The 115,343-nt window shown below is 33.6% G+C and carries 81 protein-coding genes (2 of these 81 running past the window's edge); 43 read left to right on the forward strand and 38 right to left on the reverse strand.

From position 1 onward, the window contains the following. The 11 genes from QLQ96_RS09975 to xylA all read left to right on the forward strand — a co-directional run. Positions 1 to 1,022 carry the 3' portion of a LacI family DNA-binding transcriptional regulator gene (locus QLQ96_RS09975; protein ID WP_482496514.1) on the forward strand. The gene continues 7 nt to the left of window position 1, outside the view, so 1,022 of the gene's 1,029 nt are visible here — the last part of the coding sequence; its start codon lies off the left edge, out of view; it ends in the stop codon at positions 1,020 to 1,022. Positions 1,023 to 1,283: 261 nt separating this feature from the next. After that, positions 1,284 to 3,437: an alpha-glucuronidase family glycosyl hydrolase gene (locus tag QLQ96_RS09980; protein ID WP_482496515.1), complete on the forward strand. Its 2,154-nt coding sequence runs from the start codon at positions 1,284 to 1,286 to the stop codon at positions 3,435 to 3,437. A gap of 17 nt (positions 3,438 to 3,454) precedes the next feature. Beyond that, entirely contained in the window at positions 3,455 to 4,192 is a 738-nt protein-coding gene (locus QLQ96_RS09985; protein WP_482496516.1) for an SDR family NAD(P)-dependent oxidoreductase, read from the forward strand. A 97-nt stretch (positions 4,193 to 4,289) separates the two neighbouring features. Then, positions 4,290 to 5,453: a mannonate dehydratase gene (gene uxuA / locus QLQ96_RS09990; RefSeq protein ID WP_482496949.1), complete on the forward strand. Its 1,164-nt coding sequence runs from the start codon at positions 4,290 to 4,292 to the stop codon at positions 5,451 to 5,453. 192 nt (positions 5,454 to 5,645) lie between these two features. After that, positions 5,646 to 8,252 (forward strand): glycosyl hydrolase 115 family protein, encoded by a 2,607-nt coding sequence (locus QLQ96_RS09995; protein WP_482496517.1) that lies wholly within the window; start codon positions 5,646 to 5,648, stop codon positions 8,250 to 8,252. A gap of 166 nt (positions 8,253 to 8,418) precedes the next feature. Beyond that, a complete protein-coding gene (locus tag QLQ96_RS10000) occupies positions 8,419 to 9,528 on the forward strand; it encodes an endo-1,4-beta-xylanase (RefSeq protein WP_482496518.1) in 1,110 nt (369 codons plus the stop codon). A 276-nt stretch (positions 9,529 to 9,804) separates the two neighbouring features. Continuing rightward, complete coding sequence (locus tag QLQ96_RS10005) at positions 9,805 to 11,238, forward strand: MFS transporter (protein ID WP_482496519.1); 1,434 nt, start codon at positions 9,805 to 9,807, stop codon at positions 11,236 to 11,238. Positions 11,239 to 11,260: 22 nt separating this feature from the next. Further along, the gene (locus tag QLQ96_RS10010) at positions 11,261 to 12,295 is read left to right on the forward strand and encodes a glycoside hydrolase family 43 protein (RefSeq protein WP_482496520.1); all 1,035 of its coding nucleotides are present in this window, start codon (positions 11,261 to 11,263) and stop codon (positions 12,293 to 12,295) included. 486 nt (positions 12,296 to 12,781) lie between these two features. Continuing rightward, the gene (locus tag QLQ96_RS10015) at positions 12,782 to 13,789 is read left to right on the forward strand and encodes a GntR family transcriptional regulator (RefSeq protein ID WP_482496521.1); all 1,008 of its coding nucleotides are present in this window, start codon (positions 12,782 to 12,784) and stop codon (positions 13,787 to 13,789) included. Between the two features lie 3 nt (positions 13,790 to 13,792). Beyond that, the gene (locus tag QLQ96_RS10020) at positions 13,793 to 15,271 is read left to right on the forward strand and encodes a xylulokinase (RefSeq protein ID WP_482496522.1); all 1,479 of its coding nucleotides are present in this window, start codon (positions 13,793 to 13,795) and stop codon (positions 15,269 to 15,271) included. Between the two features lie 12 nt (positions 15,272 to 15,283). Beyond that, entirely contained in the window at positions 15,284 to 16,609 is a 1,326-nt protein-coding gene (gene xylA, locus QLQ96_RS10025) for a xylose isomerase (RefSeq protein WP_482496523.1), read from the forward strand. 177 nt (positions 16,610 to 16,786) lie between these two features. Here xylA and QLQ96_RS10030 read toward each other — a convergent pair whose 3' ends face one another. Beyond that, on the reverse strand, positions 16,787 to 17,662 hold the full coding sequence (locus tag QLQ96_RS10030; protein WP_482496524.1) for a LysR substrate-binding domain-containing protein: 876 nt from the start codon (positions 17,660 to 17,662) through the stop codon (positions 16,787 to 16,789). A gap of 103 nt (positions 17,663 to 17,765) precedes the next feature. Between QLQ96_RS10030 and QLQ96_RS10035 the strand changes: the two genes are divergently transcribed. After that, the gene (locus tag QLQ96_RS10035; RefSeq protein WP_482496525.1) at positions 17,766 to 18,521 is read left to right on the forward strand and encodes an MBL fold metallo-hydrolase; all 756 of its coding nucleotides are present in this window, start codon (positions 17,766 to 17,768) and stop codon (positions 18,519 to 18,521) included. A 112-nt stretch (positions 18,522 to 18,633) separates the two neighbouring features. On the opposite strand, the gene QLQ96_RS10040 is transcribed toward QLQ96_RS10035, so the two are convergent. Continuing rightward, positions 18,634 to 19,245, reverse strand: a complete 612-nt coding sequence (locus tag QLQ96_RS10040) for an RNA polymerase sigma factor (RefSeq protein ID WP_482496526.1) — start codon at positions 19,243 to 19,245, stop codon at positions 18,634 to 18,636. A 279-nt stretch (positions 19,246 to 19,524) separates the two neighbouring features. Between QLQ96_RS10040 and QLQ96_RS10045 the strand changes: the two genes are divergently transcribed. The 7 genes from QLQ96_RS10045 to QLQ96_RS10075 all read left to right on the forward strand — a co-directional run bounded on the left by QLQ96_RS10045 (position 19,525) and on the right by QLQ96_RS10075 (position 33,925). Continuing rightward, on the forward strand, positions 19,525 to 20,676 hold the full coding sequence (locus tag QLQ96_RS10045; protein ID WP_482496527.1) for a FecR family protein: 1,152 nt from the start codon (positions 19,525 to 19,527) through the stop codon (positions 20,674 to 20,676). 202 nt (positions 20,677 to 20,878) lie between these two features. Then, entirely contained in the window at positions 20,879 to 24,472 is a 3,594-nt protein-coding gene (locus QLQ96_RS10050) for a SusC/RagA family TonB-linked outer membrane protein (protein WP_482496528.1), read from the forward strand. Between the two features lie 17 nt (positions 24,473 to 24,489). Then, entirely contained in the window at positions 24,490 to 25,893 is a 1,404-nt protein-coding gene (locus QLQ96_RS10055) for a RagB/SusD family nutrient uptake outer membrane protein (protein WP_482496529.1), read from the forward strand. A 66-nt stretch (positions 25,894 to 25,959) separates the two neighbouring features. Then, positions 25,960 to 27,162 (forward strand): redoxin domain-containing protein, encoded by a 1,203-nt coding sequence (locus QLQ96_RS10060; RefSeq protein WP_482496530.1) that lies wholly within the window; start codon positions 25,960 to 25,962, stop codon positions 27,160 to 27,162. A 300-nt stretch (positions 27,163 to 27,462) separates the two neighbouring features. Beyond that, positions 27,463 to 28,596: a redoxin domain-containing protein gene (locus tag QLQ96_RS10065; protein WP_482496531.1), complete on the forward strand. Its 1,134-nt coding sequence runs from the start codon at positions 27,463 to 27,465 to the stop codon at positions 28,594 to 28,596. 83 nt (positions 28,597 to 28,679) lie between these two features. After that, positions 28,680 to 31,451, forward strand: coding sequence for a M16 family metallopeptidase (locus tag QLQ96_RS10070; RefSeq protein WP_482496532.1), 2,772 nt, complete (start codon positions 28,680 to 28,682; stop codon positions 31,449 to 31,451). A 464-nt stretch (positions 31,452 to 31,915) separates the two neighbouring features. Then, on the forward strand, positions 31,916 to 33,925 hold the full coding sequence (locus QLQ96_RS10075; RefSeq protein ID WP_482496533.1) for a protein-disulfide reductase DsbD family protein: 2,010 nt from the start codon (positions 31,916 to 31,918) through the stop codon (positions 33,923 to 33,925). Positions 33,926 to 34,054: 129 nt separating this feature from the next. On the opposite strand, the gene QLQ96_RS10080 is transcribed toward QLQ96_RS10075, so the two are convergent. The 18 genes from QLQ96_RS10080 to QLQ96_RS10165 form a co-directional block, all read right to left on the reverse strand. Beyond that, complete coding sequence (locus tag QLQ96_RS10080) at positions 34,055 to 35,503, reverse strand: hypothetical protein (RefSeq protein WP_482496534.1); 1,449 nt, start codon at positions 35,501 to 35,503, stop codon at positions 34,055 to 34,057. A gap of 93 nt (positions 35,504 to 35,596) precedes the next feature. After that, positions 35,597 to 36,067, reverse strand: a complete 471-nt coding sequence (locus QLQ96_RS10085) for a phage holin family protein (RefSeq protein ID WP_482496535.1) — start codon at positions 36,065 to 36,067, stop codon at positions 35,597 to 35,599. Positions 36,068 to 36,272: 205 nt separating this feature from the next. Beyond that, positions 36,273 to 37,481 (reverse strand): hypothetical protein, encoded by a 1,209-nt coding sequence (locus QLQ96_RS10090; protein WP_482496536.1) that lies wholly within the window; start codon positions 37,479 to 37,481, stop codon positions 36,273 to 36,275. 44 nt (positions 37,482 to 37,525) lie between these two features. Next, complete coding sequence (locus QLQ96_RS10095; RefSeq protein WP_482496537.1) at positions 37,526 to 38,179, reverse strand: hypothetical protein; 654 nt, start codon at positions 38,177 to 38,179, stop codon at positions 37,526 to 37,528. A 15-nt stretch (positions 38,180 to 38,194) separates the two neighbouring features. After that, positions 38,195 to 39,256: a hypothetical protein gene (locus tag QLQ96_RS10100; RefSeq protein WP_482496538.1), complete on the reverse strand. Its 1,062-nt coding sequence runs from the start codon at positions 39,254 to 39,256 to the stop codon at positions 38,195 to 38,197. A 168-nt stretch (positions 39,257 to 39,424) separates the two neighbouring features. Then, complete coding sequence (locus QLQ96_RS10105; RefSeq protein WP_482496539.1) at positions 39,425 to 39,727, reverse strand: hypothetical protein; 303 nt, start codon at positions 39,725 to 39,727, stop codon at positions 39,425 to 39,427. Further along, positions 39,714 to 40,001 (reverse strand): hypothetical protein, encoded by a 288-nt coding sequence (locus QLQ96_RS10110; protein WP_482496540.1) that lies wholly within the window; start codon positions 39,999 to 40,001, stop codon positions 39,714 to 39,716. The genes QLQ96_RS10105 and QLQ96_RS10110 overlap by 14 nt, the downstream gene beginning before the upstream one ends. Positions 40,002 to 40,180: 179 nt before the next feature. Further along, on the reverse strand, positions 40,181 to 40,513 hold the full coding sequence (locus QLQ96_RS10115) for a hypothetical protein (RefSeq protein ID WP_482496541.1): 333 nt from the start codon (positions 40,511 to 40,513) through the stop codon (positions 40,181 to 40,183). A 2-nt stretch (positions 40,514 to 40,515) separates the two neighbouring features. Beyond that, entirely contained in the window at positions 40,516 to 40,980 is a 465-nt protein-coding gene (locus QLQ96_RS10120) for a hypothetical protein (protein WP_482496542.1), read from the reverse strand. A gap of 4 nt (positions 40,981 to 40,984) precedes the next feature. Continuing rightward, positions 40,985 to 41,467, reverse strand: a complete 483-nt coding sequence (locus tag QLQ96_RS10125) for a M15 family metallopeptidase (protein WP_482496543.1) — start codon at positions 41,465 to 41,467, stop codon at positions 40,985 to 40,987. A 592-nt stretch (positions 41,468 to 42,059) separates the two neighbouring features. Next, complete coding sequence (locus tag QLQ96_RS10130) at positions 42,060 to 42,275, reverse strand: hypothetical protein (RefSeq protein ID WP_482496544.1); 216 nt, start codon at positions 42,273 to 42,275, stop codon at positions 42,060 to 42,062. Positions 42,276 to 42,280: 5 nt separating this feature from the next. After that, complete coding sequence (locus QLQ96_RS10135; RefSeq protein WP_482496545.1) at positions 42,281 to 42,805, reverse strand: hypothetical protein; 525 nt, start codon at positions 42,803 to 42,805, stop codon at positions 42,281 to 42,283. Positions 42,806 to 42,809: 4 nt separating this feature from the next. Then, positions 42,810 to 45,032, reverse strand: coding sequence for a nucleic acid/nucleotide deaminase domain-containing protein (locus QLQ96_RS10140; RefSeq protein WP_482496546.1), 2,223 nt, complete (start codon positions 45,030 to 45,032; stop codon positions 42,810 to 42,812). 36 nt (positions 45,033 to 45,068) lie between these two features. Continuing rightward, positions 45,069 to 45,413: a hypothetical protein gene (locus QLQ96_RS10145; RefSeq protein WP_482496547.1), complete on the reverse strand. Its 345-nt coding sequence runs from the start codon at positions 45,411 to 45,413 to the stop codon at positions 45,069 to 45,071. Between the two features lie 244 nt (positions 45,414 to 45,657). Next, the gene (locus QLQ96_RS10150) at positions 45,658 to 46,083 is read right to left on the reverse strand and encodes a hypothetical protein (RefSeq protein ID WP_008461938.1); all 426 of its coding nucleotides are present in this window, start codon (positions 46,081 to 46,083) and stop codon (positions 45,658 to 45,660) included. Positions 46,084 to 46,185: 102 nt separating this feature from the next. Beyond that, a complete protein-coding gene (locus QLQ96_RS10155; protein ID WP_482496548.1) occupies positions 46,186 to 47,514 on the reverse strand; it encodes a DUF2586 domain-containing protein in 1,329 nt (442 codons plus the stop codon). 305 nt (positions 47,515 to 47,819) lie between these two features. Continuing rightward, positions 47,820 to 47,999 (reverse strand): hypothetical protein, encoded by a 180-nt coding sequence (locus QLQ96_RS10160; RefSeq protein ID WP_482496549.1) that lies wholly within the window; start codon positions 47,997 to 47,999, stop codon positions 47,820 to 47,822. Between the two features lie 74 nt (positions 48,000 to 48,073). Further along, entirely contained in the window at positions 48,074 to 48,640 is a 567-nt protein-coding gene (locus QLQ96_RS10165) for a hypothetical protein (protein ID WP_482496550.1), read from the reverse strand. Between the two features lie 283 nt (positions 48,641 to 48,923). Here QLQ96_RS10165 and QLQ96_RS10170 point away from each other — a divergent pair, with 283 nt between their 5' ends. After that, positions 48,924 to 49,724 (forward strand): XRE family transcriptional regulator, encoded by an 801-nt coding sequence (locus tag QLQ96_RS10170; RefSeq protein ID WP_482496551.1) that lies wholly within the window; start codon positions 48,924 to 48,926, stop codon positions 49,722 to 49,724. A gap of 97 nt (positions 49,725 to 49,821) precedes the next feature. Here QLQ96_RS10170 and QLQ96_RS10175 read toward each other — a convergent pair whose 3' ends face one another. From QLQ96_RS10175 to QLQ96_RS10245, 15 genes are all read right to left on the reverse strand, one after another. Next, positions 49,822 to 50,604, reverse strand: coding sequence for a hypothetical protein (locus QLQ96_RS10175; protein WP_482496552.1), 783 nt, complete (start codon positions 50,602 to 50,604; stop codon positions 49,822 to 49,824). 35 nt (positions 50,605 to 50,639) lie between these two features. After that, positions 50,640 to 51,347, reverse strand: coding sequence for a hypothetical protein (locus tag QLQ96_RS10180; protein ID WP_482496553.1), 708 nt, complete (start codon positions 51,345 to 51,347; stop codon positions 50,640 to 50,642). Between the two features lie 40 nt (positions 51,348 to 51,387). Beyond that, positions 51,388 to 52,092, reverse strand: coding sequence for a hypothetical protein (locus tag QLQ96_RS10185; RefSeq protein WP_482496554.1), 705 nt, complete (start codon positions 52,090 to 52,092; stop codon positions 51,388 to 51,390). 7 nt (positions 52,093 to 52,099) lie between these two features. Next, positions 52,100 to 53,059 (reverse strand): hypothetical protein, encoded by a 960-nt coding sequence (locus tag QLQ96_RS10190; RefSeq protein ID WP_482496555.1) that lies wholly within the window; start codon positions 53,057 to 53,059, stop codon positions 52,100 to 52,102. 9 nt (positions 53,060 to 53,068) lie between these two features. Next, on the reverse strand, positions 53,069 to 53,698 hold the full coding sequence (locus tag QLQ96_RS10195) for a DUF4280 domain-containing protein (protein ID WP_482496556.1): 630 nt from the start codon (positions 53,696 to 53,698) through the stop codon (positions 53,069 to 53,071). Between the two features lie 2 nt (positions 53,699 to 53,700). Continuing rightward, a complete protein-coding gene (locus QLQ96_RS10200) occupies positions 53,701 to 54,699 on the reverse strand; it encodes a hypothetical protein (RefSeq protein ID WP_482496557.1) in 999 nt (332 codons plus the stop codon). Between the two features lie 10 nt (positions 54,700 to 54,709). After that, positions 54,710 to 56,011: a hypothetical protein gene (locus QLQ96_RS10205; RefSeq protein WP_482496558.1), complete on the reverse strand. Its 1,302-nt coding sequence runs from the start codon at positions 56,009 to 56,011 to the stop codon at positions 54,710 to 54,712. Continuing rightward, a complete protein-coding gene (locus QLQ96_RS10210; RefSeq protein WP_482496559.1) occupies positions 56,004 to 56,561 on the reverse strand; it encodes a DUF6046 domain-containing protein in 558 nt (185 codons plus the stop codon). The genes QLQ96_RS10205 and QLQ96_RS10210 overlap by 8 nt, the downstream gene beginning before the upstream one ends. Positions 56,562 to 56,581: 20 nt before the next feature. Continuing rightward, positions 56,582 to 57,052: a hypothetical protein gene (locus tag QLQ96_RS10215; RefSeq protein WP_482496560.1), complete on the reverse strand. Its 471-nt coding sequence runs from the start codon at positions 57,050 to 57,052 to the stop codon at positions 56,582 to 56,584. Between the two features lie 19 nt (positions 57,053 to 57,071). Continuing rightward, positions 57,072 to 57,266, reverse strand: a complete 195-nt coding sequence (locus tag QLQ96_RS10220) for a hypothetical protein (protein ID WP_482496561.1) — start codon at positions 57,264 to 57,266, stop codon at positions 57,072 to 57,074. A 573-nt stretch (positions 57,267 to 57,839) separates the two neighbouring features. Further along, positions 57,840 to 61,295 (reverse strand): hypothetical protein, encoded by a 3,456-nt coding sequence (locus QLQ96_RS10225; protein ID WP_482496562.1) that lies wholly within the window; start codon positions 61,293 to 61,295, stop codon positions 57,840 to 57,842. 452 nt (positions 61,296 to 61,747) lie between these two features. Continuing rightward, on the reverse strand, positions 61,748 to 61,939 hold the full coding sequence (locus QLQ96_RS10230; protein WP_482496563.1) for a hypothetical protein: 192 nt from the start codon (positions 61,937 to 61,939) through the stop codon (positions 61,748 to 61,750). 505 nt (positions 61,940 to 62,444) lie between these two features. Further along, positions 62,445 to 62,795 (reverse strand): hypothetical protein, encoded by a 351-nt coding sequence (locus QLQ96_RS10235; protein ID WP_482496564.1) that lies wholly within the window; start codon positions 62,793 to 62,795, stop codon positions 62,445 to 62,447. Positions 62,796 to 63,227: 432 nt separating this feature from the next. Next, positions 63,228 to 63,422 (reverse strand): hypothetical protein, encoded by a 195-nt coding sequence (locus tag QLQ96_RS10240; RefSeq protein WP_482496565.1) that lies wholly within the window; start codon positions 63,420 to 63,422, stop codon positions 63,228 to 63,230. Between the two features lie 319 nt (positions 63,423 to 63,741). Then, complete coding sequence (locus QLQ96_RS10245; RefSeq protein ID WP_482496566.1) at positions 63,742 to 65,784, reverse strand: hypothetical protein; 2,043 nt, start codon at positions 65,782 to 65,784, stop codon at positions 63,742 to 63,744. 422 nt (positions 65,785 to 66,206) lie between these two features. Between QLQ96_RS10245 and QLQ96_RS10250 the strand changes: the two genes are divergently transcribed. Continuing rightward, positions 66,207 to 69,212, forward strand: coding sequence for a hypothetical protein (locus QLQ96_RS10250; protein ID WP_482496567.1), 3,006 nt, complete (start codon positions 66,207 to 66,209; stop codon positions 69,210 to 69,212). 30 nt (positions 69,213 to 69,242) lie between these two features. Further along, the gene (locus tag QLQ96_RS10255; RefSeq protein WP_482496568.1) at positions 69,243 to 70,265 is read left to right on the forward strand and encodes a toxin-antitoxin system YwqK family antitoxin; all 1,023 of its coding nucleotides are present in this window, start codon (positions 69,243 to 69,245) and stop codon (positions 70,263 to 70,265) included. A gap of 61 nt (positions 70,266 to 70,326) precedes the next feature. Here QLQ96_RS10255 and QLQ96_RS10260 read toward each other — a convergent pair whose 3' ends face one another. Continuing rightward, positions 70,327 to 71,247 carry a bifunctional helix-turn-helix transcriptional regulator/GNAT family N-acetyltransferase gene (locus tag QLQ96_RS10260; RefSeq protein WP_482496569.1) on the reverse strand — a complete coding sequence of 307 codons (921 nt, stop codon included), beginning with the start codon at positions 71,245 to 71,247 and terminating at the stop codon, positions 70,327 to 70,329. 471 nt (positions 71,248 to 71,718) lie between these two features. Here QLQ96_RS10260 and QLQ96_RS10265 point away from each other — a divergent pair, with 471 nt between their 5' ends. The 6 genes from QLQ96_RS10265 (at position 71,719) to QLQ96_RS10290 (ending at position 81,758) form a co-directional block, all read left to right on the forward strand. Then, positions 71,719 to 72,276 carry an RNA polymerase sigma-70 factor gene (locus tag QLQ96_RS10265; protein WP_482496570.1) on the forward strand — a complete coding sequence of 186 codons (558 nt, stop codon included), beginning with the start codon at positions 71,719 to 71,721 and terminating at the stop codon, positions 72,274 to 72,276. 113 nt (positions 72,277 to 72,389) lie between these two features. Further along, on the forward strand, positions 72,390 to 73,310 hold the full coding sequence (locus tag QLQ96_RS10270; RefSeq protein ID WP_482496571.1) for a FecR family protein: 921 nt from the start codon (positions 72,390 to 72,392) through the stop codon (positions 73,308 to 73,310). 71 nt (positions 73,311 to 73,381) lie between these two features. Then, positions 73,382 to 76,753 (forward strand): TonB-dependent receptor, encoded by a 3,372-nt coding sequence (locus QLQ96_RS10275; RefSeq protein WP_482496572.1) that lies wholly within the window; start codon positions 73,382 to 73,384, stop codon positions 76,751 to 76,753. Positions 76,754 to 76,772: 19 nt separating this feature from the next. Beyond that, positions 76,773 to 78,308, forward strand: a complete 1,536-nt coding sequence (locus QLQ96_RS10280) for a RagB/SusD family nutrient uptake outer membrane protein (protein ID WP_482496573.1) — start codon at positions 76,773 to 76,775, stop codon at positions 78,306 to 78,308. Positions 78,309 to 78,491: 183 nt separating this feature from the next. Continuing rightward, positions 78,492 to 80,309, forward strand: a complete 1,818-nt coding sequence (locus QLQ96_RS10285; protein ID WP_482496574.1) for an alkaline phosphatase — start codon at positions 78,492 to 78,494, stop codon at positions 80,307 to 80,309. A gap of 88 nt (positions 80,310 to 80,397) precedes the next feature. Then, positions 80,398 to 81,758 (forward strand): IS3 family transposase gene (locus QLQ96_RS10290; RefSeq protein WP_482493167.1). Its coding sequence is split into 2 segments (ribosomal slippage): positions 80,398 to 80,860 and positions 80,860 to 81,758, totalling 1,362 coding nucleotides; the frame shifts between segments, so codons are not numbered across the junction. Between the two features lie 153 nt (positions 81,759 to 81,911). Here the strand turns inward: QLQ96_RS10290 and QLQ96_RS10295 are convergent. After that, on the reverse strand, positions 81,912 to 83,516 hold the full coding sequence (locus QLQ96_RS10295) for a class I SAM-dependent methyltransferase (protein WP_482496575.1): 1,605 nt from the start codon (positions 83,514 to 83,516) through the stop codon (positions 81,912 to 81,914). Positions 83,517 to 83,893: 377 nt separating this feature from the next. On the opposite strand from QLQ96_RS10295, the gene QLQ96_RS10300 reads away from it, so the two are divergent. The 8 genes from QLQ96_RS10300 (at position 83,894) to QLQ96_RS10335 (ending at position 99,262) form a co-directional block, all read left to right on the forward strand. After that, entirely contained in the window at positions 83,894 to 84,904 is a 1,011-nt protein-coding gene (locus tag QLQ96_RS10300; RefSeq protein WP_482496576.1) for a LacI family DNA-binding transcriptional regulator, read from the forward strand. A gap of 175 nt (positions 84,905 to 85,079) precedes the next feature. Further along, positions 85,080 to 88,172, forward strand: a complete 3,093-nt coding sequence (locus QLQ96_RS10305; RefSeq protein ID WP_482496577.1) for a SusC/RagA family TonB-linked outer membrane protein — start codon at positions 85,080 to 85,082, stop codon at positions 88,170 to 88,172. Positions 88,173 to 88,183: 11 nt separating this feature from the next. Further along, positions 88,184 to 89,698, forward strand: coding sequence for a SusD/RagB family nutrient-binding outer membrane lipoprotein (locus QLQ96_RS10310; RefSeq protein ID WP_482496578.1), 1,515 nt, complete (start codon positions 88,184 to 88,186; stop codon positions 89,696 to 89,698). A 429-nt stretch (positions 89,699 to 90,127) separates the two neighbouring features. Further along, positions 90,128 to 92,119 carry a beta-mannosidase gene (locus QLQ96_RS10315; RefSeq protein WP_482496579.1) on the forward strand — a complete coding sequence of 664 codons (1,992 nt, stop codon included), beginning with the start codon at positions 90,128 to 90,130 and terminating at the stop codon, positions 92,117 to 92,119. Between the two features lie 96 nt (positions 92,120 to 92,215). Beyond that, positions 92,216 to 94,477, forward strand: a complete 2,262-nt coding sequence (locus QLQ96_RS10320) for a GH92 family glycosyl hydrolase (RefSeq protein WP_482496580.1) — start codon at positions 92,216 to 92,218, stop codon at positions 94,475 to 94,477. 107 nt (positions 94,478 to 94,584) lie between these two features. Then, a complete protein-coding gene (locus tag QLQ96_RS10325) occupies positions 94,585 to 96,870 on the forward strand; it encodes a GH92 family glycosyl hydrolase (protein WP_482496581.1) in 2,286 nt (761 codons plus the stop codon). Positions 96,871 to 96,876: 6 nt separating this feature from the next. Further along, the gene (locus QLQ96_RS10330; RefSeq protein WP_482496582.1) at positions 96,877 to 98,340 is read left to right on the forward strand and encodes a glycoside hydrolase family 125 protein; all 1,464 of its coding nucleotides are present in this window, start codon (positions 96,877 to 96,879) and stop codon (positions 98,338 to 98,340) included. A 22-nt stretch (positions 98,341 to 98,362) separates the two neighbouring features. Beyond that, positions 98,363 to 99,262 carry an ROK family protein gene (locus QLQ96_RS10335; RefSeq protein ID WP_482496583.1) on the forward strand — a complete coding sequence of 300 codons (900 nt, stop codon included), beginning with the start codon at positions 98,363 to 98,365 and terminating at the stop codon, positions 99,260 to 99,262. A gap of 70 nt (positions 99,263 to 99,332) precedes the next feature. Here the strand turns inward: QLQ96_RS10335 and QLQ96_RS10340 are convergent, their stop codons facing one another. Continuing rightward, complete coding sequence (locus QLQ96_RS10340) at positions 99,333 to 101,951, reverse strand: glycoside hydrolase family 3 C-terminal domain-containing protein (RefSeq protein ID WP_482496584.1); 2,619 nt, start codon at positions 101,949 to 101,951, stop codon at positions 99,333 to 99,335. Between the two features lie 266 nt (positions 101,952 to 102,217). On the opposite strand from QLQ96_RS10340, the gene QLQ96_RS10345 reads away from it, so the two are divergent. The 7 genes from QLQ96_RS10345 to QLQ96_RS10375 all read left to right on the forward strand — a co-directional run. After that, the gene (locus QLQ96_RS10345) at positions 102,218 to 103,249 is read left to right on the forward strand and encodes a LacI family DNA-binding transcriptional regulator (RefSeq protein ID WP_482496585.1); all 1,032 of its coding nucleotides are present in this window, start codon (positions 102,218 to 102,220) and stop codon (positions 103,247 to 103,249) included. Positions 103,250 to 103,538: 289 nt separating this feature from the next. Further along, on the forward strand, positions 103,539 to 104,249 hold the full coding sequence (locus QLQ96_RS10350; protein ID WP_482496586.1) for an NrtR DNA-binding winged helix domain-containing protein: 711 nt from the start codon (positions 103,539 to 103,541) through the stop codon (positions 104,247 to 104,249). A 627-nt stretch (positions 104,250 to 104,876) separates the two neighbouring features. Next, the gene (locus QLQ96_RS10355; protein ID WP_482496587.1) at positions 104,877 to 107,966 is read left to right on the forward strand and encodes a SusC/RagA family TonB-linked outer membrane protein; all 3,090 of its coding nucleotides are present in this window, start codon (positions 104,877 to 104,879) and stop codon (positions 107,964 to 107,966) included. 12 nt (positions 107,967 to 107,978) lie between these two features. Then, complete coding sequence (locus tag QLQ96_RS10360; RefSeq protein WP_482496588.1) at positions 107,979 to 109,925, forward strand: RagB/SusD family nutrient uptake outer membrane protein; 1,947 nt, start codon at positions 107,979 to 107,981, stop codon at positions 109,923 to 109,925. A 129-nt stretch (positions 109,926 to 110,054) separates the two neighbouring features. Then, the gene (locus QLQ96_RS10365) at positions 110,055 to 111,794 is read left to right on the forward strand and encodes a glycoside hydrolase family 43 protein (RefSeq protein WP_482496589.1); all 1,740 of its coding nucleotides are present in this window, start codon (positions 110,055 to 110,057) and stop codon (positions 111,792 to 111,794) included. Between the two features lie 60 nt (positions 111,795 to 111,854). Next, on the forward strand, positions 111,855 to 113,087 hold the full coding sequence (locus QLQ96_RS10370) for an SGNH/GDSL hydrolase family protein (protein WP_482496590.1): 1,233 nt from the start codon (positions 111,855 to 111,857) through the stop codon (positions 113,085 to 113,087). Positions 113,088 to 113,179: 92 nt separating this feature from the next. Next, a protein-coding gene (locus QLQ96_RS10375) for an alpha/beta hydrolase-fold protein (protein WP_482496591.1) crosses the window boundary here: on the forward strand, positions 113,180 to 115,343 show its 5' portion. The gene runs 554 nt beyond the window's last position; the window shows 2,164 of its 2,718 coding nt (coding positions 1–2,164); the start codon lies at positions 113,180 to 113,182; the stop codon falls past the right edge of the window.

Raw genomic sequence — 115,343 nt, forward strand, 5'->3', positions numbered from 1 at the left:
AAAATAAACATGTAACGATTTACGATATTGCTGAAAGACTTAATTTAGCAACATCGACCATCTCACGAGCTTTAAAAGATCATCACACAATTAGTGATAAAACGATAAAGAAAGTGAAAAAGACTGCTGAAGAAATGGGGTTTGTGCCCAATACTTTAGCTGCAGGTTTGCGTGGCAACAAAACTAAAACGATTGGAGTTTTGATCCCCACCGTTACACAGCCTTTTTTATCGTCATTAATCAGTGGAATCGAGATCACTGCTCAAAAGTCAGATTATACGGTAATTATTATGCAGTCACACGATTCATATGAAGAGGAAGTTAATATGGCAAAATCCCTTTACAGTAACCGTGTAAGCGGTGTAATTTGTTCGCTGGCAATGGAAACGCGTGACACATCACATTTTCATCAATTTTCAAACAATAATATTCCTTTAGTTTTTGTCGACAGGGTTCCGAAAGATTATAATACTTTCAGAGTAGTAATCGATAATTATACGGCAGGATATAAGGCTACCAAGCATCTTATAGAGCAGGGCTGTATTCGCATTGCCCACATCACGGCAGGATCAGAATTAGGAAATCTGTATAATGAACGAAAAAGAGGCTACATAGAAGCTTTAAAAGATCATAATGTTGATATAGACGAAAACCTAATTATCAATTTAAATTCAGTTACTTATGAGGACGGTGTTAAAGCCAGCAATGCTTTATTTGATTTAAAACCAATGCCAGATGGATTATTTGCTCCTGGAGATATTTTAGCAGTAAGTGCTGTGCAGACGGCTAAAAAACGAGGGATAAAAGTACCTGAAGAATTTAAAGTAATTGGTTTTAATAATGACCCGATTTCGCAGATAATTGATCCTAATTTATCCACGATAACACATCCAGCAGAAAAAATGGGAAAAGCGGCGGCAGAAATCATTATTAAGAATTTGAAGTCAGCTAAAAATGACGATGCCAAAGAAATCACTTTTTTGAACACAGAAGTACTCGCAAGAGAATCTACACAAAAATAAATACAGCTTTAGCACACTATAGGCAGGATAGTTTTTTAAATTATCCTGCCTTTATTTGTTAATAAAACTATTTTATTTGAAAAAAAAGAAGCTAAAATTTTTTTCTTAAACTACAATCTTATATTTTTACGCAACCGATTGCAATTATTGTTTTATTTTGAATAATGTATTTTTTGAATTAAAATTTTATCAAATGCTTTTAATAAGAAGTGAAATATTAACTCTTTCTAGATAGAGATTGTAAAGAATAAATTAAAACAAATGACTTCATTAAGATTTATTTTCCTATTCCTTTTGATTTCCTTTTCTGCTTCGGCACAAAAGGATTATAAATTATGGCTTCAATATAATGCCGTAGGCAATTCTGTGTTAGCGTTAGAATATAAATACAATTTTAAAGGAATTGTTGTTTTAGGAAATTCAGAAACCATTAAAATTGGAGAGAGAGAACTTAAAACAGGTTTTCACGATATGCTGGGTTTTATTCCAGAAATCAAATCAGATTTAAAAGGAGAAAATATTTTAATTATTGGTTCACAATCAAACTTAAATTCTGAAATCAAAAACGAACTAAAATCTGATTTTGAAAAAATAAATGAAGAAGGTTTTATCATTAAATCGGTTTCTATTAAAAACAAAAAACAAATCATTATTTCGGGAAAAAATGATGTTGCCGTTTTATACGGGGTTTTTAATTTTCTGAGAATAATTCAAACAAATAAATCGATTAAAAATTTAAATATTGCTGATTCTCCGAAAACAAATATCAGAATTTTAAACCATTGGGATAATTTAGACAGAACAGTGGAAAGAGGCTATGCTGGCTTTTCGCTATGGAACTGGCAGAAACTTCCTGATTTTATAGATCAGCGATATATAGATTACGCTCGTGCGAATGCCTCAATCGGAATCAACGGAACGGTTTTGACCAACGTAAACGCCAATGCTTTAATTCTGACTCCGCAATATTTAGAAAAGGTGGAAGCTTTAGCTAACGTTTTTAGACCTTACGGAATAAAAGTCTATTTAACAGCAAGATTTTCGGCACCAATTGAAATCGGAAACTTAAAAACAGCCGATCCAAAAGATGCTGAAGTAATTAATTGGTGGAAAAATAAAGCAGCAGAAATCAATAAACGAATTCCAGATTTTGGCGGATTTTTGGTAAAAGCCAATTCAGAAGGTCAGCCAGGACCGCAAAATTATGGAAGAGATCACGTCGATGGGGCGAATATGCTTGCCGATGCTGTTGCGCCTTTTGGCGGAATAATTATGTGGCGAGCGTTTGTGTATTCAGAACATGATGCAAATGATCGCGCCAAACAAGCTTACGCGGAATTTCAGCCTTATGATGGAAAATTCAAAGAGAATGTAATAGTTCAGGTAAAAAATGGAGCGATTGATTTTCAGCCAAGAGAGCCATTTCATCCTTTGTTTGGAGCAATGCCAAAAACGCCTTTAATGATGGAATTTCAAATTACGCAGGAATATTTAGGATTCAGCACGCATTTGGTTTTTCTTCCTAAATTATTTCAAGAGATCTTAGAATCAGATACCTATCAAAAAGGGAATGGCTCGACCGTTGCCAAAGTTGTTGATGGCACTTTATATCAAAATAAATTAACAGGAATTGCAGGTGTTGCCAATATTGGTAACGATTTGAACTGGACAGGACATCCTTTCGCACAGGCGAATTGGTACGGTTTCGGAAGACTGGCTTGGAATCCGTATTTAGATTCTGAAATTATTGCTGATGAATGGTTAAGAAGCTCTTTTTCTAACGATGAAAATTTCATTAAACCTGTAAAAAATATGATGATCAAATCTCGAGAAGCTGTTGTAAATTACATGACACCACTTGGATTGCATCACATCATGGACACGGGCCACCATTACGGACCAGGACCTTGGGTTTCTAATTTGTCCAGACCAGAGTGGAATCCGACGTATTATCATAAAGCAGACAAAAACGGAATTGGTTTCGACCGATCTAAATCAGGAACAAATGCTACAGCACAATATGCGCCTGAGGCTGAAAAACTTTTTGATAATTTAGAAACTTGTCCAGAAAAAGATCTTTTATGGTTTCATCACGTTTCATGGGATTATAAGTTGAAAAATGGTCAGACGCTTTGGAATGGTATGGCGCTGAAATATCAGGAAGGCGTAAATCAGGTAGTGGAAATGCAAAATGTTTGGAAAAAAACTGAAAAATATATCGACAATGAACGTTTTAACGAAGTCGAAATGTTATTAGAAATTCAGCAAAAAGAAGCAAAATGGTGGCGTGATGCTTGTCTGCTATATTTTCAGCAGTTTTCAGGAAAAGAACTTCCTGAGGGGGTAGAAAAACCAACGCAAACTTTAGACTATTTTAAATCATTAAAATTCCCATTTGCACCGGGAAATGGATAAATATATTTTTAAAAATTATGAGCAATAAAACAGCAATTGTAACTGGAGGCAACTCGGGATTAGGTTTTGCAACAGCAAAAAAACTTTGTGACAACGGAATCAAAACTTACATAATCGGAAGATCAAAAGAAAAAACAGAAGATGCCTGCAAGGAAATTGGAGAAAATGCCATTCCTGTAATCTTTGATTTAAATAATCTTGCTGGAATTCCAGAAATGATTGAGAGCATAACGAAGAACGGACCGGTAGATATTTTGGTGAACAATGCAGGAATTAACATGAAAAAAGAAATTCCAGATGTAACAGATGAAGATTTTCTGTCTATAATTCATACCAATTTACTCAGTGTTTTTGCGGTAAGCCGAGAAGTTATAAAAAACATGAAAATTAGCGGAAGCGGTAGCATTATCAATATCAGTTCGATGGCATCTCAATACGGAATCCCAAAAGTAATAGCCTATTCGGCAAGTAAAGGTGCAATTGAGTCAATGACACGTGCCATGGCAACAGAATTGGCTCCTGCAGGAATTCGAGTAAATTGCATTGCTCCTGGATTTATTAAAACCAAAATGTCTGCAACAGCTTTAGATAACGACCCAGAAAGAAAAAATAAAGTTTTAGGAAGAACGCCAATGGGCTTTTTGGGCGAACCTTCAGACATTGCAGATGCTGTTTATTATTTCGCTTTAAGCGAATCAAAATATACTACAGGTACAGTATTGCCAGTTGATGGAGGAAATAGTATTGGGTTTTAATTTAAAGTTGCTAAGTGGCAGAGGTTCAAAGGTTCAAAGGTTTTTTAAAACCACAGATTAGTCACTTGCGAGATTAAAAAAAATAAGTATGATAAAAATGCAACAAACCATGCGTTGGTTTGGACCTCAAGACAATGTAAAACTAATCGATATTAAGCAAGCTGGAGCAACGGGAATTGTAACCGCTTTGCATCAAATTCCTGTTGGCGAAATCTGGTCTGTTCAGGATATTCAGGAAAGACAGCAGATTATCAGAAATGCTGGTTTGGAATGGACGGTTGTTGAAAGTCTTCCGGTTCACGAAGAAATCAAACGCGCTTCTGGAAATTATCTGCAATACATTGAAAATTATAAAATCAGTTTAAAGAATCTAGCGAATTGCGGAATCAAAATCATAACGTACAATTTCATGCCGATTCTGGATTGGGTGAGAACTAATCATAATTTTATAAACGAAGATGGAAGCAAAGCTTTGCTGTACAATCAAGATGCGTTTACTTATTTTGATTTATTTCTTTTGAAAAGGCCAAATTCAGAAAATGATTATTCAGATGCTGAAAAAGAAAAAGCGTTGCAATTTGGAAATCAATTATCGGAAGATGAAAAAGCGTTATTGTTTAAAAATGTTTTATTAGGATTGCCGGGAAGCAAAATCAATTTTACGGCAGAACAGATTTTGGCTCTTTTAGAAAATTATGCTGACATCAATAATGAAAAATTAAGAGAAAATCTGATTTATTTTTTATCAGAAGTAACGCCAATTGCCGAAGAAAACGGACAAAAATTAGCGATTCATCCAGACGATCCGCCTTTTTCGGTTTTGGGTCTTCCAAGAATCGTTTCAACAGAAGCTGATTTGGAAGAGATTTTTACCGCCGTTCCTTCAACAGCCAACGGATTGTGTTATTGCACAGGTTCGCTAAGCGCTGATCCAAAAAATAATTTGGAAAAAATAATCGACGATCACGAAAACCGAATTCATTTTTTACACTTGAGAAATACCATCCGCGAAAGCGAAACTATTTTTAGGGAATCGGAACATTTGAATGGTGATGCAAATATGGGTGCAATTGTAGAAAAATTATTGCTGGTAATGAATAAAACTAAAGTAAGTCTGCCAATGCGTCCCGATCACGGATATTTGCATGGAGTTGATGAAAAAACAGAAACGTATCCGGGTTATTCGTTGACAGGAAGATTGAAAGGTCTTGCTGAATTGAGAGGTTTGGAAATGGGAATTGCTTATAAATTGAATTTGTAAATAAAGAAATAATACGCACTATTTGTCATTTCGACGAAGGAGAAATCTCCACGAGAAACTCTACAAAGATTGGAATTATGTTGCGGACCTACCTGCGAAGATTTCTCGTTCCTCGAAATGACAAAACAGGCGAAAACTATGTGCATTTAAAAAAGTGAAACGCCTTTACAGACAAAGAAAATCTATGATTCTATGTGTTTAAAAATCAAAACATCCTATATAATTCTACTGCTTTTTCTAATCGGATTAAGCACAAAATCGCACGCCATAAATCCAGAGAAATATGTAGTTAATCAATCTTCAAACGAAAATTTCCCTTTGGTTTCAAAAGGAAAAATAGCCTCGATTTTGGTGAGCGATAAAGATTATTCAGGAGTTTTGAAAGTTGCGGGGCATTTAGAAAATGATATTTTAAAAGTTTCAGATTTACATCCAAAAAGAATTAAAAAAATTTCCGAAGCTGAAGATTTTGTTATCATAATTGGAACTTTAGGAAAAAGCGAAATCATCGATCAATTAGCTAAAAGAGGAAAAATTGATAGAAAGGAACTTCAAGGAAAATGGGAAAAATTTACTACGCAGATTGTCGAAAATCCGTTTAAAGGAATTAAAAAAGCATTGGTAATTGCAGGTTCAGATAAAAGGGGAACGATTTACGGAATTTACGATTTGTCGAGTCAAATTGGAATTTCGCCTTGGTATTTCTGGGCTGATGTTCCTGTGAAAAAACAATCCGAATTACACATTTTGCCTGGAATTCATACTCGGGGAGAACCAAAGATAAAATATAGAGGTATTTTTATTAATGACGAAGCTCCTGCATTGTCGGGTTGGGCTTTTGAAAAATATGGCGGATTTAATTCGAAATTTTACGATACAGTTTTTGAATTGATTCTGCGAATGAAAGGTAATTATTTATGGCCTGCAATGTGGGGCAGAATGTTTTATGTTGAAGATCCGCAGAATGCTGTTTTGGCCGATGAATACGGAATTGTGATGGGAACTTCGCATCATGAACCGCTAACGCGAGCGCATGCAGAATGGGGAAAATCAAACGGAAAATGGGATTTTAGTACCAATTCGAAAGCCTTGATTAATTTCTGGAAAGATGGAATTAAAAGAATGGGAAATAAAGAAACCCTTGTCACAATTGGAATGCGTGGCGATGGTGACGAACCAATGACGGAAGGTACAGCAATTGATTTGTTAGAAAATATTGTCAAGACCCAGCGTAATATTATTCAGGAAGTAACGAAGAAACCGATTGAAGAAACGCCTCAAATGTGGGCACTTTACAAAGAAGTTCAGGATTATTACGACAAAGGAATGCGAGTTCCTGATGATGTAACGCTTTTATTGTGTGATGATAATTGGGGAAATATTCGGAAACTGCCAGAACTAAACGCAAAATCAAGAAAAGGAGGTTACGGAATTTATTATCATTTTGATTATGTTGGCGGTCCGCGAAATTACAAATGGATCAACACAAACCAAATCGAACGAACTTGGGAGCAAATGGATTTGGCGTATCAATACGGAGTTGATAAAATCTGGATTGTTAATGTGGGAGACATTAAACCTATGGAATTTCCGATCGAGTTTTTCTTGGACATGGCTTGGAATCCTGAAAAGTTTAATGCAGGAAATTTGCAAGATTATTATGTGAATTGGGCAAAAGAAAATTTCGGAAATCAGTTTACAGAAAAGATTGCAGATATTTTAAGATTGTATACTAAATACAACGCGCGAAGAAAACCAGAATTATTAGATGCTAAAACGTACAGTTTAACCAATTATAACGAAGCAAATCGAGTAGTTGAAGATTATCAGAAATTGGCTGAAAAAGCCAATGCAATAAACGAAAAAATACAGCCAGGATATAAAGATACATTTTATCAGCTGGTTTTATTTCCAGTTTTGGCGAGTTCGAATTTGAATGAATTGTATGTCGCAACTGCTAAAAATCATTTGTATGCAGAACAGGGAAATGCTATTGCAAATGAGTATGCTAAAAAAGTAAAAGAGTTGTTTGAAAAAGACAGTGAGCTTACGAATTATTATCACACAAAATTAGCAAACGGCAAATGGAATCATATGATGTCTCAGACGCATATTGGTTACGATAATTGGCAACAGCCAGATAAAGATGTGATCCCGAAAACAAGGAAAATTGCGCCTGAAGTTCAAGCGATAAAAGTTATAAGTGCTGAAGAGATGGCAAAAAAGGAAACATCAATTAGCAAAAATCAGGATTTTGCTCAAGTTCATGGTTTTGTAGAGAATGACGGTTATATTTCGATAGAAAGTAAAAATTATTCTAAAGCCATAAATTCAGGTTCAGTGAAATGGACTGTAATCCCGAATCTCGGTAAAACAGATTCTGGAATAACGATAAAGCCTTCAAATATTCAACCTATCGAAATTTCTGAACAATCGCCGAGATTAGAATATGATGTTTATTTTTTTAATAAAGGAAAGATAAAAGTGAAAGCATATTTTTCGCCAACCATTAATTTTAAAATTGGTGACGGATTGAAATACGGAATTGCTTTCGACTCAGAAAAACCTCAAATAATGAACCTCAACGCTAATTCTTCTGAGAAAAATTGGGCAGGATCGGTTGCAAATAATATTAAAATTATAACCTCAACGCATCAAATAGAAAATTCAGGAAATCATGTTTTGAAAATTTATGCGATTGATTCGGCTTTGGTACTTCAGAAAATTGTAATTGAAACAGAAGAAGGAAAAGTTTTGGAGTCGTATTTAGGACCGCCGGAAAGTTTTAGAAAGGAGTAATAACATAACGTAACACGTTCTATTTTGTCAATTTCGACGTAAGGAGAAATCGCACACGGGATTCGACAAAGATTGGAGATATTCTATGCGGAATTTCTAGTGTGATTTCTCGTTCCTCGAAATGACAAATGAAGCGAAAAAAACTATTAACTATTAAACCACAAATATGAAATTTATTAACCCTTATTTATTTGCCGTCACAACTTTGTTGGCTGTGAGTTGTACATTACAGAAAGAAACGCTTACGCTAAAAGATGCTTATAAACACGATTTCTATATCGGAACTGCTTTAAGTGCTGATCAAATCGAAATAAAAAACACGAAAGAGGATTCGCTTATTCGAAAAGAATTCAATGCAATTACAGCCGAAAATATCATGAAATCGATGTATGTGCATCCGCAAAAAGACAAATACGATTTTACTTTGTCTGATAAATTTGTGGCTTATGGAGAAAAGAATAAAATGTTTGTTCACGGACATACTTTGATATGGCATAGTCAGTTAGCCCCTTGGATGGAAAAAATCGCTGACAGTACAGAAATGAAAGCTTTTATGCAAGATCATATCAATACCATTGTTTCAAAATACAAAGGAAGAATTGGCTCTTGGGATGTTGTGAACGAAGCTTTAAATGAAGACGGAACTTTACGACAATCGGTTTTTCTAAAAACACTTGGAGACAAATATTTAGTTGATGCTTTTAAATTAGTTGCAAAAGCAGACCCAAACACAGAATTGTATTATAACGATTATAATATCGAAGAACCTGCAAAAAGAGCAGGAGCAATTGCTTTAATCAAAAAAATAAAAGCGGAAGGCGGAAAAGTAGATGGAGTCGGAATTCAAGGGCACTGGAGATTAGGAAGTCCGTCATTAGAAGAAATTGAAAAAAGTATTTTAGAATATTCTGCTTTAGGAATTAAAGTAGCGTTTACCGAATTGGATATTACAGTATTGCCAAATCCATGGGATTTGAAAGGAGCAGAGATTAGCCAAAATTTTGAGGGAAGCGCGAAAATGAATCCGTATCCAAAAGCATTGCCGGATTCTATTCAAAACAAACTTGCAGAGCGTTACGCTTCGATTTTTAAATTATTTTTGAAACATAAAGACAAGATCAGCAGAGTAACTTTTTGGGGCGTTCACGATGGACAATCTTGGTTAAACGACTGGCCAATAAAAGGAAGAACAAATTATCCGTTGCCTTTTGATGCCGCTTTAAGACATAAAAAAGCTTACGACAGCATTTTAAAACTAAAAGAAACTAAAGAATAAATGCTAAAAAAATCTGAATTGCTATAAAGTAATTAACAATCGGTTGTGGTTTGAAAAATAACTTAAATAAAGTAAAGTAAATTTGCATAATATGTTTTTTTGTCTAATTTTACACAACCGATTGTTTTTTTTATGTAATTCACGCTCCTGCAAGGTTTTTCAAATCTTGTGGGTATGATTGAAGAGCAGTTTGAACAAAAGAGGGAACCTACAAGGTTTGAAAAACCTTACAGGAGAAGAAACTAACTGACCAACAAAATGACCACAAACCCACGAATGACTAACATTTCACAAAAACTATCCATCAAAGAAAAAATTGGATATAGCTTAGGAGACTTAGCTGCCAATTTAGTTTTTCAGACTTTGATGACGTATCTGGCGTATTTTTACACTGATATTTACGGTTTATTGCCAACTGATTCTTCTATCATTATGCTGACAGTTGGTTTGATTGCTGCCTTTATTTTTAATCCAATTATTGGGGTTTTGGCAGACAGAACAAGTACCAAATGGGGGAAATTCAGACCGTGGATTTTAATAACTGCGATTCCGCTTGGCATTTTGGCTTTGTTAGCTTTTTCAACTCCCGATTTCTCTTATAAAGGAAAAGTAATTTATGCCGTTGTAACGTATACTTTATTGTTGCTTTTTTATGCTGGAAATAATCTACCGTATTCTGCTTTAAGCGGTGTGATTACAGGCGATATGAAAGAGAGAAACAGTATGTCATCGTACCGTTTTGTAGCGGTTATGTTTGCTCAGTTTTTTGTTCAAGTTTTCATGCTCGGAATTATAAAAAGCGCTGGAAACGGCGATAAAGCAATAGGAATTGAGAAAGTAATGACCGCTTTGGCTATTATTGGAACGATTATGCTTTTGATTACTTTTTTAACGACGAAAGAAAGAATAATTCCTAAACCAGAACAAAAGTCAAGCATTAAAGAAGATTTGAGCGATTTAATCAAAAATAGACCTTGGATAATTATGCTAACGCTGACAACTTTGGTTTTTGTGACTTTGGCGATGAAAGGCGGTTCGTATGTATATTACTTTGAAAACTATGTTAATAAGGAACAATTAGCTGTTTTTATTCAGCCTATTTTAGATTTTTTATCGAATGTTGGATTAAATCATTTTGGTAATGATCCTGTTTCTGCAGGCTTCGGTTTATTCAATGCAGGAGGAATTATTTTTATGATTGTCGGAATTACGTTGTCTAAAAATCTGGCTGACAAATACGGAAAAAGAAATGTTTTTGGAGTGTTTTTATTCATTTCCACTTTATTCATTATTGCTTTTTATTTCTTCCCGCCAACGGCAATCGGATTGATGTTTTTCTCTCAAATCTTACACGGATTTTTCTACGGAATCACAATCCCAATTCTTTGGGCAATGATTGCCGATGTTGCCGATTATTCAGAATGGTTGAACAATCGTCGTGCAACTGCGATTATTTTTTCTGCAATGATGGTTGGGCTAAAAACAGGATTAAGCGTTGGAGGAGCTTTAACAACTTTGTTTTTGGGTTATTTCCATTATGTCCCAAATGCTTCTCAGCAGTCAGAAACAGCCATAAACGGAATCAAATTACTAGTGAGTATTTTCCCTGCAATTCCTTTTTTAATTGGAGCCGGATTGCTGTTTTTCTATAAAATTAATAAAGAAATGGAAGTGCAGATCGAAAGAGAACTAAAAGAAAGAAGAACTTAATTATTTAAACAAAATATCATTTATGCCTGAAGATAGCATTGAACACATTAATTTTGAGCAAATTAATGAACTGGCGATTTCAAAGCCTTTAGTATCACATATTTATACAGCCGATCCTTCGGCGCATGTATTCAATGGTAAAATTTATATTTATCCGTCGCATGACATCGATGCAGGAATTCCGTTTAATGACAATGGAGATCATTTTGGGATGGAAGATTATCACGTTTTTTCGATGGAAGATATTTCATCAGAGGTGGTCGATAATGGCGTTGCGCTACACGTAGACGATGTTGCTTGGGCGGAAAAGCAAATGTGGGCGCCAGATGCGGCACACAAAAATGGAAAATATTATTTGTATTTCCCTGCTAAACGTGCCAACGGAATTTTCCAGATTGGAGTTGCAATAAGTGATTCTCCAGCTGGGCCTTTTATTCCAGAAAAAGAAGCGATAAAAGGAAGTTACAGTATTGATCCAGCGGTTTTTGAAGACGAAGATGGCAAACATTATATTTATTTTGGAGGAATTTGGGGCGGACAGCTTCAGAAATACCGCAATAACAAATACGATCAGAATAACGAAGAACCGACAGCAGATGAAAAAGAGTTAGGGCCTATTGTGGCTAGACTTCGAGAAGATATGTTAGAATTTGATGAAGAGCCTAAAGAGATTTTAATTCTGGATGAAAATGGAGAAGTTATAAAAGCAGGCGACAACGACCGTCGTTTTTTTGAAGCTTCTTGGGTTCATAAATATAACGAAAAATATTATTTCTCTTATTCAACGGGAGACACACATTTTATCTGTTATGCAATTGGAGACAATCCGTATGGGCCATTTACGTATCAGGGAAGAATTTTGAATCCGGTTGTGGGATGGACATCGCATCATTCGATTTGTGAAGTGGAAGGCGAATGGTATTTGTTTTATCACGATTCAAGTTTGTCAAAAGGCGTAACGCATTTGCGAAGCATGAAAGTAACTAAAATCGATTATTTGGAAGACGGCTCGATTATCACGATTGATCCTTATGGAATAAGAAGATTGATTGATTAAGGTTTTTTGAGTAAAAAAATTTAGAAAAATTTACAATCGGTTGTGTTGTTTAGTTTCTTTACGTTTCAACCTTGGGGACGCAGCAAATGGAGCACATTGTGTACCCAAGGTTGAAACCTTGGGCTATGTTTTTAATACTGTTGAGAATCTTCGTGGAGTTACTTGCAAAGATTTCTACTTACGCCGAAATGACAAAACTGTGGGAAAACTCTTTGCGTTCTTTGCGGTTAAATTATGTGCTTAAGATTTAGAAAAATAAATGTTACGTTCACTTCTTTTGAAACCGTATGCGTGAGGGATAGAAGTGGAAAGCCCACAGCCGCGAGGAACGAGCAGGCGAGGACTTGAAACGTATAGCCCGACCCGGAGGGACACGCCCAAATTATGAAGATTAGCACATTAAAAAAATAACAATTTTAATCTAAAAAATAATTTTTTGTAAAAGATTTTTATCTACTTTAGCATAACAGAACGGAACAGAACGGTATGCCAAAAGAAGAAGAAAAATTTGAGTTTATAATGAATCACGAAAGTGATATTCCGAAGTACCAGCAATTGGTTGACGGGATTACAAACGCTATCTCGGAGAATATTTTGCAAAAGGGAGATTTGCTGCCGTCTGTAAATGTGATTTGCAAAACGTATCAGCTTTCAAGAGACACCGTTTTTAAGGCATATTCGATTTTAAAAGATCAAAATGTAATTGATTCTGTGCCGAATAAAGGCTATTATGTAGCGGGCGAAACGAGAAAAGTGCTTTTGGTTTTAGATACATTTAAGGCTTATAAAGAGGTTTTGTATCATTCGGTTGTGAATAATTTGCCTGATAATGTGATTATTGATGTGCAATTTCATCATTATAATATTGATGTTTTTAAAACGATCATTAATAACGGAATCGGGAAGTATTACAAATATGTGGTAATGAATTTTGACCACAAGGAAATTCCTCCAGCATTATCGGCGATTTCAAAAGAGAAATTGCTTTTGATTGACTGGAATATTAGGGCTGATAAAGCGAATAATTATGTGTTTCAAGATTTTGGAAAAGCATTTTATGAGGCTTTAAAAGAAGCGGCAGACTTGTTCAAAAAGTATAAAAAAATAGATTTTGTATATCCGGATTTCACGAATCATCCGTGGGAAACGGTAGAGTTTTTTAAGAAATTCTGTGCTGATTTTGGTTTTCAATATGACATTCTCACAGATCCGAAAAAGTTTAATATTGAGAAAGGAATTGCTTATATCAGTGTAAGCGACAGGATTTTGGGGTACTTTTTAGAACAGTGCAAAGAGAAAGATTTTGAACCTGGAAAAGATGTTGGTTTTCTTTCGTACAACGAAACGCCAATGAAGAAATTTATATATAAAGGAATTTCAGTTGTTTCGACTGACTTTAAGGAATTAGGAACCAAAGCAGCGGCATTTATTACGCATGACGAAGAGACGAAGTGTTATGTGCCGACTAAATTAATAATAAGAGAATCATTGTAAGTTATGTATTATATCGGTTATGATATTGGAAGTTCTTCTGTCAAGGCAGCCTTGGTGGAAGCAGAAACAGGCAAAAAAATCATTGTTCTGAATGAGCCTCAAAACGAAATGGAAATCCTTTCGGTTCATCCAGATTGGGCGGAGCAAGATCCTGAAATTTGGTGGCAGCACATTTGTACAGCGACTAAAAGAGCAATTAAGGAAGCAAATATCGACGCTTCTAAAATTCAGGGAATTGGTATTTCTTACCAAATGCATGGATTGGTAATTGTTGACAAAGAAGGAGTTCCGTTGAGAAATTCAATTATTTGGTGCGATAGCCGTGCGGTTGAAATTGGAAATAAGGCTTTCGCCGAAATTGGAGAAGAAAAATGTATGTCGCATTTATTGAATTCGCCAGGAAATTTTACTGCTTCAAAACTAAAATGGGTTAAAGAAAACGAACCTCAGCTTTACAGCAAAATAGATAAATACATGCTTCCGGGAGATTATATCGCTTTGAAATTGACAGGCGAAGTAACGACAACTAAAAATGGTTTGTCAGAAGGAATGCTTTGGGATTATAAAGAAAATAAAGTAGCAGATTGGCTTTTGGATTATTACGGAATCGATCAGTCGCTGACGCCAAAAATTGTAGAGAATTTCACGAATCAAGGAGTTGTCACAGAAAAAGCTTCGCAAGAATCTGGTCTTCCTGCAGGAATTCCGATAGTGTACAGAGCGGGAGATCAGCCGAATAATGCTTTGTCATTAAATGTCCTGCGTTCAGGAGAAGTTGCAGCAACGGGTGGAACTTCAGGCGTTTTCTATGCCGTTACCGAAACAAATTCAGGTAAAAGTACTCGCGTAAACAACTTCGTTCATGTAAATTATACAGAGACAAATCCGAGAGTTGGGAAATTACTGAATATAAACGGAGCTGGAATTCAATACCGATGGATGCGAAACAATATCGGAAATGAGTCTTATGAAGAAATGAATGAAAAAGCATCTCAGATTAATGTAGGTTCGCAAGGATTAGTTGTGATTCCGTTTGGAAATGGAGCTGAAAGAATGTTCAATAACAAAAATATCGGCTCTCATATTTTAAACCTGAATTTTAATATTCATACCAATGCGCATTTATTCAGAGCATCTTTGGAAGCCATTGCGTTTTCTTTTGTGTACGGAATGGAATGCTTAAAAGATGATAATGCCACGATTAATGTAATTAGAGCTGGAAATGATAATCTTTTCCGTTCTGAAATTTTCTCAAATACTGTGGCGACATTAATTGGTCACGAAATAGAAATTTACAATACAACTGGAGCAGTAGGAGCAGCAAGAGCAGTAGGTTTGACAGACGGTGACTTTGAAAAATTTGGATCAGGAATTACAACAAACGATCACGTAATGACTTTTCTTCCTTTAAAAAATAAAGAGGAATACGAAACGGCATATAACAAATGGAAACAAGAATTAGAATTAATATTAACAAAATAAATAAAAGAACAAATGATAGTTTTAGGAGATAAAGAATACTACAAAGGTATTGGTCAAATTAAATTTGAAGGAAAAGAGTCTGACAATCCGTTGGCATTTAAATATTACAATCCAGACCAAATCGTGGCTGGAAAAACAATGCGTGAGCACTTTAAATTTGCAATCGCTTACTGGCATACTTTCTGCGGACAAGGTAGCGATCCATTCGGACCTGGGACTCAAAATTTTGCTTGGGATGCTTCATCAGATCCATATCAAGCGGCTAAGGATAAAGCAGATGCTGCTTTTGAATTTATCAGCAAAATGGGATTCGATTATTTCTGTTTCCATGATTACGATTTGATTGCTGAAGGAGCAACTTTCGCAGAATCAGAAAAACGTTTAGCATTTATTACGGATTATTTAAAACAGAAAAAAGCAGAATCTGGAATTAAATTACTTTGGGGAACTTCAAACTGTTTCTCAAACCCAAGATTCATGAACGGAGCGGCTACAAATCCTGATTTTAATGTTGTGGCAAGAGCCGGAGGACAAGTAAAATTAGCTTTGGATGCAACTATCGCTTTAGGCGGAGAAAACTACGTATTCTGGGGTGGTAGAGAAGGTTATATGTCTTTACTAAACACCGATATGGGAAGAGAATTAGACCACATGGCGCAATTCTTAGCAATGTCTAGAGACTACGCAAGAGCACAAGGTTTCAAAGGAACTTTCTTCATCGAGCCAAAACCAATGGAGCCGTCTAAACACCAATACGATTTTGACTCTGCAACTGCAATTGGATTCTTAAAACAATACGGTTTAGACAAAGATTTCAAAATCAATATTGAGGTAAACCACGCTACTTTAGCACAACATACTTTCCAACACGAATTAGAAGTGGCTGCAAAAGCGGGAATGTTAGGAAGCATCGATGCAAACAGAGGAGATTATCAAAACGGATGGGATACAGATCAATTTCCAAATAACATTCAAGAAACTACTGAAGCAATGTTAGTTTTCTTAAAAGCTGGTGGATTACAAGGTGGTGGAGTTAATTTTGATGCTAAAATCAGAAGAAATTCAACTGATTTAGAAGATGTTTTCTTGGCGCATATTGGTGGTGCTGATACTTTCGCAAGAGCTTTATTGACTGCTGATAAAATCATCACTTCTTCTCCTTACGAAAAATTAAGAACAGAAAGATACAGTTCATTCGATTCTGGAAAAGGAAAAGATTTCGCTGATGGAAAATTAGGTTTAAAAGATCTTTACACTATCGCTCACGAGAATGGAGAATTAAATCTTCAAAGCGGTAAACAAGAATTGTTTGAAAACATCATCAACCAATATATTTAATTGGGTTAGATTTTTGCAGATACCAAATAAACCTGACGTATTTTTAAAACACGTCAGGTTTATTATAAAAAACATTTAGCGAGACAAAATCTAAAAAGATTTGAGTCTTTCAATGTGATAGCCGTAAAAAGCAACATTTTTAAAACTACTTTTTATTTGAAAGATTAAAACAGAAGTCTATTTCAGATTCTCCACCAATATTTTCAAGAAAGCGGTAACCGCTTTTTTCTCATAAACTTCCTTTAAAGAAATAAGCATTGCGGTGCGCGTCATGTTTTTGCCGCTTATTGGAATTGCGTGTAAATCGTTTTCGTTTTCGATTGTAGTTTTCGTTAAGATTGTATGCCATTTTCCCGTTTTAATTAATTCCAACAAAGTCGGAATATCATTTATTTCAATCGTAATTTTTGGATGCAAATTGCTTTTCTCAAAAGCTTTGCTGATAAATTGAGTCGTACTGAAACCACCTGCAGGCATAGCAAGAGGAAGCGTGCTGATTTCTTCAAGCGAAATGGTCTTTTTGTTTTTTAAAGAAGTTTCAGATGAAGTCACCAAAGCCATTGGCGAAGTAAACAATTCCAAATATTTAAAATGTGCTTCAGAAGCAATTTCTTCGAAAGTCAGAATCACATCAAGCTGAAAATGATTTAGTTTATGAATTAATTCTTGCGAAGTTCCAAAGATAATTTCGAACTGGATTTTCGGATATTCAGAGCTGAATAAAATCAATGCTTTTGTAACTACATGACGCAGCGCATACGTTACGCCAATTGCTACTTTTCCAGTTTCGAGTTTATTTAAATCTTTTAATAATTCCAGTCCGTCAGAAGCTTTGTTGACCGATTGTTGCGCATAAACGGCAAATAAATCTCCAGCTTCAGTGAGTGTAATTCTTTTCCCGATTCGGTTAAAAAGCGGAACTTGTAGTTCATCTTCCAGCTGTTTTATTTGCTGAGATAACGTACTTTGACTGATGAAAAGTGCCGAAGCAGCTTCGGTAAAATTCAGTAATTCTTTTGCTTTTAGAAAATATTTTAGTTGACGAAGTTCCATTTCTAAATCGGTTTTATCGATTGATTATATCGAAAAATAAGGTTTTACAAATATATAAATTCTTAAGAACTTTGCTTTGTTGTAAAATTAGAAGTAAAACAAAATGAAAATTATAGCTTTACAAGAAGGAAATTATATTGTAAATTCTCAAAAAGAATTTCAACTTTTAACAGAGAATACAACCGAAATGGGTTTAAAAATGGCCATTCAGCCTTTTCTTGTTATTACAGATAATGATGTTATTTTAATAGATTTCGGTTTAGGATTTCTCAATAACGGCGTTCCGTTTATTCATGAAATGCTAAGAAAAAATAATATAGAACCTCAACAGATTACTAAAATTCTGGTTTCGCATCTGCATAAAGATCATATTGAAGGAATCGGTTATTTCGAAAATAATCAATTCGTTCAAAATTTTTCAAATGCGAGAATTTATATTCAAGAACGAGAAATAGATTTGGCTTTAGAACAATTGCAAAATCCGTCTTACGTTCCAGAAATATTGAATGAACTGAAAAATTTACCAAATGTTGAATTATTAAATGAGGACAGCGGTAATATAACTGATGAAATTTACTTTGAAGTTACAGCAGGACATACCAAATTTCAACAAGTATTTTGGATTAAGGCTGATGACGAAATTGTTTTTTACGGAGCTGATGATTTGCCGCAAAAAAGATATTTAAAATTCCCTGTTGCTTACAAAACAGATTTCGATGGAAAACGAGCAATGGAATCAAGAAAAAAATGGGAGCAACAAGCTAAAGAAGAAAATTGGAAAGTGCTTTTGTATCATGATATGAAGACGCCTATTTTAGATTTTGCCGAAGAAAGAAGCGAGTTGGAAGAAGCGAGTTGATAAAAAAAGAAGAAAGAAGCAAGAGGCAAGATTTCTATTTTTGAATTGAAAAATAGAAGCAAGAAGAAAGAAGAAAGATACTTGTTTATGCTTTAAATAATAAAAGGAAAATTCAGATTAAATTATTTAGTCTGAATTTTTTTTTAGCAGAAAATAGAAGAAACAAAACGCTTTTTACTTTTTCTTCCAAAGAAGTTCGCAAAATAGAGAACGCTTTGGTAATCTGCGCTTCAACCGTTTTGATAGAAACATCCAAATGCTCTGCAATTTCGATATTCGTTAAACCTTCTTTTTTACTTAGAATAAAAACTTCTTTGCATTTTGGCGGTAAGTTTTGAATTTCTTTGTTCACTGCATTCAAAACCCTTTGAAAAGCTTCAGAATCTTCTTCCTGAACAATTCCGTTTAAAGCATCGTAATATGATTTTTCTAGCGAAAATAAAGACTGGTTTTTTCGATACAAATCGATAAATTCATTGTAAATCAGTTTGTAAAGAAAACTTTTTAAAGAATGATCTATTTTTAATCTTGTACGCTGTTCCCAAACTTTAATAAAAACATTCTGCACGATATCTTCGGCGCTGTAAACATTCTTAACCAGGCTGTTAGCATACACACAAAGTTTATGATGATACGTGTCGATAAGATACGTGTAAGCGCTTTCATCTCCATTTCGTAGAGACTCAATTAGAGTAATATTATCGCTGTAATCATCAATCTTCATAAAAACAAATATATAAATTAATAGTTTTTGAGGTCAAAAAGTAAACTGAATTTGATCAAATTGACCTTTTTTTTGCCTTTCTATTTGAAAATTATTACAAATAAAAAAGGTAGAAAATGCAAATATAAATCTTTTATCTTATAATTTCTACTGAATTAGTCGAGTTTTATTGAGAGAAAAGACTTGTCAAAAATAAAATATTCATGAAAATGAAAAAAACTTTATCAAATTGTTAGGGTTTTGTTTTTTGGCTTCGTAATAATATTAAAAACGACTAAAATGACAGTGAAAAAGTCAGAGAGACTAATTGTTAAATTTATCACAAATCAGGCTTCTCAGGAAGAAATTGAGGAGTTAACAGCGTGGTTAAAAGACGAAGAGAATCAAATTGTATTTAAGGATTTTGTGCAAACCAATTATGCAATTGACTCAACTTTGAACACTTTTGATTCGACTGAAGTTAGAAAACAGCTTTCGGAACGAATCAACAAAGAAAATAATGTTTTTTATAAAAAGAGATTTTCATCTTATTATAAATATGCTGCGATTTTAATTGTGGCTTTGGGAGGTTTTTATTTCTATAAAAATTCTAGTTCAGAACAAGTTAAACAAAATGTTATCGTGCCAAGAGTTGATGAGATTGTTTTACAATTTGGTAACGGAGCATCTGAAAATATTGATATTTCTGAAGAAAAAAATGTTACGGATAAAGACGGAAAAATTATTGGAAAACAAGAAAAAAACAGATTAGTTTATAATAAAGCTTTCGTTGAAGGAGAATTGGTTTACAACACTTTGAAAATTCCGTATGGGAAAAAATTTGATGTACAATTATCAGATGGAACTTTAGTGCATTTAAATTCTGGAACTTCATTTAAATATCCAGTTCAGTTTGTCAAAAACAAAAACAGACAAGTGTATTTAACTGGTGAGGCTTATTTTGAAGTTAGCAAAGATAAAAATCATCCATTTACCGTAAATGCACAGGAAGTTAATGTTGAGGTTTTAGGAACTAAGTTCAATGTAGACTCGTATACTAATAATAGCAGTACCGATATTGTGCTGGTTGAAGGTAAAGTTTCGCTTTATAAAGATCAAAAAACAACTGAAAATCAGGTGTATTTAACGCCAGGTTTTAAAGGTTCGGCTGAAAAAGGGCAGAATGAAATTAAAACCGAACAGGTCAATACAGATTATTATACGGATTGGGTAAAAGGAAGTTTGGTTTTTAAAAATGCTTCGTTTGATGATATTATCAAAAAACTAGAGCGCCAATACAATGTGACTTTCATCAATAAAAATAAAACACTCGGAAGAGAAATTTTCAACGCCCGTTTTGATAACGAACCGATTGAAGTGGTTTTAAAATATTTTAGCGACAGTTATGCGATAGATTACAACATTGACCGAGATAAGATTACAATTAAATAAGGAAAAAGAAGAAAAAAGAAGAAAGAAGAAAGATTGGGAAATCTAAAATCTACAATCATAAATATAAAATAAATCTGCTTATGTAACAAAAATCCGAAAAGAAAAGGATCGTTATAAAAAAACCGGAAAATGCGCCAACATTTCCCGGTGGAGTATCGGTCAGTTAATTAACCAACCAACATTAAAAAAACATTTTAAAAGTATGAAAAAACTCTTGAACAGAATCAGGTTTGATAAGCCTTTTTTGAAATTTGATTTGAAAATGAAATTGACCACATTATTTCTGCTAACTGCCTTAACGGTAATGCACGCCGGAACCACTTATTCTCAAAAAAATAAGATTTCTTTTAATGCCAGCAATATGACTGTTGCAAAAGTGATTGAAAGACTTGAATATACTACAGATTACAGATTTGTATACAATGTAAGATCTGTAGATTTGAACAGAATAATCGACGTAAATGCATATGAAGCTTCGATAGAAGTTATTTTAAATAAGATTTTTAATAATACGAGTACCGATTTTAAAGTATCTGGAAATCATATTGTTCTGACGCCAAGAAAAGTCTCTGCAGAAAAACCTGAAGAGAAAAAAACTGTTGCCGATTTTATCGTAAAAGGTAGAGTAACAGATGAAAAAGGAATGCCTTTAGTTGGTGCTGCGATTTCTGATAATGGCTCTGGAAGAGGTGTAAATACCGATTTTAATGGTGAATATCAAATTATTGCGGTAAGCAGCGAAACGACTTTGGCTTTTGCATATTTAGGATATGTAAGACAAGAAATTAAAGTTGAAGGCAGAAGCGTAATCAATGTTGTTTTAAAAGAAGATGTTCTGGAACTTGAAGGACTGGTTCTAAAGACTGGTTATCAGGATATTTCTGCAGAAAAAGCAACGGGATCTTTCTCAAGTTTAAAAGCAAAAGAGTTTCAAGAACAACGTTTAAGCGGTTTAGATAAAATTTTAGAAGGGCGTATTGTTGGATATCAGGATGGAAGAATTCGTGGAACGACATCTATGAATACTAATGCTATGGCTCCGTTATATGTTATTGACGGTTTTCCAGTTGAAAATACAAGATTAACGCCTTACGCAAATATAGAAGAAAATCTTCCTAGTTTGAACTTAGAAGATATTGAAACTATTACGGTTTTAAAAGATGCTGCAGCTTCGTCTATTTATGGAGCTCGTGCCGCAAATGGTGTTGTGGTTATTACAACAAAAAAAGCGAAAGCAGGTAAAACAAATATTTCATTTTCAAGTAATTTAACCGTTACTCCTTACCGAAATTATACTGGCAACCTTACCAGTTCTGCTGATATTATTGGTTTAGAAAGAGGATGGGCAGATGGAAATCCTAATTTGAAAACCGCTAATGCATCGACTTATTCGCAGTCTTTATTGAATAATGCTGTGTTTACAAGTTTAGGAATGCAGACTATTTTAAATGGCTATGCAGGAAATATTTCGCAGGCTGATATGAATAATCGCTTAAATCAATTAGGTTCTCAAGGTTACAAATATTATGATGATGTCGCAAAATATGCAAAACGCGATCAGTATTTTATGCAGCACAACCTTAGTTTAGGTAAAGCTAGCGAAAACAATACTTTTAATGCGTCGATTACTTACAAAGACAATCAGCTAGAAGACCGATATTCTGAAAACCAGACGGTTGGGATTAATTTGAAAAACTCAACACAAATAAACGACTGGCTTTCTTTAGATTTAGGAACTTATTTAAATTATGGAATAGGAGATACTCAGTATTATAATCCTCTAAATCCAACTACAATAGCAGGTAATCCAGGTTATAAATGGCAACCATATAATCAGTTAGTGAATAACGACGGAACTAATTTTGTTTCTACTGCTGCTTCTCGCTACAACAATTTCACGCTTAATTCTATGCAGACTTACGGTCTTTACAACATGGATATTACACCAATGGATGAGTTGGGGAGAAATTTAACTGAAAACAAAAACTTCTTAAACAGAACGTTTGCCAAGTTTAATGTGAAGTTCAGCCATGCGTTTACTTATAATGCGATGTTCCAATATGAGTTTGCTTCAGATCGCGCAAGCCAATTATTTGACAGAGAATCGTACTATGTAAGAAGTAAAGTAAATGGTCTGGTGACAGTTGTAAATAACAAAGCGGTTTATAACTTGCCTTATGGAGATATCGTTAAAGAAACCAATCAGTTTTCTAATGCTTATAATTTCCGTCAGCAGTTAAATTTCAATCAGACTTTTGCTGAAAAGCATGATTTTTCTGCGATTGCAGGTATGGAAATCCGTCATTCTAAACAAGAATATAATGACAACACACGCTATGGTTACGATGCGCAAGCTTTATCTTTTACAGCAATAAATCAGGCCGATTTATTAAAAGTATATGGATCTGTTTTTAGCGGTTATATGTCTCAAAACGATTTTGGATTAGAAAAAGAATTGCAAAACCGTTACGTTTCTGTTTACTCAACAGGAGGTTATACGTATGACAAAAGATACTCGCTTTCAGGAAGTATCCGTTGGGATCGTTCTAACCTTTGGGGAACAGACAGTAAGTACCAAAACAAACCAATTTGGTCTGTAGGTGCGGGTTGGAATATTAACAACGAATCATTTTTTGATGTTGCTTGGATTGATGCTCTTAAACTGCGTGGTTCTTATGGTATTGCAGGAAATATTGCCAAAGATTCTGCGCCTTATTTAACCGCTTTTTATTATGCTAATGCTAATGTTGGAGGAACTTATGGAAGTGTTGGTAAACGACCAAATCCTGAATTATCTTGGGAAAAAACAACAACAACCAATATCGGTTTAGATTTTTCATTCTTTAAAAGCAGATTAAGCGGAACCTTAGATTTTTATAATAAAAAAGGTCAGGATTTATTAGCAAGCAGTCAAGGAATTCCAACGGAAGGATTTGGTTATTCTACCTATTATCTCAACAACGGAGAAATGACCAACAGAGGTATCGAAGCTACTTTAAGAGGAACAATTGTAAAAACGCCTTCTTTCTCTTGGGATGCAGCTGTTTTGTATGCCTATAATAAAAATAGAGTAGATTTTGTAAATGTAAAAGCTCCTGTGTACTATTTGCAATTAGATTATCCACAGGCTTATCCTAGAGTTGGAACAAGTTTTAATAGCATTTATGGCTACCAATGGGCTGGTCTAAGCGATACAGGACTGCCTCAAGTTTATGATGCTTCAGGAACTGCAGTAAAATACAATCCTGGACAATTGGATGCAATTAAAGATTATGGATCAACAGTTCCTTTACACAGCGGTTCTTTCCATACCTCAGCAAATTATAAAAACTTTTCGTTATCGGCTCTTTTCATTTATGAATTAGGACATAAAGTAAAAAACACATTCCTGCCAATGTTGGCAAACAATTACAATGGCGCACTTGGAGGTTATGTAACAGATATTACAGTGGTAAACAACAATATTGCAAATCGTTGGATGAAGCCAGGAGACGAAGCTTTTACAAATGTTCCGAGAGCGGTTTACGAATATGAAGCAGATTTTAATTCAGAATCTCGCACTATTTATTCTTATGCAGATATCAATATTTTGGATGCTTCAAATCTGAGGTTAAGCAACATTTCGTTAGCGTATCAAATGCCAAAAGGCATTATTAAAAGAGTAAAACTAGACGGAGTACGATTCAATTTGAACGCAGAAAACGTATACACTTTTGCAAAAAGTAGAGATGCCAAATACATGTTAGGCGGTTTCATATCTCCAAGTTTTGTGATGGGCGTAAATGTTAATTTCTAATTTATAAAGACTAGACGATGAAAAATATATATAAAAAAGTAGCGTGCTTATTGGCTTTAGGATTGACTTTTGCATCTTGTGATGATTACTTGAGCGATGTTCCAAAAGGAGCAAAATCACCAGAAACATTAGCCGATTATGAAGCTTTTTTGCGTGACGAATACAACACAAGATTAGATATTTTGCCAGCTACACATGTACTGAACGACCAATTCGTAACAGCTGCTTCATTAACAAGCAATAGATTGTATAATGCCAATTATATGTGGGACGAAAGTGCAGATCGTATTGCATTGAAAGTATCAGACGAATCGTTCTATTATACAACTTATAGCGGAATTTCGGCTTTTAATTTAATTATTGAAAATGCGTTTTCGACAACCAAAGCGACTGAGCAAGAACAGAGAATCGTTTGGGCAGAAGCAAAAATAATGCGCGCCATGAACTTTTTTTATGTGACTAATTTTTATGCAGATACTTATGTAGCTTCTACAGCGGCAACAAAATTATCGGTTCCGTTAATTACAAGTGCCAATATCAATGCGCCAAGTAAACAAGTAACCATTCAGGAAATGTATGATTTTATTCTGAATGATATTAAAGAAGCATTGCCTTATTTGCCTAAGGTTTCTCAAACCGCTTTGCACCCAAATTTAGGAGCTGGTTATGCTTTCTATTCAAAGGTTTATCTGCAAATGAATAACTATACAGAGGCTTTAAAATATGCTGATTTGGCATTAGCAGAAAATAATAAATTGTTTGATTGGGTAGCTTTTTACGAAGCAAATAAAGCGATTATAGATGTGCCAAATTCATACACAACTGCCGTATCGCCAATGGGCTATAACAATGTCGAAAATTATGTTTTTAGACACGGTTCAAACCGTTCATTAGCAAGAGAACCAAGTATACCGGTAGAAAGAGCAGCACGTTTTGAAACGGGAGATTTACGTTTAAAATCTCGTTGGAAAATAAGAACTGTGGGCGCTGACACTTATTATTATTCAATATTATCAGGAATGTACAATTTCGGCGGACTTACAACTGTTGAGGTTTATTTAATAAAAGCGGAGTGTTTGGCACGTGATAATAAAATCAGTGAAGCATTAGCAATTTTAAATGCAATTCGTAAAACACGTATTCTTCCAGCATCGTATCAGGATATTGCAACTACAGATAAAACAACTGCTTTGAATGCTATTTTCAAAACAAAAAATAATGAACTTTTGCAAACACTTACTCCTTACGCAGATGCACGTCGTTTGAATGCAGAAGGCATTTACAAAGTTAGTTTTACTAAAGTGGTAGACGGAAAAACATACACATTGTCTTCTGATTCTCATTTATGGACATCGCCTTTTCCGCAAGGAGCAACGGAAAATCCAGGAAACGGTACAATTACACAAAACGTAGACAAATAATACTCTAAAAGCTTCCCGATTAGATTTCCCCGAAAGGGAAGCTTTTTCTAAAATATCAATCAAAAAATGAAAGCAATTCAAAACAAAATATTAGGATTCTGCTTGTGTTTGTGTATGGTTTCGATAAACATTCAGGCACAAAAGAAAAAAACAACGGCAACAGCAGCTTCTTCTTATACAATTGAAGGAAACATAACCGGTTTGGCCGATGGAACAGCTGTAAAATTAATTCCGGGCGCAACGCATTCATCTGAACTTCCAGTTGCTGAAACGACATTAAAAGACGGGAAATTTACTTTCACAGGAAAATTAAAAGAACCTCGTTTTTTCTATGTTGTCTTTGGTAAAAGCAAAGGAAATATTTCTGTAATGGTCGAAAATTCAAAAATACAAATTACAGCGACTGGTAAAGTTTCAGATCAAGAAGGAGAATGGATTAGTTTTAAAGATGTAGCAATTACGGGTTCTAAAACTCATGATTATTACGCGAAAGAAACTGCTTTTAAACAAGAATTAGAAGCTGATTATGTAGCCTATCATAAAGGAACTGAAAAAATATCTGAATTGTATGGTAAGGCAAGAGTTTCTGGAAATAAAAAAGCGATGGATTCAATCGGAAATTCTCCAGAATGGAAAGCATTCGAAGCAAAAGAAAAAGCATTTTTCACGAAAGTAGAAACAAAAACTTCTGAGTTAATTGCAAAACATAAAACAAATTGGTGGGGACCATTTTTTATGATAACTTCCTACAGCTATTTTACGCCAGAACAAAAACCGATTTACGAGCAATTTTCTGAAGTAGCGAAGAAAAGTTACTACGGACAAGTTGTAGACAAAGATTTGAATCCGAAATCTTTAGTAGGAACAAGCATTGCCAATTTCGGATTAAAAGATAAAGACGGAAAAACGTTTAATGCAAAAGATATCGTATCAGGAAAAAAATACATTTTGGTAGATTTTTGGGCTTCTTGGTGCGGGCCTTGCCGAAAAGAAATTCCGAACTTAAAAACGGCTTATGCAGAATATGCTCCAAAAGGATTTGAAATTTTAAGCGTTTCTATTGATAAAGACGAAAAAGCTTGGCAGAAAGCACTTGGACAAGAAAATATGCAATGGCACAATCTTCTTGACGACGATAAAGTGAGTAAATCATTTAATGTAAAAGCTATTCCAGCAACGTATTTAGTAGACGGTAAAGGTGTAATTATCGGAGAAAACTTGAGAGGTGCAGAATTGGAAGCTAAGTTGAAAGAACTTATGAAATCTTAAGTTTTTAGTCTCGGTTTTCAGTCGCAGTCTCAGTGAAAACTGTAAACCGTAAACTGTGACTGCGCTGAAAACTCAAAAAAACATCGCGAATTATTAAGTCAAAGTCTCAGTCTAGTTGATCACTGAAAACTGCGACTGTGACTGAAAACTCAAAAAAAGCAACTGAAAACTCAAAAAAACATCGCAAATTATTAAGTCAAAGTCTCAGTCTAGTTGATCACTGAAAACTGCGACTGTGACTGAAAACTCAAAAAAAGCGACTGAAAACTTAAAAAAATATAACAAACAAAAAAATATAACATGAAAAGTACAATTTTAAAATCTAGCCTATTCGCATTAGCAATTGCGACGGCATTTACTTCTTGCACGAAGAAAGAAGGATATACAATTAACGGGAAAATTGCAGGATTAGATAAAGGAACAGTTTATCTGGAATATGCAGACGAAAAAGGAGATAAAAAAATAATCGATTCTGCTGAGGTAAAAGAAGGTGCATTTTCTTTTACAGGAAAAACGGGAGAACCTTTATTTCATACCATTAAAATAAAAGGGCAGGAATACGGAGCGAATTTTCTTTTAGATAATGAAGAAATTACAGTTGAAGCAAAAAAAGACTCCGTTTTTAAAGCGAAAGTAACAGGAGCTACACAAAACGGATTTTACAAATCATACTACGATAACGAATTCAAAAAAATACAAGCCGTTGCTGGACCGATTTATAAATTATCTGATTCGTTGACACAAGGCGGAAAAGTAAAATTGACTCCAGAACAGCAAACAATGATGGATAAAAAATGGAAAGACCTTGGCGCGTTCGCGGATGATTTGACAGACAAATTCATCAAAAAAAACAAAGACAATTTAGGAGGAGCTTTAGTAATTGAAGACCGAATTGTGTCTTACGGAACTCCAGAAAAAGTAAAAGAATATTACGCAGTTTTATCTCCAGAAATTCAGAAATCATTTTATGGAAAAAAATTAAAAGCATCAATTGATCTTAATGACAAAACAGCTATTGGCGCTCCGGCTTTAGATTTTTCTCAAACTGATATCAACGGAAAAGTAGTGAAATTATCAGACTACAAAGGGAAATATGTTTTAGTAGATTTCTGGGCATCTTGGTGCGGTCCATGCCGAAAAGAAAATCCGAATGTGGTTGTGGCTTACAAAACGTATCACGACAAAGGATTTGATGTTTTGGGAGTTTCATTAGACGATAAAAAGAAACTTTGGGAAAAAGCAGTAGAAAAAGACGGTTTAACTTGGACGCATGTTTCTGATTTAAAAGGTTGGCAAAATGAAGCTGCAGTTTTATACGGAGTAAAAATGGTTCCAACAAACTACTTAATTGGACCTGACGGAAAAATCGTAGCTAAAAACCTTAGAGAAGCTGAATTGCAATCTAAATTAAAAGAAATTTTCAGCAAATCGTAAATCAGTTCTCAGTCGCAGTCTCAGTTTTCAGTTAAACTGAGACTGAAAACTGCGACTGCGACTAAAAAAAAATCTCTCAAAAAATGAAAAAATACATCTTTCTGGGCTATTGCTCACTAGCTTTCTGCGCGCTTATGTCAGCGCAGGGAAAATCAGTCAATTTTAAGAAAATAAAAGAACTAGGCGGAATCGAAGAATATTTATACCAGCCAAACGGAATGAATGTTTTGCTTTTGCAAGACAATGCTTCACCAGTTGCAACGGTACAAATTGTATATCGCGTAGGTTCTAAACACGAAGTTTTAGGAAATACTGGATCAACGCACCTTTTAGAACATTTAATGTTTAAGGGAACTCCAAGTTTCAACAAGAAAAACGGAAATACGATTACTGATGTTTTGCAAAATACAGGAGCACAGTTAAATGCGACAACTTGGTACGATCGTACAAATTATTTTGAAACGCTTCCGAGCGATAAAATCGAATTGGCAATCCAAATTGAAGCCGACAGAATGCGTAATTCTTTATTATTGAAAGAAGATAAAGAAGCAGAAATGACGGTTGTTCGTAACGAATTTGAGCGTGGAGAAAACAACCCGAATAGTTTATTAGATAAAGAAATTTGGGCTGCGGCGTATATTGCACATCCATATCATCATTCGACAATTGGGTGGAAATCGGATATTGAAAAAGCTCCGATTGAAGTTCTGAAAAATTTCTACAATACGTATTATTGGCCTGATAATGCGACTTTAACCATTATTGGAGATTTCAAAAAAGAGAATGTTTTTGAATTGATCGAAAAGTATTTCGGGAAAATTACAAAAGCGCCAAACGTAATGCCTCAGCCATACACGGAAGAACCTCAGCAATATGGCGCGCGTAAAATCATAGTGAAAAAACCTGGAGAATTGGGCGTTGTAAACAAAGCATATAAAATTCCGGGAGCTTTACACGAAGATCTTCCTGCATTGAATATTTTGGCTCAAATTATTGGCGTTGGCCCTTCAGCAATTTTAAATAAAACTTTTGTTGACACGCGTTTAGGAATTTACTCGTATGCCGAAGCGACCAATTTTAAAGAAGTTGGACTTTTCACGATTGGTGTTGGTTTTCCAACGACTTCAAAACATGAAGATATCGATGCTAAAATCAGCGAAGTTGTAGCTAAAATTCAGAAAGAAGGTGTAACTCAGGATGAAGTAAATAGAGTTGTGGCAAAAATTAGCGCGCAGACTATTTTGGCTCGTGATGGTTCTGGTGTAATTGCTTCTCAATTAAACGAATCCATCGCTGCTGGCGACTGGACAGATTACATTACAGGAGTTGACCGATTGAAAAAAGTAACTCCAGCAGATGTTTTACGCGTTGCAAATAAATATTTGGTTGAAGATCAAAGTACAACAGGATATTTTATTCCGAAACAAGCTGGAAACCAGAATAATGATTCAGCGAAAGCGAATAATTATATGCCAGAAAATGGTCCGTTTTATTACAGACATTCAGAAGAAGGACATATTCACGAAGAAACGGCATCTGCTTCAGTTTCAACAAATAATATAAAAGAAGAAATTGCTGCTGCAGAAACTTTAATCGAGAAATCAGCTTCGGCTTTTAAAAGAGAAAAAGTATCTGGAATTGATGTGGTTTCGGTAAAAACTTCAGCAAAAGATTTCGTTACGGTTGCAGCAAGTATTTCGTTAGGAAATTATTCAAGCGAAACTAAAAATGATGTAATTCCAGCCTTAACAGCATCAATGTTGTCAAAAGGAACGACATTAAATGACAAGTTTAAATTCTCAGAAAAACTTCAAAAATTAGGAGTTACATTAAACGTAAATGCTTCAACTTTTAAAATCAATATCGGATTTAAATGTTTGAAAAAAGACCTAGATCAAGTAATTACCTTATTGGCAGAAGAATTGAGAAATCCGTTATTTGATGCGAAGGAATTCGAAAATCTGAAACAACAGTTTATTGGAAATACAAAGCAAGATTTGAATGATCCAGGCGAAAGAGGGAGCATTGCTTTATCTCAGGCTATTTATCCAAAAGGAAATCCAAATTACAGTTTAAGCGTAGAAGACAATATTGCAAATATCAAAAATGCAACTTTGGATGAAGTGAGAGCTTTCCATAAAAAATATTTCGGAACCGCTTCAATGCGTTTGGTAATTGTGGGCGATACTGATGGAGCAAACTTAAACGCTTCATTAAAAAAATCATTCAAAAATTGGAATGTTGGCGTTACTGAAAAATTAAAATTTGAAGAAGCTACAAAAGCTGCAGCAAAAACAGAAGTTGTAATTATTCCTGAAAAACCAAGCGCAGAATTATACATCGGACAGTTTACAGGTTTAAAAAGAGCCGATGCCGATTATATTCCGTTTTACATTGGAAACTATACTTTAGGAGCTGGTTTTGCAGGACGTTTAATGCAGACTGTTCGTGATAATGACGGTTTAACTTATAGTATTTCTTCTGGTTTAGGAGGAAATATCGAAACGGGCGGTTATTGGTTTGTGAATGCTTCTTTCAATCCGAATTTATTTCAAAAAGGTCTGGATGCGACAATGGTTCAGGTTGATAAATGGGTAAAAAACGGAATCACAGCTGAAGAATTAGAAAATAAGAAAACCAACTTAATCGGAAGTTTTAAAGTTGGAATGTCAACGACAAACGGAATGGCGAGAACGATTTTAAGTTTTATCGAAAGAGGTTTAGAACCAAGTTACATCGATCAGTATCCAAAAGATATAGAAAAAGCGACTTTACAGCAGGTTAACGATGCGATTAAGAAATACATTCAGCTGGATAAAATGATCATTATCAAATCTGGTTCGCTTGAGAAATAGTTTTTAGTTTTCAGTCTCAGTCACAGTTTTCAGTCTTGAAACGTCAACTTTGTCAAAGTTTCAAACTTTGACAAAGTTTGCGACTGCGACTGCGACTGCGACTGCGACTGCGACTGCGACTGCGACTGCGACTGCGACTGCGACTGCGACTGCGACTGCGACTGCGACTGCGACTGCGACTGCGACTGCGACTGCGACTGCGACTGCGACTGCGACTGCGACTGCGACTGCGACTGCGACTGCGACTGCGACTGCGACTGCGACTGCGACTGCGACTGCGACTGCGACTGCGACTGCGACTGCGACTGCGACTGCGACTGAAAACCGAGACTGAAAACTAAATTTTAATAGTCGTCTTTCATTATTTCATTTTAGAATCTGAATTAGTAAGCCATTTTCTGTGAAAGACAAAAAGAGCTGTTTTGCCGACAGCTCTTTTTTTTCAAAAATCTAATCCAAAAACAATGAGAAATACCATAATTACATTCCTGTTATTGATTTCGTTTTCCATGTTCGGACAAATGTACAATCCCGTAAAATGGACGACAACGGTAGAGAAAATTTCAGATAAAGAATATATTTTAAAAGCAAAAGCCGTGATACAATCCGGCTGGCATTTGTACGGACAATATATCGAAGAAGGCGGACCTTCGCCAACGGCTTTCACTTTTAAAAATCAGTCGAAAAAATTCGAATTAATCGGAAAAACGACAGAAGATAAAGGACACGAAACGGTCGATAAAATCTTCGATATGAAAATTAAATATTTCGAAGATAAAGCACTTTTTACACAAAAAATCAAATTCATTTCAGATGATATTTCGAATATTTCTGCAGAAGTAGATTTTATGGTTTGCGACGACAGCAACTGTTTGCCGCCTTCTACAGAAGAATTGAGTTTTAAAATTCCGAGTGAAAAGAAATTGGCTTCCGCCGAAGAAACTGCAATCTTAGAAAAAGATGCTGCAATTTCTGAAGAAAAATTTGTTTCTCAGATCGAAGAAAAAAAATCAAAAGTAGAAATTTCAACTTCATCAAAAAAAAACGAATCTAGAGGATTGCTAACGATTTTTATTTTAGCTTTTTTATCGGGATTTGCTGCATTGTTGACACCTTGCGTTTTCCCAATGATTCCGATGACGGTAAGTTTTTTTACAAAACAAAGTAAAACGAGAGCTGCCGGAATCAGAAATGCTATGATTTACGGAATTTCAATCGTAATTATTTATGTTTTATTGGGTTCAATTGTAACCGCAGTTTTTGGTGCCGATTCATTGAATGCACTTTCAACTAACGTTTGGTTCAACTTGATTTTCTTTATTTTATTAGTTGTTTTTGCTTGTTCATTTTTGGGCGCTTTCGAAATTGTACTCCCAAGTTCATTAGCCAACAAAGTCGATTCGCAAGCCGATAGAGGAGGGCTAATTGGGATTTTCTTTATGGCTTTAGCTTTAGCGATTGTATCATTTTCATGCACAGGCCCAATCGTAGGGACTTTATTGGTTGAAGCAGCTTCAAAAGGCGGAATCGCGCCAATTGTTGGAATGTTAGGATTTTCGATTGCCATTGCGTTGCCGTTTTCCTTATTTGCCGCTTTCCCAGGTTGGTTAAATGCGTTGCCAAAATCGGGCGGATGGTTGAATACGGTAAAAGTTGTTTTAGGATTTTTGGAATTGGCTTTGGCTTTTAAATTTTTATCTAATGCCGATTTAGTTCTGCAATTGCATTGGTTGGAAAGAGAAGTTTTCCTCGCGATTTGGATTGCCGTTTTCGGAATACTGGCTTTTTATTTATTTGGAAAAATTACGTTGCCGCATGATTCTCCATTAAATCATATTTCAGTTGGAAGATTAGGTTTCGGATTGATCGTTTTAAGTTTTACGATTTATTTGATTCCCGGACTTTGGGGTGCGCCGTTAAAATTAATCAGTGGATTTCCACCGCCAATGCAATACAGCGAATCTCCAAACGGACTTGGAGTTTCGGGCAATTCTGAATTAAAAATAACAGGTTCACTGCCAGAAGGAGCAGAACATGGACCGCAAAATATTATTACTTTTCACGATTATGAAAAAGGAATGGAATATGCGAAAAAAGTTGGAAAACCAGTTTTATTAGATTTCACAGGATATGCTTGTGTGAACTGCAGAAAAATGGAAGAATTAGTTTGGTCAGATCCGAAAGTTTTAGGCGTTTTAAACAACGATGTGGTTTTGATTTCCCTTTATGTAGATGATAAAAAGGAACTCCCAGAAAACGAACAATATGTTTCTGAAACCACTGGAAAAAAGATTAAAACCGTTGGAAACAAATGGAGCGATTTACAGATTAAAACTTACAAAGCAAATGCACAGCCTTTTTATGTAATTGTAGATCATAACAGTTCCAACTTGACAGAACCTTCAGCTTATAATCCGGATATTGAGGAATATTTCAATTGGCTTCAAAGCGGGATTAAGAACTTTAGGAAATAGGTTTTTGGGAAAAATTGTTTTAGATAATCTTCTATTTATTTTCTAATAAAAAAACAGTATCAGAAGACAAGAAGTCTGCCGATGCTGTTTTTTTAGTTTGATTTATTAAGTTTAAAAAAGGTGTTTAATCTACCAAGCTGTTAATGCACTTCTTTTCCAAATGTTTGTATCTACGCAGATATAAAAATAATCATTATCCATTCTAATTTCTCCTTTTACACCAGTAGCTGTAGCTGTAGTTGGAGCCAATTTTGCAGTTGTCATTGAAGGCAAACTCGTAACTAAATATTCTTTAGTGATTACCGCTTTTCCTGTTGTATCAGCTGTTATTATAGCATTAGTCTGCCTAGGAACTCGTGTTAAGCCTGTGTTGTCACTAATAAATCCTGTAGTTCCAGTTCCTGTAGCAATAATTATATGATCACTGACATCAGCTACACCAAGTAATCCTCCTATCAAAGTATTATTGTTTCCGGCGTGAATACCAGTAACACCTCCACTAAGAGGATTTAATATTATGTTTTTGTTTCCAGTTGTCACACCGTCATTGATTGTATTTTCTATCAATAAATTATTAGCTCCAGTAGTAATAGCTCTACCAGCTTGAAAGCCAAGTAAAATATTATTTCCTCCTGTAGTTATAGCTCCCCCAGTATTATATCCTAGCGCTGTATTAAATGAGGCAGTCGTATTGCTATTTAATGAATATGAACCTATCGCAGTATTTCTTGAGCCTGTAGTATTAAATGCTAAAGAATTGAATCCCATGGCGCAGTTATAGGAACCGCCAGTGTTAGAATATAAAGAATTTCTTGCTACAGCAGTATTATACGCTCCCGTAGTATTCGTAAGTAAAGCACTTCTGCCGATTGCTGTATTGGTTGCTACATCTCCACTACCTTTACCAACTCTAACACCATTAATTGACTTGTCAACTCCCCCGAGTTCTTGCAATGATGTATTATCAACAATCCCATGAGTTGTTGCAGAAACTGGTGCAGAAATATCATCTAAAGTTGCCAAAATATGATTCCCAGTTTCCTTTGCAGGTATGTGAAATGTAGCAGCATCTCCTGAAAAGGGAGCTATTGGCCTGTCAAATACTAGCTTAGACCATGTATCATCTGCTCCATCAATCCTCCCTCTTTCCGCTAGTTCTAATTTATTATTTTGAAAAGTTATGGTGCTTATTGCATCTAATCCGCCAGAAGCTAAAGCTATACCTGTAGAAGCACCTAAAGCAAAAGTAGCGACTTTCTCCGGACTAGTATAAATAAAGTTTATATCATCAGGAGCTAATTCAGAAAAAATGGAAATTAATCTAGATTCCCCTGCATTTTTCCATATAGGACCATTATCCAAAGTCTGTTGTAAATTCTGAGATTTTTCTTCTCCTCCAAATTCACTTCGCGGTACAAATTTCACAGTTTTATCATCCCCACGCACAAGTACATCGTCTTCACTGCCACCTTCGTATACCGTTTCTAATTTTAGTGGCTTACTGACTATTTGTTTTTCAATGTCTTGGTTTTGTTTAGATTCTTTTACAAGATCTTTATTGTTATTGTTTTCTATCATGTTTAATGTTGTTTTGGATTGAATATGTATGTGTTTGTTGTTTTTGAGGAAGCAAATAGTTTACAGAATTAGTTTGATAAATTTCATTTGGGACTATTTTTCCATATGATATTTAGGATCAATTGTAATTAGAAGTCTTTTAAAAAGCATTATTAAACGATTACGAATTGATTTTAGAATCAATGTCATAGCGTCAAAATTTTCGACTTCTTTTCTTGTCTTTATGGCAATGATGTTACTGATTATAGAAATTCCGTCACTAACGATAAGTAAATCCATCACAACAGTAACAAACCAGTTAAAGTCGTAATTCAATCCTTTACTCATAAGTGCTAAAGCAGTTGGAATTAATAAAACAGCTAATTTAGATACAAATCCAACCGCTAATTTTTTAAAAGTAAAATGATTATTTAGGACAATGGTTTTGGTAACGCCTAAAAAAGTATCCATTATCATTAGATAAAATAATACTTTGACAATTCCTGTATCCATTTCTAAGTAAATAAAAACTGCGTAGAATAGCAATTTCAATTGATCTGTATATTCTGAAATTTTTTGAAACATTTTTTTGTTTTTAGAAGGTTGTTTTTTGGGGATGATAAAATAATCTTTTGGGGCATATAATGCCCCAAAAGAGATTATAGAATATATGTTTTTATCGGTTTAATCACAAATTATTTTATGAAAGTAGATAGTGTTAGAATTATTGAAAACTCTAGTTATTTATTGGTTGATCAATTTAATTAAGCACTAAAAAAATGTAAATATTTTATTTACCTACATATTTTATAAAATGAACAACTCTATATGGATTAAGATTGTTGGTAGTAAAATCAATGGATCCAGAATCTGCTATCGTCCCAATTGATCCGAATACGGATGCAGGAAGGTTAAGCTGATTATGTTCGCTAAAGCCAGTTGAAACTATTATTTTTCCCGGAGGTGTTAGAACACTACCCACGAATCCTCCTCTATTAAAGGTACCGCCTACATTAAAAGAACCATTTGAGGTTTTAGAGCCATCAGCTTTATTGATAGTATTGAATTCAGGGACAGAATTGTCAAATCCTACAGGCATTCTTCCTCTCAAAGGTATATATTCTTCCCAACCTTCAGGAAATGGAGCGGGTTGCCCCCAAAGAGCAATCATTCCAATTGGTATTGATGTTGTTGGTGTTGCTGATTTGCCTTCTAAAGTTTCAATACGCTGAATTAATGAAGAAAGCAAAGTACTATTTTTAACAACTTGATTTTGATTGTTTACTGCTAATAAATAATCATTTGAAGATCCTGCGTTTAAATTGTTCAAATATAAATAGTTTGTCCCAAGATTCAAATTTCCTTTCATGGCTTTTGAACCATCTAAGGGAAGATAGGATTCTAGATCAGTTTTAATTGTATCAATTCTATCATTTACTGTAGGAATAGCGACTTCAACAGTTTTAACCCTATTATCTATTGCAGGTAAAGCCGTTTCAATAGTTTTAACTCTATTGTCTATTGCTGGAATAGCAGCTTCAATAGTTTTAGTTCTATTTTCTATCCCTGCAATGATTTCTTCAATTGCCTGCATGCTTTTTACAATTTTAAAATCTTTTAAATCATAATAGATTACAGTTTCCTTATCATTTGCTGTTGGAGCTCCCATAGCATCTGCATATTCTGCATTATAATCAGTATAAGCAGTTTGTGAGGTTCCATCACCATAAATTAACTTGGTGGTTGTTTTGGTTGTTTTTAAATAATTTGTCACATTACCAGTGATAGGATATAAAATTCCTTCTCCATCTTGATGAATAACAGCCCAGCCTTGTTGACCAGTTTGAGCATGCGCTATGATATAATTTGTATTTGGAACAATACTTAAATGACTTTTTACCGCTTCATACAATTCAGATCTATAAGCTGTTTGAAGTCTTTCTAAAGTTTCTTGCTCGAGAGGAAAACCTCCAGGATGAGTAAAATTTACTTGTTTCATTTTTACTATTTATTGTAAAGTGTTATGTTTTATTTCTAATGATTTTATGCTGAGTAACAATAGCTTTGATAACTTTTTCCAGCTAGTTTGTAAAAGTTAAGAAGATTGTGATATTCAGCAGTAATGATATTGATTGCTTCAGTTTGCTGGCTGAGGGAATTTGCATTTATTTCAGCAACTATAGTCTGAGTTGCAATTAAATGTTCAGGAATAAAAATTCTAAAATTGGCATAAGAAATTTTGGTATAATCTTCTCGATGAGCTAAATAAATAGGTTTTTTATCCTTGTTATTGTACTCGTAATTTCTGAAAATTTCAAATAACGGGAGTCTTATGTCTCCTCGAACTTTGTTTCCATTTGGTAAAGTTTTATCTGGATTATAGTATTCTTTATGAAGATAAAGATTTTGTAATGAGGGCTTTACAGATTCGTCAATGTAAATTAATTTTTCTTGACGTTTTTGCTCTATACTGAAATTAGGATTATAATTTTGAGTAATATTAAAAGCTTCATTTAATACCTTTTCCAAGTAAATGATTTGTCCAGTATGCTGCATTTTATAAAGAATATCTTCATAAAGAGAATGAAGTGGCGTAAGTAAAACATCAAGCCAGTCAACATGCGTTTTTTTTCTTAGGATAGGAGGAATGAGCCAAAGTAGAAGCTTTTCCCATTTTAAAATAGTGTATTTATTCATTGTAAAAGTATTAGACTATTGTTTATCTCTGTAAAATGTGTAAGGAATGTAGTTGACTTCGATTTCAAGTGTTTCTAAATCAAAATATCCAGCCTTTGGAATGAAATATTCTATTGGAGTAACATTGGCCAAATCGGGATTTTCAATATCATTTGGATTTTTTGCAACAGAAGTTTGAACATTAGTTAAGATTGGAATTTTAATTCCTTCAGCTTTTTGAATAGCATCGATTAAGTAAGTCTTAACAAAAGCGCCATTGAATTCAATATTTTTTAGATGATCTTTTATCGAATCAAGAACAGGAAATATACTTCCGTTTAAGATTAATGAACCATTTAAGTCTGAAACCGATCCGTGGTTATTTATTTTGTCGATTTCTTCAGCTGTTAGTTCTCGACTCAAGCTTTTTAACTGATAATATTCAATATCTTTTGGATCAATATAAATACTCAAAGGATCTACATAGACGTTTAAGTTTAGTTTTAAGATATCGCCATCCTCGGAAGTGATATAAACCTGATTTCCTGCATCTTTAATCTTTGCAATGTATTCCTTGAAAGCAAAAAGTTCGTTTGGAACATCAATTCTAGAAATAGAATCTCCTTTTTGAGTAGCTACTTTTATAAAAACAACACCAACTTTATTGTGGAAATAATCAGAAAAAATTTCTTTTACTTCTTTGTCAGGATTAAGCACCGTTTCCAAATCAATTTCGCTTACGGCACAGTGTTTTATAATTTTAGATTCTTCAATTTGTGCTTCAGAAAGATTTGTAGTATCAAATTGGTACAAGCCATCTTTCCAAATTAGCGACATTCCGTTACTCGAGTTTGGATCTAGGGGAGAACCATAATGAAAATTTAAAGCCTGTTCTCGATACCAGTTTAAAGTATGCGGTCTTGAGATTAAGGCATTTTTTTCTACTATTTTTTCATGAACCCAAATAGCGGTAGCCACGATATTGACCCATAATCCCCAAATACTTGTTTTTGAGTTGCTATTCAAGCCATTGAGGGAGCTTTGTTTCTTTTTTTCATCCAGAATTTCGTTCTGAATTTCAGCAATTGTACGTGCCATATTTTATTTTTAGATATAGTTTAGCCTGTAAGACATGTTTAATATGCTTATAGATAATTGTTTATGGTTTTTGATAAATACTACAGAAACGTAGTTTTCTTTTTAGAGATTTCTAAAAGAGAGGATTTGAAATGATGTAATTCTGAATAAGTTTAATTCAGAAGCTTTTTAGTAAATGATAAAATCATCCTCGATAATCATATAGTCAATTCCAGAGAAATTATCCATTAAAAATTGTTCCTCTTCGGTAATGTCCGTTGCAGGTTTTAGGTTTCTTGAATTGTAGTATTCTACAATATCTTTTTTAAAAGCTTCTCTTCCTGTTTTTAATTCTTTATAAACAGAAAGATCTTCTGTAATATCAAATTTGTCATTGTCTTCTAAAATGTCAAATACTTTTTCAATACTTCCGTATTCTTGCAGTGATAAATCAAAAATATTTTGATTTTCTTGTGGTTTAATAGTTTCCATCGATTTTAATGTTTTGTAAATCGTTGACATCTAGTGTTTTTACATGAAATTTGTCATACGATAATTGTTTGTCTATTTCGTTTTCTAATCGCAGTCTGGATGTCGCATCCGGACTATTGATGTATTTTTTAATTCCTACACCAAGAATTGGAAATTCTTTATAACTTCCTTTTTGGCTTAGCAGTAAATGTTCTATGTTTTGCTGATCTGAATCTTTAATTGCGAAGTCTCCGCCTTGTATTAGTAGATCTTCATCTATGATAAAATCTGTCATATATTGTTACTGTTTAAGAAATGATTTATTAAAAATGTTTGAGGTTTTTCCTTTGAATTTGCGCGCTATATCCATCGGATTTGATACTGTAAAAATACATCATCATTACGCCTTAATCAAGATTTTTAGGCTGATGATTCTGTAGTTTCAGTAAGTTGTTTTTGTTGATTTTTAATCTGTTAAGAACGTTTTGAAATCAAGCCAATAATGATTTCAAAAATTAATTTTATGATATTATTTTTAAGGGTATTTAATTTAATTTTTGATATTCCAGCAGATTGTAAAGCTTGAAGAGAAACTAGGTCTAGCTGACTTTTAAGTAACCATTCTAATTCTTCTTCGTTGATTTTTTCATTGGTATAAAGAACCGTCCAACGCTCGAGCTTTTCTCCGGATTTTTCTATGAAAGTTTTTAAATCCTTTTCTAGTCCTGGTTTAAAATCACTATAACTTTTAGCAATAAGATCTTTTAGTTTTGATTTTATTTCTTGTAATAAATTATCGTTGTTCATTTTTAGGATTTAAGATTAATTAATTCTAAAAGCTGTTCTTTAGATTCTTTGTCTTTGTTAATTTCATATTGAATAAGTAAATCGAAAGCACTTAAAATCTGTTTTTTAGATTCATCTATAAAATACGGAGACAAAGTTTTTTGAGCTTCCCAGCGTTTAAAGAAACCAGCTAAAAGATTTTTTTCTTGATCATTAAGCGTTTGCCACATCGCAAAAGTGATTTCGTTATGAGGCTTGTTTTTTTCGTATTCAATTAATTTTTCAATTTCCAAAAGCAATGCTTCGATTTCTGGTTTCTGATTCTGGAAAGGAGTAGTTGCATTTTCCATAATTTTAAGTGTTTCCACTTTAATTTCTGTTGTTTTTTGATACGAATAAGAATCAAATAAAGCAGTTCTGGTTGAATCACAAGAGATTGTGGTAAAAGAAAAAGCAATTAAAAAAGCGATTAGTTTAAAAAGTTTCATATGATTATTTGTATAAGATTACATAATTTTTTTTGTCACGTTTCAATCTACTTAGCAGCTTCCAATCATCGTATCCTTTTTTATCAAAGTGCGGAAGATCCTTAAAAGTCTTCCAGTCTCCGCCCCAGTTCCAGCCATTTTTTTTGAAGATATTTACACATTCCTGCCAATCCGAAACTTGATCGCCGTCCCAATCTTTTGCGGTATCCCAAGAAGCTGTTTTTCCATCGATGATTAAACAGATATCTACTGCAAATCCGTAATTATGAATAGATTGTCCACCTTTAGCGTTGGTTATTTTTTTTCCTGGTTTAGTTCTCCCAAAAGCATAAAGATCTTCCTGTTCTTGAAAAGTTCTAAGACCTTGTGTAATGCGAACTTTAGCTCTTCCAGTCAATGCCAAATCGCATTCTTCGATGATTTTGGTGACTTCTTCCCTGACGGAAGGGTGAAGCAAATCAATGTGTTTTTTTGTCGTTTGATCCATATTATGTGTATTAATGATTTAAGAATAAAAAGCCTTTCCCGATTGTTTGAAAACAATCACGGCATTAAATTGGCGATAAGATTTTTGTGTGTGTTTGAGTTTTTTACAATTGAAAAACTCTGTTTGATTATCTCATTTTGAGATGAAAATTTGGTTTTGTTTAGACTGTAAAAATACGGCTAAATGTAATGTTTTTAAAATATTATGGCTTTGTAAAACAATAGTTTCAGTAGATGTGAAAAGTCTTTTTTTAAAGTTTTAAGTAGTTTGAAATTGAGGGAAAATTATAAAAAAAATCCGTTTTTCAATTATAGAAAAACGGACGTTAAGTATAATGATCAGTATTTAAATTCTACTTTATAGTTTCCATCATGCCACTCTTTTTTCAGCATTTTTATCATGATGTCAATAACATGGATCATGTCATCTGTATAAAGCGGTCCTGTCCATTCAACTATTGTGTGTGGCCAATCTTTTATATTTTGCATCTTATTTAGTTTTTCAGGAAGTAATTTTTCTCCTTCTTCCTGAATTAACTTTTTCGCTAATTCAAAAACTTCAATAATTTCTAATTCTCTTTCCTTATTAAAAGCTAGATGTTGATCAAATAAACAACCATCATTCTTTGTAAATGTCCTTTTGCGATTTCATCAAAATCCTCAAATGTTTCTAAATACCATTCCGGTTTACCTTTCAGTCCAATTTGTTCGAAAGCATTAACAATAAAAGCACTGATGATTTCAAAATCACCTTCTGTAATCCAAAAACCTTTGTTTTCTTCGTAGTCAATATATGTTGTACTTGGCATTTTATTTAAATAACTCCCAATTCCATTTCTCCAATCGAACTATGCCAGAAGTCGGTATTAATATCGTCTTTGTCTATTAGCATCAATCTATTTTTTAATTCTAGAGCATATTTTTCATGATGTAAGTGGTATTCACCCAAAATTTGAGGGATTTTTATTTCACGGTGAAAGCGAGTAAATATATATATATATTCAAGATAGGTTTTTAAATCTTTATTGATGGTATATGTTCTTATTCCTTCAGTACGATAATGGGTCCTCCCAATTATTGCTTGAGTTTCAATGTCAATACATAACCCGAATGGTTCATTAATGAAAGTATTTTTAGTGCCTATTTTTAAATATTTTTCATCTAATAATTCGACATTTTCAAGGAATTCATAGTCTCCACCAAAAGTATTATGATTTGGTAATCCAATTTTGTATAAAATATTTACCGTTTCTTTTGGTAAATATTTATTTATGAGGTCATTGTTAGCAAATATTATCAAACTACCTGAATAATATTCCTGAATTTCTGTTAAGTCCATTTAGTTAATCTTTAATTAATTTGCGTAAGTCTTCTTGCCTTTGTTCTCTTGAAATTTTCCTAGACAAATTTATTTCCGGGGTATCTTCAATTCCACCTGTTCCTTTGTATTTATAACTATACTCAACTTCTATATGTGGAAAATGTTCTTCTAAAACTTTTTTACAGTTAGATTGTCCTAAACTACATGGTTCTAATTCTGAATATATCTTTTTTACATTTTCAAAAGGGATTTTATTATCACTTAACCATTTCATTCCTAACATCTCTGCATGTGTATTAATATTCATTTCTGTAGAAAAAGGTTTATATTGTGTTATGCTATTATTATCAATAAATTCAAAAACAGCTACATTTCCTGCATGTCTCGGAACTTCTAAAGTTTTACGATGTGTAATGGCTAATTTACTCATTTTTGATTCTCCTAAAGGAATTTCTGTAAATTTAGTTTCTAATATTCCTTTCTTTATTGAAATATTTTCAGGAGTATCAATAAATTCTGCGTACTGTTCGGGATCACCCTTTTGCTTCTCTTTTAAAAATTTTTCAAATTCTTTCTCAGACATCTTAGAAACATCCTTCCCTGTTTCTGCTTTTACAAGTCTATTTGCTTCATCAGTAACCTTTTTTATTTTTTTTGCGTCTTCTCCCGTTTTTGCAAGTTCAGTAGCAGAATTCCCTTCTCTAGCGATTTTAGATAAATTGGGTAATCCTAAAGAGGCAAGATCTACGGTAACACTAAATGCAATCCAAAGATTAGCCAGCCATCCATAACCGTTTTCATGCCATTTTTCTAAAGTTTCGTTACTTAATATGACATAATGTGTTGCATCTTTTGCTAAAGTAAGTCCAGCTAAACCTCTAAAAGCTATTGGAGCACCTTTTGCCAATACAACGCGTAAAGCTCCAACAGCAGATATAAAACTCAATAAATCTGTAGCAATATTAAACAGATCCCAGTTTGATTGTTTAGTTGCCATATCGTGCAGTTTTAAAGCAATAACAAAAGTGTTTTCATCCCCTGTTTGTTCACCTGATTTGCCTAATTTTGTTCCGAAATTTAGTTTTGCTAGTGGGTTAAAAGGTTTCCAATCAATATAATGTTCAAAAACTGGTACTTCGTAGACTCCAGCAGGATTTATTCTATCAAGTTCTTTTGCACTAACCGAAACTTTTGCTTTTCCAATTTTTTCAGTCTTATCTGTCTTTCTGCAATTATCAATTAAAATGTTCTCTCCTGACCAGAATGTTTTTATATGAGTATCTCTAAATAAATAATAACTGTTGTCAAAATATACAGTATCTGTTGGTTTTGTATTGTCAAATTCTTCAACCAAACGAGTTAAGAAACGCAGTAAATCCTGTACTTCTTCGCCATGAAGCGTTGAATAGATTCCGTATAATAAATTAGTATTTCGAAGTTTTATATATAAACGCTGTCTGTCTTTTATTGCGTACAGAATTTGTAAAATAGCTTTGTCTTCATTTGTATCAAGGTTTGTAGGTGTTACAATTCCTTCAAATAGAGAATTGCTTTTTAAAATAAGATTAAGATGATCGTATAACTCATCATCGCTATCCATTTGTCCAAATAAAATCTTTGGCAGTGATTCATAAATTACATCTAATTTATTTGGATTGTTTTTGGCTTCTTTTATCTTTTTTCGATACAAATTAATAATGATTTGGTCATCACTTGTAATTTCAACTCCTAATGATTCTAGTAAGGTAAGGAAGAGGTCAAAATCGAAAACTGTAAATTTGAAAGCAATTTTTTCAAGATTATGATCAAAAATTGCTAAAGTAAATTCAGTATGATATTTTCCGATTTTTATGTTGGGTTTAAAAGTTTTTGCAATTAGATTTAGTCCTAAAAAGTAGTTCCACTCTAAATCTATTGCGCCTGTTTTTTGTGCTCCTTGACTATCATTATAATTCATAATTCCCGTTTTCTCAGGAGTGCTATTTGGGAGCCCTATAAAATCACTGAAAAGCATTTTTGTATAGACTTGCCCTATGTTCTTTTTAATGCATTCTATAACATCTGTGATAAAAATAGAATATGTGTTAGTATTAATTAGTGAATTTCTTAAAGCATCATGCATTTCTTTAGCATTCCTATCATCCTCAATCTGCTGTCGCCAAATGTTGAGCATAATTTGTCTAAACCTTGCCATTTCAGAAGCGCTGGTGTCATTTAGTTCGATGTTATGGTTTTTAATAATCATGATTTTGGTTTTTACAGAAAGGGATAAAAGAGGCTTTTAAAGAATTTCTACTTTTACAGGTTTTGGCTGAATATGGTCTGAAAATGCAGTGGTAATGTTAAGGCGTAAATCGTCTTCTTGTTCAATTTTGCCATCACCGCCTAGATAACAATTTTTAAAAAGGACTTCAAGCGCTTTAAATTCATCCATTTTTGAAGCTTGTAATACAGCCGAACGAATGCTGATGTCTGGTTTTTTGAAATAGGCAAAAAGAGTAGTGTCGTCATCATCTTTGATGGTGAGTTTGACTACTTTTTTATGTTTGTATTTCCATTGATTTAATTGCGCTTGAGTAATATTTCCGTCAAGAACTTCGGCTTTCTCTGGAGCTGTTTTTTTCATGTTGAAAATGGATTTTATTTAAAAAATAGGCTGCCTGAGCTGTATTTCAGGACGAAATGCTCAGGGCAGCCTTCTGAAGAAATTAAACAGTTTTAAACGAACTGCTAAAAGAGCAGATAAAATAGTTTGCTTGCAAAAATCATGTTGCTCAGAACTTCTTTTTTGCGTAACGCAATGAGATTTGGTTTTCTCTTTTGAGTCGGTTTTTAAACTGTTTTATAGTTTAAGGAAGTATTTTAGTAGATTAGTTCCACTCAATGTGAGAACAGATTAAGTCGAAAGAAACAGCAATTTTAGTATCTCCCTGGCTGATTCCTCTACTGTTTGAGTTGAATTCGCAGTTTCTTACAGTATGTGTAATTACTTCATTGCTATCATCTAAATAGCTTACAATGATGCTAAAAGGGTTAATGTCTTGTAATCTTTGTCCTTTTGGTAAAGCAGCCAAGATCGCTTCAACTTCGTAATTGTATAAAGTGATCGAAGCTTTTGCTTCATATTTTCCTCTACCTCTGTGTACTGGCATATCTCCAGCTCCATAATGGTTTTCTTTAGAAACTGAATCGCTGTAGTTTACAGCTGTAATACCAGTAACAATGTTACCTGCAATACTTACTTCAATTGATGACCAGCTGTGTTGTTGTCCGTTAATTAATGGCAATTTATTCATAGTGTAGCTTTTGTTTGTTTTAATGTTTTTGATAACGTCTAGTGGCTATCACTTTTAGATGTCGGTTTGAATTTTAATTTTGAGAAACTCTAATTGTAAAAATTATGCTTTGTCGATTCCAAAAGGATTTTTGAATCCAAGATCAACCATAATTTTACGAGCAGTTCCAACTGGCGTGATTTCAGCTTTTACTTTTAATTCAGAAGTTGCTAGAATGTTTTGTTTAGGATCTACATAAACATCGAAAGCAGATACTTCCTGATTAGCAATCATTCCTTCTAAAGCATTTCTGCATAAATCTTCGAAACTTTTAGATACAGATTGAGGCAATTTTCCGTCAATGTCTACTAAAACCGGAGAAGCCAATTTTGGCAATAAAGCAGTGCGTAACAAACGAGTTGCTTTATTTATAGTACGGTTATTTTCGATGTAAGCGTAATCAGAAGTTCCTGTTGTACAAGTGTGGCTATCGTTAAAATAAACACCGGCAAGACCTGTGTGTGTTTGTGTAAAAATGTATCTTTTCTCATTTAGAATTCTCAAATCTCCAAGAGATTTAATTTCTTTTCCACCAACAAAACCTGGTTTAGCGAAACCATTGCCAGTAAGATTGAATTTTTCAATCCAAGCAATGTTTTCAGATACCTTTGCTTTAGATAAAGCTCCTAAAGCCAAACCTACTGCTGCAGTATTAGTGTATGATTCTTTAAAAATAAATTCAAGAACAACCTCATTTTCTTTTTTTAGTAAACCATTGGCATCTTTTACATTGTAGACACCTGTTCCGCTTTGTGCAGGAACTACTTCTTCATTTGAAGTCAATGTATAAGCTTTGTTGGTATCTTTTTGAATTAATTTTTGTTCGAATGCTTTTTCAACATCCATAGCAACTACAACAGATACATTTGAGCTTGTACCGACTAATGATGATGAAGTTGCTTCTGTTGCAGTATCAAAACCTTTTCCTTCTAAGATGATTTCAAAAGGCATATAATCTACATATGCAAGATCTGCCTGTTCTTGAGCAATACCAACTGCAACTTTAGTTTGAGCAAATGTTGTAGCTTTTGAGCAGATTACTGCCATTTGGCGAATGTTTCCATTTGCTTCTTGCTGCATATCCATTGCTTTTTTTACTGTATCAGCATAAGATGCTGCGTCTACAAGCATAACATATAAATCGCCAGAAGGATTCATTCTGAAAAACTGCTGAATTTGGTAATAAGCCGATTGTCCGTTAATGTCGTAACTTTCTGTGATGCCAAGAGCTTCAGCATCTTCTAAAGAAGCCAAACGCTTGATTTTGTCGAATTTTAGATCTGAAGTTTCTTCACCGCTAAAAAGTAACCCCGAAACCATATCTTGTTCTGGGCTTCTTCTTCCTAATCCGCCTGATAATTTGGTAATTACTACATCGTTTAATGTACTCATAATATAAATTGTTTTAAATGTTTAAAAATGTGTTTTTGGTTTTGCTCGAAAAAAAAGCAAAAGTGTGGCTATAGCAAGTAGTTAAACTTGTTAATATGAATAGTTATGGCTTGAAAATGTGATTGTAATTCTTAATCCAAAGTTGTTGGATTTTAGTTTCGAACCTTTTTTATGTGAGGTTCTTTAGGTCGATTTTACCTTAGAAAAATGCGGTAAAAATTATCTTTTGTTTGTGAGAACAAATTTAAGGACGAATACTTGTTTTTCCAATTTTTTGAGGTTGTAAAGCCAGTAGTTTCAGTTTTTTAAGCTTTGGCTTCTGTGGTAAGTCCTTCGTTGATAATAGTGTAAATTGTGCGTTCTGTAAGGAATAAAGTGTCTGAAAGTTCTGCAACTACAACTTTCATTTGTTTGGCTTGATTAGTGTTAATATAGTTCATAACATAATCTCTCCTTTTGTCTAATAATGTTCTGCTTCTTTTCATGATTTTTCGGTTTAGAATGTATGCTTTTTTTTGTTTTAAATCGCGTTGTAAAGTTGTGCTGCAGTTCTTTCAGATTATGCTTTGCTTAGATCAACATTTCCTTCCACTTGATTCGGATTTATTTCGATTATTCCTGAAGCTAAATTATATCCAAGCTCTTCCAATTCATCGTTGCTTAATCCATTATTGAAAAGAATGTATTTCTTTTTTAAGTTGTTTTCGATTAAAGTGGTTTTATAGGTGACTTCCCAGATTAAATAATCATTTTTGGCCCAATAATCATATTCATTGACACATTGTTTTTCTTTTACTTTAAAAATCGAATTAGTATCAATAAGTGTGTTATCGTTGTTTGCTGACAATACAGATTTATCAATACGCTGAGCAATTTGAAAGACTTCTTCGTAATTAGTTGTAATTTCATTTGGCATTACAATGTAAATGCAAAAAGTGACGTCAGCCTTATAGCTTTTTTCAGATGAAGTTTCCCAAGATATATTGTCATACTTAAACATTATTACTGGTTTTTCAATTGGATTTTTAAAAACAGCATCACTAAATAAGCGAACTGTTAACGCATCTGAATAAAACTCTCTATAGATGGCGTTTTGCTTTTCGTTATAAAATTCTTTTAAAATCATATGTTGGATTATTTTTAAGCAAATATAAAACATATGTTTTATATTTGCAAACATATTACGTGTAAATATGCAGTAATTTCAGTAATATGATTTAACTGTTTGAGTGCTAATGTGTATGATAAATCATATTTTTGTTCAAATTTAAGTATTGATAATCAGATATTTGTGAAATATTTTACTTAATATTGTGATTATTAACCATATATTGTGTAGTTTTGCAACATATACTTGAAGTTTAGCTTTAAGTAAAACATATTACATAATGTTATAAACGAGCTGCAACATGGAAATACATGATAAAATTAAACGTATTATAGACGAAATGAAGTTGAACAATAACTCATTTGCAAAGTTAATTGGAGTTACAAGTACAACTATAGATAGTATCACGATTGGAAGATTACAAGTCGATGGAGAAAGAAAAAGAACCAAACCAGGTTTTGATCTGCTTCAAAGTATTATTACACATTGTCAAGTAAATCCAGAATATTTTTTTGGAGACAGTGAAGAAATTTTTTCTAACAAATCAAATAATGCGGTTAGTTTGCATGTGCCAAAAATTATAACCGTAAATGAAGAAGGAGATGAGAATATCAATTTTGTGGGAGTAAAAGCCAGAGCAGGATATTTGGATGGTTACGCCGATCCGGAATACATGGAAAGTCTTCCTTCTTTTAGTATGCCGATGCTTAAAAATGGTACCTACAGATGTTTTGAAATTAAGGGAAATTCAATGTCTACCACAATACATGACGGAGATTACCTTTTCGGAAAATATGTAGATAATTTCGATGATATTCTTGATGGAAGAATTTATGTAATTGTCAGCAAGAATGATGGAGTAGTGGTAAAAAGGGTTTTAAACAGAATTAGAGAAAGCGGAAAATTAATTCTGAAATCAGACAACCGAGATGGAAATTATCCAATGTATTCTATTTATGCTGAAGATATTCTAGAAGTTTGGTACGCAAGTATGTACGCTTCCAGACAAATGCCCGATCCAATTAATATTTATGAAAAGCTCCATGCTCTGGAAAGTAAGTATTATGAATTGGAAGAAAGTTTAAAAAAGAAATTGAATTAATACAGTAAAAGTTAGATGTATAATATAATAAAAAAGAGAAAGCCTTATTTGTTAAGGCTTTCTCTTTTTTATTTGTTAAACGGTTTTTAATGTTTTTCTATTTTATTTTCCCTCTCAAGTGCACTAGTTTGACAGGAACTCTATTTGAATATATTTTGCCATCAAACAAAACATATCCATTTTCTTTAATTTCTTTTTTCTGATCTTCAGTTATTTTAGATTTTGTGAATATAGAATCATTCTTTAAAGAAATTGATCCCTGATTTGGTTTTAGCTTGTCTGTATTTGAAAACCATCTTTGGTCGTCTCTATAAGGCAAATTAATTGTTGAGGTAAAATATTTAGTTTGTCGAGGATAGAGTATAAAACTTTGTAAAGATCCATCTAGTAAACCAATTTCTTTAAGAGTGTAATTTCTGTCAAGTTTATTCTGTTTAAGAAAGTTGTCAATAAGAGCTTCTCTTTGTTGGATTTCAAAACCCGGAGAAACACAGTTTCCCATTTCTGCTTTTGTAGAACGACCATCTAATACTGAATCATTTTTATACAAAGTAAAATCTAATGAATTTAATGGAGAAAAGTCTTTTTTTCCTAAAGCTTCACGATATAAATCTCTTTCTAATGTTCCGATAGAATTTTCATTAAACATGATGAAATATTTTTTATCAGAATTGTTAGTTATCTTGTAGTGCAAGATATTTTTTGATAAACTATCGTATTCTTTATTTGGCTGATAACGAGTTTCGATAAAATCATATCTGCTTAAGTCGTCTATACAAATTATTTCATTAGTTAATAACTCTATTTTTAAGTCTTTTTTATCCTTGTTACAGGATAAGAGAATTAAAAAAGTAGATATCAAAGAAAGCGATTTTTTCATTTGTGACTTTTAAAACTGTTTTATGATGGTAGATTTTAATTTTCTTTATACTCATCATTTAATATGCCATCTTCATCCCTTTCTATCATGTCTCCATAAGGTTCTTCTAAATTTACGCCAAACATTTCCATAATCAGTTTTTCTTTTTCGGCAGAAAGATCTAAGCCTTCTAATTCTTTATCGCTAAAACTTGTTCTTCGAAATATTTGACTAGGAAATGCGATATAATCTTTAGGTTTTCCATTTTTTACAAAAAGAAGAATAATTTTAGGATAAGTATCTTCGATGCCATCACAGCTTGTTATTTTATATTTTAATTCGACGATATTATTGTCTTTAATTTCATAGTAATTAAAAAAGATATCAGAAATTTTATCTAATTGTTCTTTTGTAACCAAGTTTTTTGAATCATGAAATTTTGGTTTAATATAATTTCGTGGTTCTTTATCTTCATAATATTTTGGTGTTACAACATATACAGTATCATATTTAGAAAAAGGAAATATTTTTCTTCTTTCATCTAATGGGATCTTGAAAAATGCGACAAGTGTATCATTATAGGTACCAAAAAAAGGGGTAGGTGGTTTATTTAATAGTGATTTACGGAAGTTTAGATTTTCGTGATACAATTCACAGTTGGTTTCACAATGAATATCGCGTAATTCTATTAATTTCTTTTGTTGTCCAAATATTGGAGATAATAGTAATGAAAAAATGAGAATTGTTATTTTTTTTAATTCCATAATTTATTTTTGATTATTCAAAGGCTTATAATTTAAGATTTTATTTATACTCATCATTTAATATGCCATCTTCATCCCTTTCTATCATGTCTCCATAAGGTTCTTCTAAATTTACGCCAAACATTTCCATAATAAGTTTTTCTTTTTCGGCACAAAGATCTAAGCTTTCTAATTCTTTATCGCTAAAACTTGTTCTTCGAAATATTAGACTAGGAAATGCGATATAATCTTTAGGTTTTCCATTTTTTACAAAAAGAAGAATAATTTTAGGATAAGTATCTTCGATGCCATCACAGCCTGTTATTGAATATCTGCGGGTAATAAATTTATTATGTATTATTTCATAATTGTTAAAAAGAATATCTGAAATTTTATTCATTTTTTCCTCTGTAACCAAAGTTTTTGAGTCATGAAATTTTGGCTTGAGGTAATTTCGAGGTTCTTTATCGTAATAGTATTTTGGTGTCACAATATATACTGAATCATATTTAGAAAAAGGAAACAGTTTTTTTCTTTCTTGTAACGGAATCTTGAAGAAAGGCATTAGAGTGTCTTTTTCATGACTTATTTCTAGAGGAGATGGAGGCCAGCTTGGAAGTTTCGAAAGATAGTCTAAGTGTTTGTGGTAGAAATCACAATTTGCTTCGCAATATATGTCTCGAACTTCAGTAAGTTTTTTTATCTGAGCATTGCAAGCAAAAGTAAATAAGATAGTTAATGTAAATAAGATTGTTTCCTTTTTCATAGATATTTTATTTGAGTTCAGGGTATATGGCTTCAGTATCTGACTTCCATTTTTTATATTTTGCCAATCCCCAATTTCTGATATAAAACTTTTCATAGTTTTTTGAAAAATATAATTGAGCATAATATTCTTTATCGCTTTGGCTTTTTGTTAATTCGCTTTTTCTGTCTAGCAAGGTGTATATTTTCTTACCCATGCTATGAAGCCACAGGTCTTTTTTTGTGATTATTAGTTTTTTTAGTTTAGTGTCATAATATTTCCAACCATTTTTATCCTTCCAAGCAGATGTTATGTAACAATTTAAAATGGAACGATAATCATCAAAGGATAAATTGTAATCTTTATATTTATAATCAGTTCCATCATCTATAAGAGAGAAATTAGTATTTCCAAATATCTTAATATTTTTGTCCGTAAAATCTCCAAGTTCAATTAAAAAGTCTGGATCACCCGCTTCTTTACATGCAACAGAGATAAAAGCCCCTTCATCTAACAAATTGCTTATTAACAATTTTAAACCTAAACAGGTTTTTATTTTTTGTTCATTAGGTGCGTCTTTGCTATACAGAGTCTTTGCTTTTTCCACTACTTTAGTTACATATGTATTATCAATTTCTGTCGGAGTATCTAATCTGGAAAGTACTTGTTTTATTTCGCGAATTTTATTTGCAAACAAAATAGCCCAGCTATTTTTGCCTTTCGAAGTGTCAGAAAATATATTTCCGTGATGAACAAGGCAAATGTTTTTATATTCATATTCTGCATTTAATTTATTTATTGCTTCAATATCGGCTATACTGTCTAATTTAATACATTTCCAAATATCATTATAAGTCCTGTTAAATTGTGACATCCCTCCCAATTCCAAAACTATCAGGAGGTTTATCTTTTTCTTATTTACAATTAACGTCTTATCTTGAAAACTAGTATCTCCGTTTACTTCTTTTATTCTAAATATTCTTTCCATTTGTAGTAACTAATTTTCATTTTCAATTGAGATTTCTTCTTTTAAAATGGCAAAACCATCTGCATTGACCTCTCCACTAAATTTTACCAGTTTGGTATTTGATTTAATGTTCTTGCCGTTTGCTTCATCTATTACAATGACGATTGTTTCTCCTTCATTGTAATTTTTTGTTTCTACAATTAGGCTTACTTTATCACCAATGTTTGCTGAATCTATCTCATTTTCCAAATCATTATTTTTCCAGTTAACATTTATAATTTCTTTAGTTAATGGCGTTACTACTGGCGGAGAATAATTGTCAAATATAACTATTTTAGGATCTGTTTGAAGAGGATTTGTAATATTAATCTTTCCGCCAACATTACAAGCGAGTTTTGAGTTTTCTAATAAAACTTTTTTGTTTCCACCAAATGTTTTATCAGTAGGATATTCCCATTTCGTTATTATTACGGGACTACATGGATTATTATTTTTTAATTTGCAAGTTCCAAAAGGATTTTTAAAAGTGATATCATTTTCAGTTGCCATCAATTTTTCTTGGATAAAAATTGTATTTTGGGATTTAACATCTAAAGTACTAGACGCAGTACCTTGGTCACACATGCATAAAGCACCGTTGCAAACATATTTTACTGCCATAATTAGTTAATTTTTACATTATTTCCTGTAATTATAGTATCTCCAGAGGCATTAATATTGATCTTTTCTGTAGATTTCATATTGATATTTTTTGCCTCTATATTAAGATCGCCTTCAGTTTTTATGTTAATAGCAGTTTTGCCTTTTAGTTCGAGTAAATTTTGATCGTCTTTTTTTAAGCGTATGCTGTCGCTTTCTCCGTTTAATTCAAGAGATAATTTTTTAAGTTCATCTTCTTCAAATAAATAACCAGCTATTTTATTTTTTTCAATTGTTAAAGATGATTGTTTTTTATCGTCATCGTTTTTTATTAAAAAGCTAGATTTATCTGGAGTTATCAGCACAGAATTTAATTCTTTGCCTTTATTATTTTTAAAGTTAAGAGAAACGATGTCTTTAGAAACATTTAAGGTTAAACGTTCTTTAGTTTCTTTATTTTCAATTGAATTAAAAGTCGTTGTAAGACTATCAGCAGTAAAATGAGTAGTTGCCAAAGGTTTTTCATCTTCATCAAAATAGCTGATTTTAAAGTTTTGATCTTTATCGAACTCAATTTTAGCAACATCAATAATTTTAGCCTCATTAGTTTCAGTTTCGTTATCTGCTTTAATGTAGCGAATATGAAGCTTATTTCCATCTGCACTATAATCAAAAAACAATTTTGGATCATTTACAGCCTGGATTCTTCCCATTATTCGGTCTACTTCGGCATATTGCGAAATAAAAGCTCTCGTTTCAACTCCATCAATAATGGAAGCCAAAACCCAGCTGTCTTTTTTCGGAATGGTAATAATTCCTTGTTCCAAATCCTGAATAGAAGCTTTTAGACGCACATTTTTAATGATGGCGCCATCAGCTCGCATGATGTTTACGCTGTAAGCATCTTCGGGATTATGAAGTGATTCTTCTTCTTTATTTATTTCGATGACTTTTGCAGCAAAAGTTTCAATATTCTGATTACCGCTTGCGACATTTTTTATTAAATCTTTTATATTTCCCATTTCCTTATTTCTAAACTGATTCGACTCTTCTTCCTAAATAAATTTTTTGTCTATAGCCACTTTCTCCAAAACTTCGTTCTACTTTTTCGACCTGAAAAGTTCCGTTTTTCTCTTTGTCTTTTGCATTTTCAAGAATTACTTGATCCGTTGGACGTACAAAAGGTTCTCCAAAAGTCAGAATATAACCTTCAAATCCGTTTGGTTTTGATTGCATTGCTCTTAAAGCGGCATATTGATACAATTCTGAAGCAATTTCTGTTGTTGCCTTTTTGAAAGCTGCAGGATCTTTAGGCAGATTTTGGTTATCGCTGTGTAAAACATGTGTTTTTAAAAGTTGGCCATTCGGATCTCCTAATTCAATATAAATTGGAGTGTTCGAATTTTTAAAATATTTTTCAACTCTTGTTCGTGTATTTTTACTTGATTCGTTAACAACGACCAATTTATCTTCAATAATATTATGGCGAAATCTAAAATTGACTCTTCCGGTAAAACTTCCTGCAATAGATTGAACAGCTTTATTTAATTTAGAAGCAAGAAGGTTAAGTCCTTCATTAATCAGTTTTTTTACAAGTGTTCCAGCCAATGGACTTTTAATAAAATTGCGATCAATAAAACCTGATAATTCATTAGGAGTATGTTGTTGCGGATTATTGGTAATTGTAAGAACAGGACCAGTTGCTTCGGTTTTAAAATAGGTATAGATTCCTTTGTCCTTTAACATTTCAAAAACTTGAGCTAAACTATGATTTCTGCTAACGACAATATTTCCTAAATTTTCATCAAGAGCATTTACTTTGAAAGGTAGTTTTAGTTCTTTGATTCTTTTTTCAAAAAAAGTTTTAGGATTAAAATCGTCAACATTTGTAGCTGGATTAACAGCAACAACATTTAGATTGTCTTTTTTATCTTGGACATCATTGTCTTTTACCGCTTTTACTTTTTTAAAGGCGTACATAGCATCTTCACAGGTTATTACAGCATTGGTGTCGGATTGAACTCCTGTGATGTAACCTCTAAAAGCAGGTTTGTAATCGCCATCGTAACCTAAAGAGATTTCGATGTAATTTTCAAGTTTAAAGAAATCATGAATTGTTTTTTCTTCTCCGCTGGCATTCGTAAAAATGCTTTGATCAAATCCTTTTGTGTCTGTATATACCTTTTGAGGCATTACGATAGTTGCCGTATCGGTAAGGGATTTATAAGAGCTGTTTATGCTTACATTTTTGACATAATTGAATTCATAAAACTTGGGCGAGGGGATAAGGCTTACAGTTTCGTAAACTTTAATTTTGGCATTGAGTTTAAGCATTATCTCTAATTATTAGTTCGACAGTTTCATCTGATGTTGCACTGGCAGTAAATTTTTGAATATTTTTTGTTCCAGAAATTGAAGGAATAGAATAAGAATCGATGACTAATTCATAAATGCCAAATCGGTTCAAAATGGCGTGCGTTACTCGTAAGGAATACGGAGCATTGAGAAATTGTTTCAATAAGAAAAGCTTTTCTTTTGGATATTCATCTCCAGTTTCATTGGCAATAAGGCCTTCAATAGAAATGCTAAAGTCGCCATTTGTAATATGTTCTTTAATTGTTGAATCTCTTCCTTCAACGCCTTCTTTTTTAATAATTTTAGAACGACTTAGATTCACTGTAACGGCATCAACTCTTAAACTTGGAAGATTAAGATCGGTCTTTACAAGAGGTTCAAAAACCAAAGGAGCAAAAACTCGAAGATTAAATTCACCTCCAGTTTTATCAATAATAAAATCTTTAGATTCAGATTCGTTATAATTAATACCGCTGTATTCTATGCCTTTGGTTTCTAAAATTTCGTTTACATTAAAATTGAATTTCATAATAATTTTGTTTTTATTTTTTAATTTGAAAATGTTTTAGCAAAAGCTGTCATCATAGTGTTTTCCATTCTGTTGTCATTATGTTTTTGGAGCCAGAGAGCTTCCTCAAGAAGTTTATAAAATTCATCCATTGGAAGTTTGTACGGATCGACTTGAAAAGCATATCGAATAAGAGCTGCCGATTTTTTAAATTCATCTTTTTGCGGAGTTGAATTAATTGTAAATTCACTATCTTTTTTGATTATTTCGATGATTGAGTTTCCTGAAGAAAGCATGAACTCATCATTATAATTTTCTTTCTCAAGTAAACATTCTTTAAATAAAAATAGAATCGCTTCATGTGGATTGTCTTTATATAAATTTTGATAATTAAGGTAAATTTCGAAAGTTGGCTTTTTGCAATAAACCGTTATTGATTGGTCATCAGAAGTAAGTTTGAGAATTTTACCGTATTTTTCTTTTAGGTTCTTAATGGATATTTCGTCTGTCATTTTTTTGTTTTTTAAGAGATTAAATACAGCTGTCTTTGCTTTCTTTTTTTATGATTTCAGCCAAACTTTCACTTTTTTCAGTTGAAGTTAAAGGCGTAATATTGAAGCTCTCTATAAAAATGCTTGCTCCAGATTGTTGTTTCAAAGGATTTTTAAAATTGGTCATGTCTGGTATTTTAGGTACTTCGCCTAAATCTTTAGGTGTATAATCCATAATTGGTAATTGTTTAACGGGTGATATAATTATTTGAATGATTTATGCAATTGAAGTCCTTACTTTCTAAATTATTCAGAAAGTTAAAATGCAATGTTTTATGTTTGTTTTGTGAGCTCTAATAGATGAATTAGAGTATGTAAAAGTAGCGTATGTAAAGTTGAAAAAAGAATAATTGAGTACTGGTTTTCAGTAGTTTCAGTAGAAAATAATTTGCTAAAAAACTCATCAAAAAAACACCCAGAATCATTAGAGAATTTGTCTTTTTCTAATGATTCTGGGATATTTTGTATAAGAGAATAATTTAAATCTCTATGAATTTCTTTTACATTTCTTGTTTAGAAAATAGAGGAACAATGCTAGACAACGCAGCCAATAAAAACAAACCAAACAATTTGATTCTGTAGATTGTAATCAATGATAATCCTGCTTCTTGTAAAAGATCAAATTTTGTGTCAATTAAGCCTGTCAATACAATTATCAAGCAATAATTGCTGTGATTTTTGCTTTGTTCATATAATTTAGTTTAAGATAAATCTTAATGATTAATCAATTGTCGCATTTGCTGATTAATTATTTTTCGATCCATGAAGACCAAGCTCCTGCTGTTAATGTTCTTATGAAAAATCGACCACTTGAAGCTGTAGATGTAAATGTAATTCTCTGCATTCCATAATCAGAAGCATTATATCTGAATGTTTCTAAAAAATAGTCTCCTGTAGCTCCTGCTATTTCTATCGTATTTCCAGCTATTGTTCTTTGTGAACCAACAGGAGTATTGGTGAATATAGTATCTGAGGATTCTGTATTTGCTACCCCGATTTTGATTCCATTAGTTGAAATAGTTCCGTTAACCTCTAGTTTGTTTCCGCTGCTGGTCGATGAACCTATTATTAAATTATAAAATTGCCCTGTATCAGAAATTATGGATTGACCAATGAAGTTTTTAGCTGTAAGATCTCCATTTTTATCAAGAATTATATTGGTTTGTGGAGGAAGAGGAAATGTATCTAGGTCGGTTATTTCAATATTTCCAGTTAGACCAAGATATTGAGATACACTAAGATTGCCTGATATATAAAGATCACCCTCTTTGGATTCGTTTCCAGTTTTATGCAATGCGTTGTTGTCCGATAGATATATATTTCCTGTACCAACAATCGATTCTCCATTAATAGTTTTAAAATCAGATGTAGTTGCTAATGTTAATGTGTTAGTGCCTTCTTTGGAAGGAAAAAGAATACTTGTGTGCGAATTTGTTTTTAACTTTTCAAAACTAACAGTGTTAGATGCATTTTCGTATGTGTCATGTTGCATAAATCTGATAGTACCAGTATCACAATATAATTTAGCATAACTTCCATTATCAAATTCATTCTGTAATTTTATTAAAGTAGGATCTAATATAAGTTCAGAAGTATTACCAAAAGAATCTCTTGATCTTAGTCCCAGAGTACCTTCAAATTCAGCATCTTTTCCGCCATCTATGGCTTTTTGTAGTGTTATGTTTTCGCTAAAATCTTTTTTATCTAATCCAATTACTTTTCCCTGATCGTCTAAAGCAAGAAGATAATTTTTTTCAGAATAAACAAATTTTGTCCATTGGCTACTAGACCAACTTACGCCATACAAATTGTTATCAGAATCCTTGTATATGCCTCTAAAATTAGTGCCCACTCCGTTTGCTAAAACTTTTGACTCTCCAGAAGGGGTAATTAGAGTAAATTGTGATATAAACATTGGAGAGTAATTACTATATACAAGTATATTATCTGAATTGTCAAAAATAATATCCTGAGGCCATTTGCCTGTAGTTTCTTCAAGAATAACAGATCCATTGGAATCTAAGCCTATCAGTTTATTATTAGTGTAATCTAGTATAAATACAATACCGTTTTTATAGGCTATACCGCTTAATGTAATTGATTCTGTTAAATAAAACGGTGTCATTATATTGCCTTCTGATTTATATACCCCTTCATTATTTGCACAGTAAAATTCGTGATTATCACCTTCAGTAAAATAGGAGTAAGGTTTTATGTTGCAATATGGGGTAGTTTCACCTGTATTGGTATTGATTGTAATTACCGCACCTGTAGATCTATTAATACAAAACATTATTCCTTTTGAAAAAAACAATGTTGTATTTCCTTTATTGTTTAAAAAATTTTCTGTTATGCTAAAATCAGCATCGATTTTGATTATATTATTATCTGCTTGTGACAAATACAAATTATTAATTTCATCATATTCAATACTAACTGGTGTATTGGATAAAATGGTTGTGAACTTAGTAATTCCATTCTTATCTAGAATATCAATCTTGTTTCCAGATTGATATGTAATAGCAATATCTCCATTATTTTTATTTTGAGCTGTTAAATTTGGAAATGACTGAGAAGTTGAAACTATTGTTTTTGTGTATGAAGCAGAACTTTTTAAATCAGCAAATTTTAAACCAGAGTCATTTAAAATACCAGATGTAATAACTGCTGTAGTTCTATCAATTGATATTGGTGAATTTTCAAACCCATTACCATTCCAGCCAAATTTAGGAACAACATTTGGAGTTCCTGAAAAGCTATTTGATAAATCAATATTTCCTTCTCCATCAGCATATTGTCCATTTACGGATAAAGGCATAGTAACTGAAAAATCCTCATCACTATCTCTTAAATACGGATAATCAATAGTAAGGTGTTGATTTTCCCCATTTTGAGAATCACGAAAATAAAGCCCGCGGAATTCAAATAACATTTTTGAATTAAAGTCTCCGTCTACACTGTCCATCCCTAAGCTAATACCTTCACCTTGTATTTGAGAATGAAAAATTCCAGAGCCCAGTCTCCCAGAATAATCAGCATTTAATCGTTCTGTTGTAGTTGTTATTCCCAAAGCATTAAATTGGGAGTCAAATGAGTTTTCTAGATTTTCATTGTATTTACCGCCAACACCTCTAATTTCAGCATCATTAGTAGCAGTTAAATAAGCAATTTGTTTTGAATCAGAAGTGCTGAAATCAATAATTTCTTGAAATGTTTTATCAGTGTCATAGTTGCCTGCAATAACATTTCCATCTGAATCAAGACCTAAACTTTTGTCAAATATACCTAGTGGTGTTGTTTTTATGTTTAATTTATCAACATAAATTGTATTGTCTTGTTCTCCTGTAATATCTTTACCAAAAACAACTGTGTTTTTTCCATTAGCCTGTGAATTTTCACCATGAACAAAAGAGTTGGTTCCATTTGCTGAAGAATACGCACCTCCTGCATGACTAGCGTCACCATCTGCAATATTGCTATGGCCTTCAGTATGGCTAGATTGTCCATTTGCTTTCGTACCTAATCCTTCGGCATGAGAATAACTTCCCTTAGCGATTGTTGAATATCCTTCAGCATGAGAGGCATTTCCTAAGGCCTGATTATTATTGCCTTCCGCATGACTCGCTAGTCCTTCTGCTAATGCATTAGCTCCTTCCGCATGCGATGCAAATCCTGTAGCAACTGGATATCTTCCTTCTGCATGACTAGCATAGCCGTTTGCAATAGCGCCATCTCCTTCAGCGTGACTAGCACTTCCTTCTGCCTTACTATTAAATCCTGTGGCTACACTAAAAGTTCCAGAAGCTATATTATCTCCTCCTTTTGCTTGCATTGAGTTCTCTCCAGCACCTTTTTTCCATAAGAGATCCTCATTTTTTATGATTGCAATATTTCCAGTTCCTGTTAAAGTCTCTCCATTAATTGTTTTAAATTCAGGTTTGTTAAGTAATTGGCTAAAGCCAGATTCACTATTCCAATCTGTGTTTGCCTGAGGAGCATGTGCATCTACATCTGAAATGTGATTATTTAAAGAATTTTTGTCTGCTTTTGTATTTAGTAATTCATCTAGACCATCAACTTCTTTTAGAGGAACTTTCTCTAATTTATGCCTAAACGAATCCCAAGTGTCCCAGAATTGTTGTTGTGAAGGTTTTAAGCTGGTTTTAAACCAGTTTTTTATGGTATTTAATGTCTGTATTGCCATGATAATAATATCTAATTGATTTGTTGTTGTTGTGATTTTTTAAGGAGGTTGTTTTTAGATTTAAAAGATTTTTTAAATGGCTTTTATCTGGGATTTTAGGCATTGTTCTAATGCCTTTTGATAATAAATAATTCATTGTGGTATTTGGTGTAAGTGGATAAATAATATATTGCTTTGGAAATGCATTTAAGAATAGAGAGTAGATCTGTATTGCATAAAACAATATTGCAATTAAAATTTGAGGGTGTAAAAGTAGATTAGAACAGCACTTAAAAAGGAAAAAAGAGACCTCAGTTTTCGGTAGTTTCAGTGAAAATAAATGGATAATTTAGTTTTAAATGTTTATAAAATTCCCAAAAGTATTAGATGAATTATATTTTCCTAATGACTCTCGGATATTTCTATTAATTGTTTTGATTATCGAGACGTATTTATTTCGCTATAGAATTCTTTTAAATTTCGTCTTTAGAAAATAATGGACTAATGCTTGATAATGTAGCTGACAAAAATAAACCGATCAATTTGATTCTATTGATTGTTATCAATGACAAACCAGCATCTTGCAAAAGATCTAATTTTGTGTCAATTAAGCCTGTTAAAACAATTAATAAGCTTATGATTACTGTAATTTTTGATTTGTTCATATAATTAATTTGTAGTTTTTTTTGAGATATTTCTTGTAGTTTTTATCTATTCTTTCCTGTAAACTATTACACTTATATTAATTTGGAAATTTCGTTTTTGGAGTAGATTTTAGCTTTAATGATTTATTGATACATTGTTAGATTTCTTTAGAAACGGTATTTTTCATTTATTAGACTTTGGTAAATATTAATACTCTAAATTGTTTGAAAATTTTTACGATAACTGAAAAAAAGTTTTTTTCTAAGGAATTATAAATTCTTTCGAGTCATCGAAATCGCCAAGGTCATCTGCTAATTTAATGATCGTGCCTGAAGTAAATTTTGATCAAGTTACCCATGATTGCGGATAGTAGCCACTAGGCCAAATATTTGAGAATTCAGATTCGCTAGGTATTTTGTATTTGAGAAAAATTCCATTATATGCACTGCAGGTATAAGACCTTAAGAGTATTTCATCATTAAGTTCATAAGTAGTTGTATCGCCGTACGTGCAGTTATAATTAAATTATATGATTTTTCCCACTATGTCATTCAGGTTAGTAAAACTGCTCATCAAACTTGTATCTCCACCGTAATAAGTTGCTTCTGCAAGAAAATTACCTTGACAATAACCAATTACGCTATCCCCAATTTCTAATTCATCGGCTGTATTGGGAGCAACTTTAAAAATTAAAAACTGCCCAGATGGGATAATTTTTTGTCCGTTTACTAATTGTTCAATGTCTTCAATATCTCGTACCGGAATTTTTTCATATTTATGTCTAAACGAATCCCAAGTGTCCCAGAATTGTTCTTGTGAAGGCTTTAAGCTGGTTCTAAACCAATTTTTAATGGTATTTAATGATTGTATTGCCATGATTTTAATCTAATTAAAAGGTTGTTTTTGTAAATTCTGATAAATTGTTAATGTTGTTTTGTGGTATTTTTTAGTCTTTGTGTCAAAAACTTTGGAATGAAGACCAAAATTGTGATTGAGTAGGTTTACTGCCAGTCTTAAACCAGCCCAAAATCGTGTTGATGTTTGTTGCCATAATTGTATTAGGATTAAATTGTTTATTAGATAATAAAATGTGGGGAGTCAAATTTTACTTGGTATGAAGCGTAAGTGGTAAAATTTGAGAATGCAAAAATAAGATGTAAAAAAACAAAAAAAGAAAGTAAAGCTCAAGCTTTCAGTGGTTTCAGTCGAAAATTATTCTACTTCCACTTGTTTTTTTTTCAGTGTTTTGTGGTGTAATTGCTGAGTCAGGATCTGATCCTATTTAGTTTTGTTTTTTATGAAAAGGCTTTATTGATTAGCTTTATTTTCATAAAATTGAGTTACAGTCGGTAGAATGGCAGAAATGACCAAACCGACTAATTTGATTCTGTTAATTGTTAGTAATGATAATCCGGCGTCTTGTAAAAGATCAAATTTCGTATCGATAAAACCTGTTAATACGATTAATGCGCTTAGAATAATTGTAATTTTTTGCTTGTTCATAAAAGTTTAATTTTTGAATTATAATTAATTGCTTAATGATTTGTTCTTGAAGCATGAAGAAGATTCAGAACCTTAAAAAGTAATGCTGTTAAAATTTGAGGATGTAAAAGTAGATTAGAAGAGTAGTAAAAAACGAAAAAAACAACCTCGTTTTTCGGTAGTTTCAGTAGAATAAAAGTGATGTTTAGTTATCTTTATTTTACGGTTAATTACATTAAGATCACTCTATGATTTGAAGATAATAAAAATCGCCAGCAAGAAGGAAATATGTTCCTGTTGCTGGCGGATTTAAAAGTTTTTTTATGATAGTGATTTGATATTATCTAATTTTTTGGACATAAATCGCCTTATTTGAATTTGTAATTTTCCATGATACGTTTTGACCATTAGCATTAGTACTATCAGAATATCCCAAGCTCATAGTGAATATGAAATTGAAAGAAGCTTGTGATACTGGTAACGGAGCATCATTATTCGAATTAGTAATCGAATAGTCAATGTATTCTGTTATTACACTAGAACCATTGTCAATTTTTAATGGAAGAGTTATACCTGACCAAGATTGTAAACTAGTTTCTATAATTTCTGAAAAAACATTGTCATAATAGGTTGTGTTATTGCTTCCATTAGGAATAGTTAAATTGCTTTTTTCATATATCTTTAATTGACTCCATCTTGGTCCTCCTATGGTTTTATAGAAAAAACCATTATTTATCTGCATTGAAACCTCTAATTTTACTCCGTTTGGCATTACAGTGCCAGAAGAATTTTTACTTAAATTAATGCGGTTAAACATATTGATAGATAATAAGCCAGAATTAGGAAAAGCGCCAATTTGACTTACTGCTGTTTGTGCTGCATTTGAAGCATTTATTCCAGAATATACTTCAGACACAATATTGGAAGGAGAATTGTAAACCATTAATAATACTCTCCCATCATCTTCTAAAAGACTATATTTTTTTCCATTATGTGTTGACCATAATTTTCCATTAACGTCACGTTCGATTGCACCATCTTGGTATGTAGCAGTTAAAGAGCCTGTCGGAACAATAATAGGATCATTTGTTAATGCAATTGTACCAGATTTATTAGGCCATTTCAAAGTGTTATTTTGCGTTATGCTTGAGCTAGGATAAATACATGTATAATATCCGTTAGGCATAAACCATTTAATGTATTCCCATGACAATTCTGTCTTATAATTGCCTAATCCAGCGCTTGTTAATTGAGTAATAATTTTATCTTCTAAAATTTGTGTTGTAAAAATGTAATTTCCAGTACTATTGTTTACTTTTATTCCAAGTTTAAAATTCCAAACAGCAGAAATTGTTTGAACTTTAGTCTTTAAGTTTTCCCACCAATTAAACAACTTAGAACGGCTAACAACTTTATTATCTTCTGTAACCATTGATGTTATTTGAGTTTCAGTATCAGTTGCAATTGTGGCACTCAGCTTAATTTCATTCAGTTTTTTTCCCATTTCTGAGGTTAAGGCTTTGGTTGTTCCGCCAGTAGTAAGATCATTCACTAAAATAGTATTTAGCGAAATTTGCACTTGCTCAATAGCATCTACAATTTCCTGAATAGTGTCAAGGTCTACATTATCAGATTGAAGTATAGTATTAATTCCGTTTATCTGATCTTGTAAAATTTTACCTTGTTCAGCGCTTAGAATAGATTCGGTTCCGCCTGTTATTAAATCATTTACTAGTGATAAATATTGGCTTGTAATTTTTGCCACGTCATTTAATGGAACGTAGCCTCCGCTGACACCTTTTTGCGATTTGTCTTCTTTTTTCGTTTCTAACAGTTTCCCCATTTCTGCGGTTAAAGCTTTGGTTGTTCCGCCAGTAGTAAGATTATTTATTAAAATGGTGTTTAATGATATTTGTATCAGCTTAATAACGTCTGCAATTTTCTGAAGAGTATTCATCTCAACATTGTCAGATGACAATAATGAGACGATATGGTCTATTTGGTTTTGTAAAACAAGTCCCTGTTCGGCTGATAATAAAGAAGTTGAGCCTCCTGCTTTCAGGTTATTGATTATGTCTAAATATTGATGTGCAATTTTCGAAAATTCATCTAACGGAACATAACCTTCAGCTAAACCTTTTTGAGATTTATCTTCTTTATTGGCAAGAATTTCAGAGTGAGCATTTTTATCATTTTTATGTTTGTCTAACTCTGATTTTTCAGCTTTTGCATCTAGTGTCGATTCAAGTTCTTCAATATCTTCTAAAGGAACTTTTTCCCATTTATGTCTGAAAGAATCCCAAGTGTTCCAAAATTGATTTTGTGAAGGTTTTAAACCGGTTTTAAACCAGCTTTTTATAGTATTTAATGTTTGAATTGCCATGTTTTTTGTTTTTAGTGAAGTTTAAAAAAAAAATAGTTTTCATTTAGAATAGCGTAAAAACTTCTAGATGAAAGATTAAATGAAACTATAAAAGGAGAATTACCCTTGTCGGGAATTTTAGGCATTTTTCGAATGCCTTTTGAGAATAAAAAATCCATAACGGCTATTTTAAATTGATTAATAATAAAAGGCGAGTGGTATTTTTTATGTAAAGGGAGAACTGCAATAAAAAGCAGTGGACTATTCGTTTTTCGGAAGAAGCAAAAGTAAGAAAAGGAGCATGTTTTTGATTAAAAAAGACTAACCTGTTTCTGTAGTTTCAGTAGAAAGATAATTTGCTGAAACTACTGAATCCAAAGGGTTTGAATTTTTAAAATGATAAATAGTGAATGTATTTTTGCCATCAGAAAAACAGCTTCATCATGAATAAAAATACAGTTCACAATTTCAATCTTTTAATAAAAAATAGTACTTCTAATGAAACGCCAGAAGGTTTAACTAAAGCTATTATAAAAGAGCTGGCTGAGGTTTCAAAAGAAATGAACCAGCAAAAAGATATCGTACAAATTTGGCAAGAGCAGAAAACTGCCAATAATAGTATAGACTCGGCCGAAGAAGGCGTTTTCGATAACAATGTTGCAATTAAAACGGCTAAATCGTTTGACACTACTTCTTCGGCTCCAGAGGCTTATTTACTAAAATCATCAACATTGAATGCTTCAATCGGAGGAGGCATTACTGATATAACTGAAGGCACAATTATGAGTTCTTTCACTTCAGGAAACAATACTCTTCCGGTTTCGAAAGCAGACAACAATATTCTGGATAGTTCTCTAAGTAAGATCTATGAAAGTGTAGATGCAAAGCAAATGTTGTCTGTGCCGCAAATATTTCAAAATGAGTATAATGAGCCTTCTGTTGAGCTTGTAAAAGCTGAAATTAAAAAGAAATTAGATCAGGCAAAAGAAGCAAAGAATGTTGAGGCTATTCAATATTGGACACGTATTAGTAAAGCTTTTGATGAAGGAGCAACGGCAGCAGATTTTGATGGGAAATCAAATGAAATGTTATTTACGCAAATGTATTTTGAACTTCAAAAATGGCATCTTCCTACAATGGGAGAATCTGAATTGAATAATGTAAACTGGGAAGAGATTAAGGAATTAATGATTTTAAAATTATTAGAATTATCAAAAGAAAATGACAATCTCCGTATTAAAGATTATTGTAAAAAAATGATTTCGGAGATTAAAAAGATGGATATCGATATCAATAAGCTTTTTGTAGAACACGATGAGCTTTTCGTATTGCTAAAATCAGTTTTTCCTGATCTTCCTGCTAAAATTACGATCCAGACAAAAAAAGTTATATATCCAAATTTGACTCCTCAAAAAATGTATCCAAATCTTGGGGTAGAAGACATTTATTATATATGGTCAGGAACATTGCTAAATGAAATTAAAATTAAATATGCGAAAGGCGAAAAAAGTAGCGATTGGCTAGGGAATTATCCAGTTTTAAAAGAGGGTGAATGGTATGATTATGATCGAATTAAAAATGCTGATAAAGAAGGTTCTACCTTTTGGAAAGCTTCAATATATAATACCCTGAACGCACAACATTATTTTTATAATACAATTGCACAACGCCATGCCTACTACCAATTTGTCGATGCTTATTTAAAAACCAAGGAAATTATATCAGAATGGTTTGATGCTGCAGCCCAAGTAACGATAGGATCTATCAAAAGCGCATTAGATGGCGAATTAGCACTAGGATCGGCCGAAATGCCTAATGTTTGGTTTTTATCTGATGAGAGTGATGAATTTTTGAAAGGAGGTAATAGATATTTGTTTGCTGATAACATGAATAATGTAAAGTTACTTTTAGAAGGGGAGGGAAAATTGAGCGGTGAGTTTATTGATGCAAAAGGAAATAAACAAAGTTTTAAAAATTTATCTAAACAAGAACTGGATTTCAAATTAGTAGAGTTTGAACAATCTATGGTACAGGATTATATAAATTCGTCCTTTAGAGATTTGGATATTGATCTAATGAAAAAATCATTGCAAGAAGCATCGGGCCTTACGGGTAATGAAGAGCTAGATAAAATTATAAAAGAAATCAATAATAACTTTACTCTCTGGATGGCTCCTGATATTATGGAAGATATCATGCAGAAATATTTTACTATAAATGGAAAAATAACCTTCAATTTCGCTCAATACGAGGACAGAGTGAAATTGGGTCAAGTCATGGTAAAAGAGTTGTATTATCTAAAACTCAGCGATACTTTTAAAGCCGAAAATTTTGATAAAATCATCAAACATCCTCAAAGTTATAATGCAGAAACAGTAGAGTACTTTAAAATTAATCAGGAAAATGCCACAAAGGAAAAAGCAAAACATCTAAAAGAGTATAAATTACTAGAACGATTAGAGAGAATAAAGAGAAATATTAATAATGGTACAGCCAATAATAAAGAACTTGATAAAGTTAAAAATGATGTAAAAGAATCTGTTAAAGAAGAAATTGAAAAATCTATAAATGTTATAAAGAGACAGATCAAAAAATCATTATCAGACATTGGAGAACAAGTTTCAGAATCAGCGTTTGCTATTGATAAAATACTTTATAAAGATTTGAAAGAACTTTATGAGTTCCTAAAAAATGAATTAGAAATAACAAAAAGTAAAGAAAAAGAGGATCAAGATTATGCTGATTTAGTGGAAAACTTATTTAATGATATGATTGAAATTCATGAAATAAGTGAAAAATTAAGAAAAAAGATGGCGAAAGAGATTCAAAAAACAGTAGAAGTAGTGAAAGAAGAAGGCAAAGGATTGCCAGATAAAATTGCTGTAAATGCTTTGGTTAAAACGGCAGAACGCATTTATCCTGGAGTTGGAAAACTTAAAGATGGCAAAAAAGAGATGTCATTTGAAAAAAGTTACGAAGAAACAGTCGCGATTCTCTTGTATGAATTCGCAATGGGTGAGGGACCAGAAATCCGTAATTTTGATTACCATCAGCATAAATTTGCGCAACAGCTCTTAAAAGGGAGAATGATGGAAGAAATTATGGATGAGACTCTAAAATTATTGCGACAAACCAATTATAATTTTGAAAATAAACCTGATAGTAAAGATTTGAAAATTGATTTAGAGTTCAGTCCAACTTTAAAATATGCTATTGAATCTATAGATAAACATTTAGACTCGAATTTAGCACAAATATTTATTGGTGGAGCTTTTGCCTTAGTACGTATTCGAAACAAAAAAATTGAAGGATATGTCTTTAACCAAACAGGAAGAAGATCCTTTATACTTCATTTGGCAGGTGATATAAAAAGGAACAATGAAGGAGGAGCAGAAGCCAAACTGTCAACGATCAAACAAAGGATTTATTTTACTTTTGAGCTTCCATAAAAGTAGTATATTGCAGGAAAATTAAAACAAATGAAAATAAGAATAGCCCTGTTTTTTTTAGTTATAGTTTACGGATTTACTTCTTGCCAAAAAGAAGTTTTAGGGAAATACTATAATATCGAAGATGATAAAGCGGTACATTATGTAGATTTTAAAGCTGACGGTACTTTTTATCATTATTATAAAAAGGATACAGTCGAAAGAAGTCATTCAGGTAACTGGACAAGAGAAGACAATAAAATTCATATTCTAAACTGGGAAGAATACAGTCAGGAATATTTAGAAATTATATCTGGTATGGGAAAAGTAGAATTTGGCAGTACACTTGGTAATCAGATTTTTTGGATATGTGGGTCAAGACTTGATATTACCCCAGACGGAAGTAATAATGCAGATTATATAAAAGAAGAAGATGTAGAAGAAGTAAGAACGGAAAGGAAGAAAATAGAAGCAGAAAGGAAAGCCTATCTAAAAGATAAAGACACTTTTTATTATCCTAATAACAAGATCATCAAAGCGATTGGAATCATAGAAGATGAGGCTAAGAATTATGATTGGAAACATTTTTATCCTACAGGAGAGTTAGAATCGGAAGGAGGGTATTCATCGAATAAAAAGATAGGTATTTGGAAAAATTATTACAAGAATGGCCATTTGAAAGAATTAGGAGCATTTCAGGACAGTTTAAAAGTGGGAACGTGGGAATATTATCATGAGAATGGAAAATTAAAAGAGCAAGGAATTCAGATCAATATAGAAAAAGCAGGATTAAATGAAATATCTCAAAATTTTAGTTCTAAATATTATATAACCCAAAAAAGAGGAATCTGGAAATACTATGATGTTGATGGAAAACTAATTCGGACTAAAGAATTTCCTTCTAGAGAAAAGGCATATGACAGTATATATTTAACATGGAGTGAAAATAAGGATAAGCAAAGTGTTATTTCTCAACGTGAAGAACTTATTAAAAAAGAAGATAAGTACTATAATGACCATAAGGCTTCATTAAAGAACAAAAGAGAAGTAGTAGCCAGGAGCTCTGTAAAATAAAATCATAAAGGCCAAATAGTGATAACCTCCAAAATCCACCAGATTTTGGAGGTTTATTTTTTTAATTCAATTTAAGATCATACCTCTCCTCATAAAAAATCTTCCCCCATTCCTCAACTTCTTCAGATTTCGTCAGTTCAAATCCCATCATTTTATACATCTGAAGCGCTTTATCTTGCAAGTTTGTAGTAAGCAGATAAACATTTTTGAACTTCTTTTCTTTACAGAAATCTAACGCACCAGTTAAGAGTTTTTTACCAATTCCTAATCCTCTAAAAGCGGGGTCGAGAAGAAACCATCTTAGTTGTGCTTCTTCGTTAGGCTGGTGGATAATCGCAACACAACCCACAATTTTATTATTGTATTCTGCCATCCAGATTCGGTCATTTTCTAGGGAATATTTTTCTAAGAAATCGTAAAAAGTCTTGATGACATATTTTTCAAAATCAGTGGAGAAATTATACTCTTTTCCGTAGATCGCGCCGTGCAGATGGATAATGTAACCGATATCACCTGGCGTAATTTCATGGCGATACGTAATATCTTCTCGCGCTATTTTATTTTCTGTCAGCAGATTTCTAACCGTGTTCATCGAATCGACTAAAATCTCTTTTTCAGCAGAATTCAGTTTTTCGATTTTACCTTCAATTTTGTTTTCAGATTTATCATTTAAAACACTTAACAATTCGTTTCCATAATTTGTCAGTTTAATGTTGAAAGCGCGTTTATCTTCTGTAGAAGTTACTTTTTCGATTAAATTTTCCTTTAAAAAACGCTTTAAAATTCGGCTTAAATAGCCTTTATCCAGATTTAAAATTTCTGTGATTTTCTGAGCCGTTATTATTTTGCTTTCGCTGATTTCATATAAGATTCGTATCTCCGTTAAAGAATATTCACTATCCAAATAATGCTGACTTAAAATATCTAAATGCGCTGTATAAAATCTGTTGAAACTTCTAATTTTTGAAGTTGTAGTATTCATAATTGGAAATATTGTATTGTTGAGGTACAAATATATAAAATTAGTTGCTTTTGTCAACTAGTTTTTGAAATTTTATTTTTTCAATAAAGAATTTTGACGAGATTAAAACTCATGTCGAGGCATTTTTATTAATTATTTGTTAAGCGATTTTTCGGCTTAATTCTACTTTTTATAAGATAAAGATTGTTATATGAAACTGCGGTTTTCATTTTTGACTCCAAATACTCCAAAGTTCTATTTTACAGCTTTTTTTGACTTCAAATGTTAATAATATGTTTCGTTTTAGAGGGAGTTTATTAATGTAAACGTAACCTGATCGACCTACCCTCAGTTTTAATTTTGGAGACATATAAGAAGAACCCAATACTTTGTATATGCTATTTTTAAAACAGCAAGATCATTATCAAAACAAAATCAGAAAAAGTGCTTTGGCTCACACTTTTCATTTGATTAATCATAAAATAATGAATCATGTATAAGAAGTTTACAGACGAAGAACTTGTCGAATTATTAAAATCTGGCAAGGATAAAGCTTTTGATGAACTTTATTTCCGATATCGAGATCTGCTTGTTCGATTTGTATATCTCCGAATGAAATCAATCGCTATTTCAGAAGAAATTGTGCAGGAAGTTTTTACCTCTATTTGGGAAAGACGCAAAACAATTGTAATCCAGAAAAGTTTTGCGGCTTATATCTACACTTCGGTTCGCTACATGACTTTAGATTATATCAAATCGCATGAAGTTACGGATCAATACATTCAAGAAGTTTTAGAAAAAAATACGGTTTCGCAACCCAGTTATAATGCAATCGAAGATTCTATTTATTACGATGAATTGCAAAAAGCGGTTGACAAAGCTGCAGATTTACTTCCAAAAAAATCAAAAGAGGTTTTTATTCTGAGCCGAGTAAAACATTACACCAATAAAGAAATCGCCGAAGAATTGAATGTTTCGATCGAAACCGTAAAATATCATATTACGTATTCGCTGAAATTCATGCGCACGTATTTGGGCGAATTCAATTAAAAGTAAACTTCAGATTAAGAATTCAGCTTTTTTCTTAACAGAAGCGTAACCTTTTGCGCCTACCTAAAATTACAATTCCCAAGACATACTATTAAAGACATAAAGAAATTATAATGCCTGAAAATTCAAATAACGAAATCAAAAATTTTTTAGAAGGAAAGTATTCTCCGAAAGGACAAGAAATGTGGAATAAATGGTACGATCTTACAGATGATTTTTTTGATAATATGGAAGTCGTTCAATCGGACCGATCAAAACTGAAAAAAGAATTAAGACAAATAAAGAATACTAATAAAGTTATTTCTCTTCCATATAAAAATTGGGCTGTGGCGGCTTCTTTGGTTTTCTTGATCGGATTATCGGTGTTTTTTTATCAAAGATCAAATACGGTTGAAAGCAAACAGTTTGCAGTAAAACTAGGCGAACATGCTCAGATTAAACTAAGTGACGGAACACAAATATGGTTAAATGCAGGAAGTGTTCTTAAATATCCAAAAGAGTTTAAAGGAGATACTAGAGAAGTGTATTTAAGCGGAGAAGCTTTTTTTGATGTAGCCAAAGACAAAAAACATCCATTTATCATTCATACCAATAAAATGGATACCAAAGTTCTTGGAACCAGTTTTAATGTTCAAGCATATCCGGATCAAACCACACAAGAAGTTTCGGTGGCAACCGGAAGAGTAAACGTAAAATCGACCGTTACAGATGAAAATGTGTATGTAACTCCAGGACAAAAAGCGGTTTTTAAATCTCATGATAATAAACTTCAGGCTTTTAAGGACGTTCCAGTAAACACAATTTCGCTATGGCGAAAAAATATTATGGTTTTTGAAGAAACGCCTCTGCCAGAAGTTGTCGCCACAATCAACCGCAATTATAATGTTTCGATTGAAGTCAGAAACAAGAATTTAAACGATTTAAAGATTAGCGCCTATTTTAAAGAATTGCCTGCTGATCAGGTAATTGGTTTGGTGTGCAATATCATCAACGCTCAATACAAAATGGATTCTGGAGTTTACAAAATCGAATAATTCTTTAAACAATAAAAATAAAAACTACGTAGCAAACTATAAACAAAACAATTACACTAAATCTAAAAACTATGAATGAAAAACAAATGCGGTATGCCGCAAAAAGTCAGAGCATAAGGACAATGGGAACAAAATTATTCCTGTTTATGACTTTGTTTTTTGCTGCATTAACAGTACAAGCCGGGAATGTTGACATTAACAAAAGAGTGACTTTAAAAGTTGATAATGAAAGTATAAAAAATATATTTCAAAAAATTGAAAATCAGGTTGATGTGCATTTTATGTATGAAAGCAACCAAGTAAACGCCAATCAAAAATTAAGTTTAAAATTGAGTAATGTACCGCTAGAACAAGCGTTGGATAAAATTTGCGGGAACGCTCTTAAATATGAGATCGTTAGCAACAATATCGTAATCAAGAAAAATCAGAAACTTGCAGAGAACAAAATTACTATTTCGGGAACTGTTTTTGGCGGAGATGATAATATGCCTTTGCCAGGTGTCGGAATTAAAGATAAATTCTCTGATGCAGCAACAGCAACAGATTTTGACGGAACATTTAAATTAGAAGTAAATGCTTCTGAAGCGACGCTTATTTTTTCTTACGTAGGTTATATAACGCAAGAAGTAAAAGTAACAAGTTCGCAAAACATTATAGTAAAATTAGCTGCCGATGTAAAACAGCTTCAGGAAGTTGTGGTAATGGGGTACGGAAGTGTGAAAAAGAATGAAGTTTTAGGAGCGGTTGGTTCTGTTTCTATGAAAGAAACTTCAAGCAGAACATACAACAATGCTGCTGAATTATTGCAAGGAACTGTTGCCGGAGTTACGGTAATCAACGATGGTGGTGATCCAACTGCTTCTCCTACAATCAACATTCGTGGTATTGGATCTTTGAATGCTGAAACGCCTTTAATCGTTTTAGACGGAATTATTTACAGCGGTTCTTTAAATACAATAAATCCAAATGATATTGCTTCGATTAACGTTTTGAAAGACGCGGCTTCTGCGGCAATTTATGGTGCGAGAGCTTCTGGTGGGGTAATTTTAATTACGTCTAAAAAAGGAGTTTCGGATAAAATTAATGTGAATGTAAACTATCAAGGAGGTTTTCAAAATGTAGCCAAAAAATTAGAAGTTTTAAACGCCGCAGAATATGCTGATGCAATGAATATTGCAAGAGATAACGCTGGTTTGCCAAGAATTCCTGCTTTTGATCCTGCTTATGAACCAACAGCAAGAACAACAAAAACAAACTGGATGGATGAAATTTTCCGTACAGGAGAAATTCAAGATTTATCACTTTCGATAAACGGAAAAACAGAAAAATCTAATTTCTTTCTTTCTGGAAGTTATAGAAAAAACGAAGGTATTTTGTTAAATACGTATGGAGAACGTTATACAGTAAGAGCAAATTCTTCTTTCAAATTAGCTGATAATTTTACAATTGGAGAAAATATTTCGTACTCCTTAACAAATGGTCAAACGGCTAACACTTCAAGTTCGTACACAGGAGCAATTCAAGCGGCAATTTTGTATCCGCCAAATGCTACGATTTATAGAGAAGATGGTTCTGGACAATTTGGTGGAGTTCCAGAAAAATATATTGGTTCTTACGGAGACGTTATAAATCCGGTGGCGTATTTGAAAAGATTAGATAATGAAAATCCAATTTCTACGATTTTGATCAATCCTTACGCAGAATGGGAAATTGTTCCAGGTTTAAAAGTGAAATCTAACTGGGGTTACACTAGAATTCAGGATAATGCAAATGATTTTACGGTAAAAGTTACAGAGCCTGGAAAAATCTTCGATTTCAACAGATTGACTCTTAAAAATATAACAACTACAGATTTATTAAGCGAACAGACTATTTCTTATGAGAAATCATTAGGGAAACACAATCTGAAAGCTTTGGCTGGATATACGTACCAAGAAACTAAAAGAGATTTCTACACCATTGAAGGAACTGGTTTTGATAACGAAGATCCATCGCAGCGTTATTTGTTGAATGCAAAATTGATTCAGCAAACGGCAGCGGGAAAATCAGATGAAATTATTTCGTCTTATGTGGGAAGAATCAATTACGATTTCAATCAGAAATATTTAATCTCAGGAATTGTTCGTCGTGACGGAACTTCAAAATTATTAGAAAATAACCGTTGGAAAGTATATCCTTCAGTTTCTGCAGGTTGGTTGATTTCTGAAGAAAATTTCATGAAAGGAATCGAGCCAATCATCAGCAATTTAAAACTTCGCGCAAGCTGGGGACAAATTGGAAACTTAGGAAACCTTGGGCCATACCAATTTAGTGTGCCTTTGGTTCAAACTCAAGCTTTAATTGGAGCAGTGCCATCAATCAATTATGGTTATGCGGAAAGCGAATTGTCAAACCCAAATTTAAAATGGGAAAGTTCTGAACAGACTAATATTGGTTTAGATTTTTCAATGCTAAACAATACTTTGGTAGGATCTGTTGATGCTTACGTGAAGAAAAACAAAGACATGTTGGTTCGTGATCAATTGCCTGGAGTTTCAGGAACACCGCAAGGAAGAATCGTTAACTCTGGAGATGTTGAAAACAAAGGAATCGAGGTAAGTTTAACGTACCAAAAAACTCGTGGTGAATTTAAATTTGATGTAACGGCAAATGCTGGGTTTTTAAGCAATAAAATTGTTTCTATTAAAGACGATTTAAATTCATTAGAACCTCTAGGCTTAAGCCGAGTTCGTAGTTTGCCTTTAGCGAATATTTACCAAGTTGGAAGCCCAGTTGGTGCTTTCTACGGATACCAGACAGACGGATTATTTCAAAGCAATGATGAGGTGAAAGCTTTTGTAAATAAAGATGGTGTTATGTATCAGCCAAATGCGGTTGCTGGTGATATTAAATTTAAAGATGAAAACGGAGATGGAGTTATCAATAACAGCGATAGAGTAGTTTTAGGAAGTCCTTTCCCAAAAACAACGTATAGTTTGAATGCTAATTTCAGATACAAAGGATTTGATATGAATATTTTCTTCACGGGTGCTGCAGGAAATAGCGTTTTCAACGCTGTAAAACATACAGGTTTAAATGCTTCTTTCCCAGGTTACAACTTGTTGGCTGAATCAAAAGATGCTTGGACTCCAACAAATACGGATACAAATGTTCCAGTTCTTTCATCAACAGATAACAATAATAATTTCGGACGCATTTCGAATCTTTTTATCGAAGACGCTTCTTTCTTAAGATTGAAAAACGTTTCGATTGGATATACAGTTAAAGAAAGCTGGTTGAACGGAAAAGCGAAATTGAGATTCTTTATTTCGGGACAAAACTTATTTACAATCACGAAATATTCTGGAATGGATCCTGAAGTTGGACTTAGAAATTTCGGAATGGATTTAGGTCGTTATCCGCTTTCTCGTATTTATATGACAGGTATTAACGCAACTTTTTAAAAAATAAAAAACAATTAAAATGAAAAAAATAAGTCTTTTATTATTGAGTTTCGTGCTTTTAGCTGGATTTTCAGCTTGTGAAAGCGAACTTGATGTGATTCCGCAGGGAGCTCCTTCAAGCGGTAATTTCTGGAAAACGCCAGCAGATGCAAAAGCAGGAGTAAATGCAATTTATGCGTTATATTCTGATGATAATATGTACGGTCGCGGTTTCTTTTGGCTAAATAATGCCAGCGATGATATTGGAACAAAACCAAGACAAAACGCAGAAAGAATCAAAAATTTTATTGTGGATGGATCAGAATCAGATACAAAAGATATCTGGAGAATTCACTACGAAATTATGAAACGTTGTAATGACGTAATTCGTAATATTCCAAATATTAAATTAGACGAAAGCACAAAAAACGGAATGTTGGGAGAAGCTTATTTTAATCATGCAGTAATGCACTTAGAATTGGCTTACCATTATGGAGATGATCGTGCGGGAATTCCGATTCAAGACAGAGAAAATCCAACAAATGTGTATGTGCCTCGCGCTAAAAATGTAGCGGAGAATTATGCTTACATCGCAGCAGATTTAATCAAAGCGGCAGATTTATTGCCATACTTTGATCAGCTTACTCCAGACAATTACGGACGCGCTCACAAAACTGCAGCTTGGGCTTATTTGGTGCGTACTTATTTGTATGCAAAAGATTGGGACAATGCCATTAAATATGCCAATATGATTGTGGCTAGCGGAAAACACAAATTATTAGAAAATTTTGAAGATGTATTTAAAATCAGCAATAATTGGTCTTCAGAATATATTTGGGCTGTAACTTCTAGTGCAGAAAATACTTCTTTAGGTTCTATTTTTCCAGGAGTTTGTTTAGAAGATAAAGGTTGGGGAGTTTACAATGGTTGGGGAAATTTTTATCCGACAAAAGAATTATTTGATACTTACGCTGCAAATGATAAAAGGCGAAGCGCTACGATTTTACAAAAAGGAGACAAATTTGTTTATTTTGGAGAAACAGCAACTTTTAACGAAGGAAATCACGTAGTAAGTTCAAGTAACAGAACAGGTTATCAGTTTAAAAAATATATGGAGCCGTTCAGTTATCCAAAAACTGGTTCTGGCGGAGTTGATATTCGTTATGTAAATGCAAACGGAGACAAACCTTCAACAGCTTTAAATGTTCCTCTTTTAAGATATGCAGATGTCATTTTAATGTTAGCGGAAGCGAAATTAATGAAAGGTCAAAATGCAGATGCTGAAATCAATATGATTCGCCACCGTGCAGGTCTTACCGATATTTCTGGAGCAACAATAGCCGATTTGAAAAGAGAAAGAAGATGCGAGTTAGCAGGAGAGTGGACCGACCGTCATTTTGATTTAGTGCGTTGGGGAGATGCAAAAGAAACGTACGCAAAACCATTGCACCATTATGATGGAAGCGTAATTTATCCTGCTCGTAATTTTAATCCTGCTATTCACCATGTTTGGCCAATACCGCCAGATGAAATCGCAGTAAGCAAAGGAGCTTTGACTCAAAACCAAGGCTGGTAATAAATAATTTTATTGTGTTTTTTTAGTTTTTTACGCTGCAGTCTCGGTCAGGGGACTGCAGTTGTAAAAAAGCAAAGTTTGTCATTCCGAGGAGCGAGGAATCACAGATAGAACTTAATAAATTACAGAACCTCATTTTTAATAAAGTTACCTACAGCTTTAAAAGAATAAAAATCATTTTCGATGAAAAAAATAATCACCCTTTTTTGCCTTCAATTTTGCCTATTCGCACAAGCGCAAGAATACACTTCGTCTAATATTCATTCGCATAACGATTACGAAAGCAAACTGCCATTTTACGGAGCTTATTCTAACGAAACAGGCGTGATAGAAGCCGATGTTTTTTTAGTGAATAACGAATTATTTGTGGCACATACTTCTAAAGAAATTGCTGTTCACAATACGCTTAAAAGCATGTATTTAGAGCCGCTTTCAAATAAATTAAAAACGTTGGAAGGAAAGGCTTATCCGAGCAATAAACCTTTGATTTTAATGATTGATATTAAGTCAGATGCCGATTCTACTTTGAAAGCGATTACGCAACAATTAAAGGCTTTTCCAGATATTATTTCGAATAAAAATATAAAAGTGGTTATTTCTGGAAACAGACCTTTGCCATCACTTTGGGCAGCTTATCCAGACTTTATTTATTTTGATGGAAGGTTGAATGAAAACTATACTCCAGATCAATTGGCGAGAGTTGAAATGATTAGTGAAGATTTGCACGAAATCACGGTTTGGAATGGAAAAGGTGTCTTGACGCAGCCAGATATTGAAAAAATTCAGGCAATTATAAAAAAAGTCCACGATCAAAAGAAAAAAATAAGATTCTGGGCTACGCAAGACAACGTGAATACGTATATGACTTTAATGAACTTAAAAGTTGATTTTATCGGAACGGATAAAGTGGCCGAATTGACTCAATTTATCAATAGCATTAAAACGACATTTTACCAGAATACAGAATTTCACCAAGCGTATGTTCCTAAAAATGGTTTCAAGAATAAACGTCCAAAAAATGTTATTCTTTTAATTGGAGACGGAATGGGATTAACGCAAATCTATTCTGGTTACACCGCAAACAAAGGACAATTGAGTTTGTTTAATATTCCAACTCAAGGATTTTCAATTACAAAAGCTTCAGATAGTTATATCACAGATTCTGCCGCGGGAGGAACGGCAATGGCAACGGGACATAAAACCAATAATCGTTTTATAAGTGTCGATGAACAAGGAAAACCGCTTGCAACAATTGCAGAACAATTGGCGAAGAAAAACTATAAAACAGCAATTATTTCTGCTGGAAATATTACAGATGCAACTCCAGCTGCGTTTTATGCGCATCAGTCTGATAGAAGTTACAGCGAACCAATTGCGAACGACTTTCTCTCGAATCCGTCAGATATTTTAATTGGAGGCGGAGAAAAAGAATTTACAACTCGAAAAGATGGTAAAGATTTATCTAAAGCTTTAATCGAAAAAGGGTATACTTTCTCGGATAAATTCTCAAGTTTAGATACGATTAAAAATAGCAAATTTGTAGTTTTAGAAGATGCAGCTGTGGTTTCTATGAAAAATGGGAGAGGAGATTTCTTAGCTAAATCTTTTGCGAAAGCAACAAACACTTTTGCAAAAACTAAAAATCCGTTTTTTATTATGGCAGAAGGTGCTCAAATCGATTACGGTGGGCACCAAACCAATGTAGAATATGTTGTGAGAGAAATGCTTGATTTTGATAAATTAGTTGGTCAGGCAATGGAATTTGTAGATAAAAATCCAGAAACCCTTTTAGTTGTAACCGCAGACCACGAAACGGGCGGATTATCTTTAATTGACGGAAGTATTGAAAAAGGTTACGTTCATGGAAGTTTCAGCACGAACGATCATACTTCAATTCCAGTTCCAGTTTTTGCTTACGGTCCAGGTTCTGAAAAATTTATGGGAGTTTATCAGAATACAGCGATTTATGATAAAATTATGGAGTTGATTGGAGGGAAATAATTTCTTTTTAATGGATTAAAAATTTAAAAAAGGAGTGTCTCAATATGAACTGCCCCCAAAAAGTTAGATACTATTTGGGGGCATTTTTATGGAAAGAAAAGTCAAATACAGTTATGAATTTAAGCTTCTTTGTGTCAATGAAGTTTTAAAAAAGAATTATTCAATTAATTCAGTTGCAAAAGAGAAAAATTTAAGAATATCAAATCTCTGCAAATGGATTAGTTTTTACAAAAAGGTTGGTAAAGAAGGGCTTTTACCTAGAAAGAATCAACACTATTCTGTTGATTTCAAACAAAATGTATTGCAGGGAATTATAGATAAGTCACTATCTTTGGAAGAAGCTTGTGTTGAGTTTAATATTCCCAGTAGTTCCGTTATCATTCAATGGCAGAAGAATTATCAAAAACTAGGAGTTTTAGGCTTACAGAATAAACCTAAAGGAAGACCTAAGCCTATGACTTTCAAAAGAGCCAAAAAGAAATCCGCTAAACCTCTCACTAGAGAAGAAGAACTTTTACTTGAGATAGAATCATTAAGATGTGAAAATGCTCTTTTAAAAAAGTTCAATGCCTTAGTTCAAGCCGACGAAATCAAGAATTTAAAGCGCAAGCCATAATAGAATTAAGGCATGATTATGACCTGGGCATCATGCTGGGCCATATGAATATGGCACGAAGCAGTTATTATTACTATGAAAAAAAATATCATATAATTGATAAATATAGAGATATAAAATTACTCATTCAGCAGATTTACCATCAGCATAAAGGCAGGTTTGGCTACAGGCGCATTACTTTAGAAATAAAAAATAAAGGCGTTTTAATTAATCATAAAACTGTACTCAGATTAATGAAGCTTTTAGGCTTAAAAAGCTTAATAAGAGTTAAAAAATATAAATCATATAAAGGAGAGCATGGGAAAATAGCTCCAAATATATTAAAGCGTAATTTTAAGGCAGAAAAGCCTAATCAAAAATGGGCTACAGATGTCACAGAATTTAATGTATCCGGAAAAAAGTTATATCTCTCTCCAATAATTGATTTATTTAATGGAGAAATTATCAGTTATGATTTATCTGAAAGGCCAGTTTTTAATCAAATTGCATCCATGCTTGAAAAATCTTTTGAAAGAATACCCGATAAGACTAATTTAATATTGCATTCAGATCAGGGATGGCAGTACCAAATGAAACAATATCAGCACTTATTAAAACAAAAGGGAATTAAGCAAAGTATGTCTAGAAGAGGTAATTGTCTTGACAACGCAATAATTGAAAACTTCTTCGGAATATTGAAATCAGAACTTTTTTACCTTAAAAAATTCAATTCCGTTACTCAATTAAAACAGGAAATAATCGAATATATAGAATATTACAATAATGACAGAATAAAACTTAATCTAAAAGGAATGAGCCCGATACAATATCGAGCTCATTATTATCAAATTTAATTATAAATTCGTCTAAACTTTTGGGTGCAGTCTAATAGGCAGCTCCTTTTTTAGTTTTAGAAATAAATTTTACAATTCATTAATTTTTTAGATAATCTTATTCAAGATAGCCCAAGGTTTCAACCTTGGGAAACGTATAGAAATTAAAATTATCTATTTTCCTTTCAATAAATTAATGCTAACCGTCGCGGTATCAGCATCGGGAAATCTTTTAAAAATTGCTTTATCCGGAAATAATCCTGCTTCTGCTGCAATTGCATTAAAAACATCAATTTCAACAATATATTGATCCGAAAAACCATGAGTAGCATCGTAAGCTGTTGCGGGAGTTCGTCCTAAATTATTGGCTGTAAGTTTCGGATTTATTGTATGAAGTTCAATTAAAAGCAAGCCAAATTTATGTACGTATGGCGACCATTTTTGTAAATGTTCTAAAAGATTATCTTCAACCAAATTATTACTAATTCTTTTTCCTCTGTAAGCAAATGCGCCAGTTGAGGTACTGACTCTGTTTTCGTTAATTTGATTCGGATCTTGCCAAATTCGATTGTGATCTAAAAAAGTTCTCACATTCAGAAGATCTTTCAAATCGATATTATAATTTTCTTTCAGATCATCTGCCAGTAAATCAGGACGTCCGATATCGCCCCAAATTACTTTTGCCCAAATATCTGCGTTTATAAGATTGGCTCTGGTTACCTTCAAAGCCGTTTGATTGTAATCGGCACCAACCAAAAATAACGGATATTCGTCAAGCATTTTTCCGCGTAAAGTTTGTCTGTCAATTACTTCAAAAATATGTTGTAGAAATGCGCCATTTCCGCACCCCATATCAAGAATTCCTTTTGGCTGTTCTTCAATCGGAAGATTAAAAAGTTTGATTAGAATTTCATCAACTACTTTAAAATAAGTATCGTGTGCGCCGCCGCTTCCCCAAACATTCATTTCTCGATCCACATGGATTTCGTTTTTACCCTCAGCAATTCTTAAAGCATCAGGATTTGCAAAAATTAATTCTTCAATTTTGGCAAATGTTGGCAGATAAGAAACTGTAACGCCATAAGCGCTAGCTCTTTTAGCAAAAAATAAACCAGCTTCGGTAAATTGATAATTTCCATTTTTTTCCAGAAACCAGTCCAAATGCACAAAAAAGTCTAATATCTTTTTAAAATTTTCGGGCGATTTATGAAATTCTTCGGGTCTGAAAGAAGTTTCCATAAAATACTTATGAAACATTCCGTTCATCGCCAAACGCACAATAGTTGGACCGATGAGGTAGCCTTCAATATGTTTTAAAATTTGTTCTTGAATGCTATTCGTTAAAGGGTCGTTGGAAGGTTCAATTCCGTATCTTTTTTTATATTTTTCAAAAATAACATGGAGCTTTTCAAACGGCGTATCTTCAAACAAACGCGGATGAAAATGTATGGATAATTGAAGCAATTCGACAACATCGTCGTAGAGATGAAACAGCGAAACAGCGGTTTCAGTTTTCTCGTTTACAGAAATTGCAATTATCTGTGTTTTGTTATCGATTTCATATTCTAAAAATCCTTGAGAAGCCAGAACTCTCAACGCGACATTCAGATATCCTTCGTTGGCATTAAAAGCATTTGTAAGTTCAGATAATGTGGTTTGTCTTTTATTTAAAATAAATTCTAAAACAGATTTATTTTTGAGTGCTACTGCTACTGGAGCAGTAACCAATCCGTCAAGATGCCTGAAAATGGAACTTAAAAGTTGTGATTTATCGGTCATAATGCAAAAAATGAAGGTTAGTTAAAAATAAGGATTTTTTTCTTATTTCCTGCATGTTGTTTTTGAATGTGGAGTTTTTTAGAAAAGGCTTTTTTAAATAATTTTGGATTTTTCTAAAATTTTTTCCGAAAAATAGCGTTAAAGAATGATTAAGAATTAGTTTAAAACATAATTAAATCGCTATAAAATTCGCAAAATCAATATAAAAAGTCAAAATGACAATAACAGGGTAAAATGCTTTATTTACTGAATATTCTGTTTTATTTTATTGATAAAAAAGAGATTTATTGAAAAAAAATTTTACTAAAACGTTTTTGTAAGTCGGACTTACATATATTTGTGATGTACTAAAATATTCACAATAAATTTTTTATCAGATGAAAAAGATTACAATTAGAGATATTGCTAAGCAAGCACAAGTTTCTATTTCTACTGTGTCTTTTGTTATCAATGGGAAAGGCGAAAAAATGGCCATTAGTCCGGCAGTGATCAAAAAGGTTCAAGATGTAGCGCAAAAACTGCAGTATAAACCCAGCATGATTGCAAGCAGTTTGCGAACTGGAAAAACGAGGTCAATCGGACTTATTGTAGAAGATATATCCAATCAGTTTTTTGCAGATTTGGCAAGAGTAATCGAAGATGAAGCAAAAAATATAAACTATAGAGTTTTTTATTGCAGCACAGGAGATGATAACAATCGTTCAGAAGAATTGATACAGAGTCTTTTGCAGGCAAATGTGGAAGGTTTTATTATTACGCCAACCCAAAATCTGGAAAAAACAATCGGCCAGCTGTTAAAAATGCAAAAACCTGTTGTGTTAATTGACCGATATTTTACAAATCAGAAGGTGAGCCATGTTGTAATGGACAATTACGAAGGATCTTATCTAGCTGCTAAATTTTTGATTGATAAAGGAAGAAAAAATATTGCAGTGGTCAACAATAGAACAGGAATGATCCAGATGAAATTAAGAGAAAAAGGATATGTTGAAGCGTTAAAAGAAGAAGGAATTTACGACGAAAAGTATACGCTTCATTTAGATTACCATTCCAGTGAACAAAGCCGAATTGAAGCAATTGTAGATTTCTTTAGTGAAAATAAAGAGATAGATGCGGTTCTTTTTTTAGCAAATTACCTTGGACTTGCGGGACTTCAGGCTTTCAGGACTTTAAAATATAAAATTCCAGATGACATCTCGGTTATCAGTTTTGATGATCACGATAGTTTCAAACTGCATACGCCCACAATATCTGTAATTTCCCAGCCCATCGAAGACATAGCAGTTAAATCCATACAATTGCTAATGAGTCAGATGACAAACTTTGAGGATTATAAAATTGAAAAAATACTCAAGAAAGGCTCTTTAATTATAAGAGAATCAGTTTAAAAATTTTTTAACCATTCCACTAAAACGTTTTAGTGAAAACCAAAACAGCAAGACCAGCAAAGGTTTTTGTTGCCATAATTGAAAATCGAGTACAAATTTTTTATTAATTATTTAAAAACAAACACGAAACAACAAACACAAACGAAATCAAAACCAATAACCAAAAGAAAAGCTTATGAGACGAATATTAGCAGTGTTAGGAGTGATATTGCTTAGCAGTTTGAGTGCTGCTGCGCAAAATCGATTAATAACCGGCATAGTTACAGATGCAGAAAACAAGGGAGTTGTCGCTGCATCAATCGAAGTTCAAGGAAAACCATTTAGCGCTGTTACAGATGCTGAAGGCCGATTTAAAATGAATGTTCCAGAAGGTAAAATTACCCTTAATGTTTCCTCTATAGGATTTCAGTCAAAGCAAGTTGTATTACAGGAAAACGAAACAAAAGTTGCTGTTACACTGGTTGAAAATACTCAGGAATTAAAGGATGTTGTGGTAACTTCATTTGGAGTTAAAAAACAAAAGAAAAGTTTAGGTTACGCCGTTGGAGAGCTAAAAGGCGAGGATCTGACAAAAAATAAAGAAATCAATTTAGGAAATGCTTTGCAGGGTAAAATTGCCGGTGTAAACGTTTCGGCTCCAGTTACAGGACCATCAGGATCAAGCCGCGTTGTTATTCGTGGTGCAACTTCAGCATCAGGATTGAACCAGCCTTTGTATGTGGTAGACGGAATTCCGATTGACAATACACAACAAGGAAATGCTGGAATGTGGGGTGGTGCTGATAAAGGAGACGGTATGTCTTCTTTCAATCCAGATGATATTGCTTCGATGTCTGTGTTAAAAGGTAGTGCTGCTTCTGCTCTTTACGGGTATAGAGGTTCAAATGGTGTTATCTTAATTACAACAAAAAAAGGGAAAAGCGGAACTGGAATAGGGGTAGATTTTAGTACAAATTCTACTTTTAATACGCCTGCAAGTCTTTTAAAATGGCAAGATCAATATGGTGCTGGAGCGCCAGATGCGAACGGTGTGCCAACTAGATTTACTAATTTACAAGAACTTAGAGATTCATACTATTTTGCATGGGGAGATAAATATGACGGAACACCATCTTTGTCTCTTGACGGTAAAACTAGACCTTACCAAGCGTATGGAAAAGATAACGTGGAAAATTTCTACAGAACTGGATATTCTTTCAGCAATACTTTAGCGATTTCTGGAGGAAATGAATCAACAAATTTTAGATTATCTTTTGGAAATACGAAAGACGAATCTATTTTGCCAGAAACTACTTTTGGCAGAAATAACGTTGCTTTGAGTTTAAATTCTGCTCCAAATAAAAGAATCAGTGTAGAAACAAATGCGCAGTATATGTCTGAGAAAAGTCATAACCGTCCGTACTTAAATGATTCGCCAAGAAATCCATCTTTCCCAACAACTTTTATGACTCCGGGAACAGATATCAGATGGTTAAGTAATCCTTATGATGCGAACGGCGGAGAAGAAGACTTTTTAGGAGCAAACGTATATCATACAAACCCTTATTTTGCTACAAAATCTCCTTTAAATGACGATCTTAGAAAGCGTTTTATCGGATCAGCAAAAGTGAATTACAACATTACAGATAAAATTTATGCTAAAGCTGTTATTGGTATTGATGATATTAATTATGAATATACTGAAGTTGAGCCTACTGGAATAAATTACAGCCCAGGCGGATCTATCGAAAACAGAGTTGAAACGCGTTCTGAAGTAAATGCTTCTGGTTTCTTGGGTTACAAAGGAGATATTGCTAAAGATCTTTCATTAGATGCTTTTATAGGTGCAAACCGTCAGCATAACAGATACAGCGGTATTAAAATGAAAGGAAACAACTTTATTGTTCCGTTCAAATATTTCTACGCAAATACGCAGCCAGATAAAACAGAAAAATTATTCTCTGAAAGCGAAGTAAACTCTCTTTTCTATTCAGCAGATTTAGGATACAAAGATTACTTATTTCTTAGTTTAACAGGTCGTGAAGATTGGTTTTCAACTTTAGATCCGTCAAGTAATAGCACTTTTTATCCTTCTGTAAGTTCAAGTTTCATTTATTCAGAAGTTATCGGTCTTCCAGAATGGATTTCTTATGGTAAAATTAGAGCAGGTTGGGGTAACGTAGGAGGTGCATTGCCAGAAGCTTACGCTTTAGCTTTAACTTATATAACGCCAGACGGACAAACAGATTCGTTAGGACAGCCAATTTTGGGTGTAAATGGTGAAACAATTCCGAACAGAACTTTAAAACCATACAACGTAAGCACAATTGAGTTTGGTTTTGAAAACACATTTTTCAATAATAGAGTAAGTACAGATTTAACCTTCTACAGCAAAAAAACAACGAACGATATTACAGATGCGGATGTTTCTCAAGCTTCTGGATATAGAACTACAAAAATTAACGTTGGAGAAATCTTAAATAAAGGGGTGGAGTTTGCGATTAATGTGAAAGCCGTTAAAACGCCTAGTTTTTCTTGGAATGTAAGTTATAATTTTGCTTACAACGATAGTGAAGTTTTAAATCTTTCTGATAAAATTACAACAAAAACATTAGAAGGAAACAGAGATGGAAGAGCTAATGTAGTTTTAGAAAAAGGACAACCTTTTGGAGTTATTAAAGCATACGATTATTTAAGAGATGCAAACGGAAATGTTGTATTAGATGCAGATGGAAAATTCTTAAGAGGAAACCTAGTTATTGCAGGACAAGGTGTTGCGCCTACTTCTATGGGACTTTCAAATGATTTTTCATATAAAAATTTCACTCTTTCTGTTTTTGTTGATGCTAAATTTGGAGGAGAAATCTATTCTGCTACAAATCAGTTAGGAACACGTTACGGATTATCTGAAATCACACTTCCTGGTCGTGAAACTGGAGTTGCAGTAAGCGGAACAGATGTTAACGGAAATCCTGTAAACAAAACAGTTTCGGCTTACGATTACTGGAGAAGTTACAGTGATGTAACCTCAAACTTTGTTTACGATGCAGATTTCGTGAAACTTAGAGCAATTTCATTCGCTTATAATTTTCCAAAAGAGTATTTAAAAAGAACACCATTTCAGTCTGTTAGTTTAGCATTTTCAGCACATAATTTATGGACTATTTATGACAAAGTTCCAAACATCGATCCTGAGTCAAATTACTCAAACAGTAATGCCCAAGGTATGGAGAGAGCTTCAATGCCTTTGACAAGAAATTATGGTTTTGCACTTAATGTCAAATTCTAATACTAAAAAAGATGAAAAATAGATATATCAAAATATTTTGTGTCGCAATTGTTGGTGTTTTGACATTGGCTTCATGCGATAAAGGATTCGAAGAAATGAATACGAATCCAAATGCCTTAACAGATCCAGCTGTAAAATCGATGTTTACACTTGCTGAGATTTATGTAGACGGACAGGATTTTTCTAACACAAGAGGGAATAACATTTACGCAGCGCAGATTGTGCAGCAATTCTCGTCACCAACAGGAGCAGGCTCGAAATACTCGTATTCTTCTGAATATTCGGCAGCGCTTTTTGGTGAAACTTATGGTAAAGGATTAAATCAGATTTTCCAGTTATTATCTGTAGTAGAAAATACGCCTGAAAATTCAAACATGATTCAGGCTTGTAGAATCATGAAAGTATTTTTGTTTCAAAAACTGACAGATACTTATGGTGAAGTTCCTTATTTCGAAGCTGGAAAAGGATACAACGGAGGTGTTTATTCTCCAAAATACGATACGCAAGAAGCTATTTACAATGACCTTTTAAAAGAATTGGATGAAGCTGGAACAGCTTTAGACGCTGGAAAACCTTTCGTAGGAAATGTAGATTTATATTACCAAAGTGATGTTGCAAGATGGAAAAAATTGGCAAACTCTTTAATGTTGAGAGTAGCAATGCGTTTGTCTAAAGTAAATCCTGCAAAAGCAAAAGAATTTGTAGAAAAAGCATATACTAAAGGTGTGTTTACTTCAAATGATGACAGTTTGGTTTTACGCCATGATGCAGGGCCTCCGGGAGTTAAAACAAATCCTATCACTTCTGCATGGGTTAGAAATGATTTGAACGGTGGTGAAGCGAATATCAAATTCAGTAAAACTTTTATCGATTTATTGAAAAATACAAACGATCCGCGTTTAAGAATTTATGCAAAAATAGAAGCAACTGGAGATAACAGTCCAGCAAGTCAGCTAGGTTTGGCAAATGATGCAAAAGATTTTCCAGGTGGAGATAAAAAACTTTTCTCAGATCCAAATACTTCAACAGTATTGCGTTACGATGCTCCAACATTAATTATGTCATATGCTGAGGTTCAGTTTTTATTAGCGGAAGCTGCAGTAAAAGGATGGAATGTTGGCGGATCTGATCAGACTTATTATGAAAACGGGGTAAGAGCAGCCATGAATATTTTAACGATTTTTGGAGATAAAGTGCCTGCAGTTTCATTAACAGAATACAACACTTACATTACCACTTATCCGTTTAAATCTGGAGGAACAGAAGCAGAAAAAATCGAGCAGATTATCACTCAAAAATGGATTTTATTATTGTTTAATGGTTTTGAAGCATTCTCAGAATACAGAAGAACAGGTTATCCAGTTTTAGTTCCAGTTAATGATCCGACAGGAGAAACAAAAGGGACAATTCCGAGAAGATTAATTTATGATCAGTCAGAACTTATTACAAACGAGGCTAATTATAAAGAAGCAATTCAACGTCAAGGTTTAGATTTAATGACCACAAGAATCTGGTGGGATAAATAATTTTTAAAAATTTGGTTGGTTAAAATAAGTCGGGTAGTGAGCATACCCGGCTTATTTTTAAATCATGTAATGAATTGATCTAAAAGTAAGCAATTTGAAAAGTTACTTTGCAGATTCAAATACCTTTTTTTCGCAGTAAACTGAGAGAAATTCTGCTGAAAAAGATGGATTTATTTTCTGCATTTTAAAAATTTCAAAAAATATACTTTGAAGTTTATTCAATTATTAGAATTTAAAGTGATCCATATCAAAACCAAAATAAAGCATTAGGCAGTGGTAAAGAAGATATTTCTAGTTGTATTTTAGAGTTACTAACAAAGAATAAATTCTAAAGAGAAGGAATACTAGGTCAGTTCTTTCCTTCTCTAAACTGCCAAATTACCTGCCTTTTTACTAATTTTAGAAGGTATTAATATATTACTCCAAAAAATGAATTATCAAATAAAACTTCATTGGCTAATAAGTCTATTTATGACAGGTTTTGGATCAATTGCTTTTGCGCAAAGTATTGATTTAAAAAGCAATTGGACTTACCGTGAAGAGAAAACACAAAAATGGTATCCAGCTACAGTTCCCGGTGAAATTCACACCGATTTATTAAACAGCAAATTAATACCAGATCCGTTTTACAGAAATAATGAAGAAAAACTGCAATGGATAGAACGCAAAAACTGGGAATACAAAACGAATTTTCAGGTTACAGCAAGTATGCTGAAAAAGAAAAACACAGAATTAGTTTTTGACGGACTTGATACTTATGCATCAGTTTATGTAAATAATAAGCTGGTTTTAAAAGCCGATAATATGTTCCGTCAATGGCGTGTTGAGGTTAAAAAAGTCTTGAAATCAGGAAATAACGAGTTGAGAATCGTATTTCAATCCGCACAAAATGTTGTTGATTCGCTGGCTAAAAAAGATTATCCGTTTGTAATTCCAGACAATCCGCGTGCTTATGTTCGCAAAGCGCAATATCATTTCGGTTGGGATTGGGGACCAAAATTTACAACCTGCGGAATTTGGAAAACCCCAAGATTAGAAGCTTATGACGAAAAAACTCCTGAGAAACCATACGTTTTAAATCGAAAAATTGAATTAATACAAGAACCAGATAGCTTAGGCAGCTCTTTTTATTTTAAAATTGATGGAAAACCAGTTTACATGAAAGGAGCCAATTATATTCCGTCTGATGCTTTTCTTTCGCGAGTAACCAAAAAAGAATATGAAAAAATAGTTTTATCTGCGAAAGAAGCCAACATGAATATGCTTCGCGTTTGGGGTGGCGGTATTTATGAAGACGATTATTTCTACGATTTATGCGATAAATACGGAATAAACGTTTGGCAGGATTTCATGTTTGCAGGTACAATGGTTCCTGGAGATGATGCTTTTTTTGATAATGTAAAAAAAGAAGTTCAGTACCAAGTAAAAAGATTGCGTCATCACCCAAGTATCGTTTTATGGTGCGGAAATAATGAAGCAGACGAAGCTTTTAAAAATTGGGGCTGGATGAAAAGTTTCAAAATCTCCAAACAAGATTCTACTCGTTTGTGGAAAGATTACACGCGTTTATTTCACGACAGTATTCCGAAATGGGTAAAAGAAGTCGATGATAAACGTCCGTATTTAAGTTCTTCGCCTTTACACCATTGGTCAAAAGCTAAAAGCATAACCGAAGGAGATAGTCATTATTGGGGAATCTGGTGGGGATTGGAAGATATTGAAAACGCTAAAACCAAAACAGGACGTTTTGTGAGCGAATACGGAATGCTTTCTTTACCGAATTATTCGTCAGTCGAAAATTTCACTTCAGAAGAAGATCGTCATTTATATTCTGATGTACTAAAAGTACATTTAAAAGCGGGAAAAGGTTTTGAAAAATTAGATTCTTATCTCGGAAAATATTTCATTGATGCATCTAAAATAAAAAAGATGAATTTGGAAGATTACACATACTTGAGTCAGTGTATGCATTATTATTCCATTAAAAATATTGTTGGCATTCAACGTTCGAAAGCGCCTTACAACATGGGAACTTTAGTTTGGCAAGTAAACGATTGTTGGCCAGTTGCAAGTTGGAGTATTACCGATTACGAGAACCGACAGCCAAAAGCGGCATGGTATGCTATAAAAGAAGCGTATCGAGATGATATAAAACCAGAAATCGATTTGACGCGTCCGATAAATTTAAAATTGGAAGATCCAAAAATGACTTGGCAGATAAAAGGAAATTCATTTATCATAAAAGCAGAGAAAGCGGCCAAATATGTTTCCATTTCAGCCAAAGGATATACAGGAAAATGGAGCGACAATTATTTTGATTTAGCTGCAGGAGAAGAAAAAATAATTTCGTTTGAAGGAAAAATAATAAAACCTGAGGTTAAGATTTATTCTTTATTTGAGGTTTTAAAAAAGTATGAATAAAGATGCTAAGACACTAAGTTTCTATGTTGCTAAGTTTTTTAAACTGGAATGCAAACTTAGAATCTTAGTATCTCAGAATCTTAGAATCTAAAAAAAATGAATAAAAAACTAATTTTTAGCGGAGTTTTAATTTTTAATCTGTTTTGTGGTGTTGCATTTTCTCAAAAAAAGAAAATAGAGAATACGGTTAATTACACGCAATATGTCGATCCAATTATCGGATCTGCTGGCCATGGTCATGTTTTTGTGGGGGCTAATGTTCCTTTTGGAGCGGTTCAGCTAGGTCCGGTAAATATTTTTGAAGGTTGGGATTGGTGTAGCGGTTACAATTACGCCAGCAATACCATTTTAGGTTTCACGCACACGCATTTAAGCGGAACTGGAATTGGAGATTTAAATGATATTCTGGTGCTTCCTGTAAGCGGAAAAGTGGGTTTGACCAAAGGAAAAAAAGAAGACATGATAAACGGCTACGGTTCGTATTTCTCTCATAAAAACGAAGTTGTCAAACCTGGATATTACAGCGTTTTATTAGATAAATATAAAATCAAAGCCGAATTGACGGCCAGCGAAAGAGTTGGTTTTCATAAATATACTTTCGAAAACACAAACGATTCACACATTTTAATAGATCTTGCTGACGGAATTGGCTGGGACAGACCAGTAAAAACTTTCATTAAAAAAATCAATGGAAATAAAATAGAAGGATATCGTTATTCGACAGGCTGGGCTTCAGATCAGCGCATTTATTTTGCTATGGAATTTTCAGAACCAATTACCAATATGGCGGTTTATGATAGTACGGCTGTGGTAAAAGGGACAGAAGGAGAAGGCTTAAAAATAAAAGCGGTTTTAGATTTTAAAACCTTAAAAAATAAACAGATTCTGGTAAAAGTTGGAATTTCTCCAGTAAGTACAGAAAATGCTTCTGCAAATATAAAAGCAGAAATTCCAGATTGGAATTTTGAAGCCATTGTAAAATTAGCAGATTCAAAATGGAACAAAGAACTGAATAAAGTTCAGATAAAAGCAGATGAAAAAACAATGAAAGTTTTCTATACTTCATTGTATCACACCATGTTTGCGCCATCTATTTTTAATGATTCCAATGGAGACTACAGAGGAACGGACAAAAAAGTCTATGAAAAAGCTAATTTTACCAATTACACGACTTTTTCACTTTGGGACACTTATAGAGGATTGCATCCATTATACACGATTACACAACCAGAAAAAATCAATGATATTGTAAAATCGTTCTTAGCAATTTATCAGCAGCAAGGAAGATTGCCAGTCTGGCATTTAATGGGCAACGAAACCAATACCATGAATGGGAACCATTCTATAGCCGTTATCGTCGATGCTTATTTAAAAGGTTATCGTGATTACGACACCAATTTAGCTTACGAAGCAATCAAAAAAACAGCAATGCAAACGCGAGACGGAATGGATTATGTTCAAAAATTAGAATATATCCCAGCCGATAAAGTATTAGAATCGGTTGGAAATGCTTTAGAATATGCAATCGATGATTATTGTATTGCTTTGATGGCGAAATCTTTAAACAAAACAGACGACTATAATTATTTTACCAAAAGGGCCAATTTGTATAAAGAGTATTTCGATAAAGAAACCACTTTTATGCGCGGAAAATTGGCAAACGGAAATTGGAGAACGCCATTTAATCCGCTTTCTTCAGCGCACCGTAAAGACGATTATGTTGAAGGAAATGCTTGGCAATACACTTGGTTGGTGCCTCAAGATCCGTACGGTTTGATTGATTTATTTGGTAGCGAAGAAAAATTTATTGCTAAACTAGATTCTTTATTTTTAATAACTGACAAAGTAGAAGGCGAGGATATTTCACCAGACATCAGCGGTTTAATTGGTCAATATGCTCACGGAAACGAGCCAAATCATCATATTCAGTATTTATATGCGTATGTGGGACAGCCTTGGAAGACAGCAAAATTAATTCGTGAAATCGACGATAAATTCTACTCAACAAAGCCAGACGGATTATGCGGTAACGAAGATTTAGGGCAAATGTCGGCATGGTATATTTTATCTTCAATGGGATTCTATTCCGTTAACCCAGCAAATGGAGTTTACGTTTTAGGAAGTCCGCTAGTAAATACAGCCGTGATTCATCATACAAAAAATGTCTCTTTTATGATAAATGCAGTTAATAACAGCGCTTCAAATATCTATATCCAAAAAGCAGAATACAATGGAAAACCGTACACAAAATCATATATCACACAAGAAATGATTGTAAAAGGCGGGGAACTAAAATTATATATGGGAAACAAACCATCAGCAACTTGGGGAGTTAAGAAAGAAGATAGACCTTTTTAGTTTTTAGTCACAGTTTTCAGTCGCAGTCACAGTCCTGCAAGGTTTTCAAAACCTTGTAGGTATAAATATAAAGTCATTTCGCAATTCACAACTTACAATTCACAAGTATGAAAATAAAAAGTTTAATTTTTCTGGTAATATTACAAAGCTGCCTTTTTTTAAATGCACAGATGAAAACTTTAGATCCTGTAGAATATGTAAATCCTTTAATGGGAACACAATCGTTACATAATCTTTCAAACGGAAATACGTATCCCGCAATTTGCAGACCTTGGGGAATGAATTTTTGGACGCCTCAAACAGGAAAAATGGGAGATGGCTGGGCTTACACTTATACGGCAGAAAAAATTAAAGGATTCAAACAAACGCATCAGCCTTCGCCTTGGATGAACGATTACGGTCAGTTTTCGATTATGCCTGTTACGGATAAATTGGCTTTCGCCGAGGATGAACGCGCGAGTTGGTTCAGTCATAAAGCTGAGGTTTCAAAACCCTATTATTACAGCGTTTATTTGGCTGATCATGACGTTACAACCGAAATTACAACAACCGAAAGAGCAGCGCATTTTCAGATTACATTTCCTGAAAACGAAAAATCTTCTATTGTAATCGATGCATTCGATAAAGGTTCTTATATCAAAATAATTCCTTCAGAAAATAAGATAATTGGTTATACAACTCGAAATAGTGGAGGAGTTCCTCAAAACTTCAAAAACTATTTTGTTTTGGTGTTTGATAAAAAGTTTGCAACTAATTCAACTTGGTTGGATAAAGTTTTAACCGCTGATAAATTAGAATCAGAAGGAAATCATGTAGGCGCAGTGGTTGGATTTAAAACTAAAAAAGGAGAAAAAGTAAATGTTAAAGTTGCATCGTCTTTTATAAGTCCAGAACAAGCTGAATTGAATTTGAAAAACGAATTAGGTACGTCGACTTTTGAAGAAACTGTTGCGCAATCTAAAGCAGAATGGAATAAAGTTCTCGGAAAAATCACTGTAGAAGATACAAATGTAGATCAGTTAAAGACTTTTTATTCTTGTCTATATCGCACAGTTTGTTTTCCTCAAAAACAATATGAAATTGATAAAGAAGGAAAAATTGTGCACTACAGTCCGTACAATGGAAAAGTACTTCCTGGATACATGTACGCAGGAACTGGATTTTGGGATACTTTCCGCGCTTTATATCCTTTGTTAAATCTGGTTTATCCTTCGATAAATAAAGAAATGCAGGAAGGTTTAATAAACGATTACAAAGAAGGCGGATTTCTGCCAGAATGGTCAAGTCCAGGTTTTAGAAATGTAATGGTAGGAAATAATTCTGCCTCTGTAGTTTCTGATGCGTATATGAAAGGTTTACGTGGTTATGATATCAATACTTTATACGAAGCTTTATTGCACGGAGCCAACAATGAAGGTCCGTTGGAAGCTGTTGGAAGAAAAGGAGTTCAGTATTACAACACTTTAGGCTATGTTCCGTATGATGTAAATATCAACGAAAATGCGGCACGAACTTTAGAATATGCTTATGATGATTTTACGATTTGGAAATTGGCGAAAGCATTAAATCGTCCGAAAAAGGAAATCAGTTTGTATGAAAAACGAATGATGAATTATAAAAACCTCTATAATCCTTCTGTTGGTTTAATGAGCGGACGAAATAAAGATGGAAGTTTTCCAGCCAATTTTAATCCGTTTAAATGGGGAGATGCTTTTACCGAAGGGAATAGCTGGCATTACAGTTGGAGCGTTTTTCATGACATTCAAGGTTTAATTGATTTGATGGGAGGCGAGAAAAACTTCACAGCAAAATTAGATGCCGTATTTAGCACACCGCCAATTTTTGACGACAGTTATTATGGAGCCGTTATTCACGAAATCCGTGAAATGCAAATCATGAATATGGGACAATACGCTCACGGAAACCAGCCAATTCAGCACATGATTTATTTGTACAATTATGCTGGAGAACCTTGGAAAACGCAATATTGGTCAAGAGAAGTCATGAACCGTTTGTACAAACCAACTCCAGATGGCTATTGCGGAGACGAAGATAACGGACAGACTTCCGCATGGTATATTTTCTCTGCTATGGGATTTTATCCTGTTTGTCCAGGAACAGACGAATATGTTTTGGGAGCACCATTATTTAAGAAAACAACCTTGCAGTTAGAAAACGGAAAACAGCTTGTTCTCAATGCATCAAATAATTCAGAAACCAACAAATATGTAAACGGATTAAAATGGAATAATGTTCTTCATACCAAAAATTATATCAATCATTTTGATGTATTAAAAGGCGGAGAATTAAATTTTGATATGACAAATTCTCCAAATTTTAAAAGAGGAACATCAAAAGAAGCATTCCCATATTCTTATTCAACTTCAAAATAAAAAAATATGCAGTCACGTAGAAAATTTATAAAAAACGCAGGCATTTTTTCAGCAGGATTATTGGCCATTCAAACAGAAGCTTTCGGATTTAATTCAGATACTTTTCAGTTTCCTTTAAAAGATTTTATTTCGAAAAGACCTCCAATTGCCGAAAGAAAATTTACAAGTAAAGCAATTGAAGCTGCAATTGTACGCGTTAAAAAACAAATCGCTAATCCAGAATTGGCTTGGATATTTGAAAACTGTTTTCCAAATACATTAGACACGACAGTCGATTTTGAAATTATTGAAGGAAAACCAGATACATACGTAATTACAGGAGATATTGATGCCATGTGGTTGAGAGACAGTACAGCGCAAATATGGCCTTATATTCCGTTTGTAAAAGAAGATCCAAAATTGGCAGAATTGGTAAAAGGAGTAATTAATCGTCAAGCGAAATGTATTCTGCTGGATCCGTATGCGAATGCTTTTTATAAAGATTTTACAAAGGAAAGCGAATGGAAAAATGATCTTACCAAAATGCAACCCGGAATTCATGAAAGAAAATGGGAAATCGACAGTTTGTGTTATCCAGTTCGATTAGCGCACGGCTATTGGAAAGAAACAGGAGATATTAGTCTATTCGATGCAAAATGGAAAGAAGCCATGCTTTTAGTTTTGCAAACTTTTAAAGAACAGCAAAGATTAGATGGAAAAGGCGGACCTTATAGTTTTCAGCGTCAAACAGCTTGGGCGACAGATGGAGTTCCATTAGGCGGTTACGGTTATCCTGTAAAACCTTGCGGATTAATTGTTTCGACTTTCAGACCAAGCGACGATTCTACTTTATTCGGTTATCTGATTCCGAGTAATATGTTCGCAATTGAAATTTTAGGTTATTTGATCGAAATCTTCTCTCTTCCAGCTTTAAAAGACAATGATTTGGTTGCAAAAGCGACAGAATTAAGAGATCAGGTGCAAAAAGGTTTAAACGAACACGGAATTATTAATCATCCTAAATTCGGAAAAATTATCGCTTTTGAAGTAAACGGTTACGGCAGTTTCCACATGATGGACGATGCCAATGTGCCGTCTTTATTATCATTGCCATATTTAGGCGCGATTAAGCCAAACGATCCTTTGTATTTGAATACAAGAAAAGTAGTTTTATCAGAGAACAATCCGTTTTTCTACAAAGGAAAAGCTGGAGAAGGAATCGGTGGTCCGCATACAGGAGTCGACACAATCTGGCCTATGAGTATTGTTTTAAGAGCGATAACAAGTGTCGATGAAAATGAAATAAAGGCTTGCATTAGCAATTTAATTAAAACCAATGCCGATACTGGATTTATGCACGAATCCTTTCATAAAGACGATGTAAACAAATTTACCCGAAAATGGTTTGCTTGGGCGAATACCTTATTTGGCGAAATGATTGTGCATACAAGTATTAATTATCCTCAAATTTTAAAAGATAAAAATATCTAGTACTAAAGCTAAAAAAGTAAAAATGAATACATCACACTCCATTGGGCTGGATATAGGAGGAACACATATTACTGCTGCAGTTATTAATAAAACAGAGATGAAAGTTCTTGATTTTTCGCTCTGTAAAGAATCTTTTGATTCGAATTTACCAGCAGATGAGGTTATGAATATCTGGAAAAAAGTAATTTGCACCGCAATCGAAAATTCTAAAATAAAAGATATTACAGGAATAGCCATTTGCATGCCAGGACCATTTGATTATAAAAATGGCATTTGTTGGATTAAAGATCAGTCTAAATATGAATATTTTTACGGATTAAACATAAGAAAACTACTTTTGGAAACTCTTGGTTTTCCTACGGATTTTCCGGTTCTTTTTGAAAATGACGCTGTTTGTTTTGGAAAAGGAGAAGTTTTTAAACAGCAGGAAAATCTTTCTAAAAAAGTAATGGCCGTAACATTAGGCACAGGATTAGGAGCTTGTTTTATTGATAAAGGAGTATCAATCAGTTCAGGAAATACTGTTCCAGCTGATGGAGAAATTTACAATTTGCCTTATAAAGATGGTATTGCAGAAGATTATGTTTCTGCTAGAGGTCTTTTATCACATTACAAATCTTTAAACGGTATTGAACTTAATAATAGTTTAGAATTGTATAAGTTAGCGAAAAGCGGAGATCAGTCGGCAATTAAAATATATGAAAGAATGGGAGAGGATTTAGCGAAAGTCGTTATTCCGTGGATTACAAACTTTACAGCAGATCATATTGTTATTGGCGGGAAAATTGCCAATGCGAGCGATTTGTTTTTATCTTCATTTAATAAAACAATTCAGGAATCCGGCTTAGAAGTTGAGGTTTCCATTTCAAATGACAATGAAATTGCAGCCTTGTTAGGAGCGGTCAGCTTTCTTTGCGATTAAACAAAAACGGATGAGTATAAAGCTCATCCGTTTTTACATTTAGCTATAAAACCAATCTCATTATGAAAGATTAATTTTCTATTTCTATAATTTGGGTCACCACATTATTTTTTACTTGATTTTTTTCATCAGGCTGACAGCCTCCAATTGCAATTTTAATCTTGCCTGAATACTGTTTTAAGCTTCCGTCTTCTGTTACAAAAGAGAGGTCTTCGGGAGAGAGATTAAAGCTGATAATGGTATTTTCGCCAGGCTTCAAGTTAAATCTTTCAAATCCTTTAAGGCTTTTTAATGGTGTTTTTATTGCCGAATTTTGATTAATCAAATACAGTTGTGCGACCTCTTCTCCCTCCATTTTTCCTGTATTTGTAACTTTAACGGCGATAGTGATTGGTTTTCCTTTCTTTATTTTAAGCGGAGCTTTTAGTCCACTGTATTTGAATTCACTATAACTTAAGCCATAGCCAAATCCATATAACGGAGTGCCTTCAAAGTAACGATAAGTCTTATTATCCATTTTATAATCAGTAAATGAAGGTAAATCAGCGTCGCTTTTGTAAAATGTAACAGGAAGTCTTCCTGCAGGATTATAATCTCCAAAAAGAACATCTGCAGAGGCTGTTCCAGCAGATTGTCCTCCATACCAAGTGTTGAGTATTGCTGGAATGTTTTCTGCCTCCCAAGGTATAGCTATTGCGCTGCCTGTCATCATAAGAAAAACTACTGATTTTCCGGAAGACTTTAGTGCTTTCAAAAGTTTAGTCTGTACTTCTGGGAGTAAAATAGAAGTACGGTCTCCGCCTTTAAAACCGGGCGCATCTACTGGCATTTCTTCTCCTTCAAGTTGAGGTGAAATACCACCTGCAAAAATAAAGGCATCTGCATTTTTATGGCGCTCGATTAAATTATTGAAGTCAGTTTTTGCAAAATTCCCTGTTTGCAAGGACACTTCCGCTTTTCCTTCTCCTTGCCAATATTCCAGCACTACTTTATAAACGGCATCTTTTTTGGTTTGCAATTTATATGTTTTTTCTCCCCAGCGGTTTTTCTTCCACGCATTTATAACTTCTTTTCCATCAATTATAAATCTGTAACCGTCATCTGCGAGAATTTCGAAAGTTATAAAACCATTTTCATCAGCTTTAAAATTAGTAGTGTAGCGTGCCGAAAAATGATTTGCTTTTATATTTTGAGCAACCATTTCGCCTTCCTGCCAGAAATTATTAATTTCAGATTCTGTTCTTACAGATTCAGGTTTGCCAGATAATGTGGCATTGTTAAAATATTCTGCCTTAAAACCTTGTTTTCCTTCGTAAGAATAGTGGTTCTTTAGATCTTTATAAACCAGTAAGGTATCATTAGTAAAATTGATTGCTTTTTCATAAACTACTTCAGTTTCGGGGCTTACTTTTTCTTTAATTCCCTGTAAAACCGTCGTTAATTTTGATGGGGTTCCGTTATAATTTCCAAGTATCGAAATTGAATTATCAGCGTTTGGCCCCAATACAACAATCTTTTTCAGTTTTTTGCTCAATGGCAGCGTGTTTTTATCGTTTTTAAGTAATACAATAGATTGTCTGGCCATTTTCAAAGCATGATTTTTGTGTGCGCCAGATTCTAGAACCGAATAAGGGGTTTGTGCATATTTGACCATTGAAACAGGATCAAACATTCCCAGTCTGAAGCGGATCATGAAAAGACGCTTTACAGAAACATTAATTTGTTCTTCAGTAATTTTTCCGTTTTTAACAGCGGCCACAAGAGATTTGTAGGCATCAGTTCCGCAATCTATATCCGTTCCATGATAAACAGCATCTGCAGATGCCGATTCTGCATCAGGATGTGTCTTATGGTTTTTAAAAAAATCATCTATGGCCCAGCAGTCGGAAGTGACATATCCGTTAAATTTCCATTGTTTTCTCAGGACATCATTCATTAAGATATCGCTGGCACAGCAAGGTTGAGTTCTAAATGCATTGTATGCACACATAACCCCTGCAACGTTAGAACTTGTTACTAATTTTTTAAAAGCGGGAAGGTAAGTATCCCACAATTCGTATGGTGTAACATCAACGTCAAAAGTGTGGCGTAAAGATTCTGGTCCGCTATGAACGGCATAGTGTTTTGCACAGGCTGCCGCTTTTAAATATTTAGGATCGTCACCTTGAAGGCCTCTTACAAAAGCATCACCTAAAACCGCTGTAAGATATGGATCTTCGCCATACGTTTCCTGTCCGCGTCCCCATCTTGGATCTCGAAAAATATTAATATTTGGAGTCCAGTAAGTAAGTCCAAGATAACGTTCATTTGTTCTATTGAGCTCCACAGCCTTATTGTAAATTGCCCTGCCTTCTAGAGCAGAATAATCGGCCATTTTAAAAAGCGAATTTTTATCAAAAGTTGCGGCCATTGCAATGGCTTGTGGAAAAACTGTTGTTTTAAACGGGGTTCTTGCTACGCCATGTAAAGTTTCATTCCACCAGTCATAAGCAGGAATTCCAAGGCGGGGTATTGCGGGCGCAGTGTTTAACATTTGCGCTACTTTTTCTTCTAATGTTAATTGGCTGACTAGATTTTCTACACGTTCTTCAAAAGTGAGATCAGTATTCTGGAATGGATGTTTTGGCGTTTTATTTTGTGCTAAAGACCAAAATGAGATTAGAATTAGAATTGAATATTTTAATTTCATAACAATGATTTTTATTTGATTTCCAAATTTATAACTGCTTGTAAAAAACAATACAACCGATTGCGTAAAGAAAAGAAAAATATATGTTATTTGAATAATTAATCATAAAAAAATAATTCCCGCATTGATTTATTTGTTGTTTTTTATAATAAAAATTATTATTTATGTTGTTAACTTGTAGATTTTATGCATAATTGAAAAAGAATATCGATAATTGCATTTTGTCAGTTTTTAAAAATATAATATTTACACCTAATTAATAAGTAATGGAAGAACATAGACCTGTAACTATTTATGATATTGCGGAGAGACTTAATCTAGCTACATCTACTATTTCAAGAGCATTGAAAGACCACCATAGTCTTAGTGACAAAACCATTAAAAAAGTTAAAAAAACCGCTGAGGAAATGGGGTTTGTTCCAAATACTTTGGCAGCAGGATTAAGAGGAAATAAATCTAAAACAATTGGTGTTTTAATTCCGACTATAGCGCAGCCTTTTTTATCATCATTAATTAGCGGCATTGAGGTAGCGTCTAGAAAATCAAACTTTTCTGTTATTATTATGCAGTCGCATGATTCATATGCGGAAGAAGTTAAAATGGCTAAATCGCTTTATAGCAGTAGAGTAAGTGGTGTTGTTTGTTCGCTTGCAATGGAGACAAAAGACACTTCTCATTTTGAACAGTTTTTAAATAATAATATTCCTGTCGTATTTGTTGACCGTGTTCCGAAGGGTTTTAATGCATTTAGAGTTGTAATTGATAATTATACTGCAGCTTATAAAGCCACGAAACATCTTATCGATCAAGGGTGCAAGAGAATCGCACACATGACTGCTGGTGCTGAGTTTGGTAATCTTTATAATGAGAGAAAAAGAGGTTATCTTGATGCTTTAGCAGAGCATGGCCTGCCCTTAAAAGAAGAATTGATTATAAATATGAAAGCCATGACATATGACGATGGTGTTGAAGCTAGCCGTAAGTTGTTTGACTTAAAAATGCCGCCGGATGGACTTTTTGCGCCTGGGGATATTCTTGCGGTTAGTGCTGTGCAGACAGCAAAAAAGAGAGGTATTAAAGTGCCTCAGGATTTTGCCGTAATTGGTTTTAATAATGACCCTATTTCAGAAATAATTGAACCCAATATTTCAACAATTACACATCCTGCTGAGAAAATGGGAAAAGCTGCTGCAAACATTGTTATTGACAATATAGGGTCTTCGAAAGATGAAGAAGTAAAAGAAATAACTTTTCTTAATACAGAAGTTCTGGTTCGTGAATCATCAAAAAAGATTTAAATTTCTTGTCCTTTAAAAAAACTGCTCTTGCATTTAATGTAAGAGCAATTTTTTGTAGACTCATTTCCAAACTTAGGAATTATACAGAAAAATACAAGTTTTGATTAATAGTAATACAATCGGTTGTTGTTTTTAAGTATGCTTAAATTAAGTAAGTTAAATTTGCATAATATGTTTTTTTATATAACTTTACACAACCGATTGTTTTTAGAATTAATAAAAACCTTCTAAATCATCATGATGATGCTCTAGTAATGATGATTTATTGATTTTAAAGTATTTTATTTCTATGAAAAAAGAAGCTTCAGAAGAGAGAATGTGCCGTAATTCATGTCTTGAAAATAAGATAGAAATAAGCTGTGTAATATTCTGTTTTGAGGAAAGAAAGCTAAAAGTTTTGCTAGCTAAAAATGATAGCGAGGCCAGGGAGTTTAAATGGAAATTGCCTAATGCTAGCTTAGAAGCTGTACCAATGTGGCAAACTGCGCAAGAAATACTGGAGAAGTATATTCCTTCAGATGATTTCTTCTTAGATCAATTAAAAGCATATGATAATCGTTCTTCATTATCATCAGAAAATATCTCAATTGTATATTATGCAATGATAAGGAAAAAAAAAGCGGTCGAGAATGAAGAGCCAAATTCAGATATAATTTGGCTTGAAACCGATAATATAGCCCATTTATGTGAGAAAGATATGGTGATGCTAGATTTTAGCCTTAAAGAGCTGAAAAAGAATATTTGCTGCAGTGCTGTAGGTTTTAATCTTTTAGGAGAAAAATTTACTTTACTTCAAGTTGTCCAGTTGTATGAGGAAATTTTAGGGATTAAAATAAATAAGGTAAATTTCAGAAGAAAGATTTTGCAGAGAAGATTGGTTTATAGTTTAGATGAAAAGGAAGATGGAGTTTCTTATCGAGCTGCTAAATTTTACAGTTTAAATGTGCCAAAAAATGAAGTCAGCTGGAATGTAAAATTCAATTTTATTTTTGAGCATTAGTTTTAGATCAAAATTTCTCCCCAAATTTAATTATGATAGTTCAAGAACGTTTTACTCCAAATTTTACTTTCATTTTTTTTTTTTTTTGTGTGTGAATCATTTATTGAGCTTTTTCAAAAAATAAAAAACTTCATTCAATTTTTCTCTTGTCCTTAACTAAAACTCTATTTTCATCTTTTTCAATTATTTGAGCAATCGATTGTTTGAGGTTTTTTATCTAATTGAATTGACTGAATCTAAAAATATACTTTTTAAGTAGAAATTTTTTCTAAATCGTATAAATTGCTGCGACTCCCATGTTTTAAATTATTCATAAAAGTATAAATACCTCAATTTTATGTTTTATTTAAGAATCTTGAACAATCCTTTTATTATTCCTAAATATTACTACAACGTTTTAGTTGAATTTGCTGTATTTATAATATTATGTATTTAATTATATGATAAACATCTTTTTTTTGGTATTTTTTTTATTATTTGGCAAAAAATAAATTACACAACCGATTGTGTTTGAAATATATTTTTTTATATTTGTAATAAATAAACTTATAAGGTTGCATTTTTTAAAACCTATATAATGTTGAAAAAAGCTTACTAACAAACCAATTAATTATTAAATCAATTTTTATGACTAACCTCTTTAATGCAAGTAAACAAAGACATTTAAAATGCTTTTGTTTTTTTATGCTGCTGTTTGCGTTTTCATTTCAATCTAAAGCACAGACAACTGTAACTGGAACTGTAACCGATGACACTGGACCGATTCCTGGAGCTAACGTTAATTTAAAAGGAGCTAAAAACGGAGTGAGTACTAGTTTTGATGGTACTTATTCTATTAGTGTACCGGCCAACGGTGTTCTTATTTTTAGTTTCATCGGATTAAAAAGTAAAGAAGTGGCGGTAAACAGCCAGACAAATATTAATGTAAAGCTTGAAGAAGACGCCAATAATTTGAAAGAAGTTGTGGTAATCGGATACGGGACACAAGTTAAAGAAGCTGTTACAGGATCTGTTTCTTCTCTTGGCGGCAAGGAATTAAACGAAGTTCCTGCAGCCAATATTACTCAAGCACTTCAGGGCAGGCTTCCCGGAGTTGATCTGACCCAAACTTCTTCTAAGCCAGGAGCAGCAATGCAGATCAGAATACGAGGAACGAGATCGCTTACAGGAAGTAATGATCCGCTAGTAGTACTTGACGGAGTTCCTTTTGCAGGATCTATTGGAGATATAAATCCGTCTGATATTAAGTCGATAGATATTCTAAAAGATGCTTCAGCAACTGCAATTTACGGTTCACGAGGAGCAAATGGTGTGATTCTGGTAACTACTTTAAAAGGGCGTAAAAATCAGAAAGCAACATTTAATTACAATGGTTTCAGCGGAATCAAACAGGCATGGTCTAAATACCCTATGATGGACGGACAGAAGTTTGCGGCATTGCGTGATTATACTGGTCTTTATGTAGATGGTGTAGATGAATCTCGTAATACAAATACCGACTGGCAGAACCTTCTTTACGGTTCTGGAGAAATGATCAGTCATGATGTTAGTGTTTCTGGTGGAAGCGAAGGCGGAGCTTACAATGCAGGTTTGGGATATTATAAAGAGGAGTCTGTTCTTCCAGGTCAGAGCTATGAGCGTTTCAGTTTGAGAGCAGGTTTAGACCAGCAAATTAACAGGTCTATCCGTATGGGATTCAATACAAACAGTAATTACAGTATTACAAATGGGGATAACATAGGAACAGGAACTATTTTAGCAACTTCACCTCTTGCAAACCCTTATAATGCTGATGGAACCCTTAAAAGAACGGTAAGCATGGCTGCAGATGATCAGTGGGTATATACAAGAAAGTCTATTAAAAATTTAGGAGATGCGTATGTCAATTTAAATAGGGCTTTTAGTTCTTATAATAATATTTTTGCGGAAGTAAAAATTCCGGGTATTGACGGTTTAAAATACAGACTCAATACAGGTTTGAATTTCCGTACTTCTAATGCAGGATATTATGAAGGGCAAGGAGTCTTTGATGTAAATCCGACAACGCTTTCGAATGCCGCAATCACTAACGGTTGGTCTACGCAATGGCTTTTGGAAAACTTACTGACTTATGATAAGACTTTTGCTGAAAAGCACACTATCAATTTTGTTGGATTATATTCAAATGAACAATACACAGGACAGAGTTCAAGAGTGACAAGAAACGGTATTACTTCAGATGCTTTCCAGTTTTACAATTTAGGACAGAGTGAGGAAGAAGCGGTTATTAATCCAGCTGATCAGGATTATACGCAGTGGGGATTAACATCTTACATGGCAAGGTTAATGTATTCTTATGATGGACGTTATTTCATATCAGGAACAGTGCGTTCTGATGGTTCATCGAGACTTTCTCCAGGAAACAAATGGGTTACTTATCCAGCAGTTTCAGCAGGATGGACGCTTTCAAATGAGTCTTTTCTTAAAAACGTTAAACCAATTAATTTATTGAAACTGAGAGCCGGATATGGAGAAACTTCTAATCAGGCAGTAGATCCTTATAAAACTTTAGGAGCTTTAAGCACAAGACCATACAATTTTGGAAGCACAAATTCAACGGGTGTATATGTTACAGAACTACCAAATCCTGATTTAGGATGGGAATTCTCAACAACATGGAACTACGGACTGGATTTCGGATTATTCAACAACCGTTTATCTGGTACGGTTGAATATTATAAAACCAATACAAAGAATTTGCTTCAGCGCGTGGGACTTCCTCCAACTTCTGGTGTAAGCGGTTATGTTGCGAATGTTGGAGAAACAGAAAATAAAGGGTATGAAATATCATTAAACGGAGTTATTTTGGATAATCCTAATGGCCTGACTTGGAGTGTGGGGGTTAATTTCTACAAAAATGAAAACAAACTTGTGGCTTTAGCTTCTGGAGCTAGCCGTGACGAAGCCAATAACTGGTTTGTAGGATATAATATAAATTCTATTTACGATTACAAAAAAGTAGGAATCTGGCAGGAGGGAGATCCATATATGTCAATTTATGAGCCAGGCCCTACAGGCATTAACCAACAGGGAACAGTTGTCGGATCTATCAAAGTGAAATATACAGGAGAATATAACGCAGACGGTTCGCCAACACGCGCTATAAATGCAAGCGACCGCCAGATTATCGAAACGGATCCAGATTTTCAGGGAGGTTTCAATACCAATTTAACTTACAAAGGGTTTGATTTCAATATGGTAGGAGCATTTAAAAGTGGCGGAGTGTTAATTAGCACGCTTTATGGAGGAGCAAGTTACATGAACTTATTAAACGGAAGAAGAAGTAATGTCGATGTAGATTATTGGACTCCAGATAACAGAGATGGAGAATTTCCAAATCCGAGAGGAATCAGAAGCGGTGATAATCCTAAATACATGTCAACTATGGGATATTTTGATGCTTCTTATGTAAAAATCAGAGCGCTTACTTTTGGATACACTATTGATCAGAATTTTACAAGAAATTTAGGCATTGACAGATTACGATTGTATTTCACGGCACAGAATCCGTTTGTTTTATTCTCTCCATATCATGATAAATCGGGAATGGATCCTGAAACAAATTCAGTTGGAGACGAAAATCAGGCTGTTGCCTCTTATCAGAAAAGATTTTCTATTATCGGAACCAACACTCCTACGACCAGAAATTATTTATTTGGGCTTAACTTAACATTTTAATCAGACGCAGACATGAAAAGATATATTTTTAAAAACTTAATTATAGGGTCAGCGGTTTTATTCTCCTTAGCTGGCTGTTCTGATATATTAGAAGAAAAACCTCATGATTTCTACGAGCCAAGCTATTTTAAAACAGAACAAGGTGTTATACAAGGATTAACGTCGCATTATGCACACTTGCGCTGGATTTACGGTCAGGCTTATTTTTACAATTCTTGCCAGACTGGTACAGATGAGTCGACTTATGCACAGAGCGCAGATGGAAACTTTAAAGATCATGATTTATCTGGTGTAGGGATTATTAATCCTGCTTCAAGCCGTTCAGATGTTTTGTGGAATAATTCTTATTCAGATATTAATACAGCGAGCGGTATTATAGAAAATGGAGCAGCTGTAGGAATTGCAGCTAATCTAATCGCAGAATCTAAGTTTTTCAGAGGTTTTGATTACTTTTTATTGGTGCAGACATTCGGTGGCGTTCCTTTGGATTTAGGAGCTGGAGACTTAAAGTTTAACAGTAAGCCTTCAAGATCTTCTAAACGTAATACGGTTACAGAAGTATACACCAAAGCTGTTTTTCCAGATCTTCTGGCTGCAGTAAATGAGCTTCCTGATGCACCTCGTTTAACAGGTACGGTAACCAAAACGGTAGCACGTTTGTTTTTAGCGAAAGCGTACCTAACTTATGCATGGTGGCTTGAAAATCCTAATAATATTCCAACGTATCCAGAAACACCAAGAACAGATCCAGACGGACATGATTCGCAATGGTATTTTCAGAAAGCTTATGATTTAGCTGTAGAAGGAATAAATAATCCAGGTTCTTATGGACTGCTGGATTCTTACTATGATGTAAATTTAGGCTCAAACGACAGAAACAAAGAAGTAATGCTTTATGCCGACCATACAGAAACCAGTGAATATTACAACGGAGCAAGCCTTACCTATGGAGGCGGAGGCGGAGGTACTCCAGACAACTTTGCAGGATGGATGGTAACTTGGAATTATACGTCTATCAGAAGTAAAAACGGAACAACTGCGGTTTCTTCAGTTCAGAGAGAGGCAAATCAGTTTTTAGGTCGTCCATGGACAAGAATGGCACCGACTATCGAAGTGGTAAAAAATACCTTTGCTGATAAAACTAATGACTCAAGATACGATGGAACATTTGCAACAGTTTTTCGTGGCAACTGGAATCTGCTAGGTACTGGTCTTACAGGTGTGGCTACACTAACCAATGCTAATGGATTGACAATTAAACCTGGAGATGCCGTTTTGACATTTCTTGATGAAGAGCCAGCAACACCAATAGAATATCCTTCAGGACAGGGAGACAGCGGAGTTGGAGCTGGGGTTCTGCCAGGAAGAGCTGACTATGTGATATCTCCGAACGGGATTAGCAGAATTGTATATCCAGGTTTTTGGAAATTAGGTCCATACAGAACAGATAATGCGGGCGGACTTGGGCAGCCTAATGCAGGAAGCACAAGACCGTTTCCAGTAGCAAAATTCTCTGAACTGTATCTTGTTGCTGCAGAAGCAGCGGTAAAAGGCGCTACAGGGACTTTAAGTGCAAGATCTCTTGTAAATGTGCTAAGAGCTAGAGCTGGAAAATGGAAATGGGACAATAATGGTAATACCGCTAAAATACAGGATAATAGTGCTGCAATGACAAGTGCAACTCCAGCAATAATTGATATTAATTACATTCTTGCAGAACGCTCACGTGAATTTTTTGGAGAAGGATACCGCTGGTATGATTTAGTACGAACTCAAAAATGGAATGAGCTGGCAGGTAAATATTCTATTGGAGGATCTAATTACGGACAGCATACGCCTGAAGTAGTGACTAGAACAATTGATCCGCATCATTATCTAAGACCGATTCCGCAAGGGCAGATGGACGGAATGGAAATGTCGGCAGAGGAAAAAAAGGCTTATCAGAATCCAGGATATTAATTTTTTTTTAAACTAACATTCGTAATAGTGTTAATCTTACAAATGACTTCTATTAAGATTTAAGTTAGTTTGGTTAGAGCCGAGAGTATTGCTCTCGGCTTTTTAATATATTTTTAAAATAACGATATAATGAACAAGAAAAAGATATTTTTATTAATGGCATCTTTGATGTTAAGTATTGTGCATTTACAAGCCCAAGAAAATAATCCGAAAAAGAAAAGCGGGAAGGCTCCAATTTTTTCGAACGTTTTATACAAAGGAGAAGATGAGATTTATACAAACAATCCATTAAAAGAAAACGAATTTTATTCACCGATTCTTCAGGGATGTTATCCTGATCCCGCAATTACCAGAAAAGGGGACGATTATTATATGGTGTGCTCTTCATTTGCGATGTTTCCAGGAGTTCCAATTTTTCATTCTAAAGATTTAGTAAACTGGACTGACCTAGGAGGAGTGCTGAATAATGTTTCAGAATTTAACCCTCATGACACAGGTATTAGTGCAGGAGTTTATGCACCTGGAATTACCTATAACCCTCATAATGATACTTTCTATATGATTGTAACTGCATTTACTGGGAACATGGGAAATATTATTGTGAAGACTAAAGACCCGAAAAAAGGATGGGGAAGCCCAATTAAATTAGCTTTTAACGGAATCGATCCTTCTATTTTCTTTGATGATAATGGAAAAGGTTATGTCGTACACAATGATGCTCCTGATAAAGGAAAAGAATTATACACCGGACATCGTGTGATCAAGGTATGGGAATATGATTTAGAAAAAGATCAGGTAATTCCCGGTACAGATAAAATTATAGTGGATGGCGGTGTTGATCTTTCTAAAAAACCAATATGGATAGAAGCTCCTCATTTGTATAAAAAAGACAATCATTATTATTTGATGTGCGCCGAAGGTGGTACAGGAGGAAACCATAGCGAGGTTGTTTTTATTAGTGATAATCCAAAAGGGCCTTTTAAACCATCATCTAATAATCCGATTTTGACTCAAAGATATTTTCCTCAAAACAGACCAAATAAGGTAGATTGGGCAGGGCATGCCGATTTGGTACTTGGACCAGATAATAAATATTATGGTGTGTTTTTAGGAATTCGTCCAAATGAAAAAGACAGAGTAAATGCTGGACGTGAAACTTTTATACTTCCTGTAGACTGGTCAGGTACTTTTCCTGTTTTTGAAAACGGACTGGTGCCAATGGGACCAAAATTAAAAATGCCAGGCGGTGTGGCAAACAAAACGGGAAAAGATGGTTTTTTTCCTAATGGCAATTTTACTTTCACAGAAAATTTTACTTCAGAAAAATTAGATTACAGATGGATCGGGCTTAGAGGGCCTAGAGAAAAATTCATTTCTGTTGTAAAAAAAGGTTTGCAGATTAATCCGTTTTCGGTAAATATCAAAGAAATGAAACCAACGTCTACCTTATTTTACAGACAGCAGCACAATACTTTTTCTTTTTCGACATCATTAGAATACAAACCAAAATCTGAGAAAGATTTGGCAGGAATTGTATGCTTGCAGAACGAACATTTTAATTATGTTTTTGGAATAACGAAAAAAGGAAAAGACACTTATATATTGTTAGAAAGAACAGAAGATGGAAAATCAGAAATTATTTCAAGTGCAAAAATAGAAATCAAAGGGGCATTAAGTCTTCAAGTAAAAGCTGTTGGAGATAATTATCAGTTTAGTTATGCTTTAAACGGAGGTAATTTTGAAAATTTAGGAATTCCAGTTTCAGGAGATATTCTTTCGACAAATGTAGCTGGTGGATTCACGGGAGCATTGATAGGTCTTTATGCGACAGCATCTAATAATTCAAATGTGAATAGTATTAGCCAATAAAGAAGTACTTTATTAATGTGCTTTTAAATAGAATTAAATGTTTTAAATTTTAAAGGGAATATGAAAAGATATTTAAAATATACACTGATTTTACCACTTTTTATTTTAATAATAGAATGTAAAACCAATCAGACATTAGTAAATTCTTCTGCAAAAGCCACTCCTGAAAACTGGGTAGGATCTTGGGCCTGCGCGCAAATGCTTGTAGAGCCGAACAATATGCCTCCCGCTCCGGGTTTGTCCCAAAATACACTTCGACAAATTGTAAAAGTTTCAATAGGAGGAGAAAATATTCGGCTGCGTTTTTCAAATTTATTTAGTGATCAGCCTACAGTTTTAAAAAAGGTCAGCATCGCCAATGTACTTGAAGCTCCTGCAATTGATAAAAAGACGCAAAAAAATCTCAGTTTTAAAGGAAATCAAGAAATAACATTAAATCCAGGAGAAGAAGTATTTTCAGATGAGGTAAATTTTCAATTGCAGCAAGGTCAATTGCTCGCGATTACGATTTATTATGGAACTGCATCAGAAAAAACATCTGGACATCCTGGCTCAAGAACAACATCATATATTTTGTCCGGCGATCATCTTAACAATAACATTTTTTCGGGTGCTATAAAAACAGATCATTGGTACACCATTATGGGACTAGATGTTGTGGCATCAAAAAACACCTCCAATATTATCTGTCTAGGAAACTCAATTACAGATGGACGCGGCTCTGGAACAAACAAGCAAAACCGTTGGACAGATATTTTGGCAGCTCGGCTTGCTGGAGATAAAACAACCAAAAATATTGGAGTTTTGAATTTAGGTATAGGAGGAAATTGTGTTGTAAAAGGCGGACTAGGCCCTACTGCATTAGAACGTTTTGATCGTGATGTGCTATCACAATCAGGAACAAAATGGCTCGTAATTTTAGAAGGAATAAATGATATCGGAGGGGTTAAACGACCAGAAGATGCTCCTGCAAAAGCACAGGAAATTATAGAAGTTTATAAAATTATGATAGAAAAAGCACACGCAAAAGGCATAAAAGTTTATGGCTGTACGATTCTGCCTTTTCAAAAATCATTTTATGATGCCCCTTTTAAACAAGAAGCAAGAGCTATTGTAAATGCATGGATTCGAAATAACAATTTTGATGCAGTAATAGATTTTGATAAAGAAATGTCTTCAAAGGAAAATCCTAAAACCATTTTATCAAATATGCATGATGGTGATTTTTTGCATCCTAATGAATTAGGCTATCAGAGAATGGGGGAAATAATAGAATTAAATTTATTTAAATAAAATAGAATTTCATTTTGGAAGTATTCTAACTTCTATTAGTAAAAAGATATAGTGTCCAGTTGTTCTGGCAGTAAAATAATTTAAAAGATATCATGAAATCAATAATTAAATTTTTCTCACTAGCTGTTCTTTTTTTTGCAGCACAGGATGGATATTCTCAAGATCCAAATTTTCATGTTTATTTAAGTTTTGGGCAATCCAATATGGAAGGCGCCGCGCCAATTGAAGCAGAAGATAAAATAAATATCGATCCTCGTTTTCAGGTTTTGGAAGCAGTAAATTGTCCGGATCTGAATCGGGAAATGGGGAAATGGTACACGGCAATACCACCCTTATGCCGATGTAAAACCGGATTATCACCGACAGATTATTTTGGAAGAACAATGGTTGCCAGTCTTCCCAAAAACATAAAAGTGGGTGTGGTAAATGTTGCTATAGGAGGCTGTAAAATTGAACTTTTTGATAAAGATAATTTTGAAAATTATATGAAAACAGCACCAGATTGGATGCTGGGAATGATCAAAGAATATAATGGCAGTCCATACGCAAGATTGGTGGAAATGGCAAAAATTGCACAAAAGAAAGGCGTTATAAAAGGCATTTTACTGCATCAGGGAGAATCGAACACAGGCGATACGTTATGGCCAAAAAAGGTCAAAATAGTATATGATAACCTTATGAAAGATTTGAATTTGGATCCTAAAAAAGTACCGCTGCTTTCTGGAGAAACTGTTCATGAAGACCAAAACGGCAAATGTGCCAGCATGAATAAAATCATTGCAACGTTGCCAAAAACCATTCCGACTGCTTATGTAATTTCTTCAAAAGGCTGTGCAGTTGCTTCAGATTTACTGCATTTTAATGCGGCAGGATACAGACAATTAGGAATGCGTTACGCCGAAAAAATGCTTTCACTTTTAGGCTATAAATCAAATAACCCAAATGATCCTTTTATAGTTCAGGCACCAATCGGATTTGACCAATTGAATACCGCAGTTCCAGCTGGAAAAGTGGAAACGGTTAGTTATAATTCGAAAACTATTGGAACCATTAGAAGAGCTACTATTTACACACCGCCGAGTTTCAATAAAAGCAAAAAATATTCGGTTTTATATCTTTTGCACGGAATTGGCGGTGATGAAAAAGAATGGCTTAACGGAGGAACTCCCCAGATTATATTGGACAATCTTTATGCAGAAGGAAAATTAGAACCTATGATTGTGGTCATGCCAAACGGTAGAGCAATGAAAGATGATAGCGCTTCTGGAAATATAATGGCGCCAGATAAAGTACAAGCATTTGCAGATTTTGAAAAGGATTTATTGAAGGATTTAATTCCTTTTATCGAAAAAAAATATCCTGTTTTTAAAGACAGAGAACATCGTGCCATCGCAGGTTTATCTATGGGAGGCGGACAATCTCTAAATTTCGGATTAACAAACTTGGATAAATTTGCTTGGATTGGTGGATTTTCATCAGCACCAAATACAAAGAAAATGGAAGAATTAGTACCCAATCCAGAAGAAACAAAAAAGAAACTGAAATTGCTTTGGATTTCCTGCGGAGATAATGACTGGTTGCTTGAAAATAGCAGACGAACACACGATTACTTATTTAAAAATAATGTGCCGCATATTTATTATATCGAGCCAGGGGTTCATGATTTTAAAGTCTGGAAAAACAGTTTGTATATGTTTTCGCAACTATTGTTTAAACCTATTGATGAATCAAGTTTTGCAAAATACACGGTTTTAGGAAGCATAGCCCAAACGAACATTCGCAATGCCAAATATCCTCAAATATTGCCAGATAATAGAGTGATTTTTAAAGTTAACGCGCCAGAAGCATCGAAAGTACAGATAGATTTGGGACGAAAATACGATATGCAGAAAGATGCGCAAGGAGTATGGAATGTTACAACTGATGTAATAAATGGAGGATTTAATTATTACTCACTCCTAATTGACGGCGTAGCAGTGGCAGACCCTTCAAGTGAAACCTTTTATGGTATGGGCCGTATGGCAAGCGGAATTGAAATTCCGAAAAAAGATGGTGATTTTTACGAATTGAAAACAGTTCCGCATGGTGAGGTAAGAAGAATGAATTACTATTCTAAAGGAACCAATTCATGGCGCGAAATGTATGTGTACACACCGCCGGGTTACGAAACTTCAACTGAGAAATTTCCTGTTTTATACCTCTTGCATGGAGGTGGGGAAGACCAGCGAGGATGGAGCAATCAAGGAAAAACAAACT

This window comes from Flavobacterium sp. B167r (genome assembly GCF_056824315.1).

Coding starts and splice junctions, on each gene's coding strand:
- QLQ96_RS10235 (WP_482496564.1), bottom strand. CDS start 62,795: ATGGCAATACAATCATTAAATACCATTAAAAATTGGTTTAGAACCAGC.
- QLQ96_RS10010 (WP_482496520.1), top strand. CDS start 11,261: ATGCCTGAAGATAGCATTGAACACATTAATTTTGAGCAAATTAATGAA.
- QLQ96_RS10260 (WP_482496569.1), bottom strand. CDS start 71,247: ATGAATACTACAACTTCAAAAATTAGAAGTTTCAACAGATTTTATACA.
- QLQ96_RS10090 (WP_482496536.1), bottom strand. CDS start 37,481: ATGAAACAAGTAAATTTTACTCATCCTGGAGGTTTTCCTCTCGAGCAA.
- QLQ96_RS10340 (WP_482496584.1), bottom strand. CDS start 101,951: ATGAAATTAAAATATTCAATTCTAATTCTAATCTCATTTTGGTCTTTA.
- QLQ96_RS10030 (WP_482496524.1), bottom strand. CDS start 17,662: ATGGAACTTCGTCAACTAAAATATTTTCTAAAAGCAAAAGAATTACTG.
- QLQ96_RS10285 (WP_482496574.1), top strand. CDS start 78,492: ATGAAAAAAATAATCACCCTTTTTTGCCTTCAATTTTGCCTATTCGCA.
- QLQ96_RS10270 (WP_482496571.1), top strand. CDS start 72,390: ATGCCTGAAAATTCAAATAACGAAATCAAAAATTTTTTAGAAGGAAAG.
- QLQ96_RS10265 (WP_482496570.1), top strand. CDS start 71,719: ATGTATAAGAAGTTTACAGACGAAGAACTTGTCGAATTATTAAAATCT.
- QLQ96_RS10210 (WP_482496559.1), bottom strand. CDS start 56,561: ATGAAATTCAATTTTAATGTAAACGAAATTTTAGAAACCAAAGGCATA.
- QLQ96_RS10275 (WP_482496572.1), top strand. CDS start 73,382: ATGAATGAAAAACAAATGCGGTATGCCGCAAAAAGTCAGAGCATAAGG.
- QLQ96_RS10005 (WP_482496519.1), top strand. CDS start 9,805: ATGACTAACATTTCACAAAAACTATCCATCAAAGAAAAAATTGGATAT.
- QLQ96_RS10095 (WP_482496537.1), bottom strand. CDS start 38,179: ATGAATAAATACACTATTTTAAAATGGGAAAAGCTTCTACTTTGGCTC.
- QLQ96_RS10230 (WP_482496563.1), bottom strand. CDS start 61,939: ATGAACAAATCAAAAATTACAGTAATCATAAGCTTATTAATTGTTTTA.
- QLQ96_RS10045 (WP_482496527.1), top strand. CDS start 19,525: ATGACAGTGAAAAAGTCAGAGAGACTAATTGTTAAATTTATCACAAAT.
- QLQ96_RS10125 (WP_482496543.1), bottom strand. CDS start 41,467: ATGGATCAAACGACAAAAAAACACATTGATTTGCTTCACCCTTCCGTC.
- QLQ96_RS10355 (WP_482496587.1), top strand. CDS start 104,877: ATGACTAACCTCTTTAATGCAAGTAAACAAAGACATTTAAAATGCTTT.
- QLQ96_RS10065 (WP_482496531.1), top strand. CDS start 27,463: ATGAAAAGTACAATTTTAAAATCTAGCCTATTCGCATTAGCAATTGCG.
- QLQ96_RS10195 (WP_482496556.1), bottom strand. CDS start 53,698: ATGGCAGTAAAATATGTTTGCAACGGTGCTTTATGCATGTGTGACCAA.
- QLQ96_RS09985 (WP_482496516.1), top strand. CDS start 3,455: ATGAGCAATAAAACAGCAATTGTAACTGGAGGCAACTCGGGATTAGGT.
- QLQ96_RS10345 (WP_482496585.1), top strand. CDS start 102,218: ATGGAAGAACATAGACCTGTAACTATTTATGATATTGCGGAGAGACTT.
- QLQ96_RS10015 (WP_482496521.1), top strand. CDS start 12,782: ATGCCAAAAGAAGAAGAAAAATTTGAGTTTATAATGAATCACGAAAGT.
- QLQ96_RS10165 (WP_482496550.1), bottom strand. CDS start 48,640: ATGATTTTAAAAGAATTTTATAACGAAAAGCAAAACGCCATCTATAGA.
- QLQ96_RS10215 (WP_482496560.1), bottom strand. CDS start 57,052: ATGACAGACGAAATATCCATTAAGAACCTAAAAGAAAAATACGGTAAA.
- QLQ96_RS10115 (WP_482496541.1), bottom strand. CDS start 40,513: ATGAACAACGATAATTTATTACAAGAAATAAAATCAAAACTAAAAGAT.
- QLQ96_RS10075 (WP_482496533.1), top strand. CDS start 31,916: ATGAGAAATACCATAATTACATTCCTGTTATTGATTTCGTTTTCCATG.
- QLQ96_RS10060 (WP_482496530.1), top strand. CDS start 25,960: ATGAAAGCAATTCAAAACAAAATATTAGGATTCTGCTTGTGTTTGTGT.
- QLQ96_RS10190 (WP_482496555.1), bottom strand. CDS start 53,059: ATGGAAAGAATATTTAGAATAAAAGAAGTAAACGGAGATACTAGTTTT.
- QLQ96_RS10130 (WP_482496544.1), bottom strand. CDS start 42,275: ATGCCAAGTACAACATATATTGACTACGAAGAAAACAAAGGTTTTTGG.
- QLQ96_RS10000 (WP_482496518.1), top strand. CDS start 8,419: ATGAAATTTATTAACCCTTATTTATTTGCCGTCACAACTTTGTTGGCT.
- QLQ96_RS10100 (WP_482496538.1), bottom strand. CDS start 39,256: ATGGCACGTACAATTGCTGAAATTCAGAACGAAATTCTGGATGAAAAA.
- QLQ96_RS10310 (WP_482496578.1), top strand. CDS start 88,184: ATGAAAAATAGATATATCAAAATATTTTGTGTCGCAATTGTTGGTGTT.
- QLQ96_RS10300 (WP_482496576.1), top strand. CDS start 83,894: ATGAAAAAGATTACAATTAGAGATATTGCTAAGCAAGCACAAGTTTCT.
- QLQ96_RS10140 (WP_482496546.1), bottom strand. CDS start 45,032: ATGATTATTAAAAACCATAACATCGAACTAAATGACACCAGCGCTTCT.
- QLQ96_RS10320 (WP_482496580.1), top strand. CDS start 92,216: ATGAATAAAAAACTAATTTTTAGCGGAGTTTTAATTTTTAATCTGTTT.
- QLQ96_RS10225 (WP_482496562.1), bottom strand. CDS start 61,295: ATGGCAATACAGACATTAAATACCATAAAAAACTGGTTTAAAACCAGC.
- uxuA (WP_482496949.1), top strand. CDS start 4,290: ATGCAACAAACCATGCGTTGGTTTGGACCTCAAGACAATGTAAAACTA.
- QLQ96_RS10305 (WP_482496577.1), top strand. CDS start 85,080: ATGAGACGAATATTAGCAGTGTTAGGAGTGATATTGCTTAGCAGTTTG.
- QLQ96_RS10365 (WP_482496589.1), top strand. CDS start 110,055: ATGAACAAGAAAAAGATATTTTTATTAATGGCATCTTTGATGTTAAGT.
- QLQ96_RS10335 (WP_482496583.1), top strand. CDS start 98,363: ATGAATACATCACACTCCATTGGGCTGGATATAGGAGGAACACATATT.
- QLQ96_RS10070 (WP_482496532.1), top strand. CDS start 28,680: ATGAAAAAATACATCTTTCTGGGCTATTGCTCACTAGCTTTCTGCGCG.
- QLQ96_RS10280 (WP_482496573.1), top strand. CDS start 76,773: ATGAAAAAAATAAGTCTTTTATTATTGAGTTTCGTGCTTTTAGCTGGA.
- QLQ96_RS10050 (WP_482496528.1), top strand. CDS start 20,879: ATGAAAAAACTCTTGAACAGAATCAGGTTTGATAAGCCTTTTTTGAAA.
- QLQ96_RS10200 (WP_482496557.1), bottom strand. CDS start 54,699: ATGGGAAATATAAAAGATTTAATAAAAAATGTCGCAAGCGGTAATCAG.
- QLQ96_RS10240 (WP_482496565.1), bottom strand. CDS start 63,422: ATGAACAAGCAAAAAATTACAATTATTCTAAGCGCATTAATCGTATTA.
- QLQ96_RS10135 (WP_482496545.1), bottom strand. CDS start 42,805: ATGGACTTAACAGAAATTCAGGAATATTATTCAGGTAGTTTGATAATA.
- QLQ96_RS10220 (WP_482496561.1), bottom strand. CDS start 57,266: ATGGATTATACACCTAAAGATTTAGGCGAAGTACCTAAAATACCAGAC.
- QLQ96_RS10370 (WP_482496590.1), top strand. CDS start 111,855: ATGAAAAGATATTTAAAATATACACTGATTTTACCACTTTTTATTTTA.
- QLQ96_RS10360 (WP_482496588.1), top strand. CDS start 107,979: ATGAAAAGATATATTTTTAAAAACTTAATTATAGGGTCAGCGGTTTTA.
- QLQ96_RS09995 (WP_482496517.1), top strand. CDS start 5,646: ATGTGTTTAAAAATCAAAACATCCTATATAATTCTACTGCTTTTTCTA.
- QLQ96_RS10295 (WP_482496575.1), bottom strand. CDS start 83,516: ATGACCGATAAATCACAACTTTTAAGTTCCATTTTCAGGCATCTTGAC.
- QLQ96_RS10080 (WP_482496534.1), bottom strand. CDS start 35,503: ATGATAGAAAACAATAACAATAAAGATCTTGTAAAAGAATCTAAACAA.
- QLQ96_RS10175 (WP_482496552.1), bottom strand. CDS start 50,604: ATGAAAAAATCGCTTTCTTTGATATCTACTTTTTTAATTCTCTTATCC.
- QLQ96_RS10180 (WP_482496553.1), bottom strand. CDS start 51,347: ATGGAATTAAAAAAAATAACAATTCTCATTTTTTCATTACTATTATCT.
- QLQ96_RS10245 (WP_482496566.1), bottom strand. CDS start 65,784: ATGGCAATTCAAACATTAAATACTATAAAAAGCTGGTTTAAAACCGGT.
- QLQ96_RS10315 (WP_482496579.1), top strand. CDS start 90,128: ATGAATTATCAAATAAAACTTCATTGGCTAATAAGTCTATTTATGACA.
- xylA (WP_482496523.1), top strand. CDS start 15,284: ATGATAGTTTTAGGAGATAAAGAATACTACAAAGGTATTGGTCAAATT.
- QLQ96_RS10330 (WP_482496582.1), top strand. CDS start 96,877: ATGCAGTCACGTAGAAAATTTATAAAAAACGCAGGCATTTTTTCAGCA.
- QLQ96_RS10085 (WP_482496535.1), bottom strand. CDS start 36,067: ATGTTTCAAAAAATTTCAGAATATACAGATCAATTGAAATTGCTATTC.
- QLQ96_RS10035 (WP_482496525.1), top strand. CDS start 17,766: ATGAAAATTATAGCTTTACAAGAAGGAAATTATATTGTAAATTCTCAA.
- QLQ96_RS10205 (WP_482496558.1), bottom strand. CDS start 56,011: ATGCTTAAACTCAATGCCAAAATTAAAGTTTACGAAACTGTAAGCCTT.
- QLQ96_RS10255 (WP_482496568.1), top strand. CDS start 69,243: ATGAAAATAAGAATAGCCCTGTTTTTTTTAGTTATAGTTTACGGATTT.
- QLQ96_RS10110 (WP_482496540.1), bottom strand. CDS start 40,001: ATGACAGATTTTATCATAGATGAAGATCTACTAATACAAGGCGGAGAC.
- QLQ96_RS10145 (WP_482496547.1), bottom strand. CDS start 45,413: ATGAAAAAAACAGCTCCAGAGAAAGCCGAAGTTCTTGACGGAAATATT.
- QLQ96_RS10150 (WP_008461938.1), bottom strand. CDS start 46,083: ATGAATAAATTGCCATTAATTAACGGACAACAACACAGCTGGTCATCA.
- QLQ96_RS10250 (WP_482496567.1), top strand. CDS start 66,207: ATGAATAAAAATACAGTTCACAATTTCAATCTTTTAATAAAAAATAGT.
- QLQ96_RS10350 (WP_482496586.1), top strand. CDS start 103,539: ATGAAAAAAGAAGCTTCAGAAGAGAGAATGTGCCGTAATTCATGTCTT.
- QLQ96_RS09980 (WP_482496515.1), top strand. CDS start 1,284: ATGACTTCATTAAGATTTATTTTCCTATTCCTTTTGATTTCCTTTTCT.
- QLQ96_RS10120 (WP_482496542.1), bottom strand. CDS start 40,980: ATGAAACTTTTTAAACTAATCGCTTTTTTAATTGCTTTTTCTTTTACC.
- QLQ96_RS10055 (WP_482496529.1), top strand. CDS start 24,490: ATGAAAAATATATATAAAAAAGTAGCGTGCTTATTGGCTTTAGGATTG.
- QLQ96_RS10160 (WP_482496549.1), bottom strand. CDS start 47,999: ATGAAAAGAAGCAGAACATTATTAGACAAAAGGAGAGATTATGTTATG.
- QLQ96_RS10185 (WP_482496554.1), bottom strand. CDS start 52,092: ATGAAAAAGGAAACAATCTTATTTACATTAACTATCTTATTTACTTTT.
- QLQ96_RS10020 (WP_482496522.1), top strand. CDS start 13,793: ATGTATTATATCGGTTATGATATTGGAAGTTCTTCTGTCAAGGCAGCC.
- QLQ96_RS10105 (WP_482496539.1), bottom strand. CDS start 39,727: ATGGAAACTATTAAACCACAAGAAAATCAAAATATTTTTGATTTATCA.
- QLQ96_RS10155 (WP_482496548.1), bottom strand. CDS start 47,514: ATGAGTACATTAAACGATGTAGTAATTACCAAATTATCAGGCGGATTA.
- QLQ96_RS10170 (WP_482496551.1), top strand. CDS start 48,924: ATGGAAATACATGATAAAATTAAACGTATTATAGACGAAATGAAGTTG.
- QLQ96_RS10040 (WP_482496526.1), bottom strand. CDS start 19,245: ATGAAGATTGATGATTACAGCGATAATATTACTCTAATTGAGTCTCTA.
- QLQ96_RS10325 (WP_482496581.1), top strand. CDS start 94,585: ATGAAAATAAAAAGTTTAATTTTTCTGGTAATATTACAAAGCTGCCTT.